The 114,070-nt window shown below is 63.5% G+C and carries 101 protein-coding genes, 1 tRNA gene and 2 pseudogenes (1 of these 104 running past the window's edge); 53 read left to right on the plus strand and 51 right to left on the minus strand.

What is annotated here, in order from left to right; all coding sequences use genetic code 11:
* The 3 genes from XI03_RS31405 to XI03_RS31415 form a co-directional block, all read right to left on the minus strand.
* Positions 1 to 621, minus strand: the 5' portion of a protein-coding gene (locus XI03_RS31405; RefSeq protein ID WP_271594275.1) for a VOC family protein. It extends 234 nt beyond the left edge of the window; only the first 621 of its 855 coding nucleotides appear in the window; its start codon is at positions 619 to 621; its stop codon lies off the left edge, out of view.
* A 93-nt stretch (positions 622 to 714) separates the two neighbouring features.
* Positions 715 to 1,728 carry an aldo/keto reductase gene (locus XI03_RS31410; protein WP_271594276.1) on the minus strand — a complete coding sequence of 338 codons (1,014 nt, stop codon included), beginning with the start codon at positions 1,726 to 1,728 and terminating at the stop codon, positions 715 to 717.
* Positions 1,729 to 1,785: 57 nt separating this feature from the next.
* Positions 1,786 to 2,541 carry an alpha/beta fold hydrolase gene (locus XI03_RS31415; RefSeq protein ID WP_240536509.1) on the minus strand — a complete coding sequence of 252 codons (756 nt, stop codon included), beginning with the start codon at positions 2,539 to 2,541 and terminating at the stop codon, positions 1,786 to 1,788.
* A 338-nt stretch (positions 2,542 to 2,879) separates the two neighbouring features.
* Between XI03_RS31415 and XI03_RS31420 the strand changes: the two genes are divergently transcribed.
* The 4 genes from XI03_RS31420 to XI03_RS31435 all read left to right on the plus strand — a co-directional run bounded on the left by XI03_RS31420 (position 2,880) and on the right by XI03_RS31435 (position 7,257).
* On the plus strand, positions 2,880 to 3,812 hold the full coding sequence (locus XI03_RS31420; RefSeq protein ID WP_028143751.1) for a helix-turn-helix domain-containing protein: 933 nt from the start codon (positions 2,880 to 2,882) through the stop codon (positions 3,810 to 3,812).
* An 82-nt stretch (positions 3,813 to 3,894) separates the two neighbouring features.
* Positions 3,895 to 4,359: a (2Fe-2S)-binding protein gene (locus XI03_RS31425; protein WP_271594277.1), complete on the plus strand. Its 465-nt coding sequence runs from the start codon at positions 3,895 to 3,897 to the stop codon at positions 4,357 to 4,359.
* Positions 4,360 to 4,369: 10 nt separating this feature from the next.
* On the plus strand, positions 4,370 to 6,616 hold the full coding sequence (locus XI03_RS31430; RefSeq protein ID WP_271594278.1) for a xanthine dehydrogenase family protein molybdopterin-binding subunit: 2,247 nt from the start codon (positions 4,370 to 4,372) through the stop codon (positions 6,614 to 6,616).
* Between the two features lie 8 nt (positions 6,617 to 6,624).
* Positions 6,625 to 7,257 carry a hypothetical protein gene (locus XI03_RS31435; protein ID WP_028143754.1) on the plus strand — a complete coding sequence of 211 codons (633 nt, stop codon included), beginning with the start codon at positions 6,625 to 6,627 and terminating at the stop codon, positions 7,255 to 7,257.
* Between the two features lie 88 nt (positions 7,258 to 7,345).
* Here the strand turns inward: XI03_RS31435 and XI03_RS31440 are convergent, their stop codons facing one another.
* Together XI03_RS31440 and XI03_RS31445 are read right to left on the minus strand one after the other, a co-directional pair.
* On the minus strand, positions 7,346 to 7,528 hold the full coding sequence (locus XI03_RS31440) for a hypothetical protein (RefSeq protein WP_157158098.1): 183 nt from the start codon (positions 7,526 to 7,528) through the stop codon (positions 7,346 to 7,348).
* A gap of 125 nt (positions 7,529 to 7,653) precedes the next feature.
* Entirely contained in the window at positions 7,654 to 7,848 is a 195-nt protein-coding gene (locus tag XI03_RS31445; RefSeq protein ID WP_038949649.1) for a hypothetical protein, read from the minus strand.
* A gap of 87 nt (positions 7,849 to 7,935) precedes the next feature.
* Here XI03_RS31445 and XI03_RS31450 point away from each other — a divergent pair, with 87 nt between their 5' ends.
* Positions 7,936 to 8,451, plus strand: coding sequence for a YciE/YciF ferroxidase family protein (locus tag XI03_RS31450; RefSeq protein ID WP_028143756.1), 516 nt, complete (start codon positions 7,936 to 7,938; stop codon positions 8,449 to 8,451).
* An 86-nt stretch (positions 8,452 to 8,537) separates the two neighbouring features.
* On the opposite strand, the gene XI03_RS31455 is transcribed toward XI03_RS31450, so the two are convergent.
* Positions 8,538 to 9,395, minus strand: a complete 858-nt coding sequence (locus XI03_RS31455; protein ID WP_028143757.1) for an SDR family oxidoreductase — start codon at positions 9,393 to 9,395, stop codon at positions 8,538 to 8,540.
* A gap of 233 nt (positions 9,396 to 9,628) precedes the next feature.
* Here XI03_RS31455 and XI03_RS31460 point away from each other — a divergent pair, with 233 nt between their 5' ends.
* From XI03_RS31460 to XI03_RS31555, 20 genes are all read left to right on the plus strand, one after another.
* The gene (locus tag XI03_RS31460; RefSeq protein ID WP_028143758.1) at positions 9,629 to 10,879 is read left to right on the plus strand and encodes an ABC transporter substrate-binding protein; all 1,251 of its coding nucleotides are present in this window, start codon (positions 9,629 to 9,631) and stop codon (positions 10,877 to 10,879) included.
* 125 nt (positions 10,880 to 11,004) lie between these two features.
* Positions 11,005 to 11,832 (plus strand): helix-turn-helix transcriptional regulator, encoded by an 828-nt coding sequence (locus XI03_RS31465; RefSeq protein WP_271594279.1) that lies wholly within the window; start codon positions 11,005 to 11,007, stop codon positions 11,830 to 11,832.
* A gap of 458 nt (positions 11,833 to 12,290) precedes the next feature.
* Complete coding sequence (locus tag XI03_RS31470) at positions 12,291 to 13,301, plus strand: branched-chain amino acid ABC transporter permease (RefSeq protein WP_271594280.1); 1,011 nt, start codon at positions 12,291 to 12,293, stop codon at positions 13,299 to 13,301.
* A gap of 1 nt (position 13,302) precedes the next feature.
* The gene (locus tag XI03_RS31475; RefSeq protein WP_271594281.1) at positions 13,303 to 14,385 is read left to right on the plus strand and encodes a branched-chain amino acid ABC transporter permease; all 1,083 of its coding nucleotides are present in this window, start codon (positions 13,303 to 13,305) and stop codon (positions 14,383 to 14,385) included.
* On the plus strand, positions 14,378 to 15,160 hold the full coding sequence (locus tag XI03_RS31480) for an ABC transporter ATP-binding protein (RefSeq protein WP_028143762.1): 783 nt from the start codon (positions 14,378 to 14,380) through the stop codon (positions 15,158 to 15,160). The genes XI03_RS31475 and XI03_RS31480 overlap by 8 nt, the downstream gene beginning before the upstream one ends.
* On the plus strand, positions 15,153 to 17,363 hold the full coding sequence (locus XI03_RS31485; RefSeq protein WP_271594282.1) for an ABC transporter permease: 2,211 nt from the start codon (positions 15,153 to 15,155) through the stop codon (positions 17,361 to 17,363). The genes XI03_RS31480 and XI03_RS31485 overlap by 8 nt, the downstream gene beginning before the upstream one ends.
* Before the next feature lie 3 nt (positions 17,364 to 17,366).
* Positions 17,367 to 18,200: a phosphoenolpyruvate hydrolase family protein gene (locus tag XI03_RS31490; protein WP_038949654.1), complete on the plus strand. Its 834-nt coding sequence runs from the start codon at positions 17,367 to 17,369 to the stop codon at positions 18,198 to 18,200.
* A 26-nt stretch (positions 18,201 to 18,226) separates the two neighbouring features.
* Entirely contained in the window at positions 18,227 to 21,142 is a 2,916-nt protein-coding gene (locus tag XI03_RS31495) for a flotillin family protein (RefSeq protein ID WP_028143765.1), read from the plus strand.
* Positions 21,143 to 21,151: 9 nt separating this feature from the next.
* Positions 21,152 to 21,589: an SRPBCC family protein gene (locus XI03_RS31500; protein WP_128939213.1), complete on the plus strand. Its 438-nt coding sequence runs from the start codon at positions 21,152 to 21,154 to the stop codon at positions 21,587 to 21,589.
* Positions 21,590 to 21,591: 2 nt separating this feature from the next.
* On the plus strand, positions 21,592 to 22,035 hold the full coding sequence (locus XI03_RS31505; protein WP_038949657.1) for an SRPBCC family protein: 444 nt from the start codon (positions 21,592 to 21,594) through the stop codon (positions 22,033 to 22,035).
* Positions 22,036 to 22,037: 2 nt separating this feature from the next.
* Positions 22,038 to 22,856: an FAD binding domain-containing protein gene (locus XI03_RS31510; RefSeq protein ID WP_028143767.1), complete on the plus strand. Its 819-nt coding sequence runs from the start codon at positions 22,038 to 22,040 to the stop codon at positions 22,854 to 22,856.
* Between the two features lie 4 nt (positions 22,857 to 22,860).
* Positions 22,861 to 23,337: a (2Fe-2S)-binding protein gene (locus tag XI03_RS31515; RefSeq protein ID WP_038949659.1), complete on the plus strand. Its 477-nt coding sequence runs from the start codon at positions 22,861 to 22,863 to the stop codon at positions 23,335 to 23,337.
* Positions 23,338 to 23,345: 8 nt separating this feature from the next.
* Entirely contained in the window at positions 23,346 to 24,938 is a 1,593-nt protein-coding gene (locus XI03_RS31520) for a xanthine dehydrogenase family protein molybdopterin-binding subunit (RefSeq protein ID WP_271594283.1), read from the plus strand.
* A gap of 1 nt (position 24,939) precedes the next feature.
* Complete coding sequence (locus XI03_RS31525) at positions 24,940 to 25,962, plus strand: xanthine dehydrogenase family protein molybdopterin-binding subunit (protein ID WP_028143770.1); 1,023 nt, start codon at positions 24,940 to 24,942, stop codon at positions 25,960 to 25,962.
* A gap of 10 nt (positions 25,963 to 25,972) precedes the next feature.
* Entirely contained in the window at positions 25,973 to 26,854 is an 882-nt protein-coding gene (locus XI03_RS31530; RefSeq protein WP_028143771.1) for an AAA family ATPase, read from the plus strand.
* Positions 26,851 to 27,972 (plus strand): vWA domain-containing protein, encoded by a 1,122-nt coding sequence (locus XI03_RS31535; protein ID WP_271594284.1) that lies wholly within the window; start codon positions 26,851 to 26,853, stop codon positions 27,970 to 27,972. The genes XI03_RS31530 and XI03_RS31535 overlap by 4 nt, the downstream gene beginning before the upstream one ends.
* On the plus strand, positions 27,969 to 28,853 hold the full coding sequence (locus tag XI03_RS31540; RefSeq protein WP_271594285.1) for an amidohydrolase family protein: 885 nt from the start codon (positions 27,969 to 27,971) through the stop codon (positions 28,851 to 28,853). Before XI03_RS31535 ends, XI03_RS31540 begins: the two co-directional genes overlap by 4 nt.
* Positions 28,854 to 28,884: 31 nt before the next feature.
* Positions 28,885 to 29,733 carry an N-acyl homoserine lactonase family protein gene (locus tag XI03_RS31545; protein WP_028143774.1) on the plus strand — a complete coding sequence of 283 codons (849 nt, stop codon included), beginning with the start codon at positions 28,885 to 28,887 and terminating at the stop codon, positions 29,731 to 29,733.
* A 21-nt stretch (positions 29,734 to 29,754) separates the two neighbouring features.
* Entirely contained in the window at positions 29,755 to 31,329 is a 1,575-nt protein-coding gene (locus tag XI03_RS31550) for an isochorismatase family protein (RefSeq protein WP_271594286.1), read from the plus strand.
* A 3-nt stretch (positions 31,330 to 31,332) separates the two neighbouring features.
* Positions 31,333 to 31,959 carry an FMN-dependent NADH-azoreductase gene (locus XI03_RS31555; protein ID WP_038973245.1) on the plus strand — a complete coding sequence of 209 codons (627 nt, stop codon included), beginning with the start codon at positions 31,333 to 31,335 and terminating at the stop codon, positions 31,957 to 31,959.
* A gap of 21 nt (positions 31,960 to 31,980) precedes the next feature.
* On the opposite strand, the gene ubiV is transcribed toward XI03_RS31555, so the two are convergent.
* From ubiV to ubiT, 3 genes are read right to left on the minus strand one after another with little or no spacing between them, the layout of a single operon-like run.
* Positions 31,981 to 32,913, minus strand: coding sequence for a ubiquinone anaerobic biosynthesis protein UbiV (gene ubiV / locus XI03_RS31560; protein ID WP_271594287.1), 933 nt, complete (start codon positions 32,911 to 32,913; stop codon positions 31,981 to 31,983).
* A 27-nt stretch (positions 32,914 to 32,940) separates the two neighbouring features.
* The gene (gene ubiU, locus XI03_RS31565; protein ID WP_028143778.1) at positions 32,941 to 33,918 is read right to left on the minus strand and encodes a ubiquinone anaerobic biosynthesis protein UbiU; all 978 of its coding nucleotides are present in this window, start codon (positions 33,916 to 33,918) and stop codon (positions 32,941 to 32,943) included.
* Positions 33,918 to 34,463 carry a ubiquinone anaerobic biosynthesis accessory factor UbiT gene (gene ubiT / locus XI03_RS31570; RefSeq protein WP_271594288.1) on the minus strand — a complete coding sequence of 182 codons (546 nt, stop codon included), beginning with the start codon at positions 34,461 to 34,463 and terminating at the stop codon, positions 33,918 to 33,920. Before ubiT ends, ubiU begins: the two co-directional genes overlap by 1 nt.
* Before the next feature lie 100 nt (positions 34,464 to 34,563).
* On the opposite strand from ubiT, the gene XI03_RS31575 reads away from it, so the two are divergent.
* A complete protein-coding gene (locus XI03_RS31575; protein WP_271594289.1) occupies positions 34,564 to 36,087 on the plus strand; it encodes a UbiD family decarboxylase in 1,524 nt (507 codons plus the stop codon).
* Positions 36,084 to 36,680 carry a UbiX family flavin prenyltransferase gene (locus tag XI03_RS31580; RefSeq protein WP_038973247.1) on the plus strand — a complete coding sequence of 199 codons (597 nt, stop codon included), beginning with the start codon at positions 36,084 to 36,086 and terminating at the stop codon, positions 36,678 to 36,680. The genes XI03_RS31575 and XI03_RS31580 overlap by 4 nt, the downstream gene beginning before the upstream one ends.
* Before the next feature lie 17 nt (positions 36,681 to 36,697).
* Here XI03_RS31580 and XI03_RS31585 read toward each other — a convergent pair whose 3' ends face one another.
* The 11 genes from XI03_RS31585 to XI03_RS31635 all read right to left on the minus strand — a co-directional run bounded on the left by XI03_RS31585 (position 36,698) and on the right by XI03_RS31635 (position 50,288).
* Entirely contained in the window at positions 36,698 to 37,021 is a 324-nt protein-coding gene (locus tag XI03_RS31585) for a metal-sulfur cluster assembly factor (protein WP_038949673.1), read from the minus strand.
* Positions 37,018 to 37,527 (minus strand): DUF2249 domain-containing protein, encoded by a 510-nt coding sequence (locus XI03_RS31590; RefSeq protein ID WP_271594290.1) that lies wholly within the window; start codon positions 37,525 to 37,527, stop codon positions 37,018 to 37,020. The genes XI03_RS31585 and XI03_RS31590 overlap by 4 nt, the downstream gene beginning before the upstream one ends.
* A 12-nt stretch (positions 37,528 to 37,539) precedes the next feature.
* Positions 37,540 to 38,886, minus strand: coding sequence for a hypothetical protein (locus XI03_RS31595; protein WP_271594291.1), 1,347 nt, complete (start codon positions 38,884 to 38,886; stop codon positions 37,540 to 37,542).
* A 130-nt stretch (positions 38,887 to 39,016) separates the two neighbouring features.
* The gene (locus XI03_RS31600; protein ID WP_028143785.1) at positions 39,017 to 39,652 is read right to left on the minus strand and encodes a response regulator; all 636 of its coding nucleotides are present in this window, start codon (positions 39,650 to 39,652) and stop codon (positions 39,017 to 39,019) included.
* Positions 39,653 to 39,820: 168 nt separating this feature from the next.
* Positions 39,821 to 40,444, minus strand: coding sequence for a response regulator (locus tag XI03_RS31605; protein WP_018318087.1), 624 nt, complete (start codon positions 40,442 to 40,444; stop codon positions 39,821 to 39,823).
* A 60-nt stretch (positions 40,445 to 40,504) separates the two neighbouring features.
* A complete protein-coding gene (locus tag XI03_RS31610) occupies positions 40,505 to 41,713 on the minus strand; it encodes a sensor histidine kinase (RefSeq protein WP_271594292.1) in 1,209 nt (402 codons plus the stop codon).
* Between the two features lie 591 nt (positions 41,714 to 42,304).
* Positions 42,305 to 43,126, minus strand: a complete 822-nt coding sequence (locus tag XI03_RS31615) for an outer membrane beta-barrel protein (RefSeq protein WP_271594293.1) — start codon at positions 43,124 to 43,126, stop codon at positions 42,305 to 42,307.
* Positions 43,127 to 43,271: 145 nt separating this feature from the next.
* The gene (arcA, locus tag XI03_RS31620; protein WP_212475519.1) at positions 43,272 to 44,534 is read right to left on the minus strand and encodes an arginine deiminase; all 1,263 of its coding nucleotides are present in this window, start codon (positions 44,532 to 44,534) and stop codon (positions 43,272 to 43,274) included.
* A 26-nt stretch (positions 44,535 to 44,560) separates the two neighbouring features.
* Entirely contained in the window at positions 44,561 to 45,994 is a 1,434-nt protein-coding gene (locus XI03_RS31625) for a basic amino acid/polyamine antiporter (protein WP_095426983.1), read from the minus strand.
* Between the two features lie 143 nt (positions 45,995 to 46,137).
* A complete protein-coding gene (locus XI03_RS31630; protein ID WP_271594294.1) occupies positions 46,138 to 49,203 on the minus strand; it encodes an efflux RND transporter permease subunit in 3,066 nt (1,021 codons plus the stop codon).
* A complete protein-coding gene (locus XI03_RS31635) occupies positions 49,200 to 50,288 on the minus strand; it encodes an efflux RND transporter periplasmic adaptor subunit (protein ID WP_271594295.1) in 1,089 nt (362 codons plus the stop codon). Before XI03_RS31635 ends, XI03_RS31630 begins: the two co-directional genes overlap by 4 nt.
* A 290-nt stretch (positions 50,289 to 50,578) precedes the next feature.
* Here XI03_RS31635 and XI03_RS31640 point away from each other — a divergent pair, with 290 nt between their 5' ends.
* Both XI03_RS31640 and XI03_RS31645 read left to right on the plus strand, forming a co-directional pair.
* Positions 50,579 to 50,779, plus strand: coding sequence for a DUF3551 domain-containing protein (locus tag XI03_RS31640; RefSeq protein ID WP_152102550.1), 201 nt, complete (start codon positions 50,579 to 50,581; stop codon positions 50,777 to 50,779).
* A gap of 212 nt (positions 50,780 to 50,991) precedes the next feature.
* Positions 50,992 to 51,495: a DUF1269 domain-containing protein gene (locus tag XI03_RS31645; protein WP_028143792.1), complete on the plus strand. Its 504-nt coding sequence runs from the start codon at positions 50,992 to 50,994 to the stop codon at positions 51,493 to 51,495.
* A gap of 20 nt (positions 51,496 to 51,515) precedes the next feature.
* Here the strand turns inward: XI03_RS31645 and XI03_RS31650 are convergent, their stop codons facing one another.
* Complete coding sequence (locus XI03_RS31650; protein WP_271594319.1) at positions 51,516 to 52,226, minus strand: Bax inhibitor-1/YccA family protein; 711 nt, start codon at positions 52,224 to 52,226, stop codon at positions 51,516 to 51,518.
* A 238-nt stretch (positions 52,227 to 52,464) separates the two neighbouring features.
* Here XI03_RS31650 and XI03_RS31655 point away from each other — a divergent pair, with 238 nt between their 5' ends.
* The 11 genes and pseudogenes from XI03_RS31655 to XI03_RS31705 all read left to right on the plus strand — a co-directional run bounded on the left by XI03_RS31655 (position 52,465) and on the right by XI03_RS31705 (position 63,490).
* A complete protein-coding gene (locus tag XI03_RS31655) occupies positions 52,465 to 52,668 on the plus strand; it encodes a DUF6894 family protein (protein WP_028143794.1) in 204 nt (67 codons plus the stop codon).
* A 131-nt stretch (positions 52,669 to 52,799) separates the two neighbouring features.
* Positions 52,800 to 54,239, plus strand: coding sequence for a basic amino acid/polyamine antiporter (locus XI03_RS31660; protein WP_271594296.1), 1,440 nt, complete (start codon positions 52,800 to 52,802; stop codon positions 54,237 to 54,239).
* Positions 54,240 to 54,269: 30 nt separating this feature from the next.
* On the plus strand, positions 54,270 to 54,512 hold the full coding sequence (locus XI03_RS31665) for a hypothetical protein (RefSeq protein ID WP_038949682.1): 243 nt from the start codon (positions 54,270 to 54,272) through the stop codon (positions 54,510 to 54,512).
* A 48-nt stretch (positions 54,513 to 54,560) separates the two neighbouring features.
* Positions 54,561 to 55,664 carry an AI-2E family transporter gene (locus XI03_RS31670; RefSeq protein ID WP_271594297.1) on the plus strand — a complete coding sequence of 368 codons (1,104 nt, stop codon included), beginning with the start codon at positions 54,561 to 54,563 and terminating at the stop codon, positions 55,662 to 55,664.
* Complete coding sequence (locus tag XI03_RS31675) at positions 55,661 to 56,251, plus strand: hypothetical protein (protein WP_028143798.1); 591 nt, start codon at positions 55,661 to 55,663, stop codon at positions 56,249 to 56,251. Before XI03_RS31670 ends, XI03_RS31675 begins: the two co-directional genes overlap by 4 nt.
* Complete coding sequence (locus XI03_RS31680) at positions 56,252 to 56,737, plus strand: DUF992 domain-containing protein (protein WP_028143799.1); 486 nt, start codon at positions 56,252 to 56,254, stop codon at positions 56,735 to 56,737.
* Between the two features lie 172 nt (positions 56,738 to 56,909).
* Positions 56,910 to 57,467, plus strand: a complete 558-nt coding sequence (locus tag XI03_RS31685; protein ID WP_271594298.1) for an HdeD family acid-resistance protein — start codon at positions 56,910 to 56,912, stop codon at positions 57,465 to 57,467.
* Between the two features lie 332 nt (positions 57,468 to 57,799).
* Positions 57,800 to 58,045, plus strand: a complete 246-nt coding sequence (locus XI03_RS31690) for a hypothetical protein (RefSeq protein WP_028143801.1) — start codon at positions 57,800 to 57,802, stop codon at positions 58,043 to 58,045.
* A 64-nt stretch (positions 58,046 to 58,109) separates the two neighbouring features.
* A pseudogene (locus tag XI03_RS31695) lies at positions 58,110 to 59,347 on the plus strand (efflux RND transporter periplasmic adaptor subunit).
* Positions 59,344 to 62,496 carry an efflux RND transporter permease subunit gene (locus tag XI03_RS31700; protein WP_271594299.1) on the plus strand — a complete coding sequence of 1,051 codons (3,153 nt, stop codon included), beginning with the start codon at positions 59,344 to 59,346 and terminating at the stop codon, positions 62,494 to 62,496. Before XI03_RS31695 ends, XI03_RS31700 begins: the two are co-directional and overlap by 4 nt.
* A gap of 496 nt (positions 62,497 to 62,992) precedes the next feature.
* Positions 62,993 to 63,490 (plus strand): hypothetical protein, encoded by a 498-nt coding sequence (locus XI03_RS31705; protein WP_271594300.1) that lies wholly within the window; start codon positions 62,993 to 62,995, stop codon positions 63,488 to 63,490.
* A gap of 37 nt (positions 63,491 to 63,527) precedes the next feature.
* On the opposite strand, the gene XI03_RS31710 is transcribed toward XI03_RS31705, so the two are convergent.
* The 17 genes from XI03_RS31710 to XI03_RS31790 all read right to left on the minus strand — a co-directional run bounded on the left by XI03_RS31710 (position 63,528) and on the right by XI03_RS31790 (position 88,983).
* A complete protein-coding gene (locus tag XI03_RS31710; protein ID WP_240536539.1) occupies positions 63,528 to 63,977 on the minus strand; it encodes a tetratricopeptide repeat protein in 450 nt (149 codons plus the stop codon).
* A gap of 168 nt (positions 63,978 to 64,145) precedes the next feature.
* Entirely contained in the window at positions 64,146 to 64,544 is a 399-nt protein-coding gene (locus XI03_RS31715; RefSeq protein WP_038949689.1) for a hypothetical protein, read from the minus strand.
* Positions 64,545 to 64,556: 12 nt separating this feature from the next.
* A complete protein-coding gene (locus XI03_RS31720; RefSeq protein WP_271594301.1) occupies positions 64,557 to 66,236 on the minus strand; it encodes a type II and III secretion system protein family protein in 1,680 nt (559 codons plus the stop codon).
* Between the two features lie 433 nt (positions 66,237 to 66,669).
* Positions 66,670 to 67,089 (minus strand): TadE family protein, encoded by a 420-nt coding sequence (locus tag XI03_RS31725; RefSeq protein ID WP_152102547.1) that lies wholly within the window; start codon positions 67,087 to 67,089, stop codon positions 66,670 to 66,672.
* Positions 67,086 to 68,423 (minus strand): pilus assembly protein TadG-related protein, encoded by a 1,338-nt coding sequence (locus XI03_RS31730; protein ID WP_271594302.1) that lies wholly within the window; start codon positions 68,421 to 68,423, stop codon positions 67,086 to 67,088. Before XI03_RS31730 ends, XI03_RS31725 begins: the two co-directional genes overlap by 4 nt.
* 9 nt (positions 68,424 to 68,432) lie before the next feature.
* Positions 68,433 to 68,864 (minus strand): hypothetical protein, encoded by a 432-nt coding sequence (locus XI03_RS31735; protein ID WP_049806641.1) that lies wholly within the window; start codon positions 68,862 to 68,864, stop codon positions 68,433 to 68,435.
* A 51-nt stretch (positions 68,865 to 68,915) separates the two neighbouring features.
* The gene (locus tag XI03_RS31740) at positions 68,916 to 69,563 is read right to left on the minus strand and encodes a methyltransferase family protein (protein ID WP_038949696.1); all 648 of its coding nucleotides are present in this window, start codon (positions 69,561 to 69,563) and stop codon (positions 68,916 to 68,918) included.
* A gap of 2 nt (positions 69,564 to 69,565) precedes the next feature.
* Complete coding sequence (locus XI03_RS31745) at positions 69,566 to 70,474, minus strand: type II secretion system F family protein (protein ID WP_038949697.1); 909 nt, start codon at positions 70,472 to 70,474, stop codon at positions 69,566 to 69,568.
* Positions 70,471 to 71,403 carry a type II secretion system F family protein gene (locus XI03_RS31750; protein ID WP_271594303.1) on the minus strand — a complete coding sequence of 311 codons (933 nt, stop codon included), beginning with the start codon at positions 71,401 to 71,403 and terminating at the stop codon, positions 70,471 to 70,473. Before XI03_RS31750 ends, XI03_RS31745 begins: the two co-directional genes overlap by 4 nt.
* Positions 71,400 to 72,824: a CpaF family protein gene (locus XI03_RS31755; protein ID WP_271594304.1), complete on the minus strand. Its 1,425-nt coding sequence runs from the start codon at positions 72,822 to 72,824 to the stop codon at positions 71,400 to 71,402. The genes XI03_RS31750 and XI03_RS31755 overlap by 4 nt, the downstream gene beginning before the upstream one ends.
* Entirely contained in the window at positions 72,821 to 74,026 is a 1,206-nt protein-coding gene (locus XI03_RS31760) for an AAA family ATPase (RefSeq protein ID WP_038949701.1), read from the minus strand. Before XI03_RS31760 ends, XI03_RS31755 begins: the two co-directional genes overlap by 4 nt.
* Positions 74,026 to 74,991, minus strand: a complete 966-nt coding sequence (gene cpaB, locus XI03_RS31765) for a Flp pilus assembly protein CpaB (protein WP_271594305.1) — start codon at positions 74,989 to 74,991, stop codon at positions 74,026 to 74,028. Before cpaB ends, XI03_RS31760 begins: the two co-directional genes overlap by 1 nt.
* 1 nt (position 74,992) lies before the next feature.
* Complete coding sequence (locus tag XI03_RS31770) at positions 74,993 to 75,499, minus strand: A24 family peptidase (protein ID WP_177237000.1); 507 nt, start codon at positions 75,497 to 75,499, stop codon at positions 74,993 to 74,995.
* A 101-nt stretch (positions 75,500 to 75,600) separates the two neighbouring features.
* Positions 75,601 to 75,816: a hypothetical protein gene (locus tag XI03_RS31775; protein ID WP_038949704.1), complete on the minus strand. Its 216-nt coding sequence runs from the start codon at positions 75,814 to 75,816 to the stop codon at positions 75,601 to 75,603.
* Between the two features lie 528 nt (positions 75,817 to 76,344).
* On the minus strand, positions 76,345 to 85,854 hold the full coding sequence (locus XI03_RS31780) for a VCBS domain-containing protein (RefSeq protein WP_271594306.1): 9,510 nt from the start codon (positions 85,852 to 85,854) through the stop codon (positions 76,345 to 76,347).
* 2,054 nt (positions 85,855 to 87,908) lie between these two features.
* Positions 87,909 to 88,100, minus strand: a complete 192-nt coding sequence (locus tag XI03_RS31785) for a hypothetical protein (RefSeq protein ID WP_028144438.1) — start codon at positions 88,098 to 88,100, stop codon at positions 87,909 to 87,911.
* A gap of 166 nt (positions 88,101 to 88,266) precedes the next feature.
* A complete protein-coding gene (locus XI03_RS31790) occupies positions 88,267 to 88,983 on the minus strand; it encodes a hypothetical protein (RefSeq protein ID WP_271594307.1) in 717 nt (238 codons plus the stop codon).
* Between the two features lie 485 nt (positions 88,984 to 89,468).
* Between XI03_RS31790 and XI03_RS31795 the strand changes: the two genes are divergently transcribed.
* The 3 genes and pseudogenes from XI03_RS31795 to XI03_RS31805 all read left to right on the plus strand — a co-directional run bounded on the left by XI03_RS31795 (position 89,469) and on the right by XI03_RS31805 (position 92,006).
* Positions 89,469 to 89,810, plus strand: a complete 342-nt coding sequence (locus XI03_RS31795) for an H-NS histone family protein (protein WP_271594308.1) — start codon at positions 89,469 to 89,471, stop codon at positions 89,808 to 89,810.
* A 981-nt stretch (positions 89,811 to 90,791) separates the two neighbouring features.
* Entirely contained in the window at positions 90,792 to 91,028 is a 237-nt protein-coding gene (locus XI03_RS31800) for a hypothetical protein (protein WP_271594309.1), read from the plus strand.
* A 490-nt stretch (positions 91,029 to 91,518) separates the two neighbouring features.
* Positions 91,519 to 92,006, plus strand: a pseudogene (locus tag XI03_RS31805) (Lrp/AsnC family transcriptional regulator).
* Between the two features lie 344 nt (positions 92,007 to 92,350).
* Here XI03_RS31805 and XI03_RS31810 read toward each other — a convergent pair.
* The 5 genes from XI03_RS31810 to XI03_RS31830 all read right to left on the minus strand — a co-directional run bounded on the left by XI03_RS31810 (position 92,351) and on the right by XI03_RS31830 (position 99,096).
* Entirely contained in the window at positions 92,351 to 92,575 is a 225-nt protein-coding gene (locus XI03_RS31810; RefSeq protein ID WP_193374900.1) for a hypothetical protein, read from the minus strand.
* A gap of 293 nt (positions 92,576 to 92,868) precedes the next feature.
* Positions 92,869 to 96,057, minus strand: a complete 3,189-nt coding sequence (locus XI03_RS31815; protein WP_271594310.1) for an efflux RND transporter permease subunit — start codon at positions 96,055 to 96,057, stop codon at positions 92,869 to 92,871.
* Positions 96,054 to 97,130, minus strand: coding sequence for an efflux RND transporter periplasmic adaptor subunit (locus XI03_RS31820; protein ID WP_271594311.1), 1,077 nt, complete (start codon positions 97,128 to 97,130; stop codon positions 96,054 to 96,056). The genes XI03_RS31815 and XI03_RS31820 overlap by 4 nt, the downstream gene beginning before the upstream one ends.
* On the minus strand, positions 97,127 to 98,239 hold the full coding sequence (locus XI03_RS31825; RefSeq protein ID WP_271594312.1) for an efflux RND transporter periplasmic adaptor subunit: 1,113 nt from the start codon (positions 98,237 to 98,239) through the stop codon (positions 97,127 to 97,129). Before XI03_RS31825 ends, XI03_RS31820 begins: the two co-directional genes overlap by 4 nt.
* Positions 98,236 to 99,096, minus strand: a complete 861-nt coding sequence (locus XI03_RS31830; protein ID WP_271594320.1) for a sensor histidine kinase — start codon at positions 99,094 to 99,096, stop codon at positions 98,236 to 98,238. The genes XI03_RS31825 and XI03_RS31830 overlap by 4 nt, the downstream gene beginning before the upstream one ends.
* Before the next feature lie 207 nt (positions 99,097 to 99,303).
* Here XI03_RS31830 and XI03_RS31835 point away from each other — a divergent pair, with 207 nt between their 5' ends.
* Positions 99,304 to 99,966 carry a TetR/AcrR family transcriptional regulator gene (locus XI03_RS31835; protein WP_038951224.1) on the plus strand — a complete coding sequence of 221 codons (663 nt, stop codon included), beginning with the start codon at positions 99,304 to 99,306 and terminating at the stop codon, positions 99,964 to 99,966.
* Between the two features lie 19 nt (positions 99,967 to 99,985).
* Here the strand turns inward: XI03_RS31835 and XI03_RS31840 are convergent, their stop codons facing one another.
* The 3 genes from XI03_RS31840 to XI03_RS31850 form a co-directional block, all read right to left on the minus strand.
* Positions 99,986 to 100,603, minus strand: coding sequence for a TetR/AcrR family transcriptional regulator (locus XI03_RS31840; protein WP_245448875.1), 618 nt, complete (start codon positions 100,601 to 100,603; stop codon positions 99,986 to 99,988).
* 65 nt (positions 100,604 to 100,668) lie between these two features.
* Complete coding sequence (locus XI03_RS31845; protein WP_050995754.1) at positions 100,669 to 101,106, minus strand: hypothetical protein; 438 nt, start codon at positions 101,104 to 101,106, stop codon at positions 100,669 to 100,671.
* 4 nt (positions 101,107 to 101,110) lie between these two features.
* On the minus strand, positions 101,111 to 101,404 hold the full coding sequence (locus tag XI03_RS31850; protein ID WP_038973600.1) for a hypothetical protein: 294 nt from the start codon (positions 101,402 to 101,404) through the stop codon (positions 101,111 to 101,113).
* A 176-nt stretch (positions 101,405 to 101,580) separates the two neighbouring features.
* Here XI03_RS31850 and XI03_RS31855 point away from each other — a divergent pair, with 176 nt between their 5' ends.
* The 8 genes from XI03_RS31855 (at position 101,581) to XI03_RS31890 (ending at position 106,452) form a co-directional block, all read left to right on the plus strand.
* Entirely contained in the window at positions 101,581 to 101,787 is a 207-nt protein-coding gene (locus XI03_RS31855) for a hypothetical protein (RefSeq protein WP_038951219.1), read from the plus strand.
* Positions 101,784 to 101,942, plus strand: coding sequence for a hypothetical protein (locus tag XI03_RS31860; RefSeq protein ID WP_167456562.1), 159 nt, complete (start codon positions 101,784 to 101,786; stop codon positions 101,940 to 101,942). The genes XI03_RS31855 and XI03_RS31860 overlap by 4 nt, the downstream gene beginning before the upstream one ends.
* Positions 101,943 to 101,960: 18 nt before the next feature.
* Positions 101,961 to 102,179, plus strand: coding sequence for a hypothetical protein (locus XI03_RS31865; protein WP_038951218.1), 219 nt, complete (start codon positions 101,961 to 101,963; stop codon positions 102,177 to 102,179).
* Positions 102,180 to 102,219: 40 nt separating this feature from the next.
* Positions 102,220 to 102,525, plus strand: a complete 306-nt coding sequence (locus tag XI03_RS31870; RefSeq protein WP_271594313.1) for a hypothetical protein — start codon at positions 102,220 to 102,222, stop codon at positions 102,523 to 102,525.
* 326 nt (positions 102,526 to 102,851) lie between these two features.
* Entirely contained in the window at positions 102,852 to 103,451 is a 600-nt protein-coding gene (locus XI03_RS31875; protein ID WP_095425546.1) for a PepSY domain-containing protein, read from the plus strand.
* 152 nt (positions 103,452 to 103,603) lie between these two features.
* A complete protein-coding gene (locus XI03_RS31880; RefSeq protein ID WP_271594314.1) occupies positions 103,604 to 104,773 on the plus strand; it encodes a DUF3734 domain-containing protein in 1,170 nt (389 codons plus the stop codon).
* 34 nt (positions 104,774 to 104,807) lie between these two features.
* Positions 104,808 to 105,599: an acetoacetate decarboxylase gene (locus tag XI03_RS31885; RefSeq protein WP_038973596.1), complete on the plus strand. Its 792-nt coding sequence runs from the start codon at positions 104,808 to 104,810 to the stop codon at positions 105,597 to 105,599.
* Positions 105,600 to 105,663: 64 nt separating this feature from the next.
* A complete protein-coding gene (locus XI03_RS31890) occupies positions 105,664 to 106,452 on the plus strand; it encodes a 3-hydroxybutyrate dehydrogenase (protein ID WP_271594315.1) in 789 nt (262 codons plus the stop codon).
* A gap of 474 nt (positions 106,453 to 106,926) precedes the next feature.
* Here the strand turns inward: XI03_RS31890 and XI03_RS31895 are convergent.
* The 5 genes from XI03_RS31895 to XI03_RS31915 all read right to left on the minus strand — a co-directional run bounded on the left by XI03_RS31895 (position 106,927) and on the right by XI03_RS31915 (position 112,509).
* Positions 106,927 to 107,002 (minus strand) — tRNA-Lys (locus XI03_RS31895).
* 157 nt (positions 107,003 to 107,159) lie between these two features.
* A complete protein-coding gene (locus XI03_RS31900; RefSeq protein ID WP_271594316.1) occupies positions 107,160 to 107,768 on the minus strand; it encodes a Spy/CpxP family protein refolding chaperone in 609 nt (202 codons plus the stop codon).
* A gap of 209 nt (positions 107,769 to 107,977) precedes the next feature.
* On the minus strand, positions 107,978 to 108,982 hold the full coding sequence (locus XI03_RS31905; protein ID WP_038951210.1) for a TRAP transporter substrate-binding protein: 1,005 nt from the start codon (positions 108,980 to 108,982) through the stop codon (positions 107,978 to 107,980).
* A 222-nt stretch (positions 108,983 to 109,204) separates the two neighbouring features.
* Positions 109,205 to 110,767 carry a 2-isopropylmalate synthase gene (locus tag XI03_RS31910; protein ID WP_038951209.1) on the minus strand — a complete coding sequence of 521 codons (1,563 nt, stop codon included), beginning with the start codon at positions 110,765 to 110,767 and terminating at the stop codon, positions 109,205 to 109,207.
* Positions 110,768 to 112,245: 1,478 nt separating this feature from the next.
* The gene (locus XI03_RS31915; protein WP_038971177.1) at positions 112,246 to 112,509 is read right to left on the minus strand and encodes a hypothetical protein; all 264 of its coding nucleotides are present in this window, start codon (positions 112,507 to 112,509) and stop codon (positions 112,246 to 112,248) included.
* Positions 112,510 to 112,808: 299 nt separating this feature from the next.
* Here XI03_RS31915 and XI03_RS31920 point away from each other — a divergent pair, with 299 nt between their 5' ends.
* Positions 112,809 to 114,056, plus strand: coding sequence for an SMP-30/gluconolactonase/LRE family protein (locus tag XI03_RS31920; protein ID WP_038971174.1), 1,248 nt, complete (start codon positions 112,809 to 112,811; stop codon positions 114,054 to 114,056).
* Positions 114,057 to 114,070 lie beyond the last annotated feature (14 nt).

Consider the following 114,070-nt stretch of genomic DNA (forward strand, 5'->3'; position numbering starts at 1 on the left):
GCCGCGGCGCGCAGATTCGGCTTCGAGATCGGCGATGAATTTGTTGAAGTCGACGTCGTCGCGAACATAGAAGCAGATGTGCATCATGCGCGGAAAGGCGGGGCTCATGTGCTCCAGCGGTTCGGCAAAGCTCTTCGAACTGCCCATGGGCTGGTCGGCCTCGCGATATTGCAGCAGCTCGAGCACCATGTTGTCGAACTGGATGAAGCGGACGTCGAGCCTCTGAGCTCCGCTGCGCAGATCCGGGACGCCGATCGTCCGTGGATTGACCCCGCGCGCATTCGCCTCGATCTCCTGGTCGGCCAGCAGCGTGTTCTGCACCCCGTCGCCCTGGAAGTCGCCATGACGGAAAACCTCGGTGCCACCCAGCACGCCCGTGTAGAATTCGTAGGCCCGCTCCATGTTCTGGACCGTCAGCCCGAAGTGCTGGACACCCTGGAGCCGCGCGCCCAGCGGCGCCTCGTTGCGCTCGGCCGACGACATGCTGTCGGCGCTGCCTGTCGCTGCGGCCGCATGAGTTGCCGTAGCGCCGGCCACCAGGCCCGTGACCACGGCTGCTCCGGCGGTCCGAAGCATGGTGCGGCGGCCCATGTCGGCGGCATCGTGTGCTTGATCTGTCATGTCTCTCTCCTTGATCGTTGGTTGACTTGGCGTGTGCCATCCTTCGATCGAGGCTTCCCTCGACCGGATGAATCTGCTGCGCCCTCAAGCGGCTCATTCGGCCGCCGGAATCGGCGCTGCGGGGTTGACGAGCCCCGCCGAGCGGAGCTCGCGCCAGAAATCCGCGGGTATGGCTTCCTCGACGGCGGCGCGATCTTCGGCGATGCGTCTCGGGCGGCTCGCACCTGGAATGACGGCAGCGACGACTGGATTTGCCAGCGCGAACTGCAAGCCGGCCGCCTTCATGCTGATGCCATAGCGATCTGCGATTGCCTTGATCCGCGCCACCTTGCCGAGAATCTCCGGCGGCGCCGGCGCGTATTCGAAATTCGGCCCGCCGACCAGCGCGCCCGAACTGTAGGGGCCGCCGACGATGATCGCGAGCTCATGTTCCGCAACCATCGGCATCACACGCTGCAGCGCGCGGGCATGGTCGAGAAGCGTGTAGCGGCCCGCGAGCAGGAAGCCGTCGGGGCGCGGATCTTCGAGCGCGAGCAGCAGCTCGACCGGTTCGACCCGGTTGACGCCGAGCCCCCAGGCCTTGATCACGCCCTCGTCGCGCAACCGGTCAAGCGTCCTGAACGCACCCTTGCGCGCGCCTTCGAACACCGCCAGCCACTCGTCGCCGTAGAAATCCTGCGCGACATCATGCACGAAGACGATATCGACATGGTCGGTGCCCAGCCGCTTCAGGCTGTCTTCGATGGAGCGCAACGTCGCGTCGCCGGAATAGTCGTTCACGATTTTGTTCGGGCGTCCATGTTGGAAGACGCCGGCCTTTTCGCCGAGCTCGCGGACGCCGGCGTCCTCGGTTTCGTCGAGGATGAGGCGGCCGACCTTGGTGCTGATCACATAGTCGCCACGCCGCCGAGCGGCGAGCGCGGCACCCATACGGATCTCCGCGAGCCCTGCGCCATAGAAAGGCGCAGTGTCGAAATATCGGATGCCGTCGTCCCAGGCCGCGTTCACCGTCGCCAGCGCTTCCTGCTCCGGGATATCGCGAAACATGTTGCCGAGCGGCGCCGCGCCGAAACCCAGTTTTCCCGGCAAAATATCCTTCAGGGTCATGTTGCGAGTCCTTTGTGTGTGACAGGCAAGACCAGTCCGTGCGCGGCGCGGTCGATCTCAGTCGGCTGCGGACGTATCCGCGCTTCTGATGAAGGCCGCGACCTCGCGCGGATGCGACAGCATCACCGCGTGGCTGCTTTTGATCTCCGTCACCTTCGCACCCGAGCGCTTGGCCATGGTGCGCAGTAAGCTCGGAGGGATAATGTGATCCTCCATCGTCACCATGTAATAGGTCGGCTTCGTCTTCCAGGCCACGCGCTCGACCTTGGTCTGCACCGCCTGCAATCCAAACGGCAATTGCGCCGCAGCCATGAAGCTGGTCGTGGCCGGGTCGACACCGGCGGCGAAGGAGGTCGGGAATTTATCGCGCTCGACGAAGAGATAATTGCCTTCAGTGACCAAGGGACCCTTGTGCTCGCCGGGCGGCACGGGTGCTTCCGACAGCGTGCTGACCGACTCCCCGACATCGGGAGCATATGCCGCGAGATAGACCAGGCTGCGAACCTTCGGATTGTCGCCGGCTTCGGTGATGACCATTCCACCATAGGAGTGACCGACGAGAATGACCGGATGCCGCGCCTTGGCGATCACGCGTTCGGTCTCCGCGACATCGTCTCGCAGCGAGATCGTCGGCTGCTGGACGACGAGCACTTCATAGCCGGCCTTCGAGAGGATGTCGTAGGTGTCCTTCCAGCCCGATCCGTCGACGAAGGCGCCATGGACGAGGACGATGGAGACGGGCCTCTCGGCCGCGACCGCGGCAGAGGCCGTTGCGATCGACATTGCAGCAAGCGTAAAGATAAGCGACTTCATAACAGGCTCCGATCCTCGATACGGCGGCATTGCCGTTGACGAGCCTTTCACTAGCGCAGGCGAGCACTGCGGTATTTCCGATTCCTGCGCGATGACGGACGCATCTTGCTCATTCACGGCATGATCGAATTTAGGAGGCTCGTGGGGCGTATCGCCAAGTCTTTGCGCTGCTTGCCTTTTACCTCTTTTAACCGGGCTGCCTCTGGACTTCGCTCTTACCGCTTGTGAGAAATTCCCATCGGCGTGGCAGCAGCCGGGGCTGCAGCTCTACACCGGATGGAATGATCGCTCGCTTGCGATACGGGGCCGGGAGTCGTCGCAACGAAGCGGAGGTCCTGATGGCGCTCGTGACGCATGGAGATCAGAAATACCAGAACAGCGAGAAGCTCGCGGAGACCAGCAACTGGTCCGCACTGAGCATCGAACATCGGAAATTCGAGGCGGGACGGCAGCAAACGCCCGTTCCCGTTTGCACCGAGCTCGTCATGCTCGTGTCGGGCGGCGGCATGGTGTGCCGGGCCGGCAATGGCGAAGTCCAGAAGAGCCTCGCCCGGCCGGGCATGAGCTACCTGGTGCCCGTCGGAACGCAGGAAAGCCATCTCGAGCTTTCGGACCGGATGGAATGTCTGCATCTCTACCTGCCGCCGGCGCTGCTGGACCAGAGTGCCCTCGCCGACTTCGACATCGATCCGGCAAAGGTCGAAATTGCCTATGCTCACGGTCTGGCAGACCAGGTGCTCTTCCACATCTGCTCGCCGCTGCGTGACCTGCTCCATCGTCCCCGCCAGCGGACCGATGCGCTGTTCGTGGAAGGAATTCAGGTGGCGCTCGCGGCTCATCTTCTCGGACATTATACGATCGACCGCTGGCGCCCGCCGGAAAAGTCGCCCTCGCTCGATCCACGACGGCTGCAGCGCGTGCTGGATTATATCGAGACCTCCCTGGGCCTCGACATCAGGCTCGAGGAGCTGGCGGCGCAGGCCTGCCTCAGCCCCTATCATTTTTCCCGGCTGTTTCGCGAGGCGACCGGACTGTCCCCGCACCGCTACGTCACCGATCGCCGCGTCCAGGCCGCCCGGCAGGAGCTCGCACGCAACCGTTTGGCCCTGGTCGAGATCGCGCTGGAGTTCGGTTTCGGCTCGCAGGCCAATTTCACGCGCGTGTTCCGCAAGGCCGCGAGTCTCACGCCGGGACAGTATCGTGAATTGTGCTGCGGCCAGCCCGACATGAAAGCCGATCGCGCCGATCCATTCCGCAGGGATTGCGCATGATGCCGCAGGATTCGGAAATACTGCGCCTCGCCATGAGGCGATGCTGCCGTGCCGACCAGATCCGCCAGAGGGACATATCGACATGATCGAGCTCACAGTGAACGGGATCAAGCGCCAGGTTGACGTCGTTCCCGAGATGCCGCTGCTCTGGGTGTTGCGCGACGAGCTCGGCATCACGAGTCCCAAATATGGCTGCGGGGTCGCGCAATGCGGTGCCTGCACCGTCCACATCGACGGAAAGGCCGTGCGGTCCTGCCAGTCGCATATCGGCGAGATCGCCGGCAGGTCGGTCGTCACGCTCGAAGGGGTGGCCAACAGGGACCAGCACCCGGTGTTGCAGGCCTGGATCGAACATCAGGTCCCGCAATGCGGCTACTGCCAGACCGGGCAGATCATGCAGGCGATCTCGCTGCTCTCGAAGATCCCCAAACCGACGGACGAGCAGATCAATCAGGTGATGTCCGGAAATCTCTGCCGCTGCGGCACCTATCCGCGCATTCGCGCTGCGATCCACGCGGCTGCCGCGCACAAGATGGCGGAGAAGTGAGATGGGCCACATGCAGAGCCTTTCGCGTCGCGCCTTCGTTTTCGGCTCCGCCGCGCTCGCCGGCGGCATCGCCTTCGGTGCTTACAGCAATGCCGAAGCTGCGGCGCCGGCTGCCGATGGCAATCCGTTGGCTGCCGGCCTCGGCCCGAACGCCGTGACCTTCAATCCCTGGGTGGAGATCAGTCCGGACAGGATCACGCTGATCGCCCAGCACGCCGACATCGGTCAGGGCGTCGGCTCGGTGCAGCCGATCATGATCGCCGAGGAGATGGACCTCGATCCCGGGCAGTTCGAAGTTCGCTTCGCTGGTCCCAGTCCCGCCTATTTCAACACCGGGTTCAAGGAAGAGCTGGCGCCGTTCCTCGCCTCGGATCAGAGCCCCGCGGCCGAAGCGGGTCGCGCCGCGGCGCTCGAAGGTCTTCGGAAGTCCGGCCTGCAGATGACGGGCGGCTCGAGCACGATCCCTGACACCTATGAGAAGCTGCGCATGGCCGGCGCGGTCGCGCGCGAAACGTTGAAGGCCGCGGCCGCCAAACGTTCGGGCGTCGCGGTGGCCGACATCCGTACCCAATCCGGGCACGTGATCCTCCCCGATGGCACGAAAATTCCCTACGTCGAGCTCGCGGCAGACGCCGCCAAGATTCCCCCGGTGCTCGATGCGCAGACGCGCGATCCCTCCACCTGGCGCATGATTGGCAAGCCAATGATGCGCCTTGATGTGCGCGCCAAGGTTCTGGGCGAGCTGAGGTTCGGCATCGACATGAAGATGGAGGGCATGCTGTACGCCTCCGTCAAGCTGAACCCCAACAAGGGGCAACCGCTGAAATCTCATGACGCGGCCAAGGCGCAATCGATGCCGGGGGTCAAGAAGATCCTCGAAATCAAGAATGGCGTTGCGGTGATTGCCACGAACAGCTGGTACGCGATGAAGGCAGTCGATGCCATCGCGTGCGAGTGGGCGCCCTCGGTCTATCCCGCCGAGCAGGCCGACCATTGGAAGGTTCTGGAATCCTCGTTCAAGCCGGAGTTCCTGGGCAAGGAATGGCGCAAGATCGGCGATGTCGAAGCTGGCCTGAGGACGGGAAAGCGCATCGAGGCCGAGTATCGCGCGCCCTATGTCGCGCATCAGCCGCTCGAGCCGCTCAACGGGATCGGCCTCGTCACCGACAAGGGGATGGAGATCTGGGTCGGCCACCAGAGCCCTCAATTCGTACAGTATGTCGCGGCGACCGCGATCGGCCTGAAGCCGGAACAGGTCACCTTCCACAATCAGTGGACCGGTGGAAGTTTTGGCCACCGCCTCGAATACGAGAACGTCCGTGTGCTTGCCGAGATCGCGAACCAGATGCGCGGCACGCCGATCAAGCTGGTGTTCTCGCGCGAGGAGGATTTCCTCCAGGACATTCCGCGGCAGATTGCGATCGCCCGGCACAGAGGGAGCATCGACAAGGGCAAGATTGTCGCGGCCGATCTGCAATTGGCCTCGACGGCACCGCTCAAGGGACTGCTCGAACGTTCGGGTGCCCCCTCGAAGGATCCCGACGCTCAATTGGCGGCCGGCCTCTGGAACGTCTACTACGACATCCCTAATTTCCGGGCCACGACTTACGAGGCGCAAGGACTGTCGCCGAGCACCACGTGGCGGTCGGTCGGCGCCTCCACCGCCGGCTTCTTCACCGAGAGCTTCATCGACGAGTTGATCCATGCGGCGGGCCTCGATCCGATGAAAGCGCGGATCGCGATGTGCGCCGTGCCGACTTACCGCAAGCTGCTGGAGACGGTCGCGGAGATGTCGGATTGGAAGGGACCGCTCGGCAAGGGCAGAGGCCGGGGCGTCGCATTCGTCGAGTCCTTCGGGACGCCGGCAGCCGAAGTCGTCGAGGTGACGGCGACGGACCGAGGCATCAGGATCGACAGGGTCTGGGTCGCCGTCGACGTCGGCAAGGTGATCGATCCCGTCAATTTCGAGAACCAGGTGCAAGGCGGCGTCGTCTGGGGGCTCGGCCATGCCATCAATTGCGAGCTCACTTACGCACAGGGCGCGGTGCAGCAGACCAATTACAATCACCACGAAGCCATGCGGATCTACCAATGTCCCGTCATCGAGGTCCGCGGGCTCGAGAACGATCCCAAGGTGAGAGGCGTCGGAGAGCCACCCGTTCCACCCGCCGCCCCCGCCCTCGCCAACGCGATCTTCGCAGCGACCGGAAAGCGCATCCGCGAAATGCCGTTCAACAAGTTCATCGATTTCGTGTGAGGCAAGCCATGAACAGGTCTCTGATCGCCGTCGTCCTCGCCGCCTCATCAATCGCCGTCCTCACCGGGATCGTCGCGGCCAAGGACGAGACCGCCAGGCCTGCGCTGCCGACCGGCAGCGTCAGCCGCGCCGAGGGACTGGCGGCCTGGAAGCGGATCGAAGCCGTGGTGACCCATCCGCGTTGCGCCAACTGCCACGTCGATGCCAAGGCGATCCCGATATGGACGCCGGCGGGCGAAACCAAGCCGCGCGTGCACGGGATGAACATCCACGGCGGAGCGAGCCGCATCGGCACGGAGGCGATCCCCTGCTCGACCTGTCACATGACCTCCACCCAGGCGAACGAACCGGCCCCGGCGCCGCCGCGCGCCGGCATCGACTGGCAGCTCGCCCCAGTGGCCTTCATCTGGTTCGGCAAGAGTGGCGCTGAGATTTGCGCGCAAATGAAGGATCCCAAGCGCAACGGCGGTCGCGACGCCGCCGGCCTCGTCGACCATTTGCGGCACGACGCTTCGTTGAACGGTTTCATTCCTCGTGGCTGGGCACCGGGAGCCGGCCGCTCGACGCCGCCCGGCACCTTCGAGGACCACGTCAAGGACATGGCGATGTGGGGAGCGGCGGGGCAACCCTGTCCGAATTGACGGTTTCGTTGCTTGCGGCATCGATGACGCGAGCGTGATGACGCCGGAGGAGCGCTATAAATAGTGGCGCCTGCCGCCAAGGACGGCATCACTCACCTGCGCAGCAATCCACCAACAGCTGCCAGATCCGCTGCGCCTCGCGTCTCTCGTGGCTCTCCGTCACCTTATCGGCGCCGGACTGACCATAGCCGGCGATGGTGCGCGCTTCACGCGGCGCGATCCACCGTTCCGAGATCGGGTCGTACCATTTTCCGATGTTCATCTCAGTCACGGCGATCGACTCACAAATTTTCCAACGGTCGAGCGATGCACCTCCTTGCGGCCTCATGCGAACCATCCGGCGGCGCGTCGCTCAGTTACCAATCAGCGGCGCGTATGTTGGTTCCAGTCGCTGCATCATCCCGGCCGGGCCGGATGAAGCGTACGCGGGTGCCGCTCGTGCAACAGCCGCGCGAGCTCCTCGCGCTCGGTCTCGCGCCCCTTCATGGCCGTCTCGAACAGCGCTTCCTGGATGTCGCGAGGCATGTCGCCCCACACGTCCATCGCCGCGCGGCCGAGCAGGCCCGCAAGATGATCAATTCCGTCGCTCATTCGGCCCTCCTGGTCTGCACACAGGAATGGAACAGCTGCGGCCGCGCAGCGTTCCAGTGTCATCATTGTCAAAAGGAGGCGTCTTTTATGGGATTCTTCACCAAGGACATCAAATCGATGGAAGACCTGCTGCTGCACGGGCTGCAGGACATCTATTACGCGGAGCAGCAGATCCTGAAGGCGCTGCCGAAGATGATCGACAAGGCGACCAACAGGGATCTCGTCGCCGGGCTGAAGGCTCATCTGGACGAGACCAACAAGCAGGTGGAACGGCTCAACAAGGTGTTCGCCAAGCTCGGCAAGGAGCCCAGCGGCACGCAGTGCCCCGCCATCGACGGCCTCATCGAGGAAGCCGACGCGACCGCCGGCGAGATCGAGGACAAGGCCGTGCTCGATGCCGCGATCGTGGCCAACGCGCAGGCCGTCGAGCACTACGAGATGTGCCGCTACGGCACGCTGATCGCCTGGGCGCAGGAGCTCGGCCACGACGACATCGTGCGCTTCCTCACGACCAATTTGAACGAAGAGAAGGCCGCCAACACCAAGCTGAACACGGTGGCGCTCCGCAAGGGCGTCAACGCCAAGGCGTCCAACGCCGCCTGATCGATCTGCTGGCCAGGACGTGGCAGCCCGGCCTCCGGCGCCGCCACGATCCTCGTGCTCTCAAGACGCTGACGAGGCACCTTCAATCAGATGAACGGCTTCCCGCCGGTGACGGCCAAGGTGGCCCCCGAGGTGAAGCTCGAGAGCGGATCGGCCAGCATGACATAGGCGGTCGCGAGCTCGGCCGGCTGGCCGGCGCGCTGCATCGGGACCTGCTTGCCGAAATTCTTGACCCTTTCCTCCGACATCGTCGACGGGATCAGTGGCGTCCAGATCGGACCCGGAGCCACGGCGTTGACCCGAATGCCTTTCTCGGCCAGCATCTGCGCCAGCCCACCCGTGAAATTCTGGATGGCGCCCTTGGTCGTGGCGTAAGCCAGCAAGGTCGGATTCGGCATGTCGGAGTTCACCGACGCCGTGTTGATGATCGCAGCGCCCGGCCGCATGTGAGGCACGGCGGCCTTGGTCAGATAGAACATGGCGTGGATGTTGGTCTCGAACGTGCGCTGCCACTCCTCGTCGCTGATGTCGGCGATGTCCTTGAACGTGGCCTGGTGGGCGGCATTGTTGACGAGGATATCGATCCCACCGAGCTCCTCGACGGTGCGACGCACGATGGACCGGCAGTGCTCGGGATTGCTGATGTCGCCGGGAATCAGGATCGCCTTGCGTCCCGCTTGCTCCACCAGCGCCTTGACCTCGGCTGCATCCTCGTCCTCGTTCAGATAGGAGATGACGATGTCCGCGCCCTCACGGGCATAGGCGATCGCGACCGCTCGGCCGATGCCGCTGTCACCACCGGTGATGAGCGCCTTCTTTCCGGCCAAACGTCCTGAGCCTCTGTAGCTCTCCTCGCCATGATCGGGGCGTGGATTCATCGCACCCGTCGAACCAGGCATCGGCTGCTGTTGCGAAGGATAAGGCGGCTTGGGGTATTCGATCATGGACAGCTCCAGCAATTCGCTCCGCTAACGGAGCCCCGCCCGAAACGTTCCTGTGACAGCCTGCTGCACCGCGGAACCATTTGCGCCGCACCATTCAAAAATGAGACTGCCCGTCAAACCAAAGGAGGCGCTAACGGATGCACCGCATCCGACTTCGGTTAGCTTTCCCGTCAAAGCCGCGGGCCTTTGGAGAGCCACGCGGCGACAAAAGACGACACACAGGGAGGAGCACAATGTCGAAATGCAGTGTGGGACTGCTCGCGCTGAGCAGCTTGTTTCTTTCAAGCGCAGCGATCGCCCAGGAAAAGATCAAGGTGGGCGTAACCGCAACCCTCGAAGGCACCTACACGGTGCTCGGCGAGGACGGCATGCGCGGCCACCAGACGGCACTCAACGTCCTCGGCAAGAAGGTCGGCGACAAGGAGCTCGAATTCATCGTCGCCTCGACCGACGCAACGCCGGACAGCGCGGTGCGCGCCGTGCGCAAGCTGATCGAGCAGGACAAGGTGCAGATCCTGCTGTCGCCGCTCTCCGGCGACGAAGGCATCGCGGTGAAGAACTTCGCAAAGACCCATCCGGAGCTGACCTTCATCAACGCAGCCTCCGGCGCGCAGGAAACCACTTATGTCGATCCTGCCCCGAACTTCTTCCGCTACAACATGGACGGCGCGCAGTGGCAGGTCGGCCTCGGCAAATACGCCTTTGAGGACAAGAAGTATCGCAAGATCGCGACCGTCGGCGAGGACTATTCCTTCATCTACACCCAGGTGTTCGGCCTCGTGCTCGAGTTCTGCGGCGCCGGCGGACAGGTCACCAACCGGCAATGGGTGCCGCTCGGCACCAAGGATTTCGCCTCGGTCATCGCCGCACTGCCCGACGACGTCGACGCGATCTATCTCGGGCTTGGCGGCGCCGATGCCGTCAACTTCCTCAACCAGTACCAGCAGGCCGGCGGCAAGGCGCATCTGATGGGCGGTTCCATCATGATCGACCAGACCATCCTGTCGTCGAAGGGCAACGCCAAGAACGCCCTGGTCGGCACCATCGCGGCGAGCGGCCAGGCCGATACCTGGGAGGATCCGGGCTGGCAGAAATTCGTGAAGGCCTATCAGGACGCCTTCCCGCCGAACAAGCGCTTCCCGAGCCCGTCACTGCTCGCCACCAACTATTACGGCTCGACCATGGCGCTGATCCTGGCGCTGCGTGAGGTCAATGGCGATCTCTCCAACAACCAGGCCAAGTACAAGGAAGCCCTCGCCAAAATCGAGATCGATGCGCCGAACGGCAAGATCAAGCTCGACTCCAACCGGCAGGCGATCGGCACCAACTTCGTCACCGAAGTCGTCGATGACGGCAAGGGCGCGCTGTTCAGCAAGGTCGTGAAGGTGATCCCGAACGTGAACCAGACGCTCGGCTACGACCCGGCCGTCTTCTCCAAGATCGGGCTGCCGAGCCGCACCGTGCCGGAATGTAAGAAATACTGACGCATCACCTCCGCGATGCACAACCCGGGGAGCGACTTGCTGACGCGGTCGCTCTCCGCTCTTGCAATCTCGTCGGCGTTGTTGAACGCTGAGCGAAAAGACAAGAACATTCGGGAGGGGAAGGCATGAGCCGTGCGCTCGCCGTCTTCCACGGCCGGTTCGGCCGGGCGACGGTTTATCAGTTGAACCGCCCTTTCAATATTCACGCCCATCGTGAAGGTCATCTGATCTTCCATGTTGGCGGCATGCCGGCATGCATCGACGTCTCCGAGGGACACCACGATCTCAACGAGACGTCCGTCGTCGCAGTCAATCCCTGGGAGCCGCATAATTTCCTGCCCGCCGATCTCGACGGCGGCGCGATCTTCTTCGTGCTCTATGTCAATGCCGAATGGTTTGCACCCGATGCCTCCGGCACCCATCGGATGCGTTTCGGCCGCACCCAGTTCCGGCGCACGCCGGCGCTGGACAAGCACATCAGGCGGACGGCCGCGCTCGTGTGCGGCGCACCATCGCTCTCCAGCCTCGATTCCGAGCTGCGGCGGCTGATCGACATCTGCTACGACGAAAGCTGGCAGCAGGCCGAGATCGCGCGCGATCCACGCGCAAACGGCGCCGTCACCGATTTCCGCGTGCGCAAATGCATCAAGATGATGTCGGAGAGCCCCGGCGCCGAGATCGAGCTCGATACGATCGCGCGGGAATCCGGACTGTCGCGACCGCATTTCTACCGGCTGTTCCGCGTCCAGACCGGCGTGACGCCGAACCTCTATCTCAACACGCTGATCATGGAACATGCGCTCGAAGCGCTGGTGGCAAGCGAGACGCCGATCGCCGATATCGGCTTCGATCTCGGCTTCTCCTCGCAGAGCGGCTTCACCCGCTTCTTCGCCGCCAATGTGGGAATGGCCCCGACCGATTATCGACGCGCAGCCAAGATTTTGCGCGCCTGAGCGCGGGCCACGAAAAGATACTCACGATCAAACGTCGCCCTCGCAGCCCCGCTAGGATGCGGGCAACGCGATCCCGAAAGAGGGTCGCGAGTCCAGGGAGGACGTGCGTCCATGGCAGGGCCAGCAGCAGCCGGCAACGGCTTGCATGCCCCCTCGCCCCGCTTGCAGGGAGAGGGTTGGGGTGAACCCGCGTGTTCGGCGCGACCTCTCTCCGCACGCGCGAGCGCAATCGCACACGATCTCCTGGAGCCGCCTGAGCAAGCGCCTCGTCCTTCGAGACGACCGCTGCGCGGTCTCCTCAGGATGAGGCTAATCGGCATCGACACCGCTGAAATTGCTGCCGCATACTCTGCCCTCATCCTGAGGAGCCCGCCAAAGCGAGCGTCTCGAAGGATGGGCCGCGGAAAATCCGCTTACGATATGCCATTGCCCCGCCGCAAGCGATACGAGGCGAGAGCATGAGCCGCTTCGTCGAACGCCATCCGGCCTGGGCGCTGATCTCGATCATTGCCATTGCCGTCGGGCTGTGGCTGGTCTTCGCGGTCTGGCCGCCGGGCCTGGAAGAGGCCATCGGCCGCAAGCGCGTCTTCCTCAACGCGGTCTTCAACGGCATCACGCTCGGCGGGCTCTACTTCCTCGTCGCCAGCGGCTTCACGCTGATCTTCGGCCTGATGCGCAACGTCAACCTCGCGCACGGCTCGCTCTATCTGTTCGGCGGCTATGTCGGCTACGCCATCAGCACGGCGACCGGCTCCTGGCTGCTCAGCTTCATCGTCGCCTTCATCCTCACCGCCCTGGTCGGCGTCCTGCTCCAGTTGATCGTGTTCCGCCGGATGGAGGGACAGGACCTCAGGCAGACCATGGTGACGATCGGGCTTTCGATCGTGTTCGCCGATCTCATGCTGTGGGCCTGTGGCGGCGACTTCTACCAGATCCAGACGCCGAACTGGCTGATCGGCCCCATCGAGCTGCCGCTGGTCACGGCGATCAAATCCTCGGGCGAGCCGGTCTATCTCCGATATCCCCTGGTGCGGCTGGTGATCTTCGCCGCCTCCGTCGTGATCGGCGTGGCGATGTGGCTCGCGCTCAATCGCACCCGCGCCGGCATGATCATCCGCGCCGGCGTCGAGGACCGCGATATCCTCGCGGCGACCGGGGTGCGCATCCAGCTCGTCTTCGTGGCGGTGTTCGCGTTCGGCGCAGGACTTGCCGGCATCGCCGGCGTCGTCGGCGGCACCTTCCAGTCATTATCCCCGGGCGAGGACATCCGCTTCCTGCTCGCCTCCCTCGTCGTCGTGATCGTGGGCGGCATGGGCTCGATCCCCGGCGCGGCGCTCGGCGCGCTGATCATCGGCCTCGCCGAACAGCTCGGCTCGGTCTACATCCCGACCTATGCCATCGTCGTGACCTTCCTGATCATGGTGCTGGTGTTGGCGATCCGGCCGCAAGGCCTGTTGGCGAGGCGCTGACATGTCGCTCGCCCACGATGCCCGCGTTGCCGTTCGCCCCGCCGATGTCGCGCAGCGCCCGGCGCGGACATGGCCGGAGATCAACAATCCCGCCGCCTGGATCGTCGCAGTCATTCTCCTGATCATGCCGTTGATCGCGAGCGGCTTCTTCCTGATCGAGATCTTCGCGACCACGCTGATTCTCGGCATCATGGCGCTCAGCCTGATGTTCCTTGCCGGCTATGGCGGCATGGTCAGCCTGATGCAGCTCACCATCGCGGGCTTCTCGGCCTACATGGTCGCCGTGTTCGGCGTCAGCGGCAACGCCAATATCAGCCTGGGCTGGCCGTGGTGGCTCGCGGTCCCCATGGCGCTGGCGCTGGCGACCGCCTTCGGCACGCTCGGCGGCGCGCTCGCGGTGCGCACCGAAGGCATCTACACCATCATGATCACGCTCGCGATCGGCGCTGCCTTCTACTATTTCACCAATCAGAACTGGGCGATTTTCAACGGCCATACCGGCATCAACACCGTGGCGACGCCGCACTTCTGGGGCGTGAACTGGCGCGCCGACATTCCCTTCTACTATATCGTGCTCGCGGTCGCCGCGCTGTGCTATTTCGCCGTCGAATATCTTTCGCGCGCCCCGTTCGGCCTCGCCCTTCAGGGCGTGCGCGACAATCCCAGGCGCATGGCGGCGCTCGGCTTCAACGTCAATGCGCACCGCGTCGCCGCCTATGCCTTCGCCTCCTTCGTGGCCGCCCTCGCCGGCGTCCTCCAGGTCTGGAACTACCGCCAGATCTCGCCGGGCTCGGTCAGCGTCGGGGCCTGCATCGACGTGCTGATCATCGCCGTCGTCGGCGGCATCACGCGTCCGATCGGTCCCTTCATCGGCGCGCTGATCTTCGTGCTGCTGCGCACCTTCGCGCTCGACTTCCTGGTCAGGCTCGGCCTCGACGGCAACCGCTTCCGCCTGCTGATCGGTCTCGGTTTCCTCGCCATCGTGTTCTGGTCCTCGGACGGCGTCATCGGCCTGTGGCAGCGCTGGCGCCAGAGCCGGCGTCCGGCCGCAAATCGACCGGGCGGAGGACGCGGCCATGGATAGCGTCGCCCAACGCCTCTCGGCCGTCGGGGCCGGCGCCGCGCTGGAGCTGCGCGGCGTCACGAGATTGTTCGGTGCGCTCGCGGCGCTGACCGACGTCACCATCACCGTGCGGCCCGGCGAACGCCGCGCCGTGCTCGGCTCCAACGGCGCCGGCAAGACCACGCTGTTCAACTGCATCACCGGCGACTTCGCGCCCTCCTCCGGCACGATCCGCTTCTTCGGCGAGGACGTCACGCATTTCCCGCCATACGAACGCATCCGCCGCGGGCTGCGCCGGACCTACCAGATCTCGGCCTTGTTTCCCGGCCTCACCGTGCAGGACAATGTCTATCTCGCCTGCCGCGGCGTCTCGCGCGGACGCTTCTCGTTGCTGCGGCCGGGACAGAACGATGCCCTGATGCATGCGGCCGACAACCTCGTCCAGGCCGTGCATCTGGCCGCCGTGAAGGACCAGCGCGTGGCGGAGCTCGCGCACGGCCAGCAGCGCCAGCTCGAGATCGCGCTCGCGCTCGCCGGCGCGCCGCGCTTCGTCCTGTTCGACGAGCCGGCCGCGGGCCTGTCACCGACCGAACGGGCCGAGCTGATCGAGATCCTGACCTCGCTGCCTGCGCATATCGGCTACATCATCATCGAGCACGACATGGACGTCGCCTTGCGCGTCGTCGAGAGCGTCACGATGATGCACAACGGCCGCATCTTCAAGGAGGGCCTGCCGGAAGAGATCCAGTCCGACCCCGAGGTGCAGGAGCTTTATCTCGGAGGCGGCCATGAATGAGGCCCGCCGCTCCGCCGCCGCGCTCGAGGTCCGCGGGCTCGACGTCTATTACGGGCACTCGCACGCGCTGCAAGGCGTCGACCTCACGCTCGACAGCGGCGTGTTTTCCGTCGTCGGCCGCAACGGCATGGGCAAGACCACGCTGTGCAAGGCGATCATGGGGCTCGTCGGCGTCAGCGGCGGGTCGATCCGTGTCCGCGGCACGGACATCACAAGGCGGCCGCCCGCCCAGATCGCCCGGCTCGGCGTCGGCTACGTGCCGCAGGGACGCCGTCTGTGGCGCTCGCTCAGCGTCGACGAGCATCTGCGGCTGGCCGGCGGCATGCGCTCCGGCGCCTGGACGGTCGAGCGCATCTACGACACTTTCCCGCGTCTGGCCGAGCGAAGGGATCACGGCGGCGGCCAGCTCTCCGGCGGCGAGCAGCAGATGCTGGCGATCTCGCGCGCGCTGCTCACCAATCCGCATTTGCTGATCATGGACGAGCCGACCGAGGGACTTGCGCCCGTCATCGTGGCGCAGGTCGAGGAGATGCTGCTGCGGCTCGGTGAGGACGGCGACATGTCCGTGCTCGTGATCGAGCAGAATATCGGGGTTGCCACCGCGGTCTCGCGCAACGTCGCCATCATGGTCAACGGCCGCATCAATCGCATCATCGACTCCGCACGGCTCGCCGCCGACCGCGAGCTCCAGCAACGCCTGCTCGGCGTCGGGCTTCATGCCGAGCTCGAGCCGGATATCGAGATCTCGGCGACCGGCCCGGAAGCTAAACCTGCGCCGGCGCCGCGCCGCGACGGGCCGATCCGCATCTACGTCTCCAATCCGACACTGCCGACGCGGTGGTCGCAGCCGGTGCCGATCGCCCGCATCGAGGCCGCAGCGCGCACGCTCTCGACGCAGGTCGCGCGGCTCGACGAGACGGCGCGGCGCAAGCGCGAGCCGATGGCGGCGCAGACCGCCGGCCCGCCCGTCGTCCTGGTCGTCGGCACGCTCGACACCAAGGGCCTCGAGCTGCGCTTCATCCGCGACATCATCGCCGAAACCGGCCTGCGCACGCGGCTGGTCGACGTCTCGACCAGCGGCAGGCATTCCAGCTGCGATGTCTCCGCGCAGGAGATCGCCCTCAACCACGGCCGCGGCGGCTCAGCGGTGTTCGGCCCCGACCGCGGCGCGGCCGTAACCGCGATGGCCGATGCGTTCGCCAGCTGGCTGCGGCGCCAGGGCAATGTCGCCGGCGTGATCTCGGCCGGCGGCTCGGGCGCGGCGTCGCTGGTGGCCCCGGGCATGCGCGCGCTCCCCGTCGGGGTGCCGAAGCTGATTATCTCCTCCGTCGCCTCCGGCGATGTCGGGCCCTATGTCGGCCCGGCCGACATCACGATGATGCACTCCGTCACCGACGTGCAAGGGCTGAACTCGATCTCGCGCGCGGTGCTGGCCAACGGCGCCCATGCGCTCGCCGGCATGGTCAAGGCGCGGCTGGACGGGCGCGCTACGACGGCGCGGGAGGCCGGCGGCCTGCCGTCGGTCGGCATCACCATGTTCGGCGTGACGACGCCGGCGGTGCAGAAGATCGCCGCCGAGCTGCGCGAGGATTTCGAGTGCCTGGTCTTCCATGCCACCGGGGTCGGCGGCCGCTCCATGGAGAAACTCGTCGAGTCCGGCCAGCTCGCCGGCGTCATCGACCTCACCACGACGGAGGTCTGCGATCTCCTGATGGGCGGCGTGTTTCCCGCGACCGAGGACCGCCTCGGTGCGATCATCCGCACGCGCGTTCCTTATGTCGGCTCGGTCGGCGCCCTCGACATGGTCAATTTCGGCGCGCCCGACACCATTCCCGAGCGCTATCGCGGCCGCAAGTTCCACGTGCACAATCCGCAGGTGACGTTGATGCGGACGACCGCGGAAGAGAACGAGCGCATCGGCCGCTGGATCGGCGAGCGACTCAACCAGATGGATGGCCCGGTGCGCTTCTTCCTGCCCGAGGGCGGCGTCTCCGCACTCGACGCGCGAGGCCAGCCGTTCTGGGATCCGGACGCCGATGCCGCGCTGTTCCGGACGCTGGAGCGCACCGTGCGGCAGACCGGCAATCGCCAGCTCATCCGCACGCCCAAGAACATCAACGATCCCGACTTCGCCGCCGCCATCGTCGGTGCATTCCGAACCCTGTTCGGCCGCACCGGCGCGCGGCGGAGACTAACGAGGTGAGCGATGCCAAGGTTTGAACGCGCAGCACTCCTGAGGCGGTTCCGCGAGATGGCGAAGCGCGGCGAGCCCATCGTCGGCGGCGGCGCCGGCACCGGGCTGTCGGCCAAATGCGAGGAGGCCGGCGGCGTCGATCTCATCGTGATCTACAATTCCGGACGCTACCGCATGGCCGGACGCGGCTCGCTCGCGGGCCTGATGGCTTACGGCGATGCCAACGCCATCGTGCTGGAGATGGCCGGCGAAGTGCTGCCCGTGGTCACGAGGACGCCGGTGCTCGCGGGCGTCAACGGCACCGATCCGTTCCGCGACATGGACGCGTTTCTCGACCAGCTGAAGGCGCTCGGCTTCGCAGGCGTGCAGAACTTTCCGACCGTCGGCCTGATCGACGGCACCTTCCGCGCCAATCTCGAAGAGACCGGCATGTCCTACGCGCTCGAGATCGACATGATCGCCAAGGCGCACGACAAGGACATGCTGACGACGCCCTATGTGTTCAGCGAGAAGGAAGCCGCCGCGATGGCGATCGCCGGCGCCGACATCGTCGTCTGCCACATGGGGCTGACGACCGGCGGCACGATCGGCGCGCAGACCGCGTTGAAGCTGAAGGACTGTCCGGCGCAGATCGACACCTGGGCCTCCGCCGCGCTCAGCGTCAATCCCGACATCCTGGTGCTGGCGCATGGCGGCCCGATCGCGGATCCCGCCGACGCCGATTTCATCATGAAGAACACCCGCCATTGCCACGGCTTCTACGGGGCCTCCTCGATGGAACGGCTTCCCGTGGAGCGGGCGTTGACGGAGCAGGTACGTCAATTCAAGGCGATCGGCGCGCGCTAACGCCTGAAGGTTCGAGGGAGGAAAAGATGTCGGGGATGCTCGTCGGTGAATTGATCCTCTGGCTGATCGTCGCGATCGTCGTGATCGTGGTCGGCGTCTATATCGTGAACTGGCTCTATCACCGCTCCTCCAAGGAGACATCGTTCGTCCGGACCGGTTTCCTCGGCGAGCGCGTGGTGATCAATGGCGGCGCGTTCGTGCTGCCGTTCATCCACGATTACACGCCGGTCAACATGAACGTGCTGCCGATGGGCATCGTGCGCTCCCGGCAGGACGCCGTCATCACCCGCGACCGCATGCGCGTCGACATCGAGGCCGATTTCTACGTCCGCGTCCAGGCGACCCGCGAAGCGGTGTCCATCGCGGCCGCCACCCTCGGCCGCCGCACCATGGAGCCGGGGCAACTGCATGCCCTCCTCGCCGGCAAGTTCATCTCGGCGATCCGTTCAATCGCCTCCGAAATGACCCTCGAGCAGATGCACGAGCAGCGCGGCGAGTATGTCGCCCGCGTCAAGGCCAACGCGGCGGAGGCCCTCGCTCAGAACGGGCTCGAGCTGGAGTCGGTCGCCATCACCGATCTCGACCAGACCGACCTAGAATTCTTCAACCCCTCGAACCGGTTCGACGCCGAAGGCCTGACCCAGCTGATGCAGGACATCGAGGCCAAGCGGAAGCTGCGCAACGACATCGAGCAGGACTCGATGATCAAGATCCGCGCCCGCAACCTGGAGGCCGAGCGGCAGGCGCTGGAGATCGAGCGCGAGAGCGAGACCGCGCGGCTGGAGCAGGAACGCGACATCGAGATGCGCCGCGCGCTTCAGCGCACGGAAGTCGCCCGCGAACGGGCGCTGCGCGAAACCGAGGCCGAGCAGGCGCAGATCTCCGCGCGCGAAGCCATCGAGCGCGCCCGCATCGCCAACGACCAGGCGATTGCGGAAGCCCGCATCGCCTCCGAGCGCGAAACCCGCCAGAAGGAGATCGAGCGGACCCGCACCATCGAGGAAAAGGAGCTGCTGGCACGCGAGGAGATCGAGAAGACGAGGATCGCCAACCAGCGCTCGATCGACACCACGCGGATCGCATCCGAGCGCGAGGTGCGCCAGCGCGAGATCGAGCGGATGCGCACGGTCGAGGAAGCCGAGATCGCGGCGCGCGAAGCCATCGAGAAGGCGCGGATCCAGCAGGACCGCGTCGTCACCGATGCCCGCATCGCCAACGAGGAGGAAACGCGCCGCCGCGAGATCGAGCGCACCCGCGCGGTCGACGAGGCCGAGATCGCCGCCCGTGAGGCCACCGAGAAGGCCCGCATCGCCCAGACCCTGATCGTCAATGTCGAGCGCATCTCCTCGGACGAGCGCACTCGCGCGCTGGAGATCCAGCAGGTTCGCACCATCCAGGAGGCCGAGATCGAGGCGCAGCGCGCGGTCGAGGCCGCCCGCATCGCCCGCGAGCGGACGCTCGCCGCCGAGCGCATCGCCGCCGAGCAGAACACGCGGCAGCTGGAGATCGAGCGCAACCAGGCACTCGACGTCGCCGGCATTGCGGCGCGCGAGACCACGGAGGCCAGCCGGATCGCCCAGGAGGAGCGCGTGCGCTCGCTGGAGATCGCCCGCAACCGCGCCGTCGAGGAGGCCGACATCGCCTCGCGCGAGGCGATCGAGGCGGCCCGCATCGCCCAGGAGAAGGCGGTTGCGGCCGAGCGCATCCAGGCCGAGCGCGACACCCGTTCGCTGGAAATCGAGCGCACCGGCGTGCTGGAGGCGGCCGAGCTGAAGCGGCGCGACGCCATCGAGCGCCAGCGCATCACGGTCGATCTGGCGCTCGAGGCCGAGCGCATCAATTCCTCCAAGAAGCGCGAGGTGCTCAACATCGAGCAGAAGAAGGCGATCGAGATCGCCGACGAGGACCGCGTCATCGCGCTGTCGACCAAGAAGTCCGAGCGGATCGATGCCGATCGCCAGGTCCGGCAGGCCGAGATCGTCGCGCGCAAGGAGGTCGAGACCACCGACGTGTCGCGTGAGCAGGCGCTGGAAGCGGCCCGCATCGAGCGCCGGCGGTCGATCGAGCAGCTCGAAGTCGCCCGGGTACAGTCGCTGCAGGAGGCCGAGATCGCCTCTCGCGAGGAGGTCGAGCGCGCGCGCATCGCATCCGACCGCGGCCTCGACGAAGCCCGCGTCGGCCGCGAGCGCGAGCTGCGCAAGCTCGAGGTCAACCGCGAGAAGGAGGTCGAGACCGTCCTGATGGAGAAGGCCATCGCCATCCATCTGAAGTCTCTCGAAGAGTCCGCCGCCAAGGCGTCGGCCGAGGAAGCGCGGATGCGCGCGACCGAAGCCACCGAGCGCGTCATTACCGCACGCGAGAGCGAGATCGCCAAGCGGCGCAAGACGGTCGAGGTGCTGCTCGCCGAGAAACAGGCCGAGGAGACCCGGATCGCCGCGGAAGCCGAGCGCGTGCGCGCCGCCGTCGAGGCCGAAGCGCAGCGGATGCTGAACGAGGCCGAGAACGTGCTGACCGATCAGGCGCGCTACTCGCTGTTCCGCCGCAAGCTGCTCGACCGGATCGAGGGCATCGTCCGCGAGAGCGTCAAGCCGATGGAGAAGATCGAGGGCATCCGCATCCTCCAGGTCGACGGCCTCAACGGCAACGGCCACGGCGGCAATGGCGGCCGCAGCGCCACCGACGAAGTCATCGACTCCGCCCTGCGCTATCGCGTCCAGGCGCCGCTGATCGACTCGATCCTGTCGGACATCGGCGTCGAAGGCGGCAGTCTCTCCAAAATGCCGGGCCTGATCCGCGAAGCCCGTGACATGCAGGGGATCAAGGAGTCCGCGCGCAAGAGCGGCGGAGGCGGAGGTGGCGGCGACAAGCCGGCGGCCTCGCCGGCCCCCTCGGCCGAAGGTGGGGAACCGCCGGCCGAGCGCGGGCCGCGGAAGAAGAGCTGAGGTCGCGCCATGGCTCGCGTCTACGTCTCCACCGTCGTCAATGCCCGCAACGACCGCGTCTGGGCGCGGGTGCGCGATTTCAATGGCTTGCCGAACTGGCATCCGGCGATCGCCGAAAGCCGCATCGAGGGCGGCGAGCCCGCCGACAAGATCGGCTGTGTGCGAGATTTTCGCCTGCGCAACGGCGACCGCATCCGCGAGAAGCTGCTCGGCCTCTCCGACTACGACATGTTCTGCACCTATTCGATCCTGGAATCTCCGATGGGCGTCGAGAACTACGTCGCAACCCTGCGGCTCACCCCCGTCACCGACGGCGACCAGACCTTCGTGGAATGGACCGCCGAATTCGACTGCGCGCCGGAGCGGGAGACCGAGCTCGTCAGCAATATCGGCGGCGGCGTGTTCCAGGGCGGATTTGATGCGCTCAAGCGCGTGTTCGGAGGCTGACCGTGCCGCATGTCGTCAAGAGCACGATCCTGGACGCACCGACCGATACGGTGTGGACCGTGCTGCGCGATTTCAACGGGCACGATCGCTGGCATCCGGTTGTCGCGACCTCGTCGATCGAGCGCGCGCAGTCCTCCGACAGGATCGGCTGCATCAGGCGGTTCAAGCTCAACGACGGCTCCGAGCTGCGCGAGCAATTGCTGGCGCTGTCGGACCTGGAGCAGTCCTTCAGCTATTGTCTGCTCGATACGCCGGTGCCGATGTTCAACTACGTCGCCCATGTCAGGCTGCTGCCGGTCACCGACGGCGACCGCACCTTCTGGCACTGGGAATCCCGTTTCACCACCAAGCCGGAAGATCGGGACCGCATCACCCACATGGTCGCGGAAGACATTTACCAGGCTGGATTCGAGGCAATCCGCCGGCATCTGAGGGAGGCCGCATAGTCATGGCCGTGACAGTGAAGACGTTTGCAAGCGCCAGCGAGGCGGCGGGGGCATTGTCCTCGGACCGCAGCGCGCGCTATCTCGGCGGCGGCACGCTGGTGATGCGGGCATTGAACGAGGGCGATGTCGCGATCTCGATCGTGGTCCGCGCCAACGATCAGGCGCTGACCCGGATCGACGCCTCGGGACCGCGCATCACGCTCGGCGCCGGCGTCACCTTCGCGCGCATCCTTGCTGAGCGGGACCTCGCCTTCCTGCACGCGCCCGCCCGCTCGATCGGCGGTCCCGCCGTGCGCAACATGGGCACGGTCGGCGGCAATCTTTTTGCCCAAGCTCCCTACGGCGATTTCACCGTGGCGCTGCTGGCGCTCGATGCGACCGTCGCCGTCGCGGGCGGCTTTGGTGCCCGCGACATCCCGATCGAGGAGTTCTTGCAGGCGCGCGAACGTCAGGCCGGAACCCTTGTGCTGTCGGTCTCCTGCACCCGGCCGGCGAGCAGCGACGCGTTCCGCTATCGCAAGATCGCCCGCATCAAGCCGAAGGGCGGCTCGGTCGTCACGCTTGCCGCGCATCTGCCGATCAGCGGCGGCCGGATCGCGGGCGCTCGGATCGCGCTGGGATCGATGGCGCCGACCCAGATCCGCGCCCGCGCCGCCGAGCGCGCCCTGGAGGGCCGCTCGCTGGACGCTGCAACCATCGCGGCCGCCGCATCCGCAGCGACCGAGGGAACGTCGCCATCTGACAACGCGCTCGGCAGCGCGTGGTATCGCCGCGAGATCGTCGGCGTCCATCTGCGGCGCCTGCTGTCAGGCCAGGAATAGAGCCATGTCCAAGATACCCCTGCAATTTCGTCACAACGGCCGCGATGTCGCGATCTTCGTCGACGGCGGCACCAATCTTCTGGTGGCGCTGCGCGAGCTGATCGGCGACATGACGCCGAAATTCGGCTGCGGCCAGGGCGGCTGCGGCACGTGCAGTGTGCTTGTTGACGGCGAGCTTCATCTCTCCTGCCTGACGCTGGCGGAGACGGTGGCCGGCCGTTCCATCGAGACGCTCGACGGCATGAAGCAGGGCCCGAACCTGCACCCGCTGCAGCGCGCCTTCGCGGACCATTTCGCGGCCCAGTGCGGCTATTGCACGCCGGGCATGCTGATGGCCGCCAAGGCGCTGCTCGACCGCAATCCCTCGCCGAGCCGCGACGAGGTCATTGAAGCCATCTCCGGCAACATCTGCCGCTGCACCGGCTACGAGCCGATCATCAATGCCATCCTGGCCGCAGCGAGCGGCCGGGTCAGCGCCTGAGGTCAACCATGCTGGAACTGCGCAAGGACATTTTCGCCGACGAGCGCGACGATAACCTCAAGGAGATCGGCAAGGGCACCCAGCGCCAGGACATGCTCGGCCATGTCACGGGCACGTCGAGCTACTTCAACGATCACAAGCTGCAAGGCATGCTGCACCTGAAGGTCGTGCGCTCGACCCAGGCCCATGCAAGGATCCGTCGCATCGATACCACCGAGGCCGAACGTTCGGCCGGCGTTCGCCGGATCATCCGTGGCACCGACGTGCCGGTCAATCTCAACACGCTGCTCAGCCTGATCAACTTCGGCAAGGATGACGAGCCGTCGCTGGCGGTCGACAAGGTCCGCTACAAGGGCGAGCCGATCCTCGCCATCGTCGCCGACAGCGAGCGCGAAGCGTTCGAGGCCATCGCGAGGGTCAAGGTCGACTACGAGCCGCTCCCGGCTGTGTTCGATGTCGAGGACGCGCTGAAGCCCGGCGCCCCCGTGGTCAACGAGACCTATCCGAAGAACGCCTTCATCTATCACGACGTCTACGATCACCAGCGCCTGCGCTTCGGCGATGCGTACGCGGCGCTCGCCAGCGCCGACCACGTGCTGGAGCAGCGCTACCAGATGTCCCCGATCGAGCACGCGCCGACCGAGACCAACGGCGCCATTGCGGCACCCGACACCAACGGCCGTTACGTCGTCTACACCTCGACCCAGGCGCTGTTCTTCTCCGTCGACACCTGCGCCAAGATTCTGGACGTGCCTTCCAATACGTTCCACTTCATCGGCGGCACCGTTGGCGGCGGCTTCGGCGGCAAGGTGGACACGTTGACCGAGCCACTCGCCATCCTCGGCGCAATGCTGACGGGACGGCCCGTCCGCTACGTGTTCGGGCGCGAGGAAGAGATGCAGTACGGCCCGCCGCGCGGCGCCGAACGCATCTACATCAAGGACGGCGTGATGCGCGACGGCCGCATCGTCGCGCGCAAGATCCGCGCTTTTTTCGACAGCGGCGCCTATACGCGACTCTCCAGCTACGCCGCGGTGAAGTGCGCCGCCCATCTTCCAGGCCCCTACACCATCCCAAACGTCTATGGCGACGTCTATTGCGTCTTCACCAATCGCACGCCCGCGACGGCCATGCGCGGCTTCGGCGTCACCGCGATGGACTTCGCGATCGAATGCCAGATGGACAAGCTCGCAAACCTCGTCGGCATGGACCCGATGGAGTTTCGCATTCTGAACGCCTATCGCGACGGCGACATGAAGGCGCACCGGCGCGAGGCCAAGAACACCGCGCTGATCGAATGCGTTCAGGTCGCGGCCGAGAAGGCCAAATGGCCGATCCGCGACGAGTTCAAGCGCGCCTCCTCGCGCAAGGACGGCGGCGGCAGCCGCGCGGTGATCCCGCCGACCGCAACGGAGTCCCGCGCACGTCCGGCTGCGCCTGCACAGCAGCGCACGAGCTACGACCGTGCACCCGTAACCGCGACACGGGAGCCGCCGCGCGATCCACCCCCGCCGGCACCGCCGCCTCCCCCACCACGCCCGGCCGCGCCATCGCACGGCGCGACGCGGTTCTCGTCGGTGTTCGGCACCAGGAGACGCTGACATGACCAGGCATCGCGGACGCGGCATGGCGTCGATCAACTACCCCATCGGCATGAACCTTGGCGGCGACCCGAGCCAGGCACTGGTTCACTCCAATCCCAGCGGCAAGTTCACGGTGGCGCTGTCGTCGATCGACCTCGGCCAGGGCATGAAATCGGTGACGCGGCAGATCTGCGCCGAGACGCTGGGCGTGCCGGTCGAGGACGTCTATGTCGACACGGCGGATTCCGACACCGGCCCGCACTGCATGGGCTCGTTCGCCTCGCGCGGCACCCATCGGGTCGGCAATGCCGTGATGGCCGCGGCGCGCGAGGCCCGCGGCGTGATGATGGAAGCGGCGGCTGAAGAGCTCGAGGTCAATGCCGCCGATCTCGACACCGACGGCCGCGGCAATATTCACGTCAAGGGCGCGCCGCACCGTTCGATCTCGACCAAGGACGTCGCGATTGCCGCGCAGTTCAAGCAGGGCAAGACCATTTCGGGCCGCGGCATCTTTCTGGTTCCCCTTTCCAACGTCGATCCGGAGACCGGCGAGATGTCGCCGGCGACCTGCTACGCCCATGCCTGCCTCGTCGCCGAGGTCGAGGTCGACGACGAGACCGGCGATGTCGCGATGGTCCGGATGGATTCCGCCTATGAGCTCGGTCGCGCGCTGAACCCGCGTCTGGTCGAGCAGCAACTGGTCGGCGGTGCCTGGATGGGCGTCAGCCACGCGCTCTATGAGACCCCGGAGCCCTATTATCCCGATCCCATTCACGGCCCCCGCGACTTCGTCGAATATCTGATGCCCGGCCCCGGCGACATCTGCCCGCACGATATCGCGGTGCTGGAACGTCCCGCTCCCGATGGCCCCTTTGGTGCCAAGGGCCCCGGCGAGATGTGCGCCAACCCGGTGCTGCCGGCCGTCGCCAATGCGATCTTCAATGCCGTCGGCGTGCGCATCGACGACCTGCCGATCACGCCTGAAAAGGTGCTGCGCGCGATCAAGGCTCAGGGCGGCGCGCGGCCGCAGGCACGGCGCTAGAGGAACGGCCGTGGCGGTTCGCAGCAACATCGTCGGCATCGACAGCCCCGAGGCGCTGGAGAAGGCGCTGCGCGCGGCCTATTATCTCGCCGACGAGGGTCTCGCGACCGCCGCCTATCTCGGCCTCGCGCTCGGCAAGCCGTTGCTGCTGGAAGGCGCGCCAGGCGTCGGCAAGACGGAGGCGGCAAAAGCAATCGCTGCCGTGCTCGGCCGCCGCCTGATCCGCCTGCAATGCTACGAGGGCATCGACGCCTCTGCCGCACTCTATGAGTGGAACTACCCGCGCCAGATGCTGGCGATCCGCCAGGCCGGCGACGAGAGCATCGACATCTATGGCGAGACCTTCCTGATCGAGCGTCCCATGCTGGCCGCGCTCCGCGCGCCCGATTCCACCGTGCTGCTGATCGACGAAATCGACCGCGCCGACCAGGAGTTCGAGGCGTTTCTGCTCGAATTCCTCTCCGACTTCCAGATCTCGATTCCCGAGCGCGGCACGGTTCGCGCGGCGGAGCGCCCCGTGGTCGTTCTGACGTCGAACCGGACGCGCGATCTGCACGAGGCCTTGCGCCGCCGCTGCGTCTATCACTGGATCGACTATCCGACCGCGGAGCGCGAGGCGCGGATCATCATGATGCGCGCCTCCAGCGTCGCCGAGGCCACGGCCCGCGCCGTCGTCGCAGCCGTGGAGAGGCTGCGGCGCGAGCCGCTGAGCAAGGCGCCCGGCATTGCCGAGGCCGTCGACTGGGCCGAGGCCGCGACGCTGCTGCACAAGGGCGGCGCCCGCTGGCCGGATGCGTTCAAGCGCTCGATCGGCGTGGCGCTGAAGGACGAAGAGGATCTGCATTTCATCTCGCCGCGGCTCGACGCCATGCTCGCGGAGGCGACCGCATGAGCGACGAACCGCAGCTCCCGCGCGCCGCGCGCATCTTCGTCGCCTTCGTCCCGCTGCTGCGCGCGAACGGCTTTGCCGTCGCAACGGAGCAGACCACCACGTTCCTCGCCGCGATAGAGCTGCTCGGCCCGCGCGACATCGAGCACGTCAGGCAAGCCGCCCTCGCGACGCTGGCGCCGCCGCCCGAGCGCCGCGCGACCTTCGACCGGCTGTTCGATCTCCACTTCCGCGGCAGCGAGGCCATCGCGCGAGCCGACGAGGGCGAGGACGACGAGACAGTCCGCCTCCAGGAAGAGGGCCGCGGCGACGAGGCCCCCCTGCTCTCCGACGAGGCCAATGAGTCCGGCCTCACCGCGACCCAAAGCGAGGCGCTGGTCGAGCGCCGCTTTAGGGCGGCCTCGAGCACGGACGCATTGCGCCGCCTGACGCGGGAGGCGCCGCGACGCCTGCCGCGACGGCGCGGCCATCGCCGCATGCGCGCCCGCCGCGGACCGTTTGCCGATCTCCGCCGCACCTTGCGCGACAGTGTCCGCAGCGACGGCGAGATCCTGCGGCTCGGTCACATGAAGCGGCGCCAGCGTCCGCGCAAGATGCTCCTGCTGATCGACGTCTCCGGCTCGATGAAGGGCCGCACCGAGGAGAACATGAAGCTCGCGCATGCGCTGGTGCAGGCCGCGCCCAGTGTCGAGGTCTTCACCTTCGGCACGCGGCTGACCCGCATCACCCGCCCGCTGCGACTGAAGCGCCGCGAGCAGGCCATGAACGCCGCCGCGCATCTGGTCAGCGATTGGGACGGCGGCACCCGCATCGGCGACGCACTCCAGGCCTTCCTCGCCGTGCCCCGCTTCGGCGGCTATGCGCGCGGCGCCGCCGTGATCATCGTCTCCGATGGACTCGAGCGTGGGGAGACCGATGCGCTTCGCGACGCCGTCGCGAAATTGTCGCGGCGGGCCTGGCGCCTGAGCTGGCTGACGCCGCTGGCGACGGGCCCCGACTTCCGCCCGCAGACCGAAGCGCTCGTCGCCATCGAGCGCTTCGTCGACGACCTCGTGGATGGCGGTTCGAGCGCGTCGATCGTCGCGCATATTCTGGCGTTGGGACGAAGGAGAGCGGCGTGAGCGACATTGTCGACGGCCATCATCACATCTGGCGGCAGGCCGACCTGCCCTGGCTGACCGGCCCCATGCAGCCGCGCATCTTCGGACCCTATGAGCCGATCCGGCGCGACTATCCGATCCAGGAATATCTCGACGACCTCAAGGATACCGGCGTCACGCGTTCGGTCTATGTGCAAACCAACTGGGCCAACGACCGCTTCGAGGACGAGGCCGCGTGGGTGCAGCAGACTGCGGACGAACACGGCTGGCCGCACGCGATCGTCGCCTATGCCAATTTCGTCGTGGACGACGTGCGTCCGCAGCTCGATCGCCTGAAGCGCTACAAGCTGGTGCGCGGCGTGCGCATGCAGCTGCACTGGCACGAGAACCCGCTCTATCGCTTTGCCGCCCGCCCGGATCTCTGCACCGATCCGATGATCAGCCGCAACGTCGCGCGCCTCGCCGACTATGGCTGGAGCTTCGACCTGCAGGTGTTCACCCCGCAGATGCCGAACGCCGCAGCGCTGGCCGAAGCCTGCCCCGAGGTCACCTTCATCCTCCAGCATGCCGGCATGCTGGAGGATCTCTCTCCTGGTGGCCGCGCCGCCTGGCGCAGCGGTATGGCCCGGCTCGCGGCCTGCCCGAACGTGGTCTCAAAGCTCTCCGGGCTCGGCACCTTCATCCATCGCAACGATCCTGCGCACATCGCCGCCGTGCTCACCGACACCGTCGCGATCTTCGGCGCCGAGCGCTGCCTGTTCGGCTCCAATTTCCCCATCGAGAAATTGTGGACCAGCTATCGCGAGCTCGTCGGCGCCTTTCGCACCGCCGCCGCGCCGTTCAGCGCGGAGCAGCAGGACGCTATCTTCAAGACGACGGCGACGCGCGTCTACCGGCTTTGACAGACAAGAAACAGTTGAGGGAGGGCAACGAATGGCGCTGGAGATCAAGATCCTGGACTATGGCGATATCGAGCTGGAATCGAGCTTTCTGGTGCTCGGCCGCGACTGCGGCCGCACCCGCCGCGTCCTCACCCTCGGTTTCCTGATCCTCGGGGGGAAATATCCGGTCGTGGTCGACACCGGCTACCGCTCCAACCAGATCATGGAGACGCTGGGCATGCGGGGCTTGCAGTACCACGAGAACATGATCGAGAACCAGCTCGCGCGCCACGGCGTGCGCATGGGCGACGTCCGCTTCGTGTGCCACACCCATCTGCACATCGACCACGCCGGCAAGGACGATCTGTTCCCGATGAACACGACCGTCGTGCTCAACCGCAAGGAACTCGAGTATTCCGTCTCCGGCCTGATGCATCCGCAATATCCGGCGCCCGACATCAAGCACCTGATCGACCGGCTGCACACCAAGAGCGCGCTGCGCTTCCTCGACCTCGAGATCACCGGCCCGGTCGAGCTGATGCCCGGCGTCTATTGCGACGCGGCCAATGCGCATACGGAGGGCTCGATGAACGTCATCGTCGAGACCGCCGACGGGATTGCGACCATCTGCGGCGACGTGATCTACGATTTCAACGACCAGATCGTGACGCCCTTCAACGAGATCCACGATTGGGAGCCGCGCACGACGGGCAATCATGGCACCAGCAAGCGCGCCGAGAAAGCCTCGATCAAGAAGCTGCTGAGCAATTCGCGCTATCTGCTGCCGGTGCACGACCGCCCGGCCAAGATCGAAGGCGGCAACGTCGTCGGGCGCCTGCACGATCAGGTCCCCGGACCGATCGTGCAGTCCTTGCCCGCACGCAACTGGTTCCCGGCTTGAGATGATCTTGGGGATCGACCGATGACGCACGTCACCTTGCGAAGCGAATTCGAAACTTTGATCGACCCCTATGCGCCGGTCGCGCAGGTCGGCACCGGCTTTGACTTCACGGAGGGACCGATCTGGCATCCGGTCGATCACTATCTGCTGTTCTCGGACATGCCGGGTGACGTGCGCCGGCGCTGGGATGCGCGGCGCGGCGTGGCCGAGGTCAAGCGTCCCTCGAACAAGTGCAACGGCATGACCTATGATGCCGAGCTCAATCTGATCGTCTGCGAGCACGCGACCTCGTCGCTGATCCGCGAACGGCCGGACGGGCGGCGCGAGGTGCTGGCTTCGCACTTCCAGGGCCAGGAGCTGAACAGCCCGAACGACGTCTGCGTGCACTCCTCCGGCGCGATCTATTTCTCGGACCCTTGGTACGGCCGCATGCCGGTCTATGGCGTGGAGCGGCCGCGCCAGCTCGGCTTCCAGGGCGTCTATCGCTTCGTGCCCGGCGGCGAACCGAAGCTCGTGGTCGAGCGCAATCTGTTCGACCAGCCGAACGGCCTGTGCTTCTCGCCGGACGAGAAGCTGCTCTATGTCAACGACACCGTGCAGGCGCTGATCCGCGTCTTCGACGTCAACGCCGACGGCTCGCTGTCGAATGCGCGGGTGTTCGCAAGCGGCATCCGCTCCGAGCTCGAAGCCGGCCTGCCCGACGGCATGAAGTGCGATCAGCACGGCAATGTCTGGGTCACCGCGCCCGGCGGCGTCTGGGTCTATTCGCCGCGCGGCGAGCTGCTCGGCAAGGTCCGCGTGCCCGAGATGGTCGCCAACCTCGCCTGGGGCGGGCCGGATTTCCGCACGCTGTATCTGACCGCGACGCACTCGGTCTATGCGATCCCGACCAAGGTCGGTCCGCGGCATGAGCCTTATATGAGTGGCCGGCGAAGCGGCGGCGGCCAGGCGGCAAGCGCATCGCCGGCGGCGCCTATCCTCGCTGACGGCGACATGCGGCTTGATCCGCAGCGCTGCGCGATGATCATCCAGGATTTGCAGAACGACGTCATCATGGACGGCGGCGCGTTCGCCGAGTCCGGCGCTCCCGGTCATGCGAAACAGCAGCATGTCGTCGAGAATGTCCGCCGTCTCGCGGAGACCGCTCGGGCCCGCGGCGTCGCCATCATCCACGTCTGGTTCGTCGTCGAGCCGGGTGCGCCGGGTGTCACGCTGAACGCACCGCTGTTCGAAGGCCTCGTCGACAGCAAGGCGATGGTGCGTGGAAGCTGGGGCGCGGCGCCCGTCTCCGGCCTCGAGCCCCGGCCCGGCGATTTCGTCGTCGAGAAGATGCGGATGAGCGCGTGGGAGGGCACGCGGCTGGAGACAATCCTCAAGGCGACCGGGCGCGACATGATCATCAACACCGGTGCCTGGACCAACATGTCGGTCGAGCACACCGCCCGCACCGGGGCAGACAAGGGCTACTTCATGATCGTTCCCGAAGATTGCTGCTCGACCATGAACGCCGACTGGCACAATGCGTCGATTAATTTTGCCATGCAGAACGTGGCGATCGTCACGAGGGCGGATGCCGTCATCAGGGCGTTGGGATGAGCGGTGGCAAAGATTTTGCACCTCTCCTGCTCGCCGCGCCCTGACTCCGAGTCGAGTGCCGGCGCGCGCGTCTTTCTTGACGGCTTTCGCCAGGCCCGGCCGGACTGGGACCTCGATGTCGTGGACCTGTGGCGGGAGCGGATGCCGGAATTCTCAGGCCCCATCGCCGAGGCCAAATATGCACGGATGAACGGGCAAGCCTTCAACGACACGCAACGCGACAGCTTTGCCGAGGCCGAGCGAATGGCGCTGCGGTTTTCGTTGGCCGATCGCGTGCTGATCTCGACGCCGATGTGGAACTTCAGCATTCCCTACAAGCTCAAGCAGTGGTTCGACATCATCGTCCAGCCCGGGCTGACGTTTCGGTTCGACCCGTCACAGGGCTATCTCCCGCTGCTCAAGGATCGGCCGACGCTGGTGATTCTCGCCAGCGGCAGCGACTTCGCCACCGGCATGAACCGCGGCCGCATCGACATGGCAACGCCTTATCTGCGCGACATCCTGCGCTTCATCGGTATCGACAATGTCCGTTTCGTGCCGATCGGGCCAACCACGGGACCGCAACAGCCGATCGAGGCCGCGCGGGACAGGGCCCATCGACGGCTGGCCGCAATGGCCGCGACTTTCTGAGCGCTCGGAGCGTCGCCCCGTTTAGCGAGTCCCGATCTGCGCCGCGCCTTGCGCATCCCCTGATCGGGCCTGACGGTAGACGTGCCCCGGCTCGGCCCACAGGAAGCCATTCGAGAACGGCACGCCCGGATAGGCCGCGGCAAGCCGGCGATTTCCACCCTCGACATCGTCGCGACCGTCCAGCACGTCGCGAAAGGTCCTGGCGACGACGACCATGTCACAATCCTGCGGCGACAGGCGCAGTGATCCGACATTGCTCTCGCGCAAGAGGCCGGCCTCACCCAGCAGATTGGCACAGGTGTGCGACAGCGTCTGCACGCCGTTGATGGTCAGGAAGTCTTGCTGCTCCAGCGTGTTGAGGAGAAGACCATCCGGGTCCTTCTCGCAGACGAAGCGGCAATTGTCCTTGGTGAGCTTGTGAAGGCGCGCATGATAGCACCGCGCGGAGATGGCCAGCGGCACCCGGCCGAACGCGAACACTTCGATCGTGGCGTCGGGAACAGCCTTCGCGATCGTGGCCACCGAGGCCAGCGGCAATTCCGGCGGCAGGCAGATGCGCCTCGCCCCGCGTGCGGCGTGAAAGGCCGCGCTCGCTTCGTTGTAGATGTTGACGAACGGACCGATGGCGTGCGGCCGGCCTGCAAGCGCCCTGAGACAGGTCAGATCGTTGACCTCGACCACGGCGCCCTCGACCGCCGCGAGCTCCTCGGTCTGGCGGCGCTCGCGGCGCAGCGAGACCAGAATCAGCGAGCCCAGCAGCACCTGCTTGCCCGCGTTCTGCAGCCGTTCGACCACGGCCGGGATGTGATCTGCGAAGAACGGCGAGCGCTTCGAGCAGACGATCTCGCCGACGGACACGACGTCAACCGGCGCTTCATCGGCGATCCGGAAATAGAAGTCGCGCCAGCGTTCCGGCGCCCAATTGTACAGAACTGGACCGAGGCTGAGTTGCATCTTTCGGATCTCACATCGTCGAACGGATTAGCGCCAGGTCTTGCGATAGGCGCCAACCGTCGAGGCCTGACCTTCGGTGAACGGCTTCAGGCTCGCGATGTCGGCCTCGCTGCCGGTCTCGAGCGCGGCGAGCGCCTGGCGGAAGTGGCGCACCACGCTCTCGACATAGGCACGGCCGCGCTGGCGGCCCTCGATCTTGAGCGCGGTCACGCCGGCATCGCGCATGCCTTTAAGCAACGCCGTGGCGTCCAGGCTGACCGGGTCCTCGAAAATATAGCCGGAGCCCTGGGAGGTCGAGAAGCGGCCCTTGCACAGCGTCGGATAGCCCGCGGGCTCGCTCACGGCGAACCGGTTGATGGCGAAGCCACCGAGACTGGACTTCGTCCCCTCCGCGGTCTGTTCGTAGGTCACATGACTCGGCGGCGAACAGACGCCCTGCATGTTCGGCGACTTGCCGGTCGCATAGGACGACAGCGAGCAGCGCCCTTCGGCCATGACGCAGAGGCCGCCGAACACGAAGACCTCGGTCTCGCAGGCCGACTCCCGGGTGATCTCGGCGATCTCAGGCACGCTCAGGACACGCGGCAGCACGACGCGCCGCGCCCCGAAAGTCTCGGCGTAGAAGGCGATGGCATCGGGATTGGCGGCCGCAGCCTGCACCGAAACGTGCAGACGCTGGTTCGGATGGCGCCTTGCCGCATAGTCCATCAATCCGATATCCGCGAGGATCAGCGCATCGGCCCCCGCACTCGCCGCATCGTCCACCGCGCGATGCCAGATGTCGACGGCGGAGGCGCGCGGAAAGGTGTTGATGGCCACCAGGATCTTCGCGCCGCGGCCATGCGCCAGCGCGATCCCCTTGCGCAGCTCGTCGCGGCTGAAATTCAGCCCCGGAAAATTGCGCGCGTTGGTCTCGTCGTTGAAGCCGCAATAGATCGCATCGGCGCCGGCATCGATGGCGCTCTTCAACGCCGCCGGCGTGCCGGCAGGACAGATCAGCTCCATCATCTCGATTGCTCGCCCTGCCCCGTTGAACCGATCACATGACCGCGAGCGGCCTCGAAGGCCCGCCTCGCCGGCGCGCCCAGCGGGCCAAACAGCGAGGACAGCTCTTCGGCCAGATCGAGCTGGGCGTCGTCGATCGCATTGCGCAGCGCCAGCACTGCCTCGACATCGCCCTCGACCACGAGCTCGCGCGAGAACATCAGGGCATCGCCATCGACCTTGCCTTCGAGCAGCGCCAGCAGATTGGCGAGCGAGGCTGAGATCCGCGCATCCAGACCTCGCGGCAAGTCGCGCACCACGGACAGGCGCGGCGGCCTGGCCTCGACCACGAAGGCGAACGGCAGATCGATCGGCTTGATACCGAACCGCGCGCGCGCGTGATCACCGAGCCGGTCGAATATTGCGGGGTTACGCCGGTGGATCCCCTGCAGGACGCCGGCGAGAACGAGCTGCAGCGGCAGCAGAGGCAGGGGACGCATGGCCAAGGCGACAAGGGGCGGAATCGTCGGCAACGGGCCGGGCGATGCGGCGGACGGATCATTCATGGCCACACCTCTGGACGGATTGCACGCCGCTGTATTTGAGCGGGAACAATGAAGACCGAAAACAACCCGGCTAGCTCTGATTTTTTGGGAGCTCGTCCAGTTGCAACGTGATGTGCCGCGCTTTCGCGACCTGTCCGACTTCCTGCGCTTCATCGAAAGCCGGGGACAGTTGCGACGCATTCGCGAGAAGGTCTCCGTCGTCCACGAGATCACGGAGATCCACCGGCGTGTGCTCGGTGCGCACGGACCGGCATTATTGTTCGAGCAGCCCGTCAGGGCCGATGGCGACGCGTCGGAGATGCCGCTCCTCACCAACCTGTTTGGAACGGTCGAGCGGATCGCGTGGGGCATGGGCATCACGCCCGACCGTCTCGGAGAGCTCGGCGCGCTGATGGCCGAGCTCCGCGCGCCGCGACCGCCGCACGGCATCAGGGATGCTTTCGAGAAGATCCCGCTTGCGCGCGCCGCGCTGGCGACGCGCCCGCGCACACGCGCGGCGGCCCCGGTGCAGGACTGCGTCGCGATGGGGCCCGACGTCGATCTTGCAAGATTGCCGGTCCAGATCTGCTGGCCCGGCGAGCCGGCACCGCTGATCACCTGGCCACTCGTGATCACCGTGCCGCCGGAATCCGCGACGGCCGACCAGGAGGAGAATGTCGGCGTCTACCGCATGCAGGTGCTCGGCCGCGACCGCGCCATCATCCGCTGGCTCGCGCATCGCGGCGGCGCCAGGCATCACCAGCAATGGAAGGCGATCGGGCGCGACATGCCGGTCGCGATCGTCATCGGCGCCGATCCGGCCACGATCCTTGCCGCGGTGCTGCCGCTGCCCGAGACGCTGTCCGAGCTGCGCTTCTCGGGCATCCTGCGCGGCGAGCGGCCTGACCTCGCGCCATGCCTCACCGTCCCGCTCGCGATCCCGGCCGAGGCCGAAATCGTCATCGAGGGCTTCGTCTCCGCGACCGAAACCGCGCCCGAAGGACCCTATGGCGATCACACCGGGTATTATAATTCCGTCGAACAGTTCCCCGTGATGCGCGTGACCGCGATCACGAGCCGGCGCCAGCCCATCTACCTCTCGACCTTCACGGGCCGGCCGCCGGACGAGCCGTCGCGGATCGGCGAGGCGCTCAACCAGCTGTTCGTGCCGTTGATCCGGCAGCAATTCCCTGAGGTGACCGACTGCTGGCTGCCGCCGGAGGCCTGCTCCTACCGCATCGCGATTGCGGCCATTAAAAAGCGCTATCCCGGCCAGGCGCGGCGGCTGATGCTCGGCCTGTGGTCGATGCTTCCGCAGTTCAGCTACACCAAGCTGCTGATCGTGGTCGACGACGACATCGACATCCGCGACTGGCGTGCCGTGATGTGGGCGGTCTCGACGCGCAGCGATTCCTCGCGCGATCTCGTGACGCTCACCGACACGCCGATCGACTATCTCGACTTTGCCTCGCCGAAATCCGGGCTCGGCGGCAAGCTCGGCATCGACGCCACCACGAAGATTCCGCCGGAGACGGATCGGGAATGGGGCGTTCCGCTGGCCATGGATCCCGCCGTGGCCGCGCGTGTCGATGCGATGTGGGCCACACTCGGCCTGTCCGGCATGCCGGCACCGGACCTCACATGAGCGGGCGGCAAGGCATCATCATCGGCATCAGCGGCGCCTCGGGCGCCGCAATCGGCTTGCGCATCGTCGAGCTGCTGGCTGATGATCCAAACTACGCGGTTCATCTCGTGGTTTCGCCCGCGGCAGAGCGTACGCTGAGCGAAGAAGTCGGGCACGATGCGCTCGCGCGGCTGCGCGCCCTCGCCTTCCGCCACTATCTTCATTCCGACATCGGCGCCGCGATCGCCAGCGGCTCGTATCCGGTCGCGGGCATGATCGTGGCACCGTGCTCGATCCGTACGCTCTCGGCCATCGCCTGGGGGCAGCTCGACAACCTTCTGACGCGCGCGGCCGACGTGCAGCTCAAGGAACGGCGCCGGCTGGTATTGCTGGTCCGCGAGAGCCCGCTCCATCTCGGCCATCTCAGAGCGATGCTGCAAGCGACCGAGATCGGCGCGATCATCGCCCCGCCGATGCCGGCCTTCTATCTGAAACCACAGTCGCTGGATGAGGTGATCGACCAGATCGCCGCCCGGGCGATCAACCTGCTCGACCTGGCAAAGCTTCGCGCACCCGCAAGGACCTGGTCCGGCCCGGGCGGCGAAGGCGTCTAGCCGGCCGCCTCGCCGGATCAGTTCACCTCAGCAAAACCGAGCGACGCCTTGACGCCTGGCGAGATCATCCAGGGCTGCCAGGGCGGCTCGAACGTCATGGTGACGTCGACCGATTCCACGCCAGGAACCAGGCACGCGCTGTTGGCGACGCCCTCCTTGAGAAAGGATGCGGCGGGACAACCCGGCGTCGTCGCCGTCATGGTGATGTGCGCGGCGCCGTCGTCGATCGACACGTCATAGACGAAGCCGAGGTCGACGATGTTGTGCCCGAGCTCCGGATCGATCACGACCTTCAGCGCCTGCCTTATCTGAGCCACGAGATCGTCGTCGTTGATCGTCATGCGCAAACCCTCACGGTCAGTTGATAGGTGTCGTTCTGCGGTGTGAAGCCGCCGCGCCATTGATGGCCGCGCTTGGTCAGCTCCCGAAACAGGAAGACCGGTTCACGACTGAGCAAGGCGAAGAGGGTCTGCCCGGGGGCGAGCCGCTCCATTGCAGCCAGAATCCGGACCATCGGCTCCGGTGGATCGAGGTCGCGGTTGTCGAGATGAACCGCGGGCTCCGGCCAATCGCCACCACTCGCCGCCGCGGGCGCCGGTTCAGCCGCATCGGACGAACCGTCGTCCGGCAGAAACCGGATCTCCCATTCGCCGCCTTCGAGCTCGGCCTCCCGATGCGCAAAGCCCTTGCTCGCCATGACGTCGAACAGGGGAACCGGTTTGAAGGGGGCATAGAGCCGCAGCCCCTCCCCGGGCTCGAGCCGCGCGAGCGCGGCCATGATGATCGAGAACGGCTCGCCGCCTGCACGCAGGATCGGCCGGACATCGACGTCGATGAATTGGGTCATTGCAGTCTCCTTTCAGTTTCGCGAGACCAACAGATGGGGCACGACTGCTCCCGTCGGCAGGCGCAGCGGCTCCGACACGTCCGCAAGCCGCCTTGCCCTGATGAGCTCCTCGCCTAGGCCGAGCGTCGCAAGCGTCACGGCCGCGACGGCGACGCGGAAGCCGAGTGCCGCGTCGACCAGGAGCATCAAGGTTGCCGCCCAGCTTCCGGCAAAGAACAGCATGAACCATTTCAACGCGCGGCGCTCGTCAACGAGATCCTGCACGCGGGGCGTCGGCACTCTGCCCATCACCGGACCGTAGGTCTCGAGCCAGGTCAGGAACGGGACGATCTTGTAGAGATTGGCGAGCACGAGGCCAGTGAGCCAGCCGAACGCGACCAGGAACGCGAGCGCTCCGACATGCGATTGGAGAGAACCGGTCGCAAGGAAGACGGCGCCGAGGATTGCGACTGCGACGAGGCTCGCCAGCGCAACGAGGCTCATGCGCGTGTTGAGCTCGAGCGCGCGACGCTTGCGGGCTCTGTACAGGCCGAGCATGTCGCGGCCGTAGGCGATTAGCGACAGCAGCGCCGCGGCTCCTGCCAGCAGAAGCGCCAAATTCACCCCGGTCGCACGCCAGAGTGCGAGCACGCCGCCGACAGCTCCGACGGCCAGCGCGGCAATGCCGGCAAGCCAGGCCAGCCGGCCCAGCCGCGCGTCGCTGTCGGGCGCGAGCATGAACATCGCCAGCAGGCGATAGCTGACCCCCATGGCCGTGAAGGTCAGCCATCCGCCAAGCCCGGCAATGGCGTGGATCGGAACGCCCGACACCAGCAGGTCCGGCCATTGCGCGCCGATAGCGGTTCCGGACAGCACGAGAGAGAACATGCCGCCGAATGCCGCCGTGACGCAGATGCAGCCCAGCCCGGCTGCGACGAACCGCGCCGGCCCCGGCAGCGGACGGGCCGACCAGAGCGTCATGCCGAGATTGGCAACGACCAACGCGAAGCCGGCAATCAGCAGGCTCGCGCCGACCGGAAGCAGCCGGGGCGACCCGTTGAAGTGCCCGCCAAGCGTCAGGAAGCCCGCGAGCAGGATGGTCAGCCCAAGCGTCAGCAGCGCCAGAGCCGGCAGTGTCCAGCGCTCCGCATAGAGCGGCCTTGCGGCCAGCACCGGCACGAACTGGAACAGCGCGCCACACAGGACCGTGCTCAACCAGCCAATGCTAACCATGTGCACGATGACGAGCGTGTCCGGCCCGCCGATGTCGTGGTTCGGAAAGCCGAACCCGGCGACAACAAGCACTTCCGCGAGCAGCAGCCATACGATTGCGACCGCGAAGTAGCTGATGGCCCATTTACAGAGGCTGGTTCCAATCACGGCTTGCTTCCCATCGCGTGCAACACGAAACCCCGTGTCAGCACCCGAAAAGGTAAGCGGTTGCAGTCACGACCACTTTGTCGAGGCGCAAACTCCGGCGCCTTTCGCGACTGCCGACGTCAGCATCTGTTCAGGGCAAGACCAACTTCTTGCGGATCGCGTAGCGGACGAGCTCAGCGGTGGACGACATCCTGAGCTTGCGCATGGCCGAGGCGCGATGGGTCTCGACGGTCTTCACACTCAGTTTCAGGATGGAGCTGATCGACCTGTTGGTATGCCCCTCCGCGATCAGCTGGACCACGCTCTGCTCGCGTGAAGTCAGCAGCATGTCGGCCCGATTCTCCTTGTTGCCCTGGTAGTCGTGCAGCAGCCTCTCCAGCAGGATGCTGGTGAAGTAGGGCCTGCCGTCGAGCAGGGCCTCGATGGCGGAGATGAGGTGCTTGCGCGCGTCTGACTTGAACAGAAAGCCGCGCACCCCGGCCAGAATGGCTTCGGTCAGAAGCTCTTCGCTCTCGTGCATGGTCAGGATCAGGACCTGCGCGCCAAGGTGGAGTGCCTTGAGGCGGCGACTGACCTCCAACCCGTTCATGACCGGCATGGAGTAGTCAACGATCACGATGTCCGGCCTGGTCTCGAGCGCCAGCGCGACCGCCTGCTCGCCATCGGTCGCCACGCCGCTCACGATCCAGCTGGAATGCGCTTCGATGATTGCACGCAGCCCGGAACGCACAACTTCATGATCATCCGCAATCAAGATGCGTTTCACCGTGTCGTTCCCGTTGGCCGACCCTTGCGCTTCCGGGCCGATACCGGCAGCAAACCGGCAGCACAGTCGAACGATCATAGGGAGCGTGGCTGGAATCGTTATCCCACAAAACCCTGATATCTCCCGGCGAAGGTACCGACGCCCGTATTGCTCGCTAATATCGCCGTTTCACGCCTCGACCAGCCCGGTCCGAACGGCGTACCGGACCAGCCCCGCCGTCGAGTTCACCTCCAGCTTGCGCATCGCTGCTGCCCGATGGGCCTCGGTGGTCTTGACGCTGAGGTCGAGGATCGCACTGATGCCCTTGTTGCTGTATCCCTCCGCGACCAGCTTGACGACCAGTTGCTCGCGGGCCGTGAGTTCGTGATGCCGCTCGCCGTTGGTCCGCGGCGCATGGTCGAGTTCGGTCTTCCGGGGCCAGAACGGCCGGTGCAGCAACAAGGCTTCGACAGCTGCGACAAGCAGCTTGTTGGCGTCGGACTTCACCAGGAATGCACGCGCCCCCGCCTCGAATGCTTGCTGGGCAAGCAAGCCCGAATTGTGCACCGTGAAGATCAGCACCTCAGTCTGCAGCGGATACTCTCTGATCCGCCGCGCCACCTCGACACCGGTCATGCGCGGCATCGAGAAGTCGACGATGGCGACATGGGGCCGGCTTTCGATCGCGGCTGCTACCGCCATGCCGCCGTCATTCACCTCGGCGACCACCTCCCAATCCACCCGTTGCTCGAGCACCGCCCGCAAGCCCGACCGTACCGCCTCATGATCGTCCGCGATAAGAATTCGCTTCATGGCAGAGCACTCCGAATCCGCATCGGCGATGGACCGTGACCCCGGCCCGCCGCCCCGCAGTTAGTGTTTTTTCGCTGATTGTGCGCCTGCGCGGGCCCTTGCATTTGTCGTGGCCCCGCGGCGATTGGCCCTGTTCGCCGAGGGAGCATAGGGAAATACTGCACACAGCACCGTGCCGGCATGCCGGGGCGCGCGACTGGACTGGATATCGAGCGTACCCCCGATCTCGTGCAGCCGTGCTTGCATCGCCGGAATTCCGACACCAACAGAGACCGCGCTCCTGCCGAAACCCGGCGGGAGCCCACGTCCATTGTCGCTGAGCGTCAGGTGAAACCGGCCGTCCGCGGTGTCGATAACGATGGCCACCTCGGTCGCGTTCGCATGACGGAAGACGTTCGTCAGCGCTTCCTGGACGACCCGCAGCAACGTTCGTTTCGTCTCGTAAGGCAACCGATCCACATCCGGCACGATGTTGACACTCGCGCGCAACGACGTGCGCGCCGCAAATCCCTCAGCGTACCGCTCGATCGCAGCCTTCAGGCCCTCACCGGCGAGGTTCCGGGGATGCAGCAGATAGGCAAAGGCGCGGATTTCCCGGAGGGCTTCATCGATCGATGCATCGATTTCGTCGCAGAGCCGCTCGGCCAAATCCGGTTCGCCGATGCTGCCTCGGATCCGCATGAGACCGAGACTCGCGGCAATCAGGTGCTGGCAGGTCGAATCGTGGAGATCGGACGCTATCCGCTGCTGGATGCCTTCCTGGATCGATACCAGGCCGAGGTTCACGTCGAGCCCGTTGCCCTGTCCGACCCCGCTCTCGAACGCGCGGCTGCGCAGGGCGCGGTGGCTGCCGATCAAGCGAACCGCACCACCACACGAAGATTGAACGACCGGAGTTACTACCGTTTCGACGTTCCGGGGCGAGCCGCCGAACGCGAGACGCTGCCGGATCCTGATTTCCGCTCCTTCCGCAACGCACGCCCCCAGCGCCTGGCAGACGATTCTAGCGTCGTCTGCGTTCATGCAATCGAACACATCCATGTCGTAAACGTCTTCCGGCGAGAGACCGAGCCGGGACCCGAACTCCGGATTGATCGCCTCATAGACGAAGCGCCCTTCAGGAGACGGGCGCACGACGAAGAGGAGATCAGCCGAAAACGTCCAATAGAGCGCTTCGATCGATTGTTCCGAACCTGTCCGAAGCCAGTTCCCGAGGCCGGTTCGATGCGACTCGCTGGCGGGGGAGACATGTACCTTCACGATACGCACTCACTCTTCTCCGGCGACATCGCGACGCTGACAACAGCATCACCCGTGTCCGCTCGCCTGTTCGGGGACATGTCCCCTCGCCGGCCCGCGGCGCCTTGGAGCCGATCCAATTATACACCCTGGAATCGCCCCACAACAAGAGGTAGCATTTCCTTAGGATTAAAATCTCGAATCCGCGACGCGGCGTCTGCGCTGCGCGGCGAAGCGGTTCGCGTCCTGCGCAAGCGCTCGAATTTGGCGCAACAGAGATTAAAAATGCGGAATTCCGAGACAGCGAACTCCCGCGCCGATAGGCGGCCATGCCTACCAACGTAGCGAGGCGCTAGCGGCTGCCGCCACCATTTGCGCCGGACTTCCTCCTGCGTTCCGTCCTTGCCTTTGGAGCTGTCGGAGGCGGCGCAATCTGCAGGGGATGCGATGGCAGCGTCAAACGGTTTGTCGCAGCATCGTCCCGAAGCGCATCGGTATCAAGACGCTGGCTTCGATCGACGGCATCGCGTGGATCGGCGGCGGCAAGGGATACCGCCGCTATGCCCACAACAATGCCGATCAACAGCGACAAGCCTCTTGCGTGCATCGATCGGATACCTCTCAGAATGCGAAATCCAGACGAGGGCCGATGCGAACGTCCCTGTATCGCCGTAGCGGCACGTTCGACGTTCGAGCCTCGTACAGCACGGTCGTCGTGAGCGACACATTGCTCGCAAAATTATACTTCAGGCCGACGTCTGCCGAATAGAGCTGATCGCGCCGCCCGCTATTGAGCCCATCGGTGAACCAGTAAGCCTCGAACAGTGGCGTGCTGACAATCGACCATTTGGAATCGAGCTTGACCTCGATACCGAGCACGGCGTCGAAGCGCCAGCGGCGCGCCTCCGCCAGGTCGGAAAATCGATAGGTCAGGAGCAGCAACGGCGAAAACGTCGCGTTGTCGAAGCGGAAGTCACGCGCAACCGAGCCCATCACATCGTTCGAGGTGAAGGCCAGGTCGCGGTAGATACCGTCAAAATCGTAGCGATGCTCGTAAATGGCGGAGAAACGCCAGCCGTCCCAGTTTTGGGTCAGGCGCCCGCCCATCCGCGCGACGGCAAAGTTGCCGTCCTTCTCACGCGAAAACGCTTCATATTGCGCGCGTGCATAGAGGCGGTACGACAGGTCGTTGCTAAGGTTCCCGTCCAGCCGGACGCTCACGTCGGGCACGTAGTAAACATCCGACTTGCGGTTGTCCCGGGTAAACAGGGCGTTGTCGGTGAAGGTGGGCGCGATGGAACCGACGACGCTCCAGGATGGTGCGGAGGTGTACAGTACAGGGGCCGCGATCGTCTTGAACTCGGTGACATCAAGGTCGGCTGCACCTGCGGTGCTTGCGCCGAACAGACCAAAGATCGGCAGAAGAATTCTGGACCTTCGCATGGCGTCCCTCGATGGCTGTCGCGTGCATCGGGATTCGCGTCAGGCTGTGACACGATTGTGGCGTGTTAATGTTATTCGATTAAATCATGGGTTGATGAGATCGATTATCGCTTCGCAAACAGCCGCAAGGGCCGCTGCTGCGGGCCTAATAGTCGACTGCGTCCCTGATGATCGGACAGGTCATGCAATGACCGCCGCCGCGACCACGTCCGAGTTCCGCGCCAACGATGGTGATGACCTCGATGCCTTCCTTGCGCAGCAGCGTGTTGGTGTAGGTGTTGCGGTCATAGGCGAACACGACGCCAGGGGATGCGCAGACGAGATTGGCACCGCTATCCCACTGGGTACGCTCGCGCATATAGGCATTTCCGCCCGTCTCCACCACGCGCAGCTTCTTCAGCCCAAGCGCCTCTGCCACGACCTCGACGAAGGGCTTTTCATCCTTCCGCAGTTCGATGCCTGCGGAGCTGTCGGCTGGACGGTAGGAAAATGCCGCGATATTGTTGACGATGTCCGGATAAAGCAGCACGCAATCGCGATCGGCGAACGTGAAGACCGTATCCAGATGCATCGCCGCTCGAAGCTTGGGCATGGCGGCCACGATCACGCGCTCGGCCGCCTTCTTCTTGAACAGGGCGGCAGCGAGCTGGCTGATGGCCTGCCGCGAGGTGCGCTCGCTCAATCCGATCAGCACGTTGCCCTTTCCGATCGGCATCACGTCGCCGCCCTCGAGCGTCGCAAGACCGTGATCCTGTGTCGGATCGCCCCACCAGACATTGACCTTGCCGGCGAAATCCGGATGGAACTTATAGATCGCGGCGGCGAGGATAGGCTCTTCGTGGCGCGCCGGCCAGAACAGCGAATTCAGCGTAACCCCTCCGTAGATCCAGCAGGTCGTATCGCGCGTGTACAGGGTGTTGGGAAGCGGCGGCAGAAGATACTCGGTCATGCCGGCCGCTTCGCGGATGAGCCTGAGCGTCTCGCCGCCGCGGGCTTCGGGAAAGTCCTGGGTCGACAATCCGCCGATCAGCGTCTCCGCCAGCTCGCGCGGCTTGAGGCTCTCCAGATAGGCGCGCAGCTCGTCAATCAGGCCGAGGCCGACCTGATTGGGAATCACCTGATTGTCGAGAATCCACGTCCTCGCCTCCGGAATGGCGACCGTGTCGGCGAGGAGATTGTGCATCTCGACGACTTCGATACCGCGGTCACGCATCTTCTGCACGAAATCGAAATGATCGCGCTTGGCATTGTCGACCCATAGGACGTCGTCGAACAGCAAGGTGTCGCAGTTCGTCGGCGTCAGACGTTGATGAGCCCGCCCCGGCGAACAGACCAGCACCTTGCGCAGCTGGCCGACTTCCGAATGAACACCGAAGGAAATCCCTGCATCCGATGTCTGCTTTGTCATGGGGCCTATCTCCGGAACCGCTCCGTTCAGATCGTGATGTAGCCGGTGGCCAGGCCATGAATGCCGATGACCGCGCCGATCGCAACGACAATGAAGATGATCCACTCGACGAAGGTGAAGACTCTCGCCTTTTGCTCGAGGCGTGCCCATAAATACAGTGCCGTGCCGGGCGCGTAGAGGATGGCCGACAGCAGCAGATATTTCATTCCGGCCGCATAGATCAGGAAGAGCGTGTAGATCAGCGCAATTCCGGTAAAGACCAGCCCGCTTCGACGCTCGTCCGGACGCTTCTCATAGGTCTCGCCCCGCTTGACCAGCAGGAGCCCGTAGGCCGCGACCAGGAAAAACGGGATCAAATTCATGACGCTCGTCAGATTGAGCATCAGCGAGAAGGCGTCCCGCGACCAGTAGGTGCTGATGACGAAGAGCTGGACGACGATGTTGGTCAGCCACAGCGCCGCCGCCGGGACCTTGTTCTCGTTCTCGGTGCCGAACAGGGCCGGCATATCCCTGGTGCGGCCCGCGGCCGAAAGAACTTCGGTGCAGATCAAGCTCCAGGCGAGATAAGCCCCGAGCACCGAAACCAGAAGTCCGATGCTGACGAAGACCGCGCCCCAATGTCCCACCACGGCCTCCAGCACCGCTGCCATGGACGGCTGACGCATGTCGGCGATGTCGGGACGCGGCAGCACGGCGTAGGGCAGCATGGTGACGAGCACCATCAGGCTGGTCACCATCACAAAGCCGATGATCGTCGCCGCGCCGACATGGGATCGCTCCTTGGCATAGCGGGAATAGACGCTGGCGCCCTCGATCCCGAGGAACACGAACACCGTGACCAGCATGGTCGCGCGGATCTGCTCGAAGAGGCCCTTGTCCGGCATGCCCTCGCCGCCCCAGAAATTGTCGCGGAACTGGTCGGCCTTGAAGGCGAAGATCAGGATGACGATAAAGACCAGGATCGGCACGATCTTGGCAATGGTCACGATGGTGTTGATCGCGGCGGCCTGTTGCACGCCACGCAGGATCATGAAGTGGAAAAGCCAGATCCCGATCGAGGCAACGATGATCGCGATGACGGTATTGCCGTCACCAAACACAGGAAAGAACGCGCCCAAGGTCGACTTGATCAGGACCCAATACGACACGTTGCCAATGCAGCTTCCCATCCAATATCCAAGCGCCGACAAGAAGCCGGGATAATCGCCGAAACCTGCTTTCGCATAGGCGTAGACACCAGCATCGAGTTCAGGCTTTCGCTCCGCCAACGACTGAAACACGCGCGCCAGCGTGTACATGCCACCGCCGGCGATGCACCAGGCTAAGATGGCGCCGAATGGACCGGTTGCGATGCCGAATGTGCGCGGCAGTGAGAAGATGCCGGAACCGACCATGGAGCCGACCACCATGGCCGTCAGAGCAAACAGCGAGAGCTTCTGGATCGACGGCGTCGCGCTCATGTGAAGGCCTCGAACCGCGAGTGATGGTTGGCGTTGCGGCCGCTTCGCTCGCTGCGACCCGGACGATGCGCCGTGGGGCACGCATGGCCAATCAGGTGATTACCTAGTCGAGGTCCGGGATTACCCTCACCGCCCACGCGCTCTCAGGCCGCGGACGAAGAGCCGGACGCTTCGGCCTGCTCCTTTCCGCCGAACCAGGCGACATACAGTGTCGGCAGGAAGACCAGGGTCAGACCGGTCGCAACCAGCAGGCCGCCCATGATCGCAAAGGCCATTGGCCCCCAGAACACCGTCGGAGCAATCGGGATCATGCCGAGAACGGTGGAGATGGCCGTCAGCATGATTGGACGAAAGCGGGAACTGCTGGCGTCCACCGCGGCCAGCCAGGGCCCCTTCCCCAGTGAACGCTCCGCCTCGATCTGACCGATCAGGATGACCGCGTTCTTGCTGATCATGCCGAGCAGCGCAAGCACACCGAGAATGGCGACGAAGCCCAACGGCCGCCCCGACAACAGCAGCGCTGCGACGACGCCGATCAGACCGAGCGGCGCAACACTGACGACCATCAACAATCGCGGAAAGCTCTGCAACTGGGCCATCAGGACCGTGAACATGACTAACAGCATCACAGGCACCACCGCCATGACGGACGCCTGCGAATTCCGGCTTTCCTCCACCGTGCCACCGACCACGACGCGGTATGAAGCCGGCAGCGCCGCCTTCAGCTTTGCCATGGCCGCGGCCTGCCTGTTGACGACCGTCTCCGGCAGCACGCGGTCGGCAATGGCGGCCCGAACCGTGAGCGTGGGCACGCGATCTCGTCGCCAGATCAGAGGAAACTCCTGATCGTACTCGAACGATGCAAACTGGCTCAGTGGAACGGTTCGCCCGCCCACGATCGGCATCTGCAACGTGCGCAAGCTCGCCAGCGAGACGCGCTGTTCGTCGGTTGCGCGGACCACCACATCGACCAGGTAGATATCGTCCCGCACCTGCGTGACCGGCGTGCCGGATATCACGGTGTTCAGAACGGTGGAAATCGTCTGCGAACTGAGGCCGAGAAGGCGGGCCTCGTCCTGGTTGACGCGAATCCGCACCTGGCGATCGGGCTCCATCCAGTCGAAATTCACGCTCTTGGCGGCCGGATCGGCCCCGACGATCCGTGCGACCTCGAGCGCGATGTCGCGCACCCGCTCGACGTCCGGACCGCTGACGCGATACTGCAGTGGCCATCCGACCGGGGGACCGAGGCCGAGCGGAGACACCGACGAGATCGCGTTCGGAAACTCGTCGGCGAGGAATCGTTCCAGCTTGCCGTGGAGCCGCTCACGCGCCCCCATGTCTCTGGCGACGACGACCGCCTGCGTGAAGAAGTCGTTCGGCAATTCGACGCTGAGCGGCAGATAGAACCGGATCGCACCGCGCCCGACATTGGTGCTCCAATGCGCGACATCGGGATCGCCCGTGAGCATCTTGTCCAGACGCTTTGCCGCGGTTTCGCTGGCAAAAATCGATGCATTCTGCGGCAGGCTGAGATCGACCAGCAGTTCCGGCCGATCGGAGGACGGAAAGAACTGTTGCGGGACGAGCGGCAGCGCGAGCACGGAGGCGGCGAACAGCGCGGCCGTCCCACCGAGGGTCAACCACTTGGCGCGGATCGCCGATATCAGGAATCGTCGATACAGCCGGAACACCCGTCCGGGAGTCGTAGCGCCCTTCTGCGTTGGCGGGACAAGGATGGCAACGCCGAGCAGTGGCGCGAAGATCACCGCGACGAACCAGGACGCCAGCAGCGCGATCGCGACCACTGCGAACAGCGAGAACGTGTATTCGCTCGCGGCACTGGCGGCAAAGCCGACTGGAATGAAGCCCGCGATTGTCACGAGCGTCCCCGCAAGCATGGCAAGCCCGTGGGTCCGGAACGCGTAGCTGGCGGCCTCGACCTTGCTGTCGCCCAACGCCAGGCGAATGAGCGTGGCATCCGTCGTCGTCATGGCGTCATCGACCAACAGGGCAAGCGCAATGATCAGGGCGCCGAGCGATATGCGCTGCATGTCGATGTGAAGGACCGCCATGACCGGAAACACGATCGCGAGCGTGAGCGGGATCGCCAGCGCGATGATCAGACCCGGACGAACACCGAGGCTGATGAAGCTCACGACCAGAATGATGGCGATCGCCTGCAACAACGAGGTCATGAACTCGCCGACCGCTTTGCCCACGACGACGGCCTGGTCGGCCACCAGGCTCGGCTCGATCCCGATCGGCAGATCAGCGGTGATCCGCGCCATCGCCGCCTTGACGTTCTTGCCGAGCGCAAGGATGTCGCCGCCGTCGCGCATGGCAATGGCAAGCCCGATCGCCGGACGGCCATTGATCCGGAACAGTAACTGAGGTGGATCGGCGTAGCCCCGCCGCACCATCGCAAGGTCGCTCAGGCGCAGCATGCGACCGCCAGCGGCGAAGTTGATATCGGCAATGTCCTGCTCGGACAGGAAGCTGCCCGACACCCGCAGCGATGTCCGCTCGGTGCCGGTCTGAATCGTTCCCGCCGGCATCACGATGTTCTGCGCGCGCAACGCCGCGATCAGGGCCGTGCGATCGACGCCGAGATTTGCAAGTTCCTGCTTGGAGAACTCGACGAAGATCACTTCCTCCTGTGCGCCGAGCAGCTCGATCTTCGCGACATCCGGCACAGCCAGGAGCTGCGAACGGATTGCCTCGACCCGGTCACGCAACTCGCGTTGCGCAAAGCCGTCGCTGGTGAAGCCGTAGACGATGCCAAAGGTGTCGCCGAAATCGTCGTCGAAGAACGGCCCGACGACACCGGCAGGCAGCGTATGGCGAATGTCGCCGATCGTCTTCCGCACGTGATACCAGGTATCGGAGACATCCCGCGCATTGGCGCTTCCCTTGAGGTTCACGAAGATGGTCGTGAGGCCTGGACGGGTGAAGCTGCGCAGGAAATCCAGATGCGGGGTCTCCTGCAATTGGCGCTCGAGGCGCTCGGTCAGCTGCTTCATCGTCTCGTCGGCCGTCGCCCCCGGCCAGACGGCATGAACGATCATGGTCCGGATCGTGAACGCCGGATCCTCGTTCCGGCCCAGCCGGAAATATGACAGGACGCCGGCGGCCACCGCTATCAGCATGAGGTAGACGACCAGCGAGCGTCGCCCCAGTGCCCATTCCGAAAGGTTGAATCCGCTCATCGCCCCGACCCGAGCACGCGCACCTTCTGGCCTGGATGAAGTGCCTGAACGCCTGCAGTCACGACGATCTCGCCGGCATCAAGCCCTTGCGCGACGATCACCTGCGCCTGGTCGAACCGCAGCACGTCGACGTTCCGCACTGAGACCGTATTGGCCGAGGGATCGAAGACCCAGACGGCCGGCTGTTGATTCATCCTGGTCAGCGCGGTTGCGGGAATGCCGATCATCGGGCCGGACCTCGCCTCGGCGCGCCCGACCACGGTCGCCCCGAGCCGCATCGCAGCCGGCGGATCGGTAAGGCCCACCTTGACCTCGAAGGTCCGCGTGACCGGGTTGGCCTGGGCGGCGACCTGCCGGACGCGCCCTTGCGCCGTCACTGCCGGATCGTCCGTGAGCGCGACCGTGACCTGCAGATTGGCAGGCGCCGCTCTCACCAGTTGGGCGGGCACATCGAAGACCGCATCGCGACCGTCCTGGCGAGCGATCTTCGCGATCGTCTGCCCGGCCTGGACGACCTCGCCGGCGGCGGGGCCGGTTTCGGTGACCTTGCCCGGCGCATCGGCGCGCAGCTCGGTAAAGCCGACCTGATCGTGGGCTGCGCTCAACTGGGCTTCGGCCATATCGAGCTGCGATTGGGCGGTCTGCTGCGCCAGCGTCGCGGCTTCGAAGTTGGCGCGGGTGGTCCAGCCCTGCGCCAGCAGCGTCTGCTGACGCTCGAAATGATTGCGGGCCTGAGTGAGCTGGCCTTGCGCCGCGGCAAGCGCCGCCTGCGCCTGGCGTAGCGCGTTCGCTTCGTTCTGCGATTCCAGTTGCGCCAGAAGCTGGCCGGCCTGGACGCGATCACCAAGCCGGGTGTTGTTCGAAAGCAGCCGCCCGCCGGTTCGAAATGCGATGCTTACCTCGTCCTCCGCCTCGATACGCCCCGTAAACGTGAACGGCGTCAACTGCTCGCGCTTCTCGACCGTGGTCGTGCGAACCGGACGTGGCGCCGGGGACGTATCCTCCACCGGGTCCCTTTCACAGGCGGCAACCAGCAGCGTGGTGACCGCTGCGACAAGCGCGATGTTCAGCGGCCGCATCGGCATGACTTGATCATCGGTCAACTGCTCCGCTGACGATCTTGTCGATAGATCATCTCCCTTCCATCGGTAAATCTACTGAGCATCACAGATGCGATCGTGGTCCGGAGAACCTTCCAGCAGCGGTCAGAAGATTCCCAGGGCAACGTCAGGCAATCACCCGATACCGGGGACGCCGCAAGCGGTGCATTAAGGCTGCACCTGCTCCCGCCGCGGCGCTCTCGCCAAAGCAGCAGGTGGCAAGGGAACCGGCCGCTCAGGCTCCGAATGATTCACACGACCTTAGGAGGATCGACATGAGAAAGCTGGCTTTGCTGTCCGCCGCCATCTTCATTGCGCTCAGCGCGATGGGCCCATCGACGCCCGTACAAGCGCAGGATCTGGCATGGTGCTCGAAGATCAAGGGAATGCTCAACTGCATGTATGAGACCCGTTCCCAATGCCGCGCATCGGTGAGCGGACGGCAGGGCACCTGCGTGCAGAATCGCCGCCGCTGACGGCAGCGCCCAGTCCGATATCGGCCGGGCGGCGTAAATGACGTGCTGCTGGTTGTCGTACGCCACCCGGATTCGGCCTGAATGCCGCAACTGTGCCTGCCCCATCGGGACATTCCTCCGCCAACGTCCGGGGTTTCCTCCAATCGCGGCGGGTCTCCTTGCACGGTAGCTTCGACTGCTCCGGTTCGCATTTGGATCAACGGGAGGTGTCAATGTCCGATCTTGTCGCGATCGTGTATCCGTCGGAAGCAAAGGCAGAAGAAGTGCGCCAGCAGCTATTCAAGCTGCAGAAGGAATATCTGATCACAATCAGCGACGCCGTGATCGCCGTGAAGACGGACGCGGGCGGCATCAAGCTCAATCAACTCGTCAATACCACTGCGATGGGCGCAATGACGGGAAGCTTCTGGGGCCTTCTCATCGGCGTCCTGTTCCTGAACCCAATCCTCGGAGTCGCGGTGGGCGCCGCGTCCGGCGCGCTCGGCGGCGCGCTCTCGGACTTCGGCATCGACGACGCCTTCATGAAGAGCTTGTCGACCAGCCTCCAGCCCGGCAACGCGGCCTTGTTCGTCTTGATCAAGCACATGACGGCGGACAAGGTGATCAACGAGATCAAGAGCGCCGGCGGCGTCGTGCTCAAGACGTCACTCGACGAGACGAAGGAAAAACTCCTCCGCGATGCGCTGACGAGTGCAGTAGAGCGGCCAGCGGCCTGAAGCCGCCGTTCCTCCCTGTCTCAGCGCCGGCCGCCCGCAAGCCGCAGCAGCATCATGAAGAGGTTGATGAAGTTCAGATAGAGCGACAGCGCCGCGATGACCGACTTGCGACCCGCAGCGGTATGGTCATCCGCGCTGTCGTACATCGCCTTGATACGCTGCGTGTCGTAGGCCGTAAGCCCGGCAAATACGCCGACGCCAACGATCGAGATCAGCCAGTCAAGTGCGCTCGAGGACAGAAAGATGTTGATCAGGCTTGCGATGATGACGCCGATCAACCCCATGAACAGGAACGTGCCCAGCCCGGAGAGATCGCGTCGCGTCGTATACCCGAAGGCGCTGAGCGCTCCGAAACTCGCGGCCGCAATGAAGAAGACCCGGGCAATCGACGAGTTCGTGTAGATGTGGAACAACGTCGAGAGCGATACGCCGACCAAGGCGGCGTAGAGGAAGAACAGCAGCCGCGCCGTCGACACGGACAGCGTATTGATGCGCGAGCCGATGAAGAAAACCAGCCCCAGCGGCGCCAGAATGAAGACCCACATCAATGGGCTCTGCAGCAGCTCCGGGCCGGTGAGCTGATAGGTCAGCCAGGCCACGACGGCGGTCAAGCCGACGCCCGCGGCCATGTGTGCGTAGATGCGCAGCATATATTCATGCAGGCCAGCGTCCACCGCAGACGCGCCGCCAGCCGACTCTGCCGCAGCCAGGTTCTGATCGAAATTTGACACATCCGCCTCCTCTGGACTTCGCCGGGGCGACGACGCTAATCCTCGGGCTTCCGGAACGGCATCGGACAATCACCCGAATGCCGCCCGTGGAAATTACCCTCTGTCGCAACAGCGGGCATCGCAGAGATGCCGCACATTACCGATGCGAGAGCTTGGAACGACGTCTAAGCCCTTTGGCGTATGCTCCTTACGGCTTTGTCACTTGGAAGCCGGGGCGGGTCGCGATCTAACCCATGCCATGCGCTTCTTCTTTCACATCGCCGACAGATACGGCCTCTTTCCCGACGGGATCGGACAGGACTGCCGAGATCAGGATGCAGCCATCCTGCACGCCAGACGCCTTGCCGCCGAGCTCGCCAAGGCCGGTGAATTCTGCCGCGGCAGCGTCGTGCTTGTGGCCAGCCCGCCGCAGACGGCATGCGGAGCCCCGGGCGGCGGCTGATTTTTCTGCCCTCACCACCTACAGAGAATCCCTGATGTGCGCATGCGGCAGACACTTCTAAGGTCGTCCGCAGGGGGCGGTCGGCAGATGCGACCATCGCCGCGTTGCGGATTGGGAGACCATTCTCCGTCATGGCGTCTTCGTCGAACGAGGCCAATCAAGAGCTTTCGCGCAACGCGTTGATCGCGCTTGTGATCGGATCGATGGTGGGATCCGGCATCTTCGCCCTGCCTGCGGCGTTCGGGCGTGCCACCGGCGCCTTCGGTGCGATCATCGCATGGATCATCGCAGGGACGGGCATGCTCATGCTGGCGCTCGTTTTCCAGTCGCTGTCGCAGCGCAAACCGGAGCTGGATGCCGGCATTTATGCCTACGCCAAGGCCGGATTCGGCGACTACATCGGATTCGCGTCGGCGGCCGGCTACTGGATCGGCTGCTGTCTTGCCGACGTCGCTTGTCTCATTCTGATCAAGGCCACACTCGGGCAGTTCTTTCCGATCTTTGGCGACGGCACGACGCCGACGGCCATTGCATCGGCGACACTGCTTTTGTGGAGTGTGCACTTTCTCGTGCTGCGGGGCATCAGGGGCGCGGCCAGGCTCAACACGATTGCAACCTTCGCAAAGATCGTTCCGATACTCCTGTTCATCGTCGTGGCCGCGTTCGTCCTCGATCGCGACCTGTTGGTGCAGAATTTCTGGGGAACTGAGCCGCCCAATCTCCAGCAGGTGCTGAGCCAGGTGCGCTCTACGATGCTGCTTACCGTATTCGTGTTCGTCGGCGTCGAGGGCGCGAGCGTCTATTCGCGCTACGCCAGGAATCGCGCCGACATCGGCATTGCGACGGTGGTGGGCTTCTTGAGCGTTCTCTGCCTGCTCGTCCTGGTGACGCTGCTGTCCTACGGCGTGTTGCCGCGGAGCGAGCTGGCGGATCTTTCGACGCCGTCGATGGCAGGCGTGATGGAATCAATGGTCGGGCGCTGGGGCAGCGTGTTCATCAGCCTGGCCCTGTTGATCTCGATCCTCGGCAACTATCTGTCCTGGTCGCTGCTCGCCGCGGAGATCCTGCATTCGGCGGCGATGCACCACACGATGCCGTCCTTTCTCGCGCGTGAGAATGCGAACAAGGTTCCTGTCGGTGCGCTCTGGCTGACCAACTGTGTGATCCAGGCGTTTCTGCTCGTCAGCTGGTTCGCCGAATATGCCTTCACGCTCGCACTGAAGATGACGAGCGCGATGACGCTGATTCCCTACGTTCTCGTCGCGGCCTATGGCCTCAAGCTCGCATCGACCGGCGAGACCTATTACGCCGGCGAGCGCGCCCGCACGACCGATTGGATCCGCGCCGCCGTCGCGACGCTCTACGCCGCCGCGATGATCTACGCCGGCGGACCAAAGTTTCTCCTGCTGTCCTCGATCCTCTACGCGCCCGGAACCTTGCTGTTCCTGATGGCCAAACGCGAGCGCAAGGAAAGCACATTCACGAGAACCGAAGCCATCCTGTTTGCGGCGGTCGCAATCGCGGCGGGCGGTGGAGTCTATGGGCTCGCCGTCGGTGCCATTTCGATCTGACCCAGCGTCTTTGATTGTAGGGAGGCGAACATGAACATGACGATCACGCGTTGCAGCTTGCTCCTTGCCGGGTTGCTGGCCGTCGCGGCGCCGCCCACCGTCACGCTCGCGCAATCGAAAGACGACAGCGCGGCGATGGCAAAGCAGATCGGGACCGCCACATCCAAAAAGGAGGCGCCCCCGAACACAAACACCAATCCAACAAAGCACCGGTACTGGCGTCATCGCGGCGGCAGACACCCGCATTATGGCAGCCGCCGCCTTCGCACCTGAGACATCCTAGTGGCCCCTTCAATGGATCAACCTGACAGCGATTCCGGCATGCGCTCCGAAGAATACCGAGAGCTCCCTCGGCATGAGAACGCTGCCGACGAGGCCGGACAGCCAAGCCTGCTAGCCGTCGGTCTCACCCTCCTCGCCGCCGGCGTCGCTTTATTCCTGATCTGGCAAATGGTCTCCAGCCTTCTGATTGTCTTTGCCGGGGTGCTGTTCGCCGCCTTTCTGGACGCATTGGCGCGAGCTTTGGCGCCGGTCCTTCCACTCAAACGAGCCTGGCGGTTGACGCTCGTTGTCTTGCTTCTGTCCGCGCTCTCTTGTTTCGGCCTCGCCTGGGGCGCGCGCAAGTTGCCGGAACAGACACGCCTGCTTCTGAAAGTGATGGATGCGCAGGTTGATCTGCTCCAGGAACACCTGCTGTCGTATGGCGTGGACCTGCTCGGCCCGGAATGGGGCCGCGACTTTGCACAATGGCTGTTCGCCGATCAGGGCCGGTTCTTCAGCCACGCTCAGTTTCTGCTCGGCGGAGCGTCGAGCCTCTTGACCGCCGTGCTGGTGATCCTGTTCCTCGGCATTCTCTTCGCTTTCGATCCCACCGGCCACCGCGAAAGCGTGATCGCGCTGGTCAGGCATTCCCATCGCGCCCGTGCGCGCGCCGTGATGGACGAGATGGGCAACGTCATGCGGCTGTGGTTCGTCGGACAATTGATCCGCATCATGCTGATGACGTTGTGCGTGTGGCTCGCGCTCTATCTCATCGGGCTGCCCGGTCCCTTCGTGCTCGGACTTCAAGCCGGTCTGTCGAACTTCATTCCCTATCTCGGGCCGATTGTTGCCGCGATCCCGATCGCGCTCGTCGCGATGCCGCTCGGCGCATCGCTCCTGATCTGGGCGGTCGCCGTGTACACCATCATCCAGTCGATCGAGGGCTACGTGATCGGCCCACTGATCCAGCGCCAGGCGGTCGAGACCCCTCCGGCGTGGACACTGGTTGCGATCGTCCTTCTCGGCGCTCAGTTCGGCGTCATGGGCGTAGCGGTCGCGATGCCGCTGGTTGCGATCGGTCGGGTTGCGATCGTCAGGTTTTATGTCGAGGACTATCTGGGTGGCGGACCCAAGCCACGATCGATTGCGAGTGAGCAGCCATGAGCGAGTTCGAAGCGCATTCGAATGATGCCCCGGCGCGTTCGACAACGGCCCGTTTCCTGTGGCAGCAACTTCCCTATGTCGTCGCGCTGCTGCTCGCCATCGTCGGCGTTGCCTACACCAACGTCTCGCACCAGCCGTTGACCGGCTATTGGGAGTTCCTGGCGCTCGCCATCGGCGTGGTCTGCGTTGTCACCAAGTGGCCGGAGATAGAGGGCAAGGAGGGCCAGATCCGGCTGATCTGGACGCAGGCCCTGCACTGGATCGCGGTCCTGATCACGATGAACATCATGCTGGTCTCCGGCGTGCAGCAATTGCTTCCGACCCCTGCAACGGGACTCGTCCTGCTGACGTTGCTCGCGCTCGGCACGTTCCTTGCGGGCCTGAGCCTGCTGTCGTTGCAGATCGCCTTCCTTGGCCTTGCGATGGGCGCCGCCGTTCCGGCGATATCCTGGCTGAAGCAATCCATCTTCTTCTTCCTGCTCGGGGCGGTGCTGCTGATTGGCCTCGCCATCTCGTTCTGGTGGCGCCAGGACGGCAGCCCCTCGCAGAGCGCCGCCAGGGACATCACGAGCCAACGGGAGGATTGAATGCAAGCGTTGAGATATCTTGCCGCCATCGGCGCATCCGTCGTTCTTTGCGCCGTCACCTCGCCCGCGCAAGCCGAGAGATTCAGGGTCGGCAGGCTCCTGTGCTCCTCGGAGCCACGCGTCGGACTGGTGCTTGGATCGACGCAGGCGCTGCGTTGCGTGTTCAACGCGCTGCGCCCGCCCCGGCAGTACGTCTACGAGGGACGGATACGGCGCGTCGGCGTTGATATCGGTGTGACCAGCGCCGGCGCGCTATCCTGGGCCGTCTTCGCCAGGAACTCGCGGATAGGCCCCGGCACGTTGCGCGGCAGTTATGTCGGCGCGAGCGGCAATTTTGCATTCGGTCCCGGCCTCGGCGCCAACGTCCTGGTCGGCGGCTCGCGGAGGAGCGTGATGCTGCAGCCGATCTCGGTCGAACGCTCGATCGGGCTCAATCTCGCGGCTGGCGTGACTCATCTGACATTGGGACCGCGAGGCGGTCTCTGATCCCGCCGTCTCGGTCCCGCGGTTCGGTCTGCTCTTGATGCCGGTCCGCGCAGGGAGAGGATGAGAACATTCCCGCCCCGCCGCTCAGGGTTTCGTCCGATGTCGGCGTCGGGTGTTCGACGTTAGGATCCGATGCATGCTCGATCGGGCCGTAACCGCCCAGGAGGATCGCATGACAGTGTATGACAGTCGCGGGAGTCTCGATGCCGTGGTTGCTCCGCCGCTGTGGGTTTGTGCACTCCTCGGCGTCGTCCTGATGGCCGCCGGCCTGCTCGCGCTCGGCGACCTTGCCTTCGCCACCGTCGTCAGTGTCAAGCTCATCGGGCTCATCGCGATCGCCGCCGGCGCATTCGAGATTGCCCACGCCTTCTGGACCAAGGGATGGGGCGGGTTCCTTTGGCAAGTCGTGCTCGGCGCGCTCTACCTCGCCTTCGGTGTCGTGCTGCTCACCCAGCCGGTCTCGGGCGCGCTGATCCTGACTTATTTCCTCGGCGCGGTGCTGTTCGCTTCGGGTGTCATTCGATGCGTGCTGAGCTTTGCCTATTGGCGGCAGAACGGATGGATGATGCTGATCTCGGGCGTCTTCGCGGTGATCGCCGGCGTGCTGGTCCTGTTCGGCTTCCCCACCATCAGCGCTTGGGCTCTCGGCTTCTTGTTGGGCGTCGACCTGATTGCCCATGGCCTGGCATGGCTGCTCTATGCGCTGCAATCGGTGCGAACGACCGGATAACAGAGGAGAGAACAACCATGGATGCTCCCAGCCGCCGCGTCTTCCTCAGCCTTGCGATGAACGCTATTGCCGCCGCCGCGATCGGAGCGTCCGGCGCGCACCTCATCGGTGTTGCGGACGCAATGCCGGTGGATCCCGATCTCTCTCGGGCCGGCCGGGCACCGGAGGATCGCGCCATCCCGGTGCAATGGGGACCTCCGCCGCGACCCGGCTGGGGCCCGTCTCGTCCTGGCTGGGGCCCGCGACCGCGCCGACGCCGCCGCTGGGTTTGTTGGTGGCATCGTGGGCGCCGTCATTGCGGATGGCGCTGGTAGTCCGAAGGGGATGAGGAAATGGTACGCAACAAGAACCAATGGCTCCTCGTCGCCGTGCTGGCAGTGCTTTTCCTCGGCGCGAGCTGGTTCTGCGTGTCAGTCTGGAGGGCGACGCCCTCGATGCCGCCATACGGGAACATCGTGCTGGCGGCGGCTGCGATCCTCGTTCTGGTGCTCGGCTGCGGCCTGATCGCGCTGATGTTCTATAGCCATCGCAAGGGCTACGACGAGCCGGCGCGCAGTAACCGAACCGCGCGGGACTAGCTCAGCTGGTCGAATCGCGGAGGCTTGACGCCGGCAGTTCCGAGCCTTGTGCAGGGAGCGGACGATGAACCTTGCTGACGTCCGGCTCGGACTGCTGGCGGCGAGCCTCGTGACATTGTTGGCCGGCGAACCCGCGCGGCCGCAGCCAGCTCCACCCGCACCTGCCGTCGGCGTCGTCGAAGCGGCGCAGCGGCCGATCACCGAGAGCAGTGAGTTTCTCGGCCGGATCGAGGCCATCAACCAGGTTAATATTGCCGCTCGCGTCACAGCTTTTCTGGAGCAGCGGCTGTTCACCGAGGGCGCGGAAATCAGGAAAGGCGAGCAGCTTTACCGGCTCGAACGCGGCCCGTTCGAGGCGGATGTCGCCGCCAAGCAGGCGCAGGTAGCACAGCTCGAAGCGACGCTCGAGAACGCCAAATTGACCACCGAGCGCGCCCGCACCCTGCTTGGCGGACCGGCCGGGCAGCAATCGACCTACGATGCCGCCCTCGCGAGCCAGCGCAGCCTCGAGGCGCAGGTCAAAGCTGCACAGGCGCAGGTCCAGGCCTCGCAGATCAACCTCGACTACACCATCATCAGCGCGCCGATCGACGGCAAGATCGGACGCACGGCCGTGACGGAAGGCAACATCGTCAGTCCGAATTCGGGCGTGCTGACCACGATCGTCAGCCAGGATCCAATGTACGTCACGTTCCCGGTGCCGCTGCGCCAGGGGCTCGAGTTGCGCGAACGCTAGGCCCCCAAGGCGGCCTCGAAGCGGTGACGATCCGATTGCGGCTGCCCGACGGGCGCATGTATGGGCAATCCGGCAAGCTGAATTTCGTCGACAACACCATCGCGCAGAACACCGACACGATCACGGTGCGCGGAGAGATCGCCAACCCGATCCTGCGCGCTCCCTCGGCGGCGGGCGTTACCGTCCACGAGCTCACCAACGGCGAATTCGTCACCGTCGTCCTCGAAGGAGTCCAGCCTATCGAGGTGCTGGCGATCCCGCGCTCAGCAGTGCTGTCCGACCAGCGCGGCGACTACGTTCTCGTCGTCGGCGCAAACGACAAGGCGGAGCAGCGGCGCATTCAGCTCGGGCAATCGACTCCCACGATCGCTGCCGTCATCAGCGGATTGACGGCCGGTGACAAGGTGATCGCGGAAGGTTTGCAGCGTGTTCGCGCCGGACAAACCATCTCTCCAGAGCCGGCAAGTCCACTGATCTTGTCGAGCATGAAGGATTCAACCAGCGAGGCGGCTCCGCAAGGGGCGCGCGCTCCCCTGCCCCGAACCCCCAAGGGCGGCAGCCAATGATATCGAGCGTCTTCGTCGACCGGCCGCGTCTTTCGATGGTGATCGCCTTTGTCATCACCATCGCCGGCGCACTGGCGCTCACGCAGATCCCGGTGGCGCAGTTTCCCGATATCGTGCCGCCGCAAGTCACCGTAGCCGCGAACTTTCCCGGCGCCTCCGCCGAGGTCGTGGAGAGCAGCGTCGCACAGCCGTTGGAGGCGCAGGTGGTCGGCGTCGACCGCGCGCTCTATATGAAGTCGACCAGCGGCAACGACGGCAGCTACACGCTGACGGTTTCGTTCGCGCTCGGCACCAATCCCGACATCAACACGGTCAACGTCAATAATCGCGTCCAGAGCGCATTGTCGCAATTGCCCACGGAAGTGCAACAGCAGGGCGTGACCGTCCAGAAGCGATCCTCTTCGATCCTGCAGTTCCTGGTGCTCTACAGTGCAGATGGTCGGCAGGACCCGCTCTTCATCACCAATTACGCCATCATCAACGTGCTGGACGCGATTGCGAGCACGCCGGGCGTCGGCCAGGCCAATCTGTTCGCCAAGATGAATTATTCGATGCGGATCTGGTTCGATACGCAGCGCCTCACCAGCCTCAACCTGACCCCCTCGGACGTGGTCGCCGCCATTCGCGCACAGAGCGTCCAGGCTCCCGTCGGCCGCATTGGCGCGCGGCCGATCAGCGACGATCAGCAGTTCCAGTTCAACGTGCAGACGATGGGCCGCCTCGCCACCGCCGATCAATTCGCCAACATCGTGCTGCGCGCCGATCGGGACGGATCCTCGCTGCTGGTCAGGGACGTCGCCCGCGTCGAGCTGGGCGCGCAAAATCTCGACAGCGAAGCCCGGATCGACGGGCGAGCTGCCGTTCCGATTGCGATCTACCTCGCCCCCGGCGCCAACGCGGTGACCACCGCGCGCGCGGTCGCGGACACGATGCAGCGGCTGTCCGGCCGGTTTCCGGCAGGGCTCGGTTATCTCGTGCAATACGACTCCACGACCTTCGTCCGGGACACGATCACGGAGGTGCTGTGGACTTTGGGCGAGGCCTTCGTCCTGGTTGTGATCGTGGTCTATCTGTTTCTCGGAAACATGCGGGCCACCGCGATTCCGGCCGTCGCAGTCCCGGTAAGCCTCGTAGGCACCTTCGCCGTTCTGCTCGCGCTCGGCTATTCCGCCAACACCGTATCCCTGCTCGCAATGGTGCTCGCGATCGGCATCGTGGTCGACGACGCCATTGTCGTGGTCGAGAATGTCGAGCGTGTCATGGCGGAGGAGCCTGATCTGTCTTCGGCCGCGGCCAGCAAGAAAGCCATGAGCCAGATCACCGCGCCGATCGTCGCGATCACGCTGGTGCTGCTCTCGGTGTTCGTGCCGATCGCTTTCATTCCCGGCATCTCGGGCACGCTGTTCCGCCAATTCGCGGTGACGATCAGCGTCGCCATGATGATCTCGGCATTGAATGCCCTGACGCTGTCGCCGGCCCTCTGCGCGCTGTTGCTGCGTCACACAGGACGGCGTCGCGGCATCATCGGCCGCATCCTCACCGGCATCGACTGGGTGCGGGATCGTTACAGCGGCGCGGTCCGCCGGCTCGTGCGCATGGCAGCCTTGTCGCTTCTCCTGGTGGCCGCCTTTGCCGCAGCAATCTTCGGCCTGTCGCTGGTGACCCCGACGGGCTTCCTGCCCGAGGAGGACCAGGGCGCCTTCTTCACCTCGGTTCAGCTGCCGGACGGCGCATCGGTAGCTCGGACCAGCGAGATCACCCGGCAGATCGAGGACATCTTGAAACAGATGCCGGCCGTCGATCACGTCCTCGCGGTGATCGGCTTTTCGCTACTCGACGGAGCTTCCGAGCCGAACAGTGCGCTGGTGGTGGCGCGACTGAAGCCGTTCGCCGACCGCAAGACGGCAACGGATTCCGCACAGGCGCTGATCGCCAAGACCTTCGCCGCCGGCGCGCAGATCCGGCAAGCCAACGTGCTGCCGTTCAACCTGCCGCCGATCATCGGGCTCTCCACCGGCGGTGGCTTCGAATATCAATTGCAGGCCCTGGAAGGTCAGGCTCCGGCCGCGATCTCCAGCGTCACGAACGCGTTGATCGGCGCGGCCAATGCCGATCCTCGGCTCGCGCGCGTGTTCTCGACATTCACGGCGACCAATCCATCGCTCTATCTCGATATTGACCGCCGCAAGGCCCAGGCGCTGGGCGTCACGGTCAACGACATCTTCACTGCGCTCCAGGCCACGCTTGGCGGCATCTACGTCAACAACTTCAACCTGTTCGGTCGCACCTGGCAGGTCAATCTGCAGGGTGAAGCACTCGATCGCGGCGATACGTCCGATGTCTGGCGCATCCATGTGCGTAACAGCTCGGGCGAGATGGTGCCGCTGCGATCCCTCGCCGGCCTCAAGATCGTGACCGGGCCGCAGGTCATCACCCGCTACAACAACTATCGTTCGGTGACCGTCAACGGCAGCCCGGCATCGGGCATCTCCTCCGGGGCCGCGATCGCCGCCATGACGCAGATCTCGGAGGATGTTCTGCCGTCGGGTTACGGTTTCGCGTGGACCGGCACCGCCTACCAGGAACAGCAGGCGGCCGGCCAGACCGGCATCGTGCTCATGCTCGCCGTCCTCTTCGCCTATCTGTTCCTGGTCGCGCTCTATGAAAGCACCGTGATCCCGATCCCCGTGCTGCTCTCGGTCGTCGTCGGCGTGCTCGGATCCTATCTCGGCATCAAGATCGCTGGCCTCAATCTCGACCTCTACGGCCAGATCGGCCTCGTCGTCCTGATCGCGCTTGCCGCCAAGAACGGCATCCTGATCGTCGAGTTCGCCAAGGAGCAACGCGAGGCCGGTGTGCCGCTCGACGAGGCCGCGATCCAGGGCGCACATATGCGCTTTCGCGCCGTCATGATGACCTCGGCGGCCTTCATCCTGGGCCTCTTGCCGCTCGTGATCGCGACCGGCGCAGCCGCCCTCAGCCGGCGCGCCGTCGGCACGGCCGTCTTCGCCGGCATGCTGGCCGCAAGCTCGATCGGAATATTCATGGTGCCGATGCTCTACGTGGTTTTCCAGCGCCTGCGTGAGCGTGCGAAGGCAGCCTTCAAGTCAAGCCGTCAGCCGAGTTCGCCCGACCGCAATGCAGTCTAGGCAGGCTTCGGAGGTGTCCCTTGCATCCGGCAATCCTCGTCTCACCGGCTACCGTCCTCGTGGTCGGCATCCGCGGGGGTGAACCTTGGCATCTAATTGGTGCCCTATCTCTTGAAGCTACCCTTGGAGCGGCTCACGCCGGGGGCCTGGAGCCTTTTCCGTTCCGATTGATCGAATCCTCGGGTACCCTGTTCTAGCCGCGTCGGCGGAACTGCGTTGATAGATGGCGGCATGGAGAGCGGAGATGGGCCGGCTCGATAAGCAGATGGATCCCTTCCACCCTGCAGCTCATCTGGCTACGGGGGATCGCGTCCCCGAGAATCTAACGTCGTCAGTTGATCCGGACCGAGAGGAAGCCACCTCGTCGCCCGCGCATTTTGGGTCGGGCCAGGCGGCGACCGGCGGAACGAGCTCTACCGATTGGATCGATCGAGGACGTCGCATCTGGCGGAGCCATCTCCAGCGCGATCAACTCCCCCGGACGACCGGAGGGTCGATGGGAAACTTTGAGCGGTGGTTGATCGCACTGCTGAGCGTCGGCCTCGTCGTGAGCTGCGTTTGCGCGATCATTGTCTTCATGCAGGTCAACGCGCGCAAATTGGAGATCGCAGCACTGCAACGTGACATCATCGCGCTCAAGCTACGCGTAGCCAGGCTCGATCAGATCGCAAGCACCAATGAGATACGCGAAAAGGCAAGCAGTGGAACAACCAAGCCGCCGTCGGAGACCCAGCCTGACCAGGCTCCGCTCATCCTGTCACGTGAAGAGATTCAGCTTATCCGAGACTATATCAAGCCTGCACCAGTTGCAGGCCCCGCGACTGAGACGATAAAAGTCGGCGATCCCGTCGCGGGAGAGACCGTTCCCTTTCCCTCTCCGATGACGGAGAAGGTGCGGAAACTGCTCGGCGCGCGATTTACCGTTCGCAATGGCCTTGTTGTCATCATCCGCAGCGGCAGCCGTCACGCTGATGCTGTGATTGGGCCAAATTGACGAGAACTGGCCGCGATCGCGGTAGCCGGTCGAGCACTTATGGCTGGTTGTTGGGTGGTCTTTCAATGAACCGCCGGCTGCCATTGAGAAGCTCGAGGTTATTGGCGATGACCGGATTACCCGGATCGAGCGAATAAGCCTTCTCGAACTTCCGTCGCGCCGCATTCAGATTGCCGCGCAGCATGTACGAATATCCCTGGTCATTCAGGATCTGAACGGTTTCGCCTCCCAGCCGGATCGCTTGGGCATAGGCCTGATCGGCCAGGTCGAAACGACGCAGCTTGTCGTAGCTCGCTGCGAGACCAATCCAGGCCGTGACGTCCTTGGGTGATTTCTCGACGGCGTCCTTGAAATAGCGCTGCGAGAGTCCGTAACTGCCGCGATTGTAATGCTCCAGGCCCAGCCGCACAGGCTCGTCCGACGGGTAGTACTTGACGTCGGTCGGCTCCTGCACCGGGTCCCCACCCGGTGGCTCGACCGGAGCCACGATGGCAGCCTCCCTCGTGGTATAGTCACATGCCGCAAGGCCTGGCGCCAGCCAGCAACAGGTCAACAGTAGAATGGCACGTCGCATAATCTTGTCCCCCGCCCGGCCCAGCGGACGCACTGCACCGCACTCAAATGTCCCGTCCCTCAACTCAATTACCAGAAGCCGCTACCTGCCCCCTGCCCCGCCGACCGGCACCGATACTCCCGCCGATGCTCCCGCACCCAATCCAGTTACGTTGACATTCTGCGTGACCGGAGGCCGCTGGCCGATGAGTTTCGTCGGATCGCCCATGTCGGGAAGCTGATCCACCGGCTGTTGCTGGTTGCCGTAACGCGTCACGGCCGAGCCCACACGTCGAGCATCGTATGCGATCCGGCGATCACCGACGTATCGCGGCCATGGATGAATTGTATGAGTCACGGCGTTGACCTGCTTGGCATCGCCGGCGGTCATCGTGATGCTGTCGGAACGCTGAAAGTAGCGGTCCACCTCGTCATGACCGGCGACGCCGTAACATCCCCCGAGCAGTAAGGGCGCAAACAGAGCCAGATACCTGATCGTCATCTCGCGCGTCCTCTAGTTTAGAGTTTTGACGACCGTCTGATCGGCACTCGCGGCCGGGACGACGACGGGGGTCCGGACTTCAGGCGCGATGATGTGGCCATACGGTCCCTTCACCTCGCCTCCGGAATTGACGTAGTCATTGTACCGCTTGCGGACTTCCATCTGACCATTGAGGAAGAAATCGACGTCGTTGGCCGGCAGGCGGGAGTCGAGTGGCGATGCCAGTTGCTGACCGGGTGCCGCCGGCGCGACCAGGCGCGGCGTCACGATGATCACCAGATCGGTTTCTTCCTGCTGATACGATTTGCTGCTGAACAGGCTTCCAATCACCGGCACCGAGCCGATCCAGGGCAACTGCGAGACGTCCTGGCGATTGCGGGTCTGCAACAGGCCGGCGATGGCAAAGCTCTGGCCATCGCGCAACTCAACCGTGGTTCGCGCGTCGCGGCGGGTCAGCGCAGGAACGGTCGTCCCCTGGATCGTCACCGCGTTGGCGAAATCAAGTTCGCTGACCGACGGCTCGACCCGAAGATTGATCACACCGCGCGAGAGCACGGTGGGGACGAAGGCGAGCTCAACACCGAACTTCTTGTAGTCAATTGTGATGGTGGGAAAGCCGTTCTGCGTCTGGGTCGGGATCGGCACTGGAAATTCACCGCCGGCGAGAAAGCGGGCAGCATCGCCGGACAGCGTGGTCAGATTTGGTTCCGCCAGCCGGCGTGCCAATCCTTTGGTTTCCAGCGCCGAGATCAACAGGTCCACCGAGCCCCCGCTGCTGGTCCTGATAATGCTGGTCAACAAGCTTCCGAACGGCGCCGGCGCAATGCCTCCAGCAGTACCGGCCAGCGTCCCAAGAGTTCCGAGTATCGGAAGGCTGCCAGCAGGATTGGCGCCAACAGGAGTACTGCTGGGACTAAGGTTGCTAGTGCCGCCGGTGGTGGGTACCCTCGTGAGACTATTGATGCCACCGATGGGTGCCCGCCCGACGGCCGTCGTCGAACCAAGTCCGCTATTGCCCACATTGGTGCCGTTAGCATTAGCCGCATACAGATTGACGCCCAAGTTGCGTCCAGCCTCCCGGCTCACCTCTAGAAAGCGCACCTCGAGCATCACCTGTTGCGGCGCCGCGACGCTCATCGCGTTGACGACGACGCCCCCTTTCGCGACCGTGCTGGTGGCGATCGCCATGGCCCGCTCGGCGGTAACTGCGTCGGCGGCGACCCCGCTGAGCACCACCTGGCCCTCGGAAGCCGACACGCGGATACCCTGCCCGCCGGTGCTGGTCCGGATGTTCTGCTGCAGATTGCCGGTATCGATCACGACCTCGACGTCGAGGATCCCGATCTGCTTCATCGAGCTGTCGAACAGGATGACGTTGGTGGTGCCGGTCTGCTTGCCCTGCACGTAGATGAGATGATCGCTCAGCGACTTCACGTCGACGATGTCAGACGACCCCGCCACGATCGTCGCAAAGGCCGTGTCGACCTTGAAGGTACGTGACTTGTTGACGACGAGCTTGACCCGCTGGACGTCATTCATCTCGCTGACGATGACGCCGCCGGAGGAGCCGCGCCGGTCTGCAGCCGTCGCACGGTCCGTGACCCCAGAGGAGGCGAGCGCCGCGCCCAGACCCATCACGCCGAAGGCGAGAAGCCTCCCGACCCTGTTACCCGAAACGCGATCGCCACTCATCCGAGTCCCCCCACTGCGATCCACGGAGATCCCCGCAAATCTACGTGCTCGACGTCCTCAACATTTCCCCTCTGCGCACCACGTCGCAGAGTTTACAATCTGTCCCACTACAATTCGTTACTTCGTGTTTCCAAGATCATCCTCCTTCATGCAGGCAGCTTGCAAGACGAGATACTTACCGCACCGCCGCAAGCAGAAAGAAAACCCTTCGATGTTGCCAGCGCGCATCATTCTCACTGGTTGTGGGGAACTATCCCGCAGCACGACCGCTCTTGGCGCGCGCTCCCGTCGCGGCTTTGCTATCGAAGGACAGTCGGTGGCACGCTTGGCGATTCGCTTGTCCCAGTAATTCCGCACCCGCGCGCTTGGCCCGCCCGCCGCGGCCCCGCAGCGCTGTCGAGCGAAACATGTCAGGCGTGCTGCCATATTCGCCTTAGAAGGGAATCTGGTTGGAGGCGATCGGCGCATTGAGCGTTGTGCCCCATATGGGCATCAGCATCTTAAAGTTTGCCTGGGAAGCTGTAACACTCAAGCTGTTGCTGTTGGCACCCACGGTCAGCGTTGGCGTGAGACCTCCAAAAAACAGGAAGGGGGCCGCGTTCTGCTTGGCGGCGGTGGACAGGGGATCCCCGATGCAGCCGGCCGGCGACTGCGGCGGGCTTTGAAGCAAGGCAGGCGTATAGCAGCTGATCATGACCGCACGGGCGCCGGCACTCGCGAGCGTCCGCAAGGATTGCATCGTGATGGCATAGCGCCCGAGATCGAAGATGACGAACATCAACGTGAAAAGCGCCACGGACACCATGATAAATTCAAACGGCGCCATCCCGCGATTGTCGAGCTTTCTCATCATTGCACCAAAGCGACAACTTGGGTGTATACGATGGTGGCCGGCGCACAGCCTTCCGTGCTGAGGTAGCCGCCACCGCTCATGTCGATCGTTTTGGCGATCACTTGCGAACAGGTCGTATTCGCACTGGAAGTCGTACCGGCCCAGCTAACGTCGACCTTGGGAAAGTAGAGAGCCCCGCCCAGGCTAACCTGGCCGCCACCGTTTATGGTGACCTTGTTGCTGGTCTTGCTCGGGGCCTGATCATCAATCAGGACGCCATTTAGATCAGAGGAGAAGGTGTTAGTGGCAGGTGCGGAGAGATCAGCCGTACCCCCGTTGATGGTGAGCTGCGAGTCTCCGAGCAGGACGAGGGTTACGCCTGCGCCTTTCAGTTGTCCGCCGGTCATCTTTATATTTGCTTTGTAGAAGACATATGTTCCCGGGTCCAAAACGTACTTGTCGCCGTTCTGCACCGTGAAACTGCCGTAAGCTCCAGTCCCCGCGCTATTCGGCGCGCAATGCTTCCACCCGTCCGCCTGAAGGGTGCATGGCATATTTGTATTGCCCGTCCTGCTGTTGAACGATGCGGTGTCCAGTTTGCTGAGCGGATTGCTAGCGTACGTCATAAAATAGTTGTGCGGCACGCTAACATTACTGCAGCTGCCTGAGGGGGTGCAGCCACTTACACCATAAACGGCCCATCCCGAGCCGGTGAACGTTGGAGTGCTGGCAAGTTGAACACTGGTATCCGACATCAAGGCGCAGCCAGTTCCGTTGTTGCTGAGGTTACCAGCAAGCTTGAGTGCGCCTAAATCAGGTCCAAGCGCCAGGACGCAGGCCTTCGTCGGCTGCTGGACCACTGCAATGGCTTGGGCGGGGATGTTGACGGTGGTCAAACCCAGCACTGCCGCCAAGTACGCCGGCTGTTGCTGGCTGACCCTGGCGCGAACGGCATTGCCGGTGCCTGCAGGTGGCGTTGTGAACGTGGTCCCATTGTAATCGCCGATATCGATCTGCACGGCCCGCGAGATTCTGGTCGGTAGGCTTGTCGGACAGTTTCTGCCCGGATAGCCGGTAGCGTCGTTGGGACTTGAGTTGCAAAACCCGTTCTGTGCCGCGAATTCCTTGCCGCGATAATCCACGGACTGCGTGTCGCAGGCCGCACCCGCCATGATACATGAAAGCCGCAATGCGCCCGAATAGGCCGCTGAGTCGGCGGCGTTCTGCGCGTGCTGGCGGGTGACGTACCACGATCCGGCCTCGGCCCCGAGTGCGACGAATCCGATCAGCGGCACGAGAGCGATGACTGTTGCGAATGCGACGGAGCCTCGTTGGGAACGGAGTAGACTACGCATTTAAGCCCCCTACTGGAAGCGTTCTGAGTAAGGCAGCGTGTAGGTACAGGTGGTGGGACACAGCACCCCTCTCCAGACAATTGGAGCCAAGGTGATGGTTGTCGAGAATGTAATGTACTTGGGAGAAGCTAGATTGCCTGGCGAACAGGTGGCCCCTGCGTCTCCGCACAAAACCTGAAGGTTGCTGATCGCATGACCAGCGACTGTCGTCTGTAGCCCTGTCTTCCAGCTCACCGTGCCGTCAGGGGCGAGCGGATTGGCGTACTGCACATACTGCCCGAAGGAGCGCAATGCGCTCCACGCTGAGATAAACTGGAATCCCGCAGCAGCCAGGTCGGCGAGCGGCATGAGCAGGAACGCCACCAAAACTGGGTAGACGATCAATGTCTCAAACGCGACGGCGCCGCCTTGATCCCCGATGAACGACTTCTTGCGGCTCATGAGTTGACCTCGACCAATACTCACCCTTCCGGTCGTCGACCGGAACAGCACTCACCAAACGTAAGGGATCACTCTCCAGCGCGATGCTTCGTAAGCGGAATATTCAGGGCAGTTGCGCCGAAGCAGGTCCTCTTCGTAATAAATCCGGCAAACCTGGATGCCGATATGCAAGACGAGCAACACCGCTGTCAGCGGCGTCGGGCTTCTCAGTACCACGCCCAGCACCGCGATTTCTTCCGCGAGGTAGAGCGGGTGCTTGATCCACCGATACGGCCCCGTTTGCACCACGTTGCGCGCCTGTGGCACCAGACTGAACGACCTGCCAAGATGTCGGATGGTGACCAGCATCATGATCATGCCGATCAACACGCACGCGGTGGAGGCCAGGTTTGGCAACGCCTTGTCGGTTTCGCCGAAGAAAGCGATTGTCCACGGCATATAGGTGCCGACGAACGCCGCTATCCTTGGGAGACGGCCCTTCGCTTGCGCCTTCGCCGGGGGCCGCGTGACGATCAACAGCGCCAGGAGCACGTAGAAGACAGCGAGGCAAACACTCGACAGGAGCGACGGCCAGGGATCATGAGCCGATGATCCGATCTTGATGGCCACGCCAAGCGCCAGCAACATGAACCACATGCCGCCGAACAGTTGCATTGTTCGATCGTAAGAGGACGTTTTCGACAGGGCAATCGTGCTCATGGCTACTTACCGAAGCTGGCGAACGAACGCACGAGATGCAGAATGGGACTTCCTCCCAAAATGACGAACATGGCTGGAAGCAGGAACAACACCATCGGAATGGTCAGCTTGGCGCCCAACTTGTGTGCTCTTTCTTCAAGCTTGGTAATTCGTTCGCGCCGGAGGTCGACGGCGATGCTCCTCAGCGCCTGGCCCACCGGAGTTCCATATTGCAGGCTTTGGCCGACCATGATTCCGAATCGGCGAAGCCCATCCGATGTAGCTCCCAGTTTCTCGAATGCGTCGCTGCGGCTTGGCAGTATCCGGAGATCATCAAGAAGTCCGGTCATGACCCTGGCTATGGCGGGATTGGTCTCTTGCATTTCTTGCGCTACGCGTGCCAGCCCGCTTTCCAGTCCCATTCCCGATTCGCTGCACACAACCAGCAAATCGATCATGTCCGGCGTGCCCAGTCGAATGGCGGCATCAAACCGCCGCTTCAGCACCGCCAGTATCAATCGCGGCGCTAAAATCCCGATCGCCACGCCAATAAGTGTGAAGACCAGTACATCAAGCAGCGGCTTCCCGAGAAGCTGAGCGGCACCCCCGGCGATGATCGGGCATAGCGCCATGCTGACGGCTTTGACACCGATCCAGGTCGGCAAGGCTCGATGATGATTGAAACCCGACGATTGAAGGATGGTTCGTAGCTGATCCAGATTTTCCTCGGCATAGAAGCGACGGTAGCGCATGCCGAGTGACGAAAACCAACCGGTCACATCCTGGAAGGGCGCAGACCGGCCAGCAACGCCCATCACGGCGTTTGATACCCGGGCGTCCAATGTACGAATGTGTATTTCGCGGATGATCAACATGCAGGACGCAGTCGCAGCCACGACTGCAAGGGCCACCAGACTGAGACCAGAAGTCATAGTTCTGTTTCCCTTCTGACCATCCAGCTTATCACCAGGGCTCCGACAAGCACCGAAAGGACCGCGTAAGCCAGCAGCTTGTTTCCAACCGGATCGGTGAACAACAGATCAACCGTCTGCGGATTGGCTGCGTACAGGACCCCACCTGCAATCAAGGGCGAGACTGTCAGCGCCCGTGAGGAAAAGATCACCTCTCCTGCCAGCGCCTTGGCGCGGGCAGCCAGCGCAACACGTTGCCTGACAGTGTCTCCCAGGTTCTGCAAAGTCTCGGCCAGGCTGCCACCGGACTTCAACTGGACGGCAAGTGTCACCGCAAAGATCGCATACTCCGCCACCTGCGTTCGCCGATAGACAGCTTGGACAGCTTCCTCTGCAGGTCTTCCCAGATTCACTTCGCTGCATACGATGGCAAACTGCCCAGCGGTTGGCTGCGGCATATCCCGCGCGAGGGCACGAAATGCCTCGTGCACAGGCAGACCCGATCGCACTGTACTTGTCACCAGCTGGATCGCATCAGGCAGCTGTCGAAAAAGCTGAAGAGCGAAGCGACGTTGCTGCCATCCGAACAGGCCTCGTATCACAATGAGGGCCGCGATTGCCGCGACAATGGACGCGTAGCCGATGGAATATCCCAGCTGGCTGTTCGCATAAAGGATCGCTGCTGCTCCGAATGCACCGGCAAGCAGAACATAGGCGGGACGCAACGTGTAAGGTATATCGGGATTGTAGTTGGACAACCGATTGAGAAACCGATCCTGAGACCCGGCCTCCAAGCGGCGAATGGATGGCAGGTTAGCCGGATGCGACGTTGGCAAGGCAACCGCCAACCGACGATTGATGCGTCTTTCCCGAGCGTCGAGCCACAACGAAACGGCTGCTGCGCACATCGCGAGCGCCAGAACAGTGACGATCACGGACTCCAGCGTCATATTTGCCTCATGGCCTCGGCCCAAGCACCATCCAGTCCGAAATAGACAAGCCGGCTCTTGAACTTCGGGGTTGCAAGGTTGGACTTGTAGCTGCCCGATATCCGCCCGTTCACATCCTCCTCCTGATACTCGAAGGCTGCGATGTCATTGGTGGTGATCACCTCCCCTTCTAGGCCGATCACCTCGCTGATCTGAACGATGCGGCGCTGTCCGTCCCGCATGCGTTCGACCTGCACAATGAGATCCAGCGCAGCGACGATCTGACTTCGAATGGCGCGCGACGGTAGATTGACCTGTCCCATCTGCACCATGTTTTCGATGCGAGTCAGGGCATCCCGGGTACTATTCGCGTGTACCGTGGAGATCGAACCATCATGGCCGGTGTTCATCGCCTGCAGCATGTCGAATGCTTCGGAACTGCGCACCTCGCCGACGACGATCCGGTCGGGACGCATGCGCAGGGCATTCACCAGCAGATCGCGTTGTGTCACCTGCCCTGTGCCTTCGAGGCTGGGAGGCCGGGTCTCCAGGCTGATCACGTGGGGCTGCTGAAGCTGCAGCTCCGCCGCGTCCTCGATCGTGACGATACGTTCGGTGTGATCGATGAACTGACTCATCGCGTTCAGGAGCGTCGTCTTGCCGGATCCGGTGCCGCCGGAGACCAGAACATTGAGCCGCGAGCGGGCGGCGATCTCCAGCAATTGTCCGATGGCCGGGGTCATCGAGCCGTTTTCGATCAATCCGGCGATGTCCAAACGACGGCTTGGAAATTTGCGGATGGAAATGCACGGACTATGGATCGCCAGCGGCGGGAGGATGATGTTGACCCGGCTGCCATCCAGCAGGCGACAATCCACCATCGGACTGGATTCGTCGACGCGCCGACCGACCTGCGCGGCAATCTTCTGAGCGACGGAGGCGATGTGATCATTGTCGCGGAATCGCACCGCCACTCGTTCCAGCCTGCCGCTTCGCTCCACGTAGATATTACTTGGACCGTTCACCATGATATCGTTGATCGATTGGTCCAGCAGTAGCGGACGGAGCGGCCCGTAACCCGTCATGTCGTCGGCAATTTCGTCCGCGAGCTGCAACTGCTCGCGGCCCGACAGCTCGAGCCGTTCCTGGTTGGCAATGTGATGGATGATCTCTTCAATCTGCCGCCGGAGAACCTCCCGCGAGACGGTTGCGGCCACCGCGGGTTCGATCTGCTCAATCACCCGTTCACGCAGCGAAGGCGGAATGATGGGTTGGTGGATCGCTGGTTCGTCGCGCCTTGGCGCAGGTGAAGGCAAGTTCGGTGCGGCTGCAGTCGCGCTGGGCGACGGCAAAGGCAAGCCTATCGCAGATGCAGGGAGGCCTGCCGCCAAGGCGGATACGTGAGCTGGTGCGTCGTCTTCGCGCCTACCAAACTTCTTCATCGCAGATGTGCCGTGAGCACCCTCCTCCACCAGCTACCTCGCTCGGCAGCGACACCGCTGATCTCCCGTACGATCGGCGCCAGGTGACGCCGCAATTTTCTGACGTGCTTCAGAGCTGGAATTCCGAGATTGAGCGCCTCGGTCATGCCCTTGCCGAGATCGGGAACGACGATGTCGGGCTCTGCACCCAACGCCTTGACAACCGCCGCCCTCGGAAGGCCCCCGGGGCGACCGGCCCGGTTGAGCAAGGTAAAGACCCGGTCCTTGCCCGCGATGTTGATCACTGCGGTGCGTAGCGCATGGGCATTGCGAAGTCCGGTCACCTCGGATTCGAGCAGCACCATCACATGACGGGAAAGCGCAATCACGGGATAGATCGACGGCGGAAACGGGACGGGTACATCGACCACGATGTAGTTGAACCGTTGACGCAGCAGACCAAGCACGTGTCGTACGCCAGCCTCCGTAATTTCAAGCTGCGCATCGAGGTCCTCGTCGGCCGAGACCAGGCAAACCCTTTCGTTGACTTCGATTGCCGCGCGCTCGAGGAAGAGTGTGTCCGCCCGCATCGGATTTTCCAGAGCGATACGCAGCCCTGGCCCGGGACGAACACCCAGCATCACGGCGGCCTCGCCGCCCTGCAGATGAAGATCAAGCAGCGCCACCTTGGCCTTGGTCGTCTCGGCAAGTTGCAGCGCCAGATTGATCGCAATGCTCGTGGCGCCGGCGCCGCCCTGCGCCCCGCAGATCGAGACCACGTGCCCGCCACGATCGATCTGGTTGGCTGCGACGTCGCCGAGAAGCTTGGGGCGCAGCTTGTCCAGCACCAGATCGCGCGTGAGCGGCCGCGGCAGATACTCGGTCAAGCCGAGTTCCAGGAGCTCACGGTAGAACGTGATCTCCCTGTTGTCGCCGATCACGGCTACGCGGACATCGGGTGGACAGACGCCGGCCAGCCTTTCCAGTTCAGTAAAGGGATCATCCACGCCACTGATGTCTACCACCAGCGCGAACAGATCCGTGTCGGTTTCGAGCATCCGTATGGCATTGCGGATCGTGCCGCGTCTGATCGAGAGATTGGCGCCTTCGAGCCCCTTGCGCAACGCCGCAGCGCTGAGCTCATCGTTTACGAAACCGACGATGCGGTTGCGCGTAACGATCGACGTCGTTTCTTCAGGCGGAGTGGCTATGGCGATGCTCATCAACGTTTCTCCGACAACCTGTTATCGTAACCCGCCGCCGTCGCAGTCGGGCGCACGGCTTCCGATGCACCGTCGCAGCTGACGAGAGCGTCTTCCTCTTGCTTCCTGACCGTGTATTGCTTGACCTCACCGCCTGAATGAACGAACACTGCCGTTCTCTGTGCGGAAATTGCATACTGGCGGGCAAGTTCAGGCGACACGTCACAGCTCGACATCGCGCCGGTGTCTGCCTTGTCCCACTGATCGACTGCTGCGCGCACGGCGAACGAGAGCGTCCCGAGCTGCTTTGCGACGGTGACTTTCTTGACCTGCACCTGCGTAAGCTCCAGTGACACGGTCTGCGTTTGCTTACCTGCCATCCCGCTGATGGGTCGCGCGCCCTGCACGATCTCCTGATCAATCGCGATGACTCGAACGTTACGCAGAACGGTTTCGCTGAGGGCGCGGCGCGCGGTATCGACTCTCTCGAAGACCTGGGTCAACACGACGTCCACGTGATCGCCTGGCCTGATGAGACCCGAGACACCGGCCTCCTCGTCAACCTTGATGCTGATGGCACGGCTGTCTGGCGCCAGGACACTGGCGAGGAAACCCCGGTCCCGCGGACGCAGGATATCCTGCAACGTAACGGGACTGCCCGCTTCGACGAAGTTGCGGATGAGTGAACCGGCAAGTCCGGCCTTGGACTCGGGGGTTTCAAGGATAGCCCCTTGGGGAACGCGCTCCGGCGGCACCGAGCGGACGGCGAAATCCTCTTCGCGGGCCAACGTCCCCCTCGGCAATGGCCGTGCCGCGACGAAGTATCCGGCGGTCGTCGGCGCCGCTGGCGCGAGGGGCGCCTCTGTCACCTGTACCGGGACCGGAGGCTGCGCCTTCGGCAGGTTCATGCTGTAGGCGATCAGTCCGAACGCTGTGGTTGCAAGCAAAAGCACCACGATGATCGACAGACGCAGCGCGGATGACATTTCACGATCCTTTGCTCAAAATGGTCCAGATACCGCCGCAGGCGATAGCGGCTCCGTAAGGCAGTGGGGCGTGTCGCAAATGGCGCCAACGCTCGATCGCGTAGATCCGGCGCGCGAGCGACGATCCGGCGGGTGCCAGTCTGGGATATGGCAGGTGACGCATCATCAGATGCACCAAGGCAAGAACGCCGCCGGCCAGCACGGTGACGGTGAGCAACTGCATCACGCCGCTCGGCGGGAGACCAACCGCCAGGGCAACCAGCAGCTTGACATCGCCGCCACCAATTCCTCCGCGCGCGTACAGGACAAAAAGTAGCAGAAAGAGGATCGCGGCTGCGATCAGCGACACAGCGACTTGAATCGGGCTGGGCAATTGACCGGCGATCCCGAGGAGCGCCAGCGCAAGACAAAATTCGTTTCGGATCAAGCGCGTCGCGACGTCCATCGTTGCGACATAGAGCAACAACAGGATTTCCAGGATCGAGGCTGTGGGAGCAATCCAACTCATGAAATGCACGTTTCAAAAAAGGTGGAAGGCAAACTGGTGGGAGCACTTCTGCAGGAGGGGGGCAGCTTGGATTGCCCCCCTCTGGCGCCAAAATGGCGGTATCAACCAGCGATCGCGGTCGTGAAAGCGGTGGTGATTGCGGTGATCCCGGTCGTCAGCGCCGCCCCGATCTGCCCGCCGGCTCCGCCACCGAACACGGCACCCACTGCGCCGACGATGCAAACCGCGACGATGATGTACTCGAATGACACCACGCCATCCTGGTCCGTCCGCAGACGCTTCAACGCTTCCTTGGTCTCGATGAAATGATGCAACATAGGCAGAATCCCTTCTTTAAGATGAATTTGCAGACACCTCGGCAACTTCCAGCGGCCGCGGATTTATGTCCGGCCCCGCCAGCGATAAACTATCCATTAAATGTTTATTACCGTCAACATTTAATATATAATGTATTTTGAATTAACCCTACCGGAACGAGCCCGCAAAAATCAAAAATGGAAATCACAATCAGCGAAAACGTCGTGATAAAAAGACGTTAGCTGACCGCCATAATCGAATCCCAGACTGAGCTACGGCTGGGTCGACGGGAAATCACCGGAATTATACGGATAAATCAGGCGGTATAATTTATTTATCGGAGATACAGGAATTATGTTGTGGCATTGAACCGTGGTGCCACGTCGACCGATTAATCCACGCACATATAATCGAGCGGATGCTGCGACCAGGCCGGCGCGCATGGAGCAGATTTCGCGAAGTGCGGAGGCGCGACGGTGGTACATCTGTCCATGCGAACCAAGTACCGACTTCGCAGTCCGCGCCTTTAGCCACCTCCTCGCAGCGCGTCAGACGAGATACTCGTGGTAGCTGATAAGCGTTCCCATATTCTTGTCTGCCTCAGTCTGGAAGCTCGCGGGATCGTACTGGCCGAACAGGCTGATATTGGCGGTATGAACTCCGTCAGTCACCGAAAGGATTCCTCCAGTGCCGGCCTGATTTGCGACATAACTAGCGGTCGTGCCGTCCCCGAATGCGACGTCGAGGAGATCCAGGTGGTCATCTCCGTCAAACCCGGACACGACTCCGCTGAAGTCGAAGGAGTCATGGAGCACGATTGTCCCGGTCGCTGCGGCATCGAGCGCGACATGCGCAGATGAAGCCGCTCCGAACTCGACCGTAGCCACGCCATCCATCAGCGCGGTGCCGCTGCCGCTTACACTACCATTGAGAGTGATGTTGGCTCCATGCGCCCACAGCAGCCCTGAATTATCCACGTTGCTGTCGATGACCAGTCCGCCGCTGCCGCTGGCCGCAATCGTTCCGGAATTGACGACGGTGTTGCTACCGGTGTCGATCTCGAGCGCGTTGGTGCCCGTCGCGTCGATTGTACCTTGGTTGACAAGGAGCAATGTCCCCCCGCCAAGCTGTCCGGCTCCCGAAATGGTGTTGTCGGTGTTGGTCAGCGTGACGTCGGAAACAGTTCCACTGACCGTGTTCTCGCTATTGTCGGACAACAGCACCTGACCGCCACCTTCGAGCAAAATTCCGTGCCCGACGAGTTGGAGGTCGGTCTCGGCGCCCGTCGAGTTCAACGAGATCGTGCCCGTATTGTGGATGTTACCGGATAACGGCAGCAATGCGCCGTTGCCGATCGTCATTGTGCCTGAATTGTCGACCACGGGCTTGAAGTCGAATACGAAGTCGTCCGCTGCGAGCGAGCCGGCATCGACGCCATCCAGAGTGATCGTTTGACCGTCGGCCAGCGCAATGACGGCGTTGCCGTCGTTGTCGGCAGACAGATGCGTTTGGACGTCCGCGAAGGTCTTGAAGCCGGCGTAGCCGATCAGGTCGATCTGATCATGCGCAATCTCGAAATTATAGATGACGTCGTGGCCGATCGGCTGCGAGAATACGAGCAGATCGCTGCCACTTGACGCTGTGAGATAGTCGTCGCCGGAAATGGCGATGATGGCGGAGCCCGCTGCAAAAGCTTCAACATTGTCGGCGAATGTCTCGATTACAGCCGAGCCATCCGGCTGCATCCAGGTCACGGTCACGTCGAGATGCAATGCTCCGGCGAAATCGACTGGCGATGTCACCATTAGCGAGCTGACGTCAGTCGTCTCGATCGTCCAGTTGCCATCGGGGAGCAGCATCCCACCATTTAATGTCCAGCCGGCGGGCATGCTGGCAACAGTGACCGTGGCGATTTGCCCCTGATTGGCGGACGAGTCCGTCAGACCGAGATTGATGGGCTGCCCCGACACGCCCGCAGGAGCAAGCGCCGTTCCAAACGCAAAGTCCGCCGCGCTGAAACTACCAGTTATGCTCGCCAGAGTGGTCAGGTTGTCCAGATCGGCGACGAGTGTTGCGCCGCCTGCGATGCTTGCATTGGGATCGTAGTAAACCTGCGCGTGGCCGACTGTCGAATTGTGGAATACGAACAGGGCTCCTGTGGTGATATTGGAGTAACTATTGATCGTTGATTGAACTGTCGCCGTCGTCACGGATGCGTCTGTTTTGATGCCGACCTCCGTGTTGGCGAGATTTAGCGCAGCGTTGTTGCCCGTTCTGACATTTTCAACGGTCGTATCGACATCACCAATGACGAACCGTCCGGCGGTTACCGTAAATTCCAGCTTATCCCCTGAGGTGTTGAAGTCGGTGACGTGGTCACCCGCGTCGGTGACAGCGAGATAGGCGAAGGTATCGTTCCCGCCACCACCAGTCAGCGCATCTGCGCCACCACCACCCACGATCCTGTCCGCGCCGGTGCCTGCGCCACCGTTGATCGTGTCGTTACTTGAACCGCCCTTGAGGGTATCATCACCGCCGTTTCCTGAGCTGCCCATGATGACAAACGATCCAGACGTGACTGCGCTCGCGTCTACGACCAGGTCGCCGTTACCCGTGATGCCGGATCCGTCAATTGTGAGCGTTCCTCCATTTTGGAATGTCGAAAGGAATGTCAGGGTGTCAGTGTGATTCCCGCTGTTGCCGTCACTTAAACTGATTGTTTCGAAGTTTGTCAGGCCAATGCTTCCTGCACCATCGCCGAAGGTGAATGGCCCCAGACCGCCACCACTGACGGCGAGAGTGTCCGTACCGCTTCCCCCCGTCAGCATGTCACCGTTGTTTAGCGTTAGGGGAGTTTGCGTGCCGGTCACAGTATTGGTGCCCGATGCATAGAAGACCGTATCGGTGCCGGTCGTGAGAGCGAAGGGACTGGGGCTCGTGACCGAAATGGTCACCGTATCGACATCGGTCAATGCGCCACCCGCTCCGGTGTGGCCATTGTCGCTTGTCGTCATGGTCAGAGTGCTAGTTCCGGCAAAGTTCGATGTTGGAACGTAGTTGACCGTCGAGGCCAGGGTAGAATTAATGGCGCTGACTGTTCCGGTCAGCGTCACCGTCGATGTTCCGCTGCCGCTGATCCCTGCGGTACCTCCTGAAACGGTCATGGTGCCGTTGGTTACCGACAACGTGATCGTTTCGCTGGCGCCGTCCGAGTCGGCGTCGAAGATGCCAAGTCCCGTGATCGCCTTTGTCGTGTTGACGTTCGTCGTCTGTGCTCCCGGAACCGTATTCACCGGCGCGTCGTCGACCGGAATGACCGTGACTGTCGCGTTCACGATATTGCTGGCGTGGCTGGCCGTCTGGCCGTCGTCAACCTGGTAGCTGATGGTGCGGGTCGCGCCCGACGGATTGTCACCCGAGTTCAAATACGTCACCGAGCGCAGGGCTGCCTGGTAGTTCGCCACACTCGACGTACCCGTCAGGGTCAGCACCCCAGTGCTGGCGTTACAGCTGCCGGTGATGCCGTTCTGATTGGTAAAACCGAGCACATCCTGGCCGGAGGCGAAGTTTCCTGTGATCGCGACCGTCGCGCCGGTCAGATTCGTGCTGTCAACGTCCGACAGGATCAGCGCCGTGTCGATCGCGGTCGCGGCCTGACCCTCGGTATAGGACAGTGAACCGCCATTGGCGTTCAGCACCGGCGCATCATTGCTGCCGGTGACGGTGACCGTGACGATGCCGCTCGCGGTGCCGTCCTGGCTGGTCACCGTGAACTGGTCCTGGATCTGCTGGCCGGCGGTGAGCTCATTGTGGGCGCCGTTGCCGGTGTAGCTCCAGGCGCCGTTGGCATCGATGCTGAAGTCGCCGTAGGTGCCGTGGACGTTTGATTGCGCCACGACATGGGCTTCGCCGCTGTCGGGATCCACAATCGTCAGCTGGCCGCTCGTGTTCAGCGCCGCCGCGGTGGCGCCCTCGGTGACAGACTTCGAGTCCGACGAGACCGTCGCCGCGTCGTTGCTGCCGGTGATGGTCACCGTCACGATGCCGGTGGCGGTGCCGTCCTGGCTGGTGACCGTGAACTGGTCCTGGACCTGCTGGCCGGCGGTGAGCTCATCGTGGGCGCCGTTGCCGGTGTAGCTCCAGGCGCCGTTGGCATCGATCGTGAAGTCGCCATAGGTCCCGTGAACGTTCGATTGCGCTACGAGATGGGCTTCGCCCGTATCCGGGTCGGTGATGGTGAGTTGGCCTGAGGTGTTGAGTTCGGCGGCAGCATCACCCTCGGTGACGGACTTCGAGTCGGACGAGACCGTGGCCGCGTCATTGGTCCCGCTGATGGTCACGGTCACGATGCCGGAGGCGGTGCCGTCCTGGCTGGTCACCGTGAACTGGTCCTGGACCTGCTGCCCGGCGGTGAGCTCATTGTGGGCGCCGTTGCCGGCGTAGCTCCAGGCGCCGTTGGCATCGATCGTGAAGTCGCCGTAGGTCCCGTGGACGTTTGATTGCGCCACGACATGGGCTTCGCCGCTGTCGGGATCCACAATCGTCAGCTGGCCGCTCGTGTTCAGCGCCGCCGCGGTGTCGCCCTCGGTGACGGACTTCGAGTCCGACGAGACGGTGGCCGCGTCGTTGCTGCCGGTGATGGTCACCGTCACGATGCCGCTCGCGGTGCCATCCTGGCTGGTGACCGTGAACTGGTCCTGCACCTGCTGGCCGGCGGTGAGCTCGTCATGCGCGCCGTTGCCGGTGTAGCTCCAGGCGCCATTGGCGTCGATCGTGAAGTCGCCATAAGTCCCGTGCGCGTTCGTCTGCGCGACGACATGGGCTTCGCCGCTGTCGGGATCCACAATCGTCAGCTGGCCGCTGGTGTTCAGCGCCGCCGCGGCGTCGCCCTCGGTGACGGACTTCGAGTCCGACGAGACCGTGGCCGCATCGTTGCTGCCGGTGATGGTCACCGTCACGAAGCCGCTCGCGGTGCCGTCCTGGCTGGCCACCGTGAACTGATCCTGGACCTGCTGGCCCGCGGTGAGTTCATTGTGGGCGCCGTTGCCGGCGTAGCTCCAGGCGCCGTTGGCGTCGATCGTGAAGTCGCCGTAGGTGCCGTGGACGTTCGATTGCGCCACGACATGGGCTTCGCCGCTGTCGGGATCCACAATCGTGAGCTGGCCCGAGGTGTTGAGCGCCGCCGGGGTGTCGCCCTCGGTGGCGGACTTCGAGTCCGAGCTGACGGTCGCCGCGTCATTCGTGCCGGTGATGGTGACCGTCACCGTGCCGGAGGCGGTCCCGTCCTGGCTGGTCACCGTGAAGTGATCCTGGACCTGTTGGCCCGCGGTGAGCTCGTCATGAGCGCCGTTGCTGGTGTAGCTCCAGGCGCCGCTGGCATCGATCGTGAAGTCGCCATAGGTCCCGTGGACGTTCGATTGCGCGACGACGTGGGCTTCGCCCGTATCCGGGTCGGTGACGGTGAGCTGGCCGCTGGTGTTCAGCGCCGCCGCGGTATCACCCTCGGTGACGGGCTTCGAGTCGGAAGAGACCGTGGCCGCGTCGTTGCTGCCGGTGATGGTCACCGTCACGGTACCGGTGGCGGTGCCATCCTGGCTGGTGACCGTGAACTGATCCTGCACCTGCTGGCCGGCGGTGAGCTCATTGTGGGCACCGTTGCCGGTATAGGTCCACGCGCCGTTGGCATCGATCGTGAAGTCGCCATAGGTCCCGTGCGCGTTCGCCTGAGCGACGACATGGGCTTCGCCGCTGTCGGGATCCACAATCGTCAGCTGGCCGCCGGTATTGAGCGCAGAGGCGGTGTCGCCCTCGGTGACGGACTTCGAGTCCGAGCTGACGGTCGCCGCGTCATTTGTGCCGGTGATGGTCACCGTCACCGTGCCGGTGGCGGTGCCGTCCTGGCTGGTCACCGTGAACTGGTCCTGGACCTGCTGGCCGGCGGTGAGCTCATTGTGGGCACCGTTGCCGGTGTAGCTCCAGGCGCCGTTGGCATCGATGCTAAAGTCGCCGTAGCTGCCGTGCACATTGCTCTGCATCACGACATGGGCTTCGCCCGTATCCGGGTCGGTGATGGTGAGTTGGCCTGAGGCGTTGAGTGCGGCGGCAGCATCATCCTCAGTGACGGGCTTCGAGTCCGATGAGGCCGTGGCCGCATCATTGGTGCCGCTGATGGTCACCGTCACGGTGCCGGAGGCGGTGCCGTCCTGGCTGGTGACCGTGAACTGATCCTGCACCTGCTGGCCGGCGGTGAGCTCGTCATGGGCGCCGTTGCCGGTGTAGCTCCAGGCGCCGTTGGCATCGATCGTGAAGTCGCCGTAGGTCCCGTGCGCATTGCTCTGCACCACGACATGGGCTTCGCCCGTATCCGGGTCGGTGATGCTGAGCTGGCCGCTGGTGTTCAGCGCCGCCGCGGTGTCGCCCTCGCTGACGGACTTCGAGTCCGATGAGACTGTCGCCACGTCGTTGCTGCCGGTGATGGTCACCGTCACGATGCCGGTGGCGGTGCCGTCCTGGCTGGTCACCGTGAACTGGTCCTGGACCTGCTGGCCGGCGGTGAGCTCATTGTGGGCGCCGTTGCCGGTGTAGCTCCAGGCGCCGTTGGCATCGATCGTGAAGTCGCCATAGGTCCCGTGAGCATTGGTCTGGGCGACGACATGGGCTTCGCCGCTGTCGGGATCCACAATCGTCAGCTCGCCGCTCGTGTTGAGCGCCGCCGCGGTGTCGCCCTCGGTGACAGACTTCGAGTCCGACGAGACCGTCGCCGCGTCGTTGCTGCCGGTGATGGTGACCGTCACCGTGCCGGTGGCGGTGCCGTCCTGGCTGGTCACCGTAAACTGGTCCTGCACCTGCTGGCCGGCGGTGAGCTCATTGTGGGCACCGTTGCCGGTATAGCTCCAGGCGCCGTTGGCATCGATCGTGAAGTCGCCGTAGGTCCCGTGCGCGTTCGCCTGAGCGACGACATGGGCTTCGCCGCTGTCGGGATCCACAATCGTCAGCTGGCCGCTGGTATTGAGCGCCGCCGCGGTGTCGCCCTCGGTGACAGACTTCGAATCCGACGAGACCGTGGCCGCATCATTGGTGCCGGTGATGGTCACCGTGACGATGCCGCTCGCGGTGCCGTCCTGGCTGGTCACCATGAACTGATCCTGCACCTGCTGGCCTGCGATGAGATCGTCATGCGCGCCGTTGCCGGTGTAGCTCCAGGCGCCGTTGGCATCGATGCTGAAGGCGCCATAGGTCCCGTGCGCGTTCGTCTGCGCGACGACATGGGCTTCGCCAGTGTCGGGATCCACAATCGTCAGCTCGCCGCTCGTGTTGAGCGCCGCCGCGGTGTCGCCCTCGGTGACAGACTTCGAGTCCGAGCTGACGGTCGCCGCGTCATTTGTGCCGGTGATGGTCACCGTCACCGTGCCGGTGGCGGTGCCGTCCTGGCTGGTCACCGTGAACTGGTCCTGGACCTGCTGGCCGGCGGTGAGCTCATTGTGGGCACCGTTGCCGGTGTAGCTCCAGGCGCCGTTGGCATCGATGCTAAAGTCGCCGTAGCTGCCGTGCACATTGCTCTGCATCACGACATGGGCTTCGCCCGTATCCGGGTCGGTGATGGTGAGTTGGCCTGAGGCGTTGAGTGCGGCGGCAGCATCATCCTCAGTGACGGGCTTCGAGTCCGATGAGGCCGTGGCCGCATCATTGGTGCCGCTGATGGTCACCGTCACGGTGCCGGTGGCGGTGCCGTCCTGGCTGGTCACCGCGAACTGATCCTGCACCTGCTGGCCGGCGATGAGCTCGTCATGGGCGCCGTTGCCGGTGTAGCTCCAGGCGCCGTTGGCATCGATCGTGAAGTCGCCGTAGGTCCCATGAACGTTCGATTGCGCCACGACGTGGGCTTCGCCCGTATCCGGGTCGGTGATGCTGAGCTGGCCGCTGGTGTTCAGCGCCGCCGCCGTGTCGCCCTCGCTGACGGACTTCGAGTCCGATAAGACTGTCGCCACGTCGTTGCTGCCGGTGATGGTCACCGTCACTATGCCGGTGGCGGTGCCGTCCTGGCTGGTGACCGCGAACTGATCCTGCACCTGCTGGCCGGCGATGAGCTCGTCATGGGCGCCGTTGCCGGTGTAGCTCCAGGCGCCGTTGGCATCGATCGTGAAGTCGCCGTAGGTCCCATGAACGTTCGATTGCGCCACGACGTGGGCTTCGCCCGTATCCGGGTCGGTGATGCTGAGCTGGCCGCTGGTGTTCAGCGCCGCCGCCGTGTCGCCCTCGCTGACGGACTTCGAGTCCGATGAGACTGTCGCCACGTCGTTGCTGCCGGTGATGGTCACCGTCACGATGCCGGTGGCGGTGCCGTCCTGGCTGGTGACCGTGAACTGATCCTGCACCTGCTGGCCCGCGGTGAGCTCGTCATGCGCGCCATTGCCGGTGTAGCTCCAGGCGCCGTTGGCATCGATCGTGAAGTCGCCGTAGGTCCCGTGGACGTTTGATTGCGCCACGACATGGGCTTCGCCGCTGTCGGGATCCACAATCGTCAGCTGGCCGCTCGTGTTCAGCGCCGCCGCGTCATTGCCCTCGGTGACGGACTTCGAATCCGACGAGACCGTGGCCGCATCGTTGCTGCCGGTGATGGTCACCGTCACCGTGCCGGTGGCCGTGCCGTCCTGGCTGGTCACCGTGAACTGGTCCTGGACCTGCTGCCCGGCGGTGAGCTCATTGTGGGCGCCGTTGCCGGTGTAGCTCCAGGCGCCGTTGGCATCGATCGTGAAGTCGCCGTAGGTGCCGTGGACGTTCGATTGCGCCACGACATGGGCTTCGCCGCTGTCGGGATCCACAATCGTCAGCTGGCCGCCGGTATTGAGCGCAGAGGCGGCATCGCCCTCGCTGACGGACTTCGAGTCCGACGAGACCGTGGCCGCATCGTTGCTGCCGGTGATGGTCACCGTCACCGTGCCGGTGGCCGTGCCGTCCTGGCTGGTCACCGTAAACTGGTCCTGGACCTGCTGGCCCGCGGTGAGCTCATTGTGGGCACCGTTGCCGGTATAGCTCCACGCGCCATTGGCATCGATCGTGAAGTCGCCGTAGGTCCCATGAACGTTCGATTGCGCCACGAGATGGGCTTCGCCCGTATCCGGGTCAGTGATGCTGAGTTGGCCGCTCGTGTTGAGAGCGGCTGCGGCATCACCCTCGGTGACGGACTTCGCCTCGGAAGAGACCGTAGCCGAATCGTTTGTGCCTGTGATCGTGACCGTCACCGTCTGGGTAGCTGTCGAGCCGTGGCCGTCATTGATCGTCACCACGAAGCTCTCGGTGATCGTCTGGCCCGCAGCGAGGTATTGCGCGGCCGCGTTGTTCAGATTGTAATGCCATTGCACCGAGCCGTTGGCGGCATTGGCCGTCTCGTTGACAGAATCAAGCGAGAAGGCGCCGAGCGACGTGGTGTTGGAAGAGGCTGCCGCGAACGAGGCCGAATGCGTGTCGCCAAGATCGGCATCGTTGAAACTGATGGTGCCCGCCGCGCTCTGCGAATCCGAGAGATCCGGCGTGGTGTTCGCGTCTTCTACCACCGAGCCGCTCTGCGGACTCGATGTGATGATGACCGAGTCGTTTGCGCCATTGAACTGGAGTGTCACGGTCGCCCAACTGAGCGTGCCATTGCCCAGCTGGATAGCGTAGGTGAATGTGTCAGTCAGCGTTTGCCCGGTCGCCAGCGCCTGAAGCTGAACGTTGATGTCGCCCTTGTCGTAATGAACGGTGCCGTCCGCTTCAATCCAGATGCGTGCACCGAGGGCGCTGCGGTCACCGGTTGCAGCCATTCCGGCGGCATCACTGCTGTACGCCACATCTTTGACCAGCAGATCTGCAGGTGCGTAGTTCTTGGTGGACGCGGAGGCGCTCGTTCCATTGTCCAGGGAGAACAGCGTCTTGGCCGCGCCCCCAAGGTCATTTGCCAGCACATTCAAGATGAGAATGTTGCTGGCGTCCTCCGTAAACGAGAAAATGTCCGTGTTGGCTTGCGGAGTATTGCCGAACGAAACCGTGCTGCCGCCGCCCGTTGTCTGCGTCGCCATAGCTTAAATCCTCTGGATGATGCGCCTTCCGCATTCACGGACCGGCACAAATTGCACAATGGCGCGGGGATGATCGGCCGTTGCCTTGCCTATGCTGCTGAAGAAAAATGCCGAGCTGCTCAGCATGCCTGCCGTCATGCTCAGCGCTTCGAAAAGGTGTAAACAGAACACGTGCCGCTCAAGCCTGTTTGGGGCTGGAGTCGATCCGGGCTCGCGATCGGATGTCGTGTGCACGGTCGCGCGCCTGACAGCCGCCATGTTCGCAAACCGCAAACTTGGCTGGATCGGAAGATCGCAAATTGACGAAGAATTCGAACTTGCCCGAGCCCAGCCGAACATTGCTACAAAATGCGTGCACGTCATTCGCAACCCTCGTCTGCCAATGCAGAGCAGAGAGCGTCGCCGCAAATCAATTCACGCAATTGGTAGCGCTCGCTCGGACGGCGATAGGTCCGCCAGCCAGCGACAGTCCATCAGACTGCTGCCAAGTTACTCGAAAAGATCTAGAGCGGTATCCCCCTGCCCAACGTGGCCGGTGCTTAGCCGCCCACGTTTTGGCAATTATTTGATCTTGCAATATTCGCGGCTCCAGAAGCGACGACCGTGAGCGAGAAGCGCCACGGCCGCCTGCTCCTAATTAAATAAGCCTATTTTAAATTAAAGCATCAGTCCATTTATTTATTTACGCGATCGATTTAATAATTAATACCTCGAAATCAATAACAAAGAGGCTCTTACGTCCCTCCTTGCGACGCGACACCGGAATTTTACGGCTTGCCTCCCGGATGCACTCGGTTCGCGAGATGATCTTTGCCTCGCGCAGATCGGCAACTCGCAGGGAGCAATTGGAGCCGAAACTCAGCCCCATTCACGAAGACGAGGCATGAAAGCAGCAGTCTCGCAATACTTTGCACCAACCTGTGCTTATTAATTTGCGCATCCGACGATCCAGGCCCACCGTGAAGCGGCGGACGTGGCCTTCAATGTGTCGCTGGTCATCCCATCGGGTCAATGTAGCCGTCCTTGTCGCCCGGGCGTACGTTCCAGAGCGTGAGACCATCGCGGGGGATCCGATGGTGGTGCGCTCTAAGAGCGAGACGCGTAGCCAGAGCGCTGATGCTATCCAATGGCTGGGTTATGGCTCGGTAGCCGGCGCATGTGTCCTGGGGTGCGGCGAGAAGAGTCCTCGATGCTCTCGCACGAAGCTTCGCATCTCCTGTTGCTGTCCCGCACGTCTCTCGTTCGCTTTAACGCGCAACAGGACCTCGGCAAGCCGCGTTCGAAATCCATGTGAAGCTAAATCCGAAACCAGTTCCCGGTTGACGCGCGAACGCGGCCAAATCGACCGCCATTAAATGATATATTTGATTATTGTGTATAATCATGATGACTCCATCGCAAAATTGAAAAATATGTTGGGGAAAAGAAAACAGGGAGGTTGAAATGGAAGCTGCCCGCCGCTTTCGCGCAATGGCGTTACTTTGCCGACAGACTGCCGCACTCCAACCTGAGAGAAGCTGGAAACTGCTTGCAGAGGCAGAGTATTGGGAACATCTGGCGGCTGCGGCCTTAGCTCATTGAGCTTCGGTCGAGCGTTCTTTGTCTTTCGCTTTTCGTCGACTTCTTACTTCAAGTCATTTTCTGAGGCATGTGATGTCGAGTACGCGTCAGATCTTTTCTAGTGCTGTTCTGAGCGAACGGCACCAGGCGCTTCTGGAGGAGCTTAGAGAGGTGGAGAAGCTTCGAAGTAAGCTCCGACATGTAGAGGCAAAAACAATCGGCAGAAGACGGCGTACCAAAGCGAGCGGCAGAGCAAGAGCCGTTTAGAGACCCGCCGGGTCCGAAGGTTGACCGGCGTTGGCTCACTCGCGCGGTTCGATGCACGGATGCCCGCGCTCCTCGCATCTGCCACTACTTTGAGAGGGGACTGGGCGCCTTCATCCCCGCAGTAGCGAGCCTCCGCGATGACGTCGCTGCGACATGTCGCCAACCAGCCAGGCCGGGGTGTGAACTAAACTCGGCGGCGAGACCGGCCACCTGTTCAGGATCGCGCCTTAGCTCCGACTTTCATTCGACGTTGCACTTCGGAACACTGCAACGAGTCGATCGCCTTCCCAAAGCTCAACGTCGTGCTCGTCATGCATTTGCTCGGCTCGTCGTCTCGCCGCCTGCTCGTCAATGCAGTCGAGCTTTGCAGCGCAGATCACTTGCCGGCTGCCGTCCACCACGAACACCTTGTACCGCATGATGCAGTCCGATCCAAAAGGGTGACCATCATCGTACCCGATTGTCCGTCTGAGGCAGTGCCAAACCAAGTGCGACGCACCGAACCTTTGTACGTGTAGCAGTTCGGCCGTGCCTGCTCGTTCAATCCCTCGGCCGCGCGGCGGCAGCACCTTATATGTCGCTACCTCAGTGGCGTAATCTCACTGCGTGCCGAAGCGTGCGGCTCGAGCTCAAGAGCGAGAGGCCACCAAGCGTCATCAGCAGCACACCGAACCAGGCCGTCCAGCTGCGCGCTTCGTCGTGCGCCTCTGCCATGCGCGCGCCCAGCGGCATATCTTGAGGTGGGTTGGCGGGCGCGGCGGCGAGAAGCTGCCCAGCGTCGACTTGGCCCGGCACGGAGTGTTCGGGCGTGAGCTGGTTGCTGGGAATATCTACGATGGCGGCCGCCGACATCAGGGTAGAGCCCGTGCCGAGATCGGGAGCGGCATCTGCTACCTGCATTTCGGGTACAGTCGTCCGAGATCGCTCGGGCGGCGCGGAGCGCAGCAACTCCGCGCGCGCATCAACGACCGCACTCCGCCTGGCCTGCGTGGTCCCGTTTCCGTCCAAACTGGCGCTGCGGTCTTTGACCACGCGAGCCCGAATGGGCTTCTTCACCGTCGCGATGCCCTCGACCAGGAACCAGCATTTGCGGCGACCGTCCGTTCGGTAGACCCAATGCTGTCCGCTACTGGTCGAGGTACCGGGACGCGGCACGCATTCGGCTTGCGGCGGAGAGGTTACCGCCGGTTGGGACGTAGCAGTATTGAAGAAGTCGGCAACAGGATTGGAGGACGCGGGCGCCGCCGAAAAACCTCCGACAAGGACCAAACTGGCGAAATACAATCGCAATTGACCGGACATCGAAAACTCCCGGGTGCGCCCTACCCCCGCTTGAGCCTTAGCGGCGACAACGGCTCCCATACGGCTTAAATCGGGCGGCGCGATGAATTAATTGTCCTCTTGACCACCTAATTAATGTGCCGGCCCAGCACTCCAGGGGTGCAACACGAGGCAGCGCGATCGATTCATCGATCCATCTGAGTTGCGCCGGCCCTCGCTCCCGCCCACGATCTGCGCCGCGGCCGCCGGTCGATCGCCATCGTTGCGCTCGTCGAAACACGAAAGCGCAACTCGCCGAGGAATGAGTCTGTGGATGTCACGAGACGTGGCTACCCCTCGCAGCGAATTAAATACTTCGCCACGATATTACCACTGTCGCGCCTTTCTCCCTGCCACCTCTCACATTTAAATGTGGATTGCTGGATCAATATTTAACTGACGGCTTGTCTGCTCCCGGATTCCCGACTTGTCTGCCTGGGCCTTCTGCCCAAGATTCGGATGGAGCCATGAACACCGCGCATTTTAATTCGCTCTCCATTGACGAGCTCTGGATACTTCACCAAGAGGTCGCCGCCCAACTCGCTCAGAAAATGTTGGTGCAAAAAGCACATTTGGAGGAAAGGCTCCACAGGATTGCACTGGCCAACGAGGCCACACGGCTCAATCGTAAGCGCCGCCGTCCATACCCGCCTGTCCGTCCCAAATATCGCAATCCGAAGAACCCAGCGGAGACATGGTCGGGTCGCGGCAGGCAGCCGCGATGGCTGCGTCCGCAGCTTCGAAGCGGCCGAGATTTGGACGATTTCCTGATCGATCAAGCTTCAGCTCAAAAGCGGCAGACAAATTGAGCGCTGATTGCGGCATTTGAGATGGCGCCAGTTGCTACCTCCTGGGGCTCTGAGCTCTTCACATCATCGTTTGAACGCCGGGTCATAACCATGCTTGGAAGCATGGCCATAGCGAGCGCTTGCGATCTGTCTGATGGTCTAGCTGAATCGCTCGGGGGGCCCGCGGCGCAGTGAAGACATCGACGAGAATCTCAAGCGCGCGATGGTCCGCGTCTAGTCGGGGCGCCCTCTGAAGTGCCGCCTAGCCGCATTCCACGCTCGAAGGACTGGAAGGAGGAGGGCGACGAAAAAAACTCTGATTGCAACCGGCGTCATTCCGCGCCGCAGGAGTGGTGGGTCGTGATCGACCGAGCGGCCGGCCGTCGTGTTGATCGTCACCGGAGATGGGGTTCCTGCTCGCCGAGTAGGTGCCCGTCTGCGCGAGGGCAGGACAACTACAACGAACAGAACGTTCACCAGTAGCCATATTCCCACAATGAGAAGGAAAGTACGCACGAGAACGACCATCGTTGATCTAAAATCGCCGAGCTTTACTCCTGCCTCATAACCCGGCGCGCAGCCGGCAACACTGCGTTCGCGGACGGAGCCGCTTCAGCGCAGCCGGCACATTTGGCGTGCCCCGAGGCCGTTGGGTCCTGAGCGCTTCGCAAGCGTCCAGGATCGCTCGCAGCCTAGTCGGGCGCAACACTCGCGTCTGTGCGCTTTCGAACATTCATGGCCCTTCAGGTATGCTAATTCTATGCATCATCCGGCGAGAGCCGGACAGGGATGGCTCATCAGCCAGGACGGCCGTCCTCAGCCCGCAATCCCTGAACAGGGGCCGGGTCATGGAGCATGACCAAATTTCGCAGCACGATGAGCGGCGAATTTGGCGGTCCGCATAGAACCAAATTCGAGTTTCGGCAGTTGACTCCCGGTGGATCCGAACAAGCAAACTGATTGTTCGGGCCGAGGATAAGTTTAAAAGCTAAGCCGGCACACATGAAGGACCTCCGACGACGTTTGGAAAAGGTCCGCGCTGACGCCAGAGAGTTTACGCTGATGAGTCAGCAGGCGGCGGACATGGAAAAGCGCGAGCTGTTTAAGCGCTTGGCGGATGAGCTCGCCTTCGAGGCTCTCGAGCTTGAGCTAATCGTGAAGAAGAATGAGCCACCTAATCCGTGCGGCCAGCACGAGGTCGTGGAGTTCAAGCCACCCTCTCAGCGAAAGCGCGGCTGACGCGGAAGAGCTAGATCGTGCGTGCACGACGGATCTTTGCGGCTCCGCCAGCGATCGCTGCGCCGCCCCACGCCCCCTCTTCGGGCCAGCTGTCCCGCAACGCCCCGCTTGTGGCATCCACCTGACTTTCAGAAGGTTCGCCGCCCTTTTCGCGGCTGAGACAATCCGTACGAGCGCTACGACAAGCACGTAATCGACTTATCCCATCGGATCTGTGCGCTTTATCGAATGGGTGACGATATAGAGACCAGGAAAAAGCCGAACGGCAATCTGGCCGTGTCCACCCCATACAAAGAACGTCGCACGAGACGTGCATTGTTCTGTCGAAGAGCTTAAAAAGGCTCTTGCGGGCCAATCTTTTAAAGGTGGTGGACGCACCAGGGCTCGAACCTGGGACCCGCTGATTAAGAGTTCAAGACCATTGAACGGTATCCCGAAGCTCGATCGAATCGACTTGAACATCCTCGTCCAGCTGCAGAAGGACGGCAGGATGACCAACGCCAATCTGGCCGAGGCAGTCGGCCTTTCGGCGAGCCCGTGCCTGCAACGTGTCAAGCGGCTGGAAGCGGCCGGGTACATAAGGGGCTATGGTGCGCAGATCAACCTTGCGAAGCTGACCGAGAGCATAACGGTCTTCACCGAAATCACCTTGGTCGATCACCGCAAGGAAGATTTCGTCAAGTTCGAGTCATGTATGCGCAACGTCGACGAGCTGATGGAATGCCATCTTATCAGCGGCGGTTACGACTATTTGCTGCGCTTCGTTTGCCGCAACATCAACCACTATCAAGAGCGAATGGAAAACCTACTTGACGCAACGTCGGAATCGAGAAATATTTCAGCTATATCGTGCTGAAATCCCCCATCGTGAAGCATGCCCTTCCGCTCAAGACACTGCTCGATCCTCAGTGGTCAGGCGACCAACTCGCTGCTGACGCTTCCGCATCACACCCCAGGCTGACTTGCGCTGTTGTTTAGCGGACGGCTTGCTCCAATACCTGCCCATCTCAAGCCTCGCGCATAGAACGCAATCAGCGCCAAGCGCGATCCGTACAAACATCGCACAAGATCGTAGGCTAGCGTGAAATCATACGCAAAGCAGCCGCGGAGCGCCTCGAACTCCGATCCCGTTGTTCGCCTGCTCTGACTTACTGGTCGCAGCACCGGGCTTATCCGACCGAGAATGGTTTCGTCGCACGATCGCAACCTTACCGGCGCGGCGAAACTCCGGAAGGCGGAGGCCAATGTTGAGTTGCTTAAAGGGGACAAGTGACTCACGCGCCTCGCAGGATGAAGTCGCGTCTGAGCACAATCGCGATGCGCTAATTGCACACCATCACGCGCCGGTATCGCCCGTAGACGTAGTGGCAGTCACTGTCCGAGGAATAGTCATCGCGCGAACGGCCATAGGTGTAGCCGGCAGAGGCTCCGGCAGCATAGGCGCCTGCAACATAGGCGGCGCGATGGCCGTATTGATATCCGCCGTAGCGGCCGTGGTCTCCGAAGCGGTTGTAAGTGACCGATGTGCCGCGAACCGCACTCTCCACCGTCGGTCCGCCCCGACCAGCGGCGCCGACACGCCCAGCCGCCGCGAGATCACCGCGCGGTGCAGGTCCAGTACCGAGACGAGGCGCCGGGCGGCCAAGGCCGGCACGGGGGGCACCGCCAGGCCCTATCGGAGGACGAGCTGCGAAAGCCGGAGGACCTCCGGCTGCCAGCGGAGGCGGCCCGCCGGCCGCAACCGGCGGAGGCCCGGCCATGGGGGGCGGCGGAGGAAACTGCGCGAAGGCTGCATGTGGCGACAGCGTCACGGCTGCGAGCGTTGCAGTGAGGGACAGTATCAGGAGTTTCTTGCGGGACATGGTCTTTCCTCTTGGCAAAACTGCGTTTCGAGAACGGGCTCGGGTTTGGGTACGGATATCCGCTCCGACGCAGCCGCATCATCGTGAGACGGCACCGCGGGCTCATGCGTGGACGAGTGATCGCTGTGATCAGGGTGAATGCGGAACCACGCCACATACAGCGCCGGCAGGAACAGCAGCGTCAGCAGCGTGCCGACAATGATGCCGCCCATCATCGCATAAGCCATCGGGCCCCAGAAGATCTCGCGCGCGATCGGAATCAGCGCGAGACTTGCCGCGGCCGCGGTCAGCAGGATCGGCCGCATGCGATGCTCGGTCGCTTCCACAACGACATCCCAGGCCGCGCGCCCCTCCTTCCTCAAATCCTCGATCTGGACGATCAGGATCACGGAGTTGCGCACCAGGATGCCGATCAGGGCGAGCACGCCGAGGATGGCCACGAAGCCAAGCGGGGCACCGCTCGGCAGGAGCGCCATGACCACGCCGATGACGGCGAGCGGCGCAACGGCGAACACCAGAAACAAGCGATGGAAGCTCTGCAACTGGATCATCAGCACCGTGGCCATGACGAAGAGCATGAGCGGAACGACGGCCATGATCGGCGCCTGGCTCTTGGCGCTCTCCTCCACGGAGCCGCCGATCATCACCGAATAGCCGGCCGGTAGCGCTTTGCTGAACTCCGCCACCTTCGGCGCGAGCTGGTCCACGATCGTCTTGGGCTGCACGTTGCCGACGATGCCGGCCTTCAACGTGATGGTGGGGATCCGTGCGCGCCGCCAGATCGTCGGCTGCTCGAGCTCGTACCGCAGATTGGCGACGGCTCCGAGCGGCACGGATTGACCGCCGAGCCCCGTCAACTGCAAATCGCGCAGCGTGTTGATGGAAGCACGTTCCGGCGCGGTTGCACGTCCGGTGACATTGACGAGATAGATGCTGTCGCGCACCTGCGTGATCGGTGTGCCCTCGAGCACGGAGTTCAAGGTCGTGGCAATGTCCTCCGAGGTCACGCCGAGCTGGCGCGCCTTGTCCTGGAGAACGTCGACCTTGACGACGCGGGCCGGCTCCATCCAGTCGAACACGACATTGCCGAGATCGGAGTTGCTTCGAACGATGCCGGCAAGCTTCTGCGAGAGATCTCGCACCTTCGCGATGTCGGGCCCACTCAAGCGATACTGCACGGGACGACCCACCGGCGGTCCGACTTCGAGCAGCTTGACGTAGGTGTCGGTCCCCGGGAACGTCTTCTTCAGGTAGTCCTCGAACTGTGCCTTGACCTGGTCGCGCGCCTTGATGCCGCCCTTGGTCACGACCACCATCTGGCCGAACCAGGTGTTGGCGGTCTGCACGTCGAAGGACAGGACGAAACGCGGCGAGCCGGTGCCGACATAGGTTGACCAGTGATCGACCGAATTGTTGCCCTGAAGCTGTTCGCGTTCGAAGCGCGCCATCTGCGCATTGGAGTCGGCGATCGACGCGTTCTGCGGCAGGTTCCAGTCGATCACCAGCTCGGCGCGATCGGACGACGGGAAGAACTGCTGCTGCACGAAGTTCATGCCGAACAGCGCCAGCAGAAAGGCCGCAACCGTGACGCCGATCGTCATCCAGCGATAATGCATGCAGAAGAGCAAGAGACGCGCGAACAGCTGCGCTACGCGCCCCTTCTCTTCATGATGGCCCTTTATTTTTGCGGGCAGGATGGTGACGCCGAGCAACGGCGTGAACAGCACCGCCACGATCCAGGAGACGATCAGGGAAACCGCGATGACAACGAACAGCGTGAAGGTAAACTCACCCGCATTGCTGTTGTTGAGCCCGATCGGAATAAAGCCGGCGACGGTCACCAGCGTGCCCGTCAGCATGGGAAAGGCGGTCGAGGTATAGACGTGGGTTGCCGCCTTTTCGAGGGGATCTCCGACTTCGAGGCGCGCTACCATCATTTCGACCGCAATCATGGCGTCATCGACCAGGAGGCCGAGCGCGATGATCAAGGCGCCAAGCGAGATTCGCTGAAGCGAAATGCCGGCATAGGCCATCACGACGAAGGTGATGGCGAGAACCAGAGGAATCGCAATCGCGACGACGAGTCCGGCGCGCATGCCCAGGCTGAGAAAGCTGATGCCGAGGACGATGATCACGGCCTCGAACAGCGCCTCGGTGAAGCCGGACACGGCATGCTCGACCACGATGGGTTGATCGGCGACGAGTTGAACGCCGACCCCGACCGGCAAGTCGGCCGTGATTTTCGACATCTCCTCCTTCAGCGCCTCGCCGAAGTGCAGCAGATTTGCGCCGGACTTCATGCCGATGGCAAGCGCGATCGCCGGCTCGCCATTGTACCTGAACAAGGTCCTGGCAGGGTCGGCATATCCGCGCGTGATGGTGGCGACGTCGGTCAGCGGGAAGAAGCGATCGTTGATGCGCAGATTGACTGCCTTCAGGCTTGCCTCCGACGTGAACTGGCCATTCACTCGCACACTGATCCGCTCGGGCCCTTCCTGGAACACGCCGGACGGCGTGACCGCGTTCTGCCCCTGCAGAGACGCCATGATGGAGTGGACGTCGAGACCGAGGGCTGCGATCTTGCGGGTGGAGAATTCGAGATAAATGACCTCGTCCTGCGCGCCCAGGATGTCGACCTTGCCGACATCGGGCACGGTCAGGACCTTGGCTCGGATGTCCTCGACCTCATCGCGCAGCTGTCGTTGGCTCAGCCCGTCGCTGGTGAACGCATAAATGTTGCCGAACACATCGCCGAAGCGGTCGTTGAAGCCGGGCCCGATCACCCCTTGCGGGAAGTCGCCCTTGATATCCGCGATCATGTTGCGGACGCGACCCCATGTCGGCTTGACGTCGGCAGCCATTGTGGCGTCGCGCAGATAAACGAAGACGGTGGTCTGGCCCGCAACCGTCACGCTCTTGGTGTAGTCGAGCGATTCCAGCTCCTCCAGCTTCTTCTCGATCCGGTCGGCGACCTGGCGTGTCATCTCTTCAGGCGAGGCGCCCGGCCACTGCGCCTGGATCACCATGGTTTTGATGGTGAAGTCAGGATCTTCCTGCCGTCCCAGCTGAAGGTACGCAAAAAGGCCCGCCGCCATGAAGGCGATCATGAAATACCAGACGAGCGAACGATGGCCGAGCGCCCAGTCGGAAAGGTTGAACGGTTTCATGGCATTTCATCCTGTGCAATGCGGACTTGCTGTCCTTGCTTGAGGCTGTGGATCCCCGCGGTGACGACGCGTGTGCCGGGAGCGAGCCCGCCGGTGACGCGCGCGCCGGTTTGGTCTGCGGCCACATCGATCCTGTGCAGCGAGACCGTGTTGGCGGGCTGATCGACGATCCAGACAAAATTTGCGCCGTCCTTGGCGAGCAGCGCCGAGCTGGGCAGGCGCAATATCCCGCCTTGGCTCTTGTCAAGTTTCGCGGTGACAGTCGCGCCGAGGCGGAATCCTTCGGGCGGATTACTGAGCGCAATGCGGACCCGCCTCAATCGCGTCACCGGATCGGCTTGCGGCGCGATCTCGCGAACGCTCCCTTGCACCTGAACGGAGGGCAAGAGCTGCAGGCTGACCGTGAATGGCAGGCCGACCTCCAGCGGCAACGGAAAGTCCTGTCCGATGTCGACGACAGCTTCGCGAATATCGGGTCTTGCGATCGTCACCACGCTTTGGCCGGGAGATACCACCTGGCCGACTTCTGCCCCCACTGCGGTGACCACACCGGCGAAATCGGCCTTGATCTGCGAATAGCCGAGCTGCTCGACCGCCTTGGTCAGATTTGCCTGTTCGCGAGCCACGGTTGCTTCGGCGCCGGCACGCGCCTGCTCGGCGTTGTCCAACGTCTGCTTTGTGGTCGCGTCGGCCGTGATGAGCGTTCGCTGCCGTTCCTCCGTCGCTCTCACGGTCGCGAACTGCGCCTCGGCCTTGGCAAGCTGCCCTTTGGCGGCGCGAACGGCGAGCTCAAGGGCCGTGGGGTCGACGACGCCCACCGTCTGTCCTTCATTCACGAGATCACCGACATAGACAGGTCGCGTGGTCAGGCGCCCCAGTACGCGGAAACCGAGATTTGTCTTGTAGCGTGGCTCGACGACGCCCACCGCCACCGCATCGTCTGCGCGGTCCGCTTCGAGAAGCACCGATTGGACCGGCCGCACGGGCTCGGGCGCCTTTGTCTCCCGCTGACATCCGGCAAGTGCCAACGCACATGCAAGTGGGCCCGCCACGATCATTGCGCGGCTCGTCATGAGCGGTCTCCTTCATAAGTCACGGACTGGCCCACGCTCAAAAGCTTGCCGCCGTCGACGACGACGCGCTCGCCCGGCTCGAGGCCCGCTTTGATCAATACTTCTCCGGCCTCGTAGCCGCTCACTGTTACCGGCTTCAGCGAGGCTGTCCGCGTCGCCGGATCGACGGTCCAGACCGCCGGCCTGGTATCCGCCGCCATCAATGCACGCCAGGGCAATGCGATCTGCCGCTCGGCCTTTACTTTCACAGTTCCCGCGACGGGGCTTCCAAGCGTCATTGCGGCAGGCGGATCCTCGATGGCCACCTTGACCCGAATGGTCGAACTCTTGGCGTCGACGGCCGGCGAAACCTCCCGAACTTGGCCGCCTGCGGTCACGCCCGCATCGGAGACGAGCGCCAACGAAACGTCGCGGCTATCGGCATTGCTGAGGAAAATGGACTCATAAACGTCAAAGACGGCGTCTCGCTCCCCATCCTGCGCCAGCGAAAATACGGGTTGCGCAGCCTGTACGACTTGACCGGTTTCCAGATTGCGCGCGGTGACGACGCCGTCCGCTCCGGCTCGCAGCGCGGTATAGCCGAGGGCGTCCTTTGAGGTTCCAAGCTGCGCTGTTGCCGCTTCGAGCGCGCCTTCCGCGGTGCGCAATCCCTCCTGCGCCTGGTCGTAGGCCGTGCGCGTGGTGAAGCCGCGTGCGATCAGCGCCTTCTGCCGATCGAAAGTCGCCTTTGCCACACGCAGCTGCGATTCTGCGGCGAGAACAGCGGCGGTCGCGGCATCGACATCGGCCTCCTGTTCGGCCGGGTCGAGAAGCGCCAGCACTTCGCCGGCCTTCACGTGGGTCCCGACATCGGCATAACGCGCGAGGACACGCCCGCTGACGCGGAACGAGAGATCCGCCCGAAAGCGGGCCTGCACCTCGCCGGTCAAAGTGATCAAGGACTGCCGATCCTTGGGCTGCACGATTTCCGTGCGCACGAACGCGGCGCGCGCGGGGGGCATGGCGGCGTGATCATCGCAGCCGCCGAGCGCGCCGGCGACAAGCGCGAGCGCCAAGGCGCCGAGAGGCCTCAGACCGATCTTGGATTGGTTGAAATAGCGCGGTTTCATAGCGCGGCCACGCGGGGAGAGGGTGACAGCAGCCCGCCCAAGACGTCCGAGGCCCCGCTGAGCGAGACCGGTTCGCTCGGATGCGCTCGCAATAGATTTGGATCCGTTCGCATGGCGGCCGGACGCTCGATCTGATCCGAGAGGCCGGAGCTAGGGCCAGGCGCCACGGACGACCTGGCCTTCAGCCGACGTGGCGACCTCATGCGGCGCGTCGCCATCGACCAGCTCGCCTGCTGCTCCCGCTCGCTCAGGTGAAATGAGAAAATGACGGACGTGAACTCGGCGGCTATGCCGTGCTCGATCCGTCCGCCGAGCCCCTTGGCAAGATCATTGCTGATCTGGAGCTCCCGGCCCGGGGCCGCCCGCCCCGGCCGCGAGCCGTTATCCAGCACGACGCAGTTCGCGACCGAGCCAATGCGCGTCAGCTTGACTTTGATCTCGCCGGCGCGCGCGCCGAAATACGCATGCTTCGCTGCGTTTACAATCAGATCGTGGACGATCAGGCCAAGCCGCCCGCACCGCTCTGATTGAAGCGGGAGAGCCTCAGTTGCGAATGCCAGCCGGATCCCCATTCGATCCAACAAGGATTGGCGCATGGCGCAGCCCAGTCTGCGAACGTATGTCGCGGCGTCATTGAGGGCATCGCCCTGTGGCACCGCAAGCGCCCGATGCAACTCCGCATGTCCGTGGAGCAGCTCGACCACATCGCTCAAAGCGGCCTTTGCTTCCGCCCCGTCGGCCCGGATGGCCGCAGCCGCGACCAGATCGATCGCCAAGGCGATCCCTTTATCGACCCTGTGATGCAATTCGCGCAGCAGGATGCCGTCTTGTGGGCGGTACGGGTCCGGGCTCAACATGGTCACTGTGATCTCCTGAGGTGGACCGGACGATCGCGAGGCCAACGCACCTTGCGGCTTCGACCATCCGGGAGCCGTCGCAGGTCTTTGCCGACCCAGCGACGATTAAATAAACTATACCGTATATTTTCTTTTTCTTGCCTTTTCCCGCCGGGCGTGTCAAGTGCGATCTGCGTGCGCACAGACTCGTGATTGGGAGACCGACGGATGACAAAAAAGAGCAGCCCGAAACGGGGCAGACCAACGAAAGACCTGGCCGGTGACGTCCAGGCTCGGATCCTCGATGCAGCTCAGCAACTCTTTCTCGAGAAGGGCTACCGCAGCGCCAGCATCGATGACATCTCCGAGCTGGCGCCGGCGAGCAAGCCAACCATCTATGCTCATTTCCCCGGCAAGGACGCACTGTTCGCGGCGGTGGTGGCCCGCACCATCACTGGGCTGACGGATTTCGAAGGCTTCGAGCCTGAGGGCCGCACCCTTCAGGACAAGCTCTCAAGTCTCGGCACCGCGGTCGTGGAGAAGGTCATCGAAGAATCGTTGGGCATGGTTCGCGCCACGATTGCCGAGGCGCAGCGTTTCCCCGAATTGAGCCGCAACGTCCACGATGCCGCGCGCGATCGCTCCGTCAACGCCGTTTCCCAACTCTTGAATGAAGCGACGCAGAAGCTGGCGCGCTCTCCAAAAGGTCCCTTCACCGGGAAGCGAAGCCTTGCCACCGCTCAGATCTTTCTGGATCTGATCCTGTTGCCGATGCTGTTTCGTTCGTTGGTGGGAGAAACACCGAAGGAGCTGAGACGGGAATTGCCGTCTTTCGTGCGCGAACGGGTCGGCTTTTTCCTTGCGGCCTGTGAGGCGGACTGGACGCCGTGAGCCGGCAACCCGTCGAGCGCTAGGTTCGACAGGCGGGCTTGTAAAGCAAATCGACCCGGATGCCGGTCACTTGAGAGGACGCCGCGTTAACGGACGCTGCGTTGCTGAGCGCTTCGGCGCAAAAGCTCATCATCTCGCCGAAGGCCGGCCGAAGAGCATGCGCTTTGATGCGCGACGGATTGAGGTATGCATCCATCGCATCGAGCAGGCAGCAAGCGAGCACCATCGGGCTCCCTGCTCGAAATTCGCCGCTCGCCTGCCCAGCCGCGATGATCGACTGCACGAGACCGCGGACCCCGTCGGCGTGGGACAGGGCGATCGGCCAATTCGCCTGTCCTGCGGCAACCACCAATTCGTGCAGCCTGAGATCGTGTGTCAGCCTGTGTTCATGTCGCTGGGAGATCGTGATGAGAGTCGCGCTCAGGCGGTCCAGGCCGGAGCCGCCACGGCGAGGTGCACTTGCGGCTGCCGCCGACACCTCATCAAGCAATTCTGCCACCACTGCCTCTTCGAGCGCCTGGCGGGAAGGATAGAACCGGTAGAGGTTTGCCGGGGACATGGACGCGCCGCGGGCGACGTCGGCAACCGTCGTCTTCCGATAGCCGATGGCCCGGTACAGCCGAATGGCAGCCTGCACAATTCTTTCGTGGGTGCACGACGATCCAACCTGACGGGTAGTCTGTGCCTGGAGCACGTTCGGCCTCAACGTGACGGGGACGCCTGCATTTCACGCCGGCAGGCCTCGCCGAATTCACGCAACGGATCCATCTCCTCCAAGAAGCCCGGCAGGTCGACGAACGATGTGTTCGGCGCAAGGTAAGTCTCGATGATCAGCCGCCCTGCCCGCTCCGCGGCATGGACAACCTCATCATTGGACAGGATCCGCATGCGCCCGATCAGCGCATACAAATTCACCAATGCCGGGATCTCGGATTTGTCGCTGGTCAGCGCGTCCGCATAAAGCCGGGACGCCTCCTCGATGAAGCATCGATACAGCTTTTCACGCTTGGAGACCGCGTGGGCATGATGGCGCTCACGGACCCTGCGGCGACGGGTCACCCATCCCGTCACGATCGTGGAAATCGCTCCGAAGGCAGAGCCCCCGAACGCGGCGAAAGCGGGAAAATAGATCGTGTTCATGCGATCATTCCTCATCTTTTGTGCCACGATACCGGTGCGACCCCACGGTCTTGACCGAAGCAGCGGCCGCTGCGTGCTCGAAGACGGCTCCGCAAGCTTCGCTCAGCTCTGACTTTTTCTGCCTGAGACAGGCTTCCACATTCGTGGCGTCGGGGATGTAGCCGGCGCACAGGCGAAACGCGTCAGGCGCGCATGCCGCCCTCTGCTCGGCTGTGCCGCGGTCCTCCTGCGCGAAAGCAGCCTCGGCGCCCAGCGCAACGAACACCAGGACTGCGAGCACCAGTCGGTTCTTGAACATATCGAATCCCTTCTCAAGTTGAGGCACTGCTGTCCGAAGGGGGAATCCCGGCCTCATTCCGAAGTCCCCATCGTCCAACCAGGACGAACACGGGCTTGTGAGTCTCAGCTCTTGACACATCCCGCGATCCGCGCTGTATATGAAATATACGGTGTAGTTTATTTAGGAGGTCGAAGATGTCAAGCCTGTTCTTGGCGCTGGTACGGGAAAATCCCTGGCCGGGGATTGCCGTCGCGTCGCTCAATCTGATCGTGGCCGTGTCGCTCGTGGGCGTGAGCCTACTGCTGGGTCTCACCATCTCGGTGCTCGCCTGGGTGCACGCGCTCGCCGATCGCGAGCCCGCCCCGGTACGGCACGCGGCCAGCCCACGGAGCTTCGCATGACCGCGGCACTGCTGCTCGCTCGCGGTTGCATCATCTATTCGGTCAACGTCTGGCTCGCGCCAGTCGAATGCATGTTCGACATGATCGAATTGGAACTCGTCCGCAGAGGCATCGCGCTTGAAGGGGTCGAGCACCCTTCCCCCTCCGCCGCCTGAGCATCCTGGAATTTCGACATGCTCAACTTCATCGAAGTGTTCGACATCATGCACGTGGAGCCGGCCACCGGCGCTTCAGTGTGGACCGGACTCACCGGCACGCGAACGGCCCTCGAACGCGACGGGCACCTGATCGACCCGAAGGCGATGGCCTATTGCCCGGCCGACTGGATCGACGAGCGCGGCTATCTCGATGCCGAACTCGCGCGCCGGCATCCCCGCCCCTGGGGCATCTGACGGTGAGACGAAATCAGTCCATGTCCAGGAGCCGGCTGCCGTGAGCAGGAAATCTGCGCTGTCGAGACACGCGAACAGTCTTGTCGAACCCGAGCTTCCGTTGCGGGCCTATTTTCTGTCGGTTGGAGGAGCGCTGCTCCTGCTGCTGCTCGCCGCCGATTGGGTGCTGCCCGCACCTTTGCCGAGCCGGCTCACGGACTCGCATTCCGCGCTGCCGCCGATCCGCATCCACACAGAGCTGAAAGGACCGGAAGCGGTCATCATCGATACCATCGGGTTCGGACTGCTCCCGATGCCCCCTGAACACGATATCGCTGTGGCTCCATCGCAGCTGGCTGGAACCTGAGGTCGCCAACGCCGCTGTGATTATCAGTGACAGTAGCCCAGCGCCGACGACTGATCTGCGCCTCCGCGAAAGCCTGGCACGGTTGCAGTCCCCCGTTCACGATCAAGCAAGCAAAGCCACGAGGCCACGTGATGTCGCGGCACGACAGCGCACCCTCGCTCAGGCACGCCCCGGAAAGCGGCGGCGATCCGCTCGACATCCGGGTTTCGAAACCAGCCGCGGCGGCTGCGTTTCATTGAGTCGTGAGCACGGTCCTTGCCGGTACGCTCTCGTGCCGAACTAGGTCACTGTTCATGTTTTTGGATGAAAACCACAGGATTCACGCGATGTCCAAGAAGCACCTGTTTGCCCTGATCGTTTTTTCGGCTGCCCTTGCTGGCACGGGAGCTATGGCCGATGTCACGCAGGCTCCTGCCGATGCAGAACAGCACACCGCGGCCGCGCAGGGTAATGCCGACGAAGCAGCTATTCGCCGTGTGCTCGAACAATTCAGCACCACGAAGGTACCACTCGGCCAGGCAATGGCGATCGCGGAGCGGCTGCATGACGGCTCGAGGACCGCAGACGTCAGTTTCGAGATATCGGGCCCGCCGGTCTATCGCGTGCGCACGGTCAAGAATGAGCGGATCTTTGAAAATGTCATAGATGCGAACACCGGAAGCGTATCGCAAGCGGAAATTGCGTCATCGCTGAAGGAACTCGATCGAGAGGACCTGGCCAACATCATCGCCCTGAAGTGGATCAAGCAGGAACTGTCGGACGCGGTGCGGGTCGCCGAAAAGGCCGCGGCGGGAAACGCACTCGCCGGTGGGCTGGTGAAGCAGGACGGCAAACTCAACTTCGTGGTCGTCGTCGCCAGTGGTGATCGCTTGAAGGAGGTGATGCTCGAGCCGCCCAAGGTCGGACAGCGATCAACTCAGCACTAACCGACAACGGGCTGATCTGCCGCTGAAGCACGATCTCGTGAGTTGCTTGATCGATGCGCACGTATATACACTATACCGTATAGTTTGTTTTTTGTCGAGAGCCTTCGCACGACGTCAGCCTCGATCAACAACACCCGAGAGCAAGCCAAGTCATGAACTTCCAGCCTCGCCCCCATCTGCCGGCCGCCCACCGGCGGCTACCATTCGATTGCATTGCCCTGCTGCTGCAGGGCGGCGGCGCTCTGGGGGCCTACCAGGCGGGCGTCTATGAGGCGCTCGCCGAAGCCGGCATCCATCCAGATTGGGTGGCCGGCATTTCGATCGGCGCAATCAACGCCGCGATCATCGCAGGCAACCCGCCGGAGTCCCGTGTTGACCGGCTCCGCGATTTCTGGACGCAAGTGACTTCCACTGCGCCCTGGGATTGGTCCGGAAATCCACTTCTCGATAGGCGCAACGACAATGCACGCAATGTCCTCAACCAGATGAGCGCCGGCCTTGCCGCGGCATGCGGCGCAAACGGATTTTTCTCGGCGCGCCCCCTCATGCCCTGGTTACATTCCGGCGGAACGACCGAGGCGACCAGCTTCTACGACACAAGTGCGTTGAAGAGCACGCTGGAGCGCCTGGTCGACTTCGATCGTCTCAACGAGGGAATGACGCGCTTCAGTGCAGGTGCGGTCAACGTAAGAACGGGCAATTTCGTCTATTTCGACAACAGCACCCATACGATCCTGCCGGAGCACATCATGGCGAGCGGCGCGCTGCCGCCGGGCTTTCCCGCGGTGGAGATCGAGGGCGAGCATTACTGGGACGGCGGCCTGGTGTCCAATACGCCGCTGCAATGGGTGATCGACTGGGGTGCGCCGCAGGACATGCTGGCCTTTCAGGTCGATCTCTGGAGCGCGAAAGGTCAGCTCCCGGGCAACATGGCCGAGGTCGTCACGCGTCAAAAGGAGGTTCAATATTCGAGCCGCACGCGCGCAAGCACCGATCAGTTCAAGCGTGTGCAGCGCCTGCGACGTGCGCTCACCGCCCTGTTGGGCCGGCTTCCGGAAGAGCTTCAGGAACATGACGACGTGAAGCTCCTCAGCACCGCGGTCTCTCACAACGTCTACAACATCGTCCACCTGATTTATCGCGCACGCAATCACGAAGGGCACTCGAAGGACTACGAGTTCTCCCGGCTTTCGATGCAGGATCACTGGCGCGCCGGTTACCACGATGCACTCCGCACGCTGCGACATCCCGAGGTGCTCACACGCCCCGCCAGCGCGGACGGCGTTTTTACATTCGACCTGGAGAACGATGGTCGCGAATAGGTCCGGCCGTCATGGCCGCTGCAGGGAGAACCAAATGCGTGAGAGTGAAGTACGAAAGCGTGCCTTTGCAATGCCGCTTACCAGCCCGGCCTATACGCCAGGACCGTATCGGTTTGTCGACCGCGAATACCTGATCATCACCTATCGCACCGACCCGGCAAAGCTGCGCGCCGTGGTGCCTGAACCACTGGAGCTCGATGCACGCGAAGCGCTCGTCAAATATGAATTCATCCGCATGCCGGATTCGAACGGCTTTGGCGACTACACCGAAAGTGGCCAGGTCATCCCGGTCTCCTTCCGAGGGCGCAAGGGCGGGTACACGCACTGCATGTTCCTCAACGACGAAGGCCCGATTGCAGGCGGGCGCGAACTCTGGGGCTTTCCGAAAAAGCTGGCCCAGCCGACATTACGAACCGAAATCGACACCCTGATCGGCACGCTGGACTACGGCCCCTTGCGGGTTGCAACGGGTACGATGGGCTACAAGCACCGGGAGGCCGACCTTTGCCAGGTCAAGGCCGCGCTGAGCGAGCCGAATTTCCTGCTCAAGATCATCCCGCATGTCGACGGCAGCCCGCGGATCTGCGAGCTCGTCGAATACCATCTTGAGCAGATTGCGCTGAAGGGGGCCTGGACCGGGCCCGCGGCCCTCTCGCTGACGCCGCATGCCTTGGCACCGGTGGCCGATCTGCCGGTGCTCGAAATCGTCTCCGCAACTCACATCCGTGCGGATCTCACGCTCGGCCTCGGCAGAGTGGCCCATGACTATCTGCAGGAACCAAGCCGACGTGCGTTCCGGGCCTCGGAGCGAAGTTTGGTCACCTGACCAAGCTCCACGCAACAAGCACCCCCGTGAGCTTCAACCCAACATACAGAACAAGCGAATTGAGATGACTATTCTGAAAGGCAAAACGGCAGTCGTGACCGGCTCGACCAGCGGCATCGGCCTTGCGTGCGCGCGTGCATTCGCAGGCGCCGGCGCCAACATCGTGCTCAACGGCATGGGCGCTCCGGCGGATGTCGAGAAGGAGCGCTCCGCAATCGAGAGCGAATTTTCGGTCCAGGCGATCTATTCGCCCGCGGACATGGCGAAGCCGAAAGAAGTAGTCGACCTGATCGCGCTCGGCGAAAGCACCTTCGGCAGCGTTGACGTTCTCATCAACAACGCCGGCATCCAGCACGTCTCTCCCATTGAAGAATTTCCGGTCGAGAAGTGGGATGCGATCATCGCGATCAACCTGTCCGCCGCATTCCACGCCATCCGAGCAGCAGTGCCCGGCATGAAGAGGCGCGGCTGGGGCCGCATCATCACCACGGCCTCGGCTCATTCGCAGGTCGCCTCCCCCTTCAAGTCGGCCTATGTCGCTGCCAAGCATGGCATCGCGGGCCTCACAAAGACGGCAGCGCTGGAGCTTGCCCGGTCGAAGATCACCTGCAACTGCATCAGCCCGGGTTACGTCTGGACCCCGCTGGTGGAGAGGCAGATCCCGAACACGATGAAGGCGCGCAACTTGAGGAGAGATGAGGTCATCAGTGACATCCTGCTCGCAGCGCAGCCCACGAAAGAGTTCGTCACGGCCGAGCAGGTCGCCTCGCTCGCGCTGTTCCTGTGCAGCGACGACGCCGCGCAGATCACCGGCGCCAATCTCGCCATCGATGGCGGCTGGACGGCCGCATAGGGCTGCCTGTCCTGCATCGGAGGCCGCCAACCTGAAGCCAGCACCAGCGGCCGCTCGTCCCCGCACCCGTAGCTCCCGCGCCCTGGCGAGTCGTTTCTCGCGCACGTCGGCCAAGTTCACGTGCCCTGCTCCGCTTCTGAGCGTCTGCTAACACTGGCTCTCGCAAGCTTTTTCTTGATCTTCCGGTGCACATGTCGTGCACGCGCCGCGTCCTAACCAATTGAAACACTTGAACTCTCGCTCCAGTCCAACATTGGACACATCGCGGCGCCTTCCCGGTCGCCATCTCTTGAGGCCCGGGCTCGGGCCGCAAGACCGTTTTTGCTGCAACGGTAGCAATTCAGGCGGGCGAACTGCCTAATCTATGGAGCGAGGCCGCGCCCCACAGCATCGAGTGCTGGTGGGTCACATTTTCCAAAAGGACCGTTTGAAAAATCAGTTGCTCAAACGGTCTTGCTGGCTAAGTCGTTGATTTGGTGGGCGCACCAGGGCTCGAACCTGGGACCCGCTGATTAAGAGTCAGCTGCTCTACCAACTGAGCTATGCGCCCGAAAGGCGGCTAGTGCCTTGCGAGGTCGGTCGTTTAGCAAAGCGATCCGGGTCTGGCAAGCGATGCAATGAAGGTTTTTCCACAGTCCCCAGAAAGCGAAAAGCCGCTGGATTCCAGCGGCTTCTCCAGGGTCAATCGTCGCAAAATCCAGTCCCGTTCAGAGCCGGCCCTCGCGATCCCGGCCCTCGCCGCCGTCGCGGTCGAAACGGTCACGATGGAAGTGCTCCATGCCGCGCTCCATCATGCGGTCCATGCCGCGTTCCATGAAGTGGCGGTGCGGGCCGTCTTCGCCGCCGCCGAACGGGCCGCGGTGGCGGGTCAGCACGGCGAGGCGCCGCTTCTGGCCCTCGTCCAGGGTCTTGTAGAGCGGGTCGGCGGCATCGGCGATCTTCTTCAGGGCCGCCGAGGTCGCGCCCATGTCCTCGGCGCGCTGGCGCAGGCGGGCGACCGGATCCTCCGGCCTGTCGGCGTCCTTGTCGGCATCGCCGGGGCCGGCATTCATCCGCGCATTGGCGCGGTCGATGCGCAGCTTGGCGAATTCGCGCACCGCAGCCTCGACCGGCGGCCACAGCTTCTCCTGGTCGGCGTTGAGCTTCAGCCCGGCATGGACGGCGGCGATCCGCGCGTCGACAAAAGCGGCGCGGTCCTCCGGGTTCATGCGGATGTGGCGGATGTGCTCCATCCACGGACGATGATATTGGGCATAGACCGCGCCCGAGCCGGCGATGCTGAGCACGGCGATGGCGGCAATGGTGAACTTCCTCATCCGGACCTCCTCTGGAAGGATGTCCCTGAAGATGGGCCCGACGCGGCTGACCCGCAACTTACAACTTGGACAGGAAGCGCGCCCTTACCAGGACTGTAACGCCCGATTTTACCTCCAGCCGCAATCGGACATCATTCGCAACAAAAAGGCTTCCGTGCAGACCGCACGGAAGCCTTCGTTCATCGTTCGAAACGATCAGTTCGTCGCGCTCAATTCGTGGTGCTCTTGGCTTCCTTGAGGAATTCGTCGATCAGCGGCTGGCCGATGCGGCCTGCGGCGTCCTTGTAGACCGGCTCCATCGCCTTGCGCATCGCCTCGTCCTGCGCGCCGGTGAGCTTGATGATCTCGCTCTTGCCGCTCTTCTTGATCTCGGCGAGCGCGTCGTCGTTTTCCTTCTGCGACTGCGCGTTGCTGAAGTCGGTCGCTTCCTTCATCGCCTTGGTGAGCTGCTCGCGGATGTCGGCCGGCAGATCGTCCCAGAACTTCTTGTTCACGATCACGACGTAGCCGATGTAGCCGTGATTGGTCTCGGTGATGTACTTCTGCACCTCGTGCATCTTCTGGGTATAGATGTTCGACCAGGTGTTCTCCTGGCCGTCGACCACGCCAGTCTGGAGCGCCTGGTAGACTTCCGAGAACGCCATCACCTGCGGCAGCGAGCTGAGCGCCTTGAACTGGGCCTGCAGCACGCGCGAGGACTGGATGCGGAACTTGACGCCCTGATAGTCGACGGGCGCGATCAGCTTCTTGTTGGCGCTCATCTGCTTGAAGCCGTTGTCCCAATAGGCAAGGCCGGTGATGCCCTTGGCATCCAGCAGCTTGAGAAGCCGCGTGCCGAGCGGGCCTTCCGTCACCTTCCGCAGCGTCTTCAGGTCGGGCAGGATGTAGGGCAGATCGAACACCTCGAACTCGCGAATGCCGAGCGGTCCGAACTTGGAGTTCGACGGCGCCAGCATCTGCACGCTGCCGAGCTGAAGCGCCTCGAGCTCTTCCTTGTCCTTGTACAGCGTCGAGTTCGGGTAGACCTCGACCTTGACCTTTCCGCCGGTGTACTTCTCGGCGAGCTCCTTGAACTTCTCCGCCCCCTTGCCCTTCGGCGTGTCGGTGGCGACGACGTGGCTGAACTTGATGATGATCGGCGATTGCGCCGATGCCGGCCCGGCAAGTCCGAGTGCCAGTGCCGCGATGGACGCGGCGATCGCGAAGGTGCGCATAATCTCTCCCTGTTATTATCTAAGCCGCCCGCGCGCGGGCGGCCAATCCTTTTGCCGACAGCATCAATAGCGGCTGGGAGACGCAGCCGCTATTGGCCGTTAGCAGGGCAGGTATTCATCATAAATACCGTCATTCCGGGATGGTCCGAAGGACCAGACCCGGAATCTCGAGATTCCGGGTTCGATGCTCTCGCATCGCCCCGGAATGACGAACTATGTTCGTCAGCTCGCCGCCGCGGTCGTCACGGTGTCGCGCTGGCGCTTCATGACGATCTTGTTGAGCGCGCCGAGATAGGCTTTGGCGGAAGCCACCAGCGTATCCGGATCCGCCGCGCGCGCCGTCATCGCACGCCCCTCCTGCGACAGCCGCACCGAGACTTCCGCCTGCGCGTCGGTGCCTTCGGTCACCGCGTGGACCTGATACAGCTCCAGCTTGGCCTCGTGCGGGACCAGGCGCTTGATGCAGTTGAACACCGCATCGACCGGACCGTTGCCCTCGGCTTCCTCGATCTTGATCTGGCCGTCGACGTCCAGCTTCATGGTCGCGCGCTGCGGACCGTGGGTGCCGGCGATCACGGTCAGCGAGGTCAGCTTGATGCGGTCGTGGGACGCTGCCATCTCCTCGTCGACCAGCGCCTCGATGTCCTCGTCGTAGATGTCCTTCTTGCGGTCGGCCAGCGCCTTCATCCGCGTGAACGCATCTTCCAGCTGGTTCGGGCCGAGCTTGTAGCCCATCTCCTCCAGCTTGTGCACGAAGGCATGGCGGCCGGAGTGCTTGCCGAGCACCAGCGAGGACTGCTTCAGGCCGACCATTTCGGGCCGCATGATCTCGTAAGTCGAGGCGTCCTTCAGCACGCCGTCCTGGTGGATGCCGCTCTCATGCGCGAACGCGTTCCGGCCGACGATCGCCTTGTTGTACTGGACGGGAAACGAGGTCGCCGCCGAGACCACCTTGGAGGCCCGGGTGAGCTGGGTGGTGTCGATCTTGTTCCAGTACGGGAATTTGTCGTTGCGGACATTGATCGCCATCACGATCTCTTCGAGCGCCGCGTTGCCGGCGCGCTCGCCGATACCGTTGATGGTGCACTCGACCTGGCGCGCGCCGCCGACGACGCCGGCCAGCGAGTTCGCGACCGCCATGCCGAGGTCGTTATGGCAGTGCACGGAGAACACGGCCTTGTCCGAGTTCGGCACGCGCTCGATCAGCGTTTTCATGAAGTGGGTGTATTCCTCCGGCACCGTGTAGCCGACGGTGTCGGGGATATTCACCGTGGTCGCACCGGCCTTGATGACGGCTTCGACGATCCGGCACAGGTAGTCCATCTCGCTGCGGGTGCCGTCCTCGGCCGACCATTCGACGTCGTCGATCTGGTTGCGGGCGCGGGCGACCATGGCGACCGAGGTCTCCAGCACTTCTTCCGGCGTCTTGTTCAACTTCACCCGCATGTGCAACGGCGAGGTCGCGATCACAGTGTGGACGCGGCCGCGCTTGGCGAACTTCACCGCTTCGGCGCAGCGGTCGATGTCGGCCGGATGGGCGCGGGACAGGCCGGCGATGACGGCATTCTTCGAGCGGCGGGCGATCTCGCTCACAGCTTCGAAGTCACCCTGCGAGGTAATCGGGAAGCCGGCTTCGATGACGTCGACCCCCATATCGTCCAGCAACTCGGCGACCTCGAGCTTCTCCTCGAAGGTCATGGTGGCGCCGGGGCACTGCTCGCCGTCGCGCAAGGTGGTGTCGAAAATGATGACGCGGTCCTTGTCGGACTTGTTCGCGGGGGCCATTGCAAATTTCCTTTTGAGCTTTTGCGCCGTCAGTCTGCTGGGCGCTTGAGGTGTCCGGTGATCTCGACCAACCCCTGAGTGCCCAGGCGCGTCGCGCCCAGCCGGCCCTCAGGGGCAAGTAAGAAGGAGGCCGCCAATAAGGAGGGTGGGCAGCAGCGCGGCCGGGATCGTGGCGGCGGCCAGAGCCACCTCCTCCGAAATCCCATCAATTTGGCCGCGAATCAGCATTGCCAGACCCTTTTGAGCCCCAAATCCTCGGTCAAAACCGTTGACGGTTGGTTGCCGGGAGGCTCAGTGACCCGTTTCTAGACGAGAAATAGCAGCAACTGCAACGCCAAAAGATGGTCAGGGGACCTGACCTGGCTGCAGGGTCTCGTGTCCCGGCTCTGCGCTGCAACGCGAAGCGTTGCTGCGCAGAGCCGGGACCCAGTCGGCGGCACGGCACAACGCGGATAGATGGGCCCCGGCTCTGCAGCGCACCACTTCGTGCTGCGCTGCGTCCGGGGCACGAGAGCGGAGTGTGGCGCACGCTTTCTCCACACCGTCATCTGCGATGCTCTGGTGCACATCCCAGCGGCAGTGCCGTAGGGTGGGCAAAGGCGCACAGCGCCGTGCCCACCAATTCAATCGCGGTGCGAGGATGGTGGGCACGCTGCGCTTTGCCCACCCTACGAGATCGAGATTGTGGCACACAGCTCAAGTCGCGGACACGCCTTCGCGTCCTCGCGGCGGATTTCGCCCGAGCTTTGCTTGGTCTCTCCACCCTCCAATCCAAGAGGGCGCAGGGAAGGCCGGGTGCTGGCTCGCACCCGCGGTCCGCTGCGCGAAAAGCGCACGCAGAAAGAACCGCACAGCAGCATACAGGTGGTGCCGATCACTCGGCCTTCCCTGCGCAGTGGCTGGACGGCTTATGCCGTGATCTCCCGGGAGCCGAACTTTCCTTCTGGCCTCCCTCGCCCCGCGAATTGGATGATGCAGTCTGCCCGGTTGGGCTCGCTCGCACCTTCGCAGGACTTGACCGTAGCAACGACGGCCAGGACCACACGGTTTTGCCGTACGCACGGCCCGCCATTTCGCCGCAGTTTTCCCGGGCCCCGTCGACGGAGCCGGAAACTTACAGACGAGACGAAGCCTAGCAGCGCCGCTCGTCCGCACGAAGCCTCGGGCTCACAGGGACTACCCGCCCTGCCCGCGCCTCTCGTGCCGACGCTGCCGCGTCCACCGCAAGCCCGGCTCGCGATGCGTGACGACACATGATCGCCCCTCTTGGTGAGCCGGGATGGGCAACACATACGCCGAAACCGAATTTCGGTAAAGTGGAATATTTCTGCGCGCGTGGATTGACAGAGGGCGACACAGGCTCGGTCGCGAAGCCCGGATGGAGCGCCAGCGTAATCCGGGACGGTGCGAATGCCGGACGAGCGGCCCCGGATTACGCTTTCGCTTCATCGGGGCTACTGGCACTTCCGAACTTCGCCCTATCCCGCTCGGCGGGCGCGGGCCCTGCTTTCCCAGCGGTTCAGCATCTGGCCGAGCTCGCCGGTGACCACGGGGATGGCCGTGATGGCGCTGGGGATCTCGTTGGTGTTGGCGGGCGCGTTGGCGGGAAGCCAATCCGGCTCGGTATATTCGCGCCAGCGGCGCGCTTCGGCGCGTCTTTTGTTGGAGATGAATTCACGCGTGAAATAGCCGGCCGCGAACGCGATTCCCAGCAACACGATCAATACGATGACGCCAGCCACAATCAACTCCGTCCATCGCCCCCGGAGGGGTTCTGCGTGGCAATCGGCGCAAAATCAAGGCTTGAACTTCGCCGAACGGGCGGCCTGCCGCGCTTTGCCGCAAGCAAATTTTTGCCTCGATCCGCGGAACATTTTCGCGCCTTGCAAACGGCACAAGGCGGACGCGGAGTGCATCCGAATATGACAGGATTGAGGCCCGCGCGAATCCGATTCCACCCCTCGCAACCGGCGCCGGACCGCATTAACCTCCGGTTGCTCGGCCGGATCAACCGGCCAGCGAACATCATTGGGAGGACGCGATGACACGCCAAGAGGCTCGTGACCACACGGCTCGTGACCACGAGCAGCGTGACCAGGATGCTGCGCTTTCACGACGAACGCTTGTCCGGGGGCTTGCGCTTGGCGCCGCAGCCACGGTCGCCGGCCCCGCGCTGGCCCAGACCGGACCCGCCGCACCGCCGACCACCATCACCACCCCGCCGCGCGATTTCGGCCCCCACGGCGCCCCGACCACTTATTTCTGGGACCCCGACATCATCGCGGTCGATCCCTCCTTCAACGATCTCGCGCAGCCCAACACCGCGATCAAGCGTCTTTATACCGGCGTGCTGTGGGCGGAGGGCCCGGCGTGGAGCGCGCAAGGAAGGTATCTGCTCTGGAGCGACATTCCCAACAACCGCCAGATGCGCTGGAGCGAGGACGACGGCCGCGTCAGCGTGTTTCGCACGCCGTCCAACAATTCCAACGGCAACTCCTTCGACTTCCAGGGCCGCCAGCTATCCTGCGAGCACCTGACTCGCCGGGTGACGCGCTATGAGCACGACGGCACCGCCACCGTGCTCTGCGACAATTACAACGGCAAGAAGCTGAACTCGCCGAACGACGTCGTCGCGCATCCCGACGGCAGTTACTGGTTCACCGATCCACCCTATGGCGGTCAGCTCTACGAAGGCGAGCCGGATGCGGCGGGCGGTCCGAGCAATGCGGGCGGCAAGCTCAATCCGCGGATCGGACAGCCGGCCGGTTTCCAGCCAGGCAAGCGCGAGCTGCCGACCAATTGCTATCGCATCGACCCCTCCGGCCGCATCGATCTCGTCGTCACCGAGGAGCAGGTCCCCGATCCGAACGGACTGTGCTTCTCGCCTGATTACAAGAAGCTTTACGTCGCCTCGACCGGCAAAGGGCCAGGCGATACCGGCCCCGGCGGCAAGGGCGAGATCTTCGTGTTCGATGTCGGCGGGGACAACAAGCTCTCCAACCTCAAGAAGTTCAGCGATTGCGTGGTCGACGGCGTGAAGTGCGGGCCGGACGGCGTGCGCTGCGACGTCAACGGCAATGTCTGGGCTTCCAGCAATGCCGGCCGCGCCGTCGGCTACAGCGGTGTGACGGTGTGGTCGCCGGAGGGCAAGCTGCTCGGCCGCATCCGCCTGCCGGAGGTGTGCGGCAACATCACCTTCGGCGGCCCCAAGCGCAACCGCCTGTTCATGGCCGCGAGCCAGTCGCTCTACGCGGTGTTCACGGCGACGCAAGGCGCAGGGCCCGGCTGAGCGAAGAGTGCACC

The sequence above is a fragment of the Bradyrhizobium sp. CCBAU 65884 genome, assembly GCF_028128835.1.
GTDB classification, from domain to species: Bacteria; Pseudomonadota; Alphaproteobacteria; order Rhizobiales; family Xanthobacteraceae; genus Bradyrhizobium; species Bradyrhizobium ottawaense.

Coding starts and splice junctions, on each gene's coding strand:
- XI03_RS31410 (WP_271594276.1), bottom strand. CDS start 1,728: ATGACCCTGAAGGATATTTTGCCGGGAAAACTGGGTTTCGGCGCGGCG.
- XI03_RS31415 (WP_240536509.1), bottom strand. CDS start 2,541: ATGAAGTCGCTTATCTTTACGCTTGCTGCAATGTCGATCGCAACGGCC.
- XI03_RS31420 (WP_028143751.1), top strand. CDS start 2,880: ATGGCGCTCGTGACGCATGGAGATCAGAAATACCAGAACAGCGAGAAG.
- XI03_RS31425 (WP_271594277.1), top strand. CDS start 3,895: ATGATCGAGCTCACAGTGAACGGGATCAAGCGCCAGGTTGACGTCGTT.
- XI03_RS31430 (WP_271594278.1), top strand. CDS start 4,370: ATGCAGAGCCTTTCGCGTCGCGCCTTCGTTTTCGGCTCCGCCGCGCTC.
- XI03_RS31435 (WP_028143754.1), top strand. CDS start 6,625: ATGAACAGGTCTCTGATCGCCGTCGTCCTCGCCGCCTCATCAATCGCC.
- XI03_RS31445 (WP_038949649.1), bottom strand. CDS start 7,848: ATGAGCGACGGAATTGATCATCTTGCGGGCCTGCTCGGCCGCGCGGCG.
- XI03_RS31450 (WP_028143756.1), top strand. CDS start 7,936: ATGGGATTCTTCACCAAGGACATCAAATCGATGGAAGACCTGCTGCTG.
- XI03_RS31455 (WP_028143757.1), bottom strand. CDS start 9,395: ATGATCGAATACCCCAAGCCGCCTTATCCTTCGCAACAGCAGCCGATG.
- XI03_RS31460 (WP_028143758.1), top strand. CDS start 9,629: ATGTCGAAATGCAGTGTGGGACTGCTCGCGCTGAGCAGCTTGTTTCTT.
- XI03_RS31465 (WP_271594279.1), top strand. CDS start 11,005: ATGAGCCGTGCGCTCGCCGTCTTCCACGGCCGGTTCGGCCGGGCGACG.
- XI03_RS31470 (WP_271594280.1), top strand. CDS start 12,291: ATGAGCCGCTTCGTCGAACGCCATCCGGCCTGGGCGCTGATCTCGATC.
- XI03_RS31475 (WP_271594281.1), top strand. CDS start 13,303: ATGTCGCTCGCCCACGATGCCCGCGTTGCCGTTCGCCCCGCCGATGTC.
- XI03_RS31480 (WP_028143762.1), top strand. CDS start 14,378: ATGGATAGCGTCGCCCAACGCCTCTCGGCCGTCGGGGCCGGCGCCGCG.
- XI03_RS31485 (WP_271594282.1), top strand. CDS start 15,153: ATGAATGAGGCCCGCCGCTCCGCCGCCGCGCTCGAGGTCCGCGGGCTC.
- XI03_RS31490 (WP_038949654.1), top strand. CDS start 17,367: ATGCCAAGGTTTGAACGCGCAGCACTCCTGAGGCGGTTCCGCGAGATG.
- XI03_RS31495 (WP_028143765.1), top strand. CDS start 18,227: ATGTCGGGGATGCTCGTCGGTGAATTGATCCTCTGGCTGATCGTCGCG.
- XI03_RS31500 (WP_128939213.1), top strand. CDS start 21,152: ATGGCTCGCGTCTACGTCTCCACCGTCGTCAATGCCCGCAACGACCGC.
- XI03_RS31510 (WP_028143767.1), top strand. CDS start 22,038: ATGGCCGTGACAGTGAAGACGTTTGCAAGCGCCAGCGAGGCGGCGGGG.
- XI03_RS31515 (WP_038949659.1), top strand. CDS start 22,861: ATGTCCAAGATACCCCTGCAATTTCGTCACAACGGCCGCGATGTCGCG.
- XI03_RS31520 (WP_271594283.1), top strand. CDS start 23,346: ATGCTGGAACTGCGCAAGGACATTTTCGCCGACGAGCGCGACGATAAC.
- XI03_RS31525 (WP_028143770.1), top strand. CDS start 24,940: ATGACCAGGCATCGCGGACGCGGCATGGCGTCGATCAACTACCCCATC.
- XI03_RS31535 (WP_271594284.1), top strand. CDS start 26,851: ATGAGCGACGAACCGCAGCTCCCGCGCGCCGCGCGCATCTTCGTCGCC.
- XI03_RS31545 (WP_028143774.1), top strand. CDS start 28,885: ATGGCGCTGGAGATCAAGATCCTGGACTATGGCGATATCGAGCTGGAA.
- XI03_RS31550 (WP_271594286.1), top strand. CDS start 29,755: ATGACGCACGTCACCTTGCGAAGCGAATTCGAAACTTTGATCGACCCC.
- ubiV (WP_271594287.1), bottom strand. CDS start 32,913: ATGCAACTCAGCCTCGGTCCAGTTCTGTACAATTGGGCGCCGGAACGC.
- ubiU (WP_028143778.1), bottom strand. CDS start 33,918: ATGGAGCTGATCTGTCCTGCCGGCACGCCGGCGGCGTTGAAGAGCGCC.
- ubiT (WP_271594288.1), bottom strand. CDS start 34,463: ATGAATGATCCGTCCGCCGCATCGCCCGGCCCGTTGCCGACGATTCCG.
- XI03_RS31580 (WP_038973247.1), top strand. CDS start 36,084: ATGAGCGGGCGGCAAGGCATCATCATCGGCATCAGCGGCGCCTCGGGC.
- XI03_RS31585 (WP_038949673.1), bottom strand. CDS start 37,021: ATGACGATCAACGACGACGATCTCGTGGCTCAGATAAGGCAGGCGCTG.
- XI03_RS31590 (WP_271594290.1), bottom strand. CDS start 37,527: ATGACCCAATTCATCGACGTCGATGTCCGGCCGATCCTGCGTGCAGGC.
- XI03_RS31605 (WP_018318087.1), bottom strand. CDS start 40,444: ATGAAGCGAATTCTTATCGCGGACGATCATGAGGCGGTACGGTCGGGC.
- XI03_RS31615 (WP_271594293.1), bottom strand. CDS start 43,126: ATGCGAAGGTCCAGAATTCTTCTGCCGATCTTTGGTCTGTTCGGCGCA.
- arcA (WP_212475519.1), bottom strand. CDS start 44,534: ATGACAAAGCAGACATCGGATGCAGGGATTTCCTTCGGTGTTCATTCG.
- XI03_RS31625 (WP_095426983.1), bottom strand. CDS start 45,994: ATGAGCGCGACGCCGTCGATCCAGAAGCTCTCGCTGTTTGCTCTGACG.
- XI03_RS31630 (WP_271594294.1), bottom strand. CDS start 49,203: ATGAGCGGATTCAACCTTTCGGAATGGGCACTGGGGCGACGCTCGCTG.
- XI03_RS31635 (WP_271594295.1), bottom strand. CDS start 50,288: ATGCCGATGCGGCCGCTGAACATCGCGCTTGTCGCAGCGGTCACCACG.
- XI03_RS31640 (WP_152102550.1), top strand. CDS start 50,579: ATGAGAAAGCTGGCTTTGCTGTCCGCCGCCATCTTCATTGCGCTCAGC.
- XI03_RS31645 (WP_028143792.1), top strand. CDS start 50,992: ATGTCCGATCTTGTCGCGATCGTGTATCCGTCGGAAGCAAAGGCAGAA.
- XI03_RS31655 (WP_028143794.1), top strand. CDS start 52,465: ATGCGCTTCTTCTTTCACATCGCCGACAGATACGGCCTCTTTCCCGAC.
- XI03_RS31660 (WP_271594296.1), top strand. CDS start 52,800: ATGGCGTCTTCGTCGAACGAGGCCAATCAAGAGCTTTCGCGCAACGCG.
- XI03_RS31665 (WP_038949682.1), top strand. CDS start 54,270: ATGAACATGACGATCACGCGTTGCAGCTTGCTCCTTGCCGGGTTGCTG.
- XI03_RS31670 (WP_271594297.1), top strand. CDS start 54,561: ATGCGCTCCGAAGAATACCGAGAGCTCCCTCGGCATGAGAACGCTGCC.
- XI03_RS31675 (WP_028143798.1), top strand. CDS start 55,661: ATGAGCGAGTTCGAAGCGCATTCGAATGATGCCCCGGCGCGTTCGACA.
- XI03_RS31680 (WP_028143799.1), top strand. CDS start 56,252: ATGCAAGCGTTGAGATATCTTGCCGCCATCGGCGCATCCGTCGTTCTT.
- XI03_RS31685 (WP_271594298.1), top strand. CDS start 56,910: ATGACAGTGTATGACAGTCGCGGGAGTCTCGATGCCGTGGTTGCTCCG.
- XI03_RS31690 (WP_028143801.1), top strand. CDS start 57,800: ATGGTACGCAACAAGAACCAATGGCTCCTCGTCGCCGTGCTGGCAGTG.
- XI03_RS31700 (WP_271594299.1), top strand. CDS start 59,344: ATGATATCGAGCGTCTTCGTCGACCGGCCGCGTCTTTCGATGGTGATC.
- XI03_RS31705 (WP_271594300.1), top strand. CDS start 62,993: ATGGGAAACTTTGAGCGGTGGTTGATCGCACTGCTGAGCGTCGGCCTC.
- XI03_RS31715 (WP_038949689.1), bottom strand. CDS start 64,544: ATGACGATCAGGTATCTGGCTCTGTTTGCGCCCTTACTGCTCGGGGGA.
- XI03_RS31720 (WP_271594301.1), bottom strand. CDS start 66,236: ATGAGTGGCGATCGCGTTTCGGGTAACAGGGTCGGGAGGCTTCTCGCC.
- XI03_RS31725 (WP_152102547.1), bottom strand. CDS start 67,089: ATGATGAGAAAGCTCGACAATCGCGGGATGGCGCCGTTTGAATTTATC.
- XI03_RS31730 (WP_271594302.1), bottom strand. CDS start 68,423: ATGCGTAGTCTACTCCGTTCCCAACGAGGCTCCGTCGCATTCGCAACA.
- XI03_RS31735 (WP_049806641.1), bottom strand. CDS start 68,864: ATGAGCCGCAAGAAGTCGTTCATCGGGGATCAAGGCGGCGCCGTCGCG.
- XI03_RS31740 (WP_038949696.1), bottom strand. CDS start 69,563: ATGAGCACGATTGCCCTGTCGAAAACGTCCTCTTACGATCGAACAATG.
- XI03_RS31745 (WP_038949697.1), bottom strand. CDS start 70,474: ATGACTTCTGGTCTCAGTCTGGTGGCCCTTGCAGTCGTGGCTGCGACT.
- XI03_RS31750 (WP_271594303.1), bottom strand. CDS start 71,403: ATGACGCTGGAGTCCGTGATCGTCACTGTTCTGGCGCTCGCGATGTGC.
- XI03_RS31755 (WP_271594304.1), bottom strand. CDS start 72,824: ATGAAGAAGTTTGGTAGGCGCGAAGACGACGCACCAGCTCACGTATCC.
- XI03_RS31760 (WP_038949701.1), bottom strand. CDS start 74,026: ATGAGCATCGCCATAGCCACTCCGCCTGAAGAAACGACGTCGATCGTT.
- cpaB (WP_271594305.1), bottom strand. CDS start 74,991: ATGTCATCCGCGCTGCGTCTGTCGATCATCGTGGTGCTTTTGCTTGCA.
- XI03_RS31770 (WP_177237000.1), bottom strand. CDS start 75,499: ATGAGTTGGATTGCTCCCACAGCCTCGATCCTGGAAATCCTGTTGTTG.
- XI03_RS31775 (WP_038949704.1), bottom strand. CDS start 75,816: ATGTTGCATCATTTCATCGAGACCAAGGAAGCGTTGAAGCGTCTGCGG.
- XI03_RS31780 (WP_271594306.1), bottom strand. CDS start 85,854: ATGGCGACGCAGACAACGGGCGGCGGCAGCACGGTTTCGTTCGGCAAT.
- XI03_RS31785 (WP_028144438.1), bottom strand. CDS start 88,100: ATGCGGTACAAGGTGTTCGTGGTGGACGGCAGCCGGCAAGTGATCTGC.
- XI03_RS31790 (WP_271594307.1), bottom strand. CDS start 88,983: ATGTCCGGTCAATTGCGATTGTATTTCGCCAGTTTGGTCCTTGTCGGA.
- XI03_RS31795 (WP_271594308.1), top strand. CDS start 89,469: ATGAACACCGCGCATTTTAATTCGCTCTCCATTGACGAGCTCTGGATA.
- XI03_RS31800 (WP_271594309.1), top strand. CDS start 90,792: ATGAAGGACCTCCGACGACGTTTGGAAAAGGTCCGCGCTGACGCCAGA.
- XI03_RS31815 (WP_271594310.1), bottom strand. CDS start 96,057: ATGAAACCGTTCAACCTTTCCGACTGGGCGCTCGGCCATCGTTCGCTC.
- XI03_RS31820 (WP_271594311.1), bottom strand. CDS start 97,130: ATGACGAGCCGCGCAATGATCGTGGCGGGCCCACTTGCATGTGCGTTG.
- XI03_RS31825 (WP_271594312.1), bottom strand. CDS start 98,239: ATGAAACCGCGCTATTTCAACCAATCCAAGATCGGTCTGAGGCCTCTC.
- XI03_RS31830 (WP_271594320.1), bottom strand. CDS start 99,096: ATGTTGAGCCCGGACCCGTACCGCCCACAAGACGGCATCCTGCTGCGC.
- XI03_RS31835 (WP_038951224.1), top strand. CDS start 99,304: ATGACAAAAAAGAGCAGCCCGAAACGGGGCAGACCAACGAAAGACCTG.
- XI03_RS31845 (WP_050995754.1), bottom strand. CDS start 101,106: ATGAACACGATCTATTTTCCCGCTTTCGCCGCGTTCGGGGGCTCTGCC.
- XI03_RS31850 (WP_038973600.1), bottom strand. CDS start 101,404: ATGTTCAAGAACCGACTGGTGCTCGCAGTCCTGGTGTTCGTTGCGCTG.
- XI03_RS31855 (WP_038951219.1), top strand. CDS start 101,581: ATGTCAAGCCTGTTCTTGGCGCTGGTACGGGAAAATCCCTGGCCGGGG.
- XI03_RS31860 (WP_167456562.1), top strand. CDS start 101,784: ATGACCGCGGCACTGCTGCTCGCTCGCGGTTGCATCATCTATTCGGTC.
- XI03_RS31865 (WP_038951218.1), top strand. CDS start 101,961: ATGCTCAACTTCATCGAAGTGTTCGACATCATGCACGTGGAGCCGGCC.
- XI03_RS31875 (WP_095425546.1), top strand. CDS start 102,852: ATGTCCAAGAAGCACCTGTTTGCCCTGATCGTTTTTTCGGCTGCCCTT.
- XI03_RS31880 (WP_271594314.1), top strand. CDS start 103,604: ATGAACTTCCAGCCTCGCCCCCATCTGCCGGCCGCCCACCGGCGGCTA.
- XI03_RS31885 (WP_038973596.1), top strand. CDS start 104,808: ATGCGTGAGAGTGAAGTACGAAAGCGTGCCTTTGCAATGCCGCTTACC.
- XI03_RS31890 (WP_271594315.1), top strand. CDS start 105,664: ATGACTATTCTGAAAGGCAAAACGGCAGTCGTGACCGGCTCGACCAGC.
- XI03_RS31900 (WP_271594316.1), bottom strand. CDS start 107,768: ATGAGGAAGTTCACCATTGCCGCCATCGCCGTGCTCAGCATCGCCGGC.
- XI03_RS31905 (WP_038951210.1), bottom strand. CDS start 108,982: ATGCGCACCTTCGCGATCGCCGCGTCCATCGCGGCACTGGCACTCGGA.
- XI03_RS31910 (WP_038951209.1), bottom strand. CDS start 110,767: ATGGCCCCCGCGAACAAGTCCGACAAGGACCGCGTCATCATTTTCGAC.
- XI03_RS31920 (WP_038971174.1), top strand. CDS start 112,809: ATGACACGCCAAGAGGCTCGTGACCACACGGCTCGTGACCACGAGCAG.